A 111,960-nucleotide genomic window follows, 5' to 3' on the forward strand; every position below is an offset into this window, starting at 1 on the left:
GAGGGAGTACCGACTGCGATGAACACCGCCTCGGCGTTCTTGACGGCCTCGGACAAGCTGGTGGTGAAGGTCAGGCGGCCCTCGCGTACGTTGTTGGCCACGAGATCATCCAGGCCCGGCTCGAAAATGGGGATTTCGCCGCGATTGAGGGCCTCGATCTTGCCGGGGTCCTTGTCCACGCAGCACACTTCATGCCCGAAATCGGCAAAGCACGCCCCGGACACCAACCCCACATAGCCCGACCCGACCATCGCAATGCGCACCAGGATCTCTCCCCTTTGTCCCAGAGCGACGGTTTAGGGCGTCTGAGACTGAGCCGCAACCCGGGCAAAGGCAGGAGACTCAACTCTTTTGAAACAATACCCCCTTTGACATCTGGACAAAGCACGCCCAAAAGACCGCCGTTTTCAAAACGGGGCATTCATGGATAACCCTTACCTTGTCGAGGTCACCCGCGGGCAGCTGGTCGAATCGCGCCACCGGGGCAGCGTTTCCGTGGTCGATGCAGACGGTGCGACCGTCCTGTCGATCGGCGACGTGGACCGGCGCGTGTTTCCGCGCTCTGCGGTCAAGGCCCTCCAGGCCCTGCCGCTGATCGAGCGCGGAATTGCTGATAAATACAATTTGACGGACGAAGAGATCGCTTTGGCCTGCGCCTCCCATTCCGGTGAGCCGGAGCATGTGCGGGTGGCAGAGACCATGCTGGCCAAGGCTGGGCGGGATGTGGGCTGCCTCGAATGCGGTGCCCATTGGCCCATGGGTGAGGCGGCGAGCCGGGCGCTGGCGGCTGAGGGCAAAACCCCGAATGCCCTGCACAACAACTGCTCCGGCAAGCATGCAGGCTTCATCTGCCTGGCCTGCGGGACGGGCACCGACCCGCAGGGCTATGTGGGCGCGGACCATCCGATTCAGCGCATGGTGCGCGAGGCCCTGGAGGATGTGACGGGTGCCTGCCACTCGATGGAAAAGAGCGGCATCGACGGCTGCTCGATCCCGACTTACGCAATCCGGCTGCCTTCGCTCGCCTTCGGCTTTGCCAAGTTCGGCACAGGCGTCGGGCTCTCAGGCGAGGCAAAGACGGCGGCAGAACGCATTCGCAAGGCTGTTGCGGCTCATCCCTTCATGGTGGCTGGCACGGGACGCTTCGACACCAAGCTCATGGAGATCTTGCGGGAGCGCGCCTTCGTGAAAGTCGGCGCCGAGGGCGTCTATTGTGCCACGTTCCCAGAGCTCGGCTACGGCATCGCCTTGAAGGCCGACGACGGTCACGTGCGGGCGGCGGAGGCCATGATGGCCGGGCTGGTTCTGCGTTTCCTGCCCCTGAACGATCAGGAGCGAGCCGCCGTCGAGGCATTGGCGCAGCCTGTCTTCAAGAACTGGAACGGCATCGAGGTCGGCGGCATTCGCCTGACGTCTGCGCTGTTGGGATAAGCCGCTTCCAAACGACGAAAGACAAAAGGCCGGAGATCATTTCTCCGGCCTTTTGTTTGGAAGAGGACAGCCGCCTTATAACGCAGAAGTCGGCATAGGCGGGTGCGAGGTAGCTTGAATTTTGCGTCGGTTCGAAGTGCTGAGGGGGGTTAAAGGCTAAAGCCCCAGCAGCTTAACGATCTCGCTTGCACCGGCGTTGGGGGAGAGGCTGCCCTCGGCAATGGCTTTTTCGATCTCTGGTATGCGTTTTTTCAAAGCGGGGTCCTGAGTGAGTCGCTCATGCATGCGCTCTTCGACCAGGGCCCACGTCCATTTCGTGTCCTGAGCCCGCCGTTTGGCGGCGAGTTCGCCGGTCGCCTCAAGGCGTTTGCGGTGATCCAGCACCTTCATCCACAGTTCATCCAGGCCTTGGCCGGTGAGCCCCGAGATCGTCAGCACCGGCGGCGTCCAGGTCGGGGAGGCTGGCGCGAGGATGTGGAGGGCGGCCTTGTATTCGGCGGCTGCCGCTTTCGCCTTCGCGCCCGCGTCGTCCGCCTTGTTGACGGCGATCAGGTCGGCAAGCTCCAGAATGCCTTTCTTGATGCCCTGCAGCTCGTCGCCTGCGCCGGGGAGCATGAGCACAAGGAAAAAGTCCGTGAGATCGGCCACTGCCGTTTCCGACTGTCCGACGCCGACAGTCTCCACCAGGATCACGTCGAAACCTGCGGCCTCGCAGAGCAGCATCGTCTCCCGGGTCTTGGCGGCAACGCCGCCGAGCGTGCCCGAAGAGGGGGAGGGGCGGATGAAGGCGTTCGGGTCGGCAGAGAGCCGCGCCATACGCGTCTTGTCGCCGAGGATCGCGCCGCCCGTGCGGGTGGAGCTGGGATCCACTGCAAGCACGGCGACCTTGTGGCCCTTCTCGGTCAGCATGGTGCCGAGCGAGTCGATGGTGGTGGATTTGCCCACTCCTGGCACGCCGGTGATGCCGATGCGCACGGCCCTGCCCGTGCGGGGCATCAGCTCCTGGAGGAGGGCGCGTGCGGCCTCCCGGTGATCGGGGCGGCGGGATTCCATGAGCGTGATGGCACGGGCGAGCGCCGCGCGGTCGCCTCGCGCCACGGCCTCGGCCGTCACATCCGTTTTCTTCGTCGAACCCCCGGTCATAGGTGTAGCCTTACCGGATTCGACTTCGGCTTTCACCAAGTGATCGGATCCATTCCGATCCGTCCCCAGGCAGGAATCTTAATGGCAGGGCGGCGGATGTCGATTCCGGCGACCAGTCCCATGAAATCAAGCTCGATGCCCTCGACCCAGCCGAGTGCAAGGCCCGCGTAGCCGGCGAGCGATATCTGGATGCCGGTGCGGCTTGGGGTGAGTCCAATGAGATCCTGCAAAGGTCGCCAATCCTTGCCCAGGGCCGTTGGCGGTAGGGCCGCATTCAGCTCCGGCACCGAGCGCAGCACATGAGCCACGAAGGTGTTCGAATTGGGACCCGGCCAGGCGTTGTAGGAGCCGTAAGCAGCGTAAGGATAGGTCGAGACCGCCTTGCGGATCTGCGGGATCAGCCGTTGCGCATCCTCTCCCTCGATCAAGGCCACGGGATGCGGCGCATTGCCGAACCAGCGCCCGTCCGGCGCCCACCCGTTGGTCCGCACGGGGCTGCCCCAGCCGACCTTGTCGTAGCGGGTGTAATGGCTGGCTCGGGCCTCCTTCACCACGATCCACGTATGATGAGCGAAGATGCCGCGCCAGCGGCCTACCCGTGCTGCATAGACCGCGACGATGGCCTGCGGCGCTTGCGAGGCTGGCGGAAGCAGTTTTGCACTCGACCAATCCGCAGCGCGCCAATTGGGCGCGACATCCTCGCGCAGGGTCCACCAGAGGGCGTGAGCCCCCATGGGAAGAATGAACAATCCGATGATGAAGAGGAGAATGCGGGAAAGGATAGTCATCCCGCCAATGGTATGAAGGCAATCTCTCGCCATCAAGGCGCAGAGTGGCCGGTGCCGTTCACCAATGCTTTACCTTAAGGCGCAAGGAATGGGGGGATTGCCCGGCTTTGCCTTGCGCATGCCATGATCGGGGGCAACACAGCATCTACCCTCCTTATCTTTTGATCCTCCGGCCTCATGTTGCTGTCCATCTCCCGCCTTGCCGTCGTCTGCCTGACCGCCGTCACCCTCTCCGGGTGCATCGGTGACGACAATGCCCTGACGAGCCCGCTCTCCTCGCCGCTTCCGGGTCTGGAAAAGGACCCGAAGCTGCTGGTCGCCACCACGCGTCTGCCTGCGGGCGATCCGCCGAAGAAGCCCTGGTTCAGCAGCGAGCGCTCGCCGGATCTCGTCTATGCGGAAGCTCGCCTGACGCCGCCTTCCGGCTCTCTCATCGGCAGTTCGGAATGGACGATTTCGAAGGTCGATTCCCTGAATCGCAGCAACGCGGCCCAAGCCTTTGCCCAGGCTGCCTTCGGGCGTGACCTGCTGCTCTACATTCACGGCTATCGCGAGAGCTTCGAGACGGCGGCGGCTTCCACCATCGATCTGTCGGAGGGCATCAAGTTCCCGGGTGCAACAGGCCTCTTCACCTGGCCTTCCGCCGCCTCCACCTTGAGCTACGTGGCTGACCGCGAGGCAGCCATGTGGTCGCGCGACGCGCTGGAGGATCTGCTCACCGCCATCGCCAAGACGCCGAGCGGCGGGCGCATTCATATCGTGGCGCACAGCATGGGCACGCTGCTGACGCTTGAGACCCTGCGCATGTTGCGCGGTTCCGCTGGCGAGAGCGCCATGGAGCGCATCGGCGCGGTGGTGCTGGCGGCTCCCGATATCGACATCGATCTGTTCGCGCGAGGCTTGGAGCGACTGGGACCGGATGCGAAGAAGATCACCGTGATCAGCTCCACAAACGACCGTGCGCTTGCCGTATCGAGCCGTCTTGCGGGCGGTATCATCCGCGCGGGTGCGGCGGATCGCGAGCGGCTGGAAGCCCTTGGCGTGCGCGTGGCCGACGCCTCCGAGTTCGGCGGCGGCATCATCAACCACGATCTCTTCCTGTCGAACAGGGAAGTGCAGCAGGTGGTAAAGCGCGCGATCGAGCGGGAGAAATAATCCCGCCCATCCGTGCAGCTCGCGCGGCTTTTAGGCGCTCAGCTTGTCCGCGAGAGGTCCAGGCTTAGTTCTTCCTCCAAAGACAAAACTTGGAGGAAACAATGATCTGGACACGCCGCAACATCCTTGTGGGCATGGCTGCTGCATCCGCAGCCTCGACGCTCTCAAGCTGGGGCGCCTTCGCGCAGGCCGATTATCCTGCAAGGCCTGTCCGAGTCGTCGTGCCTTATGCGGCGGGTGGCGGAACGGACTTTTTCGCACGCCTGGTCTTTGCGGAAATCGGCAAGCATCTGGGCCAGCAATTCGTCATCGAGAACAAGGCCGGTGCCGGCACCAATCTCGGCGCCGAGGCTGTCGCCAAGGCCGAGCCCGATGGCTACACGCTTCTCCTCGGCGACACCGCGACCTATGCCACCAATCGCACGCTCTACAGCAAGCTCCCGTTCGATCCTTACAGGGATTTCAGCCCGATCTCCTTGAGCGGCCGTTTCGCCCTCGTGCTGCTGGTCAACACGAACAAGCTCAATGTCAAATCGGTCCAGGAGCTTGTTGCTGCCGCCAAGCAGAATCCCGGCAACACCACCTATGGCACCCCCGGTCTCGGCAGCCCGTTCCATCTCGCGACTGAATTGCTTGCGCAAAACGCCGGGATCAAGCTGACCCATGTGCCTTACCGGGGCGCAGCTCCTGCCGTGCAGGATCTGGTGGCCGGCAATATCGGCATGATGTTCATCGATTTCGCGACGGCGCGTGCGCAGCTGTCGGGTCCCATCAAAGCCATCGCGGTCGCTTCTCCGGGCCCGTTCGCTGGTCTTCCCGGCGTGCCGCCTGTCGCTGCGGATTTCCCCGGTTTCGAGGCCTGGGCCTGGCAGGGAATCGTGGCGCCTGCCGGTACGCCATCTGAGATCATCGGAAAGCTCAACGATGCTTATCGCCGTGCCGTGAGCCAGGCGGAAATCCGCGACAAGCTCACAAGCGCTGGCATCGAGGTGCTGCAAAGCACACCCGAAGAGATGTCGGCCTATATGCGAGCCGAGGGTGAGAAGTGGGAGAAGGTGATCAAGACCGCCAACATCAAGCTGGAATGAGCGGAGCCACTGGCGCCGCCACGAATGACTTGATCATTCCGCCGCTTGTTTCGGGCCGTAGCCCAGTCTGCGGTTCAGCTCCTCGATGAGGTTCACCGCCGCATCGGCGATCACAGTACCGGGCGGGAAGATTGCCGAGGCGCCGGCCTTATGAAGCGCGTCGAAATCCTGCGGCGGGATCACGCCGCCGACGACGATCATGATGTCCTCGCGGCCGAACTGGGCGAGTTCCGCTTTCAGCTCCGGCACGAGCGTCAGGTGACCGGCCGCGAGCGACGAGACGCCGATGATGTGCACGTCGTTCTCGATGGCTTGGCGCGCGGCTTCCGCAGGCGTCGCGAAGAGGGGGCCGATATCGACGTCGAAGCCGAGATCGGCGAAGGCCGAGGCGATCACCTTCTGGCCGCGGTCGTGCCCGTCCTGGCCCATCTTGGCGACGAGGATGCGCGGACGGCGGCCATCGTCGTGCTCGAACTGCTCTACCAGATGACGGATTTTCTCCACGGCAGGTGAAGCCATGCCGACCTCCCGCTTGTAGACGCCCGAGATCGCCTTGATCTCGGCGCGGTGACGGCCCCAGATTCTTTCAAGCGCGTCGGAAATTTCGCCCACCGTCGCTTTCGCGCGTGCGGCCTTCACCGCAAGATCGAGCAGGTTGCCCTGACCCGTCGAAGCGCCCTTGGAGAGTACGTCGAGCGCGGCGTCGACATCCGCTTGGTTGCGCTCGGCGCGCAGCTTCTTGAGCTTCTCGATCTGCTGCGCACGCACGGCTGCGTTGTCGACCTTCAGAATGTCGATGGAGGCTTCGTCCGCGGGCTTGAAGGCGTTCACGCCGATGATCTTCTGATGGCCTGAATCGATGCGCGCCTGCGTGCGGGCCGCGGCCTCCTCGATCTTGAGCTTCGGAATGCCCGCCTCGATGGCCTTCGCCATGCCGCCGAGCGCTTCCACTTCCTGAATATGGCTCCAGGCCTTTTCGGCGAGTTCCTTGGTCAGGCGCTCGACGTAATACGAACCGCCCCAAGGATCGATGATGCGTGTGGTGCCGCTTTCCTGCTGCAGGAAGAGCTGCGTATTGCGGGCGATGCGCGCGGAGAAGTCGGTCGGCAGTGCCAGCGCTTCGTCGAGTGCGTTGGTGTGCAGCGATTGCGTGTGGCCTTGCGTCGCCGCCATGGCTTCCACGCAGGTGCGAACCACGTTGTTGAACACGTCCTGCGCGGTGAGCGACCAGCCGGATGTCTGCGAGTGCGTGCGCAGCGGCAGCGATTTTTCGCTCTGCGGGTTGAAGCCCTTAACGAGTTTCGCCCAGAGCAGGCGCGCGGCGCGCATCTTGGCGACTTCCATGAAGAAGTTCATGCCGATCGCCCAGAAGAAGGACAGGCGCGGCGCGAACTGATCGATGGTGAGGCCCGCCGCCAATCCGGCGCGGATGTATTCCACGCCGTCGGCAAGCGTGTAGGCGAGTTCCAGATCCTGCGTCGCACCGGCTTCCTGCATGTGGTAGCCGGAGATCGAGATGGAGTTGAACTTCGGCATGTTCGCCGAGGTGTAGGCGAAGATGTCCGAGATGATGCGCATCGACCCTTTGGGCGGGTAGATGTAGGTGTTGCGCACCATGAACTCTTTGAGAATGTCGTTCTGGATCGTGCCTGAGAGCTTCGAGGCCGGAACGCCCTGTTCCTCCGCAGCGACGATATAAAGCGCGAGAATGGGCAGGACCGCGCCATTCATGGTCATCGACACGCTCATCTGATCGAGCGGGATGCCGGCGAACAGCGTGCGCATGTCATAGATGGAGTCGATGGCAACACCCGCCATGCCCACGTCGCCTGCCACACGCGGATGATCCGAGTCATAGCCGCGATGGGTTGCGAGGTCGAAGGCGACGGAGAGGCCTTTCTGACCGGCGGCGAGGTTGCGTCGATAGAAGGCGTTCGAATCCTCAGCCGTGGAGAAGCCTGCATATTGGCGCACGGTCCAGGGCTGGTTCACATACATGGTGGGGTAGGGGCCGCGTAAGAATGGCGCGACGCCCGGGAACGTATCGAGGAAGTCGATCCCAGCTCGGTCCTCGGGGCCGTAGGTTCCTTTGACGGCAATGCCTTCCGGCGTGAGCCATGGCTCAGCTTGCAGTGGCGCTGCGGGCGAAGCTTTGGAGGCACCGGCCCAACCGAGGCTCGAGAAATCTGGGATACGTGTCATGACCTTGAAACGGATGCCCTCGTCGAACAGGAGAGGTGTTGTATTTCGCCTATTCTAGGCCATCCGAAACCATGAGGCTATCGGAGCATCGTCTAGGGTCAGCTCCGCTTCTCGGCGTTCCAATAGCCCGAGCAAGAGCGCCCGCCGGACGTGGTCCAAGTGCCGCGGCCGGTTCTGCCCACGAGCCTGCCGGAGACGTTGGCTCTGTCCTGTCCCCTTGAGATGCTCGCGGAAACGGAGCCGTTGGAACGGACCTGGCCGTTCACGTCGAACTGCTCCGGTCCGCCGTAGCGGGCGCGCCCGTTCTGGACGATCACCGAATAGCGATAGGCTCGGTCGCAGCCGCCCTGCTCGGTGACAACCTCGACGCTCCAGTTGCCGTCGAATTTATTGGTTTGTGCTTGGGCTGCGGACGCAACGAGGGAGGCCGCCAGAACCGTTGCGCCGGGCCAGGACATCATTCGCATCGAAAACTCCATGCCCTCTAAGGATAGGCTGGAATAACGTGAGGTCCCGAACAGGGTTCCTCCGTGGAGAAGGGAAGGCCTGGCAACAAAAAGCCGCCACATCAAACAATGCAGCGGCTGAGAGTGCTTTGATCTTGTCCGCTTTAAGCCGAGCGCTTCTGAGCCGTCCAGCGGCCAGAGCATCCAAGCATGGCAAGCTGCCAGGTGCCGGAACCCGACTTGCCGTTCAGGCGGCCGCTTGCATCAGCTTTGGCGATGCTGCGGCGAATGTCGAGATCGACGGTTCCGTCCGGGCCGATCCGGCCCGACACGGTTGCCGGGGAGGATCCAGGGTTGGGAATGTACCGAACATTGCCGTTCTCGACGGCGATGGAATAGCTGGCGCTGCTGTCGCAGGTGCCGGAATCCGTCGCCAGCTGGACGCTCCAGATCCCATCATGCTTGGCGCCAGGGGCGGCAAAGGCGCCGCCGATCATCGTCAAGCCGAGGCCCAGGGCCACAGCCGTTCGCTTCGCAAGAGTCGTCAAACCGTGCTCCTCCCGGTTTAAAAGGCCGGGAGGACGGCTCAAGGACTTATGAGCAGGCCTTCTCCAAAGCCTCGCTCAGGACCTTGAGGGTGTCGCACCCAGCATAGATGAAAGTGGTGATGCCGGCGCGGGTCAGCTGTTCTTCGCGTTCTCCCGGGCGCCGTGCAATGTAGATAGGTGATAATCCCACTTCGCGCAAGGTCTTGGCGGCATCAATTGCGTGACTTTCGTAAATTTCATCTGACGAGCAGATGCAGGAAAGCTTGGCTTTACTTTCAAGAAAGGCCTGCTTAAGCTTTTCCGTATCAGAGAAGCCATCGTTCATCACGGCTTCTATTCCGCCTGCCTCGAAGAAATTCTTGGCAAAGGTCGCGCGCGCCGTGAAGGCGGAGATCGGGCCAAGGTTGGCGAGGAACACCTTAGGGCGCGCGCCGGTCTTGGCGAGGTAGGCATCCGACAGGTCGCGCAGGCGTTCGAAGGCCTCCGCCGTGCGGACAGAGGGCAGGGGCGTGACTGACACGGCAGCTTGGCCAGTCTCTTGCTTTTCCGCAGGAGCGGTCGGCATCAGCACTGTGACGTCTGCCTCGTGGATGTTCGGGAATTCGCTCGTGCCGGTGATCGGCTCCTTGCGGGTGGCGGCCGCCTTCTCCCGCTGCACACGAACAGTGGCGATGCGGGGCTGGAGAGCCCCCTGCTTGAGGCTCTCGATGATGCCACCCTCGCGCTCGATCTCCTGGAAAAGCCCCCAGGCTCTCTCGCAGAGCGCATCGGTCAGCGCCTCGAAGCCGCCAGCGCCGGCGGCGGGATCGGCCACGCGCCAGAGGTTCGACTCTTCGAGCAGGATCAGTTGCGTGTTGCGTGCAATCCTTCGGGCGAAGGCATCGGGCAGGCCGAGAGCCGCCGTGAAGGGCAGAACCGTGATCGCATCCGCCCCGCCGATGCCGGCCGAGAAGGTGGCAACCGTCGTGCGCAGCATGTTCACCCAAGGATCGCGCTTGGTCGTCATGCGCCAGGCGGTTTCCGCATGCAGGCGAATGGGCTTCGGCTCCAGGCCGCAGGCCTGCTCCACTTGTGCCCAGAGGCGGCGCAGCGCGCGGAACTTCGCGACAGTCAGGAACTCGTCCGCATCCGCGACCAGAAGGAAGGACAGGAATTTACGCGCGGCATCGAGGGAATGGCCTTGGGATTCGAGCGCCCGCAGATAGCTGACGCCCGTGGCGAGAACGGCGGCCAATTCCTGCGCCTCGCTCGCGCCTGCCTCGTGGTAGGGGCGCCCTTCAGCCAGGAAGGCGCGGCCCTTGAAGCCTTTCTCGGTCAGGCTCTTCAGCATCGCGCCCATGCGCGCCGACACCTCGTCCCACGCGACAGAGAGACTGCCGATGGAGGCCAATCCGCCGATGGGATCCATGCCGAGATCGAGCGAGAGGTCCGACAGCTTGTGGCCGCGCTTTTCTGCAAGCGCGATGAGAAGCTCCGCCATGTGGCGGCCCTTGCCGCCCGCATCGAGCCGCAGATGGATGAGGTCCAGCATCACGCCGGAGAGTGCACGGTCGAGATCCTCGACCGTCTCGATCTTCACGCCGAAGCTGCGCGCCGCGGGGGCTTTATGTGTGCAGAGGGTCAGCGCATCGGCGCCGTTTTCGAGATCGATGAGGGCAAGCTCATTGGCCCTGGCCGGATCGGGATGATCCATCCGCTGGGACACGCGCCAGCGCCCGGCCTGCTCGCGCTCAATGCGGGTTGCTCCCTCCGCCTTTGGATAGAGCGGCTGGATCTCAATGCCGTCATAGGTACGACCGACGAGCTTCTTGGTGAAGTCGGCTCCCTTCAGCACTCCCTCGACCAGCTTGAGCCATTGCTCGCGGGTGGCTTGAGGGAAATCGGCGGCAAGAGGGAGATCGTCCATGGGGGTATCCTCGTCCGGAGGAGAGCAGCTTGAAAAGTTGCGCCGGAAGATACCGGGTCGGGGAGGGCGTGGAAATGCCCTTAAAGGACGAGAAATTGTCCAAGTGCAGAACTTATATCTTTCAATCCATGCCAGATGTGACACCTTTCTCCGCTAGGACGGTGGATCTTCAGAAGGAGCGTCACATGAGCGTTACCCGACGTGATCTTGTCTCAGGAATCTTTGCTACGCCTGCTCTCGCCTTTCTCTCGGGGCGTCATGCCGTCGCGCAGAATGCCCCATTCCCGCTGCCTCTAACGCCTGCCTGTGACGGCGGTCACACAATCACGCCATCGATGACCGAAGGGCCGTTCTACAAGCCCGAGAGTCCCTTGCGCAGCGATCTGACCGTCGGGGAGGTGAGTGGAACCCGCCTGAGGATCGGCGGTCATGTGGTCGATCGGTCCTGCCGCCCCATCGCCAATGCCATCGTCGAGCTGTGGCAGGCCGACGGGAACGGTCGGTATGACAACGTTGGACATCGTCTGCGCGGCTATCAGAGAACCGACGCACAGGGGCGCTGGTCGTTCACGACCGTCCTTCCAGGCCAGTACCCGGGCCGTACACGCCACATCCATTTCAAGGTTCAACGCCCCGGTGGACCGATCCTCACCACGCAGCTCTTCTTCCCCGGGGAGCCAGGAAATGAGCGGGATCGCCTCTTCAAGACGCAGCTTCTGTTCGACATGGAGAGCGTTGGTTCCGAACGCCTCGGTCGGTATGATTTCGTGATCGCTTAAGCCTCCATAGCGTCGAGAGACATCGCTTCATCGACGGCCCTGCCCCGATAGCCATCCCGAGCCGGCCCAGCCGCCCCGGGATGATGTTGAAAGAGAAGAGATCAAACGAACTGCGACAGGCCGGGGATCGAGCCCATGATGGCGCCCATCGTATCCTCGCCGGCCTTCTCGCGGCCATAGGCGAAGAGTTCCTTGCCGAGCGGCTGCATCTGGCCCATCGAGACGCCGATGCCCATGAGCTGGCCGCCGAGCGCCATCACGCCGCCACCCATGGAGCCGACCATGCCCATGAGGCCACCGTCACCGCCGCCGGCCTTGCCCTCGTCAATTGCGTCCTGTGCGCCGGGAAGGGCGGCGATCAGCTGGTTCACCTCGTTCTGCGGCCCTTCTTTCTGCAGATAGCCGAGGATGAGGCCGATGGCCTTGCGGGCCGTGGCCTGATCGAGGCCGGTCTTCTGCGTCACGCGGGCGATGAGTTCGTCCATATGATTCTCCTGGTGCTTGGTTAGCATGATGGTTTAGCTGTAAACTATTCAGTCGAGAAATCTCAATCGAAAATTCCCGAGTGGAAACTAGCAACAGGTCTTCTAAGATCCTTTCGCAGATTCTGGAGACAGACACGATGCTCGAGGACGGCAAGATCTTCATCGGCAAAAGCACCAAGCCGGAATACCTAGACTTGAGGCTCGCCAATCGCCACGGCCTCGTCACGGGCGCGACGGGCACAGGCAAGACCGTTTCGCTGCAGGTGCTGGCGGAAGGTTTTTCCAACGCGGGCGTTCCGGTTTTCGCCGCCGACATCAAGGGCGACCTCTCAGGTTTAGCGGCTCCAGGCAACGGCAAGGAGCCCTTGGTCAAGCGCGCTCAAGAGATCGGCATCGAATACAAGCCGGACCAGTTCCCGGTGGTGTTCTGGGACATCTTCGGCGAGCAGGGACATCGTGTCCGCGCGACGATCTCCGAAATGGGCCCGCTGCTTCTCTCACGCCTTCTCGATCTCAACGAGACGCAGGAGGGCGTGCTCAACATCGCCTTCCGCATCGCCGACGAGCAGGGATTGCTGCTGCTCGATCTGAAGGACCTGCGCGCGCTCCTGCAGCTCATCTCCGACAATGCGGGCGAGCTCACCACCACTTACGGCAATGTGTCGAAAGCCACGATCGGCACGATCCAGCGTCAGTTGCTCGTGCTGGAAAACCAGCAGGGTGACGAATTCCTCGGCGAGCCTGCGCTCGACATTAAGGATCTGATGCGTACCGATCGCGACGGGCGCGGCATCGTCAACATCCTGGCGGCGGACAAGCTCATGAGTAATCCGCGCCTCTATTCGACATTCCTGCTCTGGCTCATGTCGGAACTGTTCGAGGAGCTTCCGGAAGTCGGCGATCTCGATCAGCCGAAACTCGTCTTCTTCTTCGACGAGGCTCATCTTCTCTTCAATGATGCGCCGAAGGCTCTCGTCGAAACCGTGGAACGCGTCGTGCGCCTCATCCGCTCGAAGGGTGTGGGCGTCTATTTCATCACGCAGAACCCGGTCGACGTGCCGGAGACGGTGCTCGCGCAGCTCGGCAACCGCGTGCAGCATGCTTTGCGCGCCTATACGCCGCGCGAGCAGAAGGCGGTGCGCGTCGCCGCGCAAACATTCCGGCAGAACCCGGCCTTCGATACCGAAAAGGCGATCACGGAACTCGGCGTCGGAGAGGCGCTGGTCTCGACGCTCGAAGGCAAGGGCGCGCCCTCCATGGTGGAGCGCACGCTGATCGCACCCCCCATGGCGCAGGTCGGACCCATCGAATTGTCCGAACGCCAGCAGATCCTGAATGCAAGCCCCATGAGGGGGAAGTACGACCAGCCGGTCGATGTGGAATCGGCTTACGAGATGCTGGCCAAGCGCGCCGAGCAGGCGGCAGCCGATGCCAAGGCTGCCGAGGGCGGGGGCGGCATTCTCGATATGCTCGGCAACATCTTCGGCACCAACGGCCCGCAGCGGAAAGGCTCGATGACTGTGGGCCAGAAAGTCGTGCGCGAGGTTACCCGCACCGTGGTCAACCAGACGGTGGGCAACATCGCGGCCGAGATCGGCAAGTCCATCGGCGGACGCCAGGGCAGCTCCATTGGACGGGCCATCGTGCGTGGCACCTTGGGCGGTCTGCTGAGGCGCTAGACTTAAATTGCTTCCTCACGTCTCGGCCAAAGCCATGGCTGAATGGCCACGGCCATCAGCATTCCAGCCAGCTGGGCGAGGATAAAGCCCGGAACATTGGTCGGCGCAATGCCGGCGAATGTATCGGACAGGGCACGGGCCAGGGTCACGGCAGGATTGGCGAAGGACGTCGAGGCGGTGAACCAGTACGCCGCCGTAATGTAGAGCCCGACCGCATAGGGGATTGCCGACGGAGCACGGGCGATGCAGCCGAAGATCGTCAGCAGGAGCCCGAAGGTTGCGATGAACTCCGCAATCCACTGGCCTGCGCCGGTCCTCACTGTCAGCGAGAGCTGCCATACGGGCAGCTCGAACATGCTGTGAGCCGCCCAAACACCAAGGATTGCGCCCACGACTTGCGCGACAATGTAGAAGCCTCCTTCCTGCCAGGTGAGGGCGCGCTTCAGCGTGAAGGCAAGGGTGACAGCCGGGTTGAAATGCGCTCCTGAGACGGGGCCGAAAATCAGGATCAGGACGACGAGGATCGCTCCGGTCGGAAGAGTATTGCCGAGCAGAGCCAGTGCCACGTTCCCTCCGGCGAGCTTTGCCCCCATGATGCCGGAGCCGACCACGGTCGCGAGAAGAAACGCCGTTCCCAATCCTTCAGCGAGAAGGCGGCGCGAGAGCGGTTCTCTCATCGGCGAGTCTCACCCATATCGCGTGTCGCTCCTTCCATCCTGCCGATGGTCTTGAGCTGGCGGAGAAGGGCCTCTCTCTCCATCCCGGCGACAGGCAGGGACAGGAAAACGGAGATGCGGTTGCGCAGGTATTGGAAAGCCTGCACGAAGGCCCGTTCCTTCTCGATGTCGGTGCCTTGGACCGCCGCGGGATCCTCGATGCCCCAATGGGCGGAGGCAGGATGTCCGGGCCAGACCGGGCAAGCCTCGCCCGCGGCGTTGTCGCAGACCGTGAAAATGAAATCCATGACGGGCGCATTGGGACCAGCGAATTCGTCCCAGCTTTTCGACCGAAGGCCCTCGGTCGGGTAGCCGTAGCTCTCGAGAACCTTCAGGGCGAAAGGATTGACCGCGCCCTTGGGCCGGCTTCCTGCGGAGAAGGCATTGAACCGGCCTTGCCCGTCCTTGCGGAGGATGCCCTCGGCAAGAATGGAACGGGCCGTGTTGCCGGTGCAGAGAAAGAGAACATTGAACACGCGGTCAGTCATGCGCGGGGACCTTTATCAGATTGCAGGACGTCAGGTTGGCGACGAGGGGGGCGCAGATATCGGCCTTGCCGCCGCAGCAATCCTTCAACAGGAACAACATCATGTCCTGGAGGCGTGCGATGTCCGCGCGATAGATGATGAAGCGGGAGCGCCGTTCGCCGGCCACCAGGCCCGCCCGTGACAGAACAGACAGATGCGCCGACAGGGTATTCTGGGGGACCGCCAAGCGGCCGGCCAGTTCTCCGGCGGGGATGCCGTCAGGCCCTATGCCGACCAGCAACCGGAAAATATCGAGGCGCGTCGGCTGCGCGAGCGCGGCCAGGACTGTGATGGCATCTGTCTTATCCATAAATCCAGAAATATCGATTGTTCGTGACACTACGATGACAGAGGCCTCCATTGGAGATCTCCATGGATCGCCTCAGGGAGCCCTCTCCTGGGTCGATGCCCCCCTTGCAGCCTGCTCGTCTTAGGCGCACTTTGCCGCGCAACCTGACAGATTCTTCAACTTACAAGGACCGCCATGTCCCAGCTCGACCAAGTTCTTTCCAAGATCGATGCAGATCTCGATGCCTCCCTGGAGCGTCTGTTCCAGTGGCTGAAGGTGCCTTCGATCTCGACCGACCCTGACTACAAAGACCATTGCCGCATCGCCGGCGAGTGGCTCGTGGACGAGCTGAGGGGGATCGGCATCGAGGCCTCGCTTCGCGAGACGGGCGGGCATCCAGCCGTCGTGGCTCATGGCAGGGGCGAGGCGAAGCCGCATGTCCTCTTCTACGGGCACTACGACGTTCAGCCGGTCGATCCGCTGGAGCTGTGGGAGACGCCGCCCTTTGAGCCCCGCATCATCACGCTGCCGGACGGCCGCAAGGCCATCAGCGCCCGCGGCTCTTCTGATGACAAGGGCCAGGTGATGACCTTCGTCGAGGCCTGCCGCGCGTGGAAGGCGGTGACCGGATCGCTCCCCATCAACATCACCTTCCTCATCGAAGGCGCGGAGGAGGACGGCTCCAAGTTCCTTCCCGAATTCATCGAGGCCAATAAGGACGAACTGAAGGCCGACGTGGCCCTCGTCTGCGATACCGGCATGTGGGACCAGAATACGCCTGCTATCACCTCGTCGCTGCGCGGCATGGTCTATGAGGAAGTGATCGTGCGCTGCGCGGATCGCGACCTGCACTCGGGCATGTTCGGTGGCGCCGCGCGCAACCCGATCCATGTGCTCGCCAAGATCATCGCCGACATTCACGACGAGAACGGCCGCATCACGATTCCAGGCTTCTACGAAGGCGTTCCTGAAACTCCCACACAGATCCTGGAGCAGTGGAAGGGCCTGAATCTCACGGAGCAGGATTTCCTCGGTCAGGTTGGCCTGAAGCATTCCGCGGGCGAGAAAGATCGCATGCTCATCGAGCAGATTCAGTCGCGCCCCACCTGCGACGTGAACGGCATCATCGGCGGCTATACGGGCGAGGGCACGAAGACCGTGATTGCAGCGGAAGCGCGTGCCAAGATCTCCTTCCGCCTCGTGGGCGATCAGGATCCCGCGAAGATCTCCGACAACTTCCAGGCCTTCGTGCGCGCGCGCATTCCTGCCGATTGCTCGGTGGAATTCATCAAGCACAAGGGCTCGCGCGCGCTCGCATTGCCGCACGACTTCCCGGCGCTCACCGTCGCGAAGGCCGCACTGCACGACGAGTGGAAGAAGGAGCCCATCGTCATCGGCATGGGCGGCTCGATCCCGGTCGGCGGCGACTTCAAGCGCACGCTCGGCCTCGACACGCTCTTCGTCGGCTTCGGTCTCGACGACGACCGCATCCATTCGCCGAACGAGAAGTACGATCTCAAGAGCTTCCACAAAGGCACGCGTTCCTGGGCGCGCATCCTCGCGGCGCTTGCGAAGTAAGTCTCTTCATCAACATATTACTTGCGTCATCCCCGGATCGTGTCCGGGGACGGCCATGACGGGCATCACAACAGCCCTTCAAGCGAGTCGATGATCACGAGGGGAGGGAATTCCGGATATTCGTCCGGCATATTGAGCCGGTTCACCCAAATGGGAATAAGGCCGAAAGCGGAGGCTCCCGCGATGTCCCAGCGATTGGACGAGACGAAGACGATTTCGTCTGCGTTGAGGGATAAGGCTTCGAGCGCGACATGATAGGCATCAGGGCTCGTCTTGAAGACTTTCACTGCTTCGACGGATAAAACCGCGTCGAGCTCACCCGAGAGGCCGGCTGAAGCGACGGCAGTGCTCAGCATCATGGGGTCGCCGTTCGAGAGAATGCCCGTGCGCAGGCCCCGCGCGCGCAGGGCGCTGAGGGTTGTCTTCACTTCCGGATAGGCGTCGAGGCTGCGATAGGCATCGAGCAGCAGGGGACGTAGGGAGAGATCCACTGTTGGACAACGGGCGAAGGCGTAGTCGAGCGCTTGCTGCGTGAGGGACCAGAAAGGCACGTACCTTTCGGAGAGTGACAGCACCCAGGAATATTCGAGCTGCTTGGCGCGCCAGATTTCCGACAGCCGTGTGGCCTCATCACCGACCTGCGCCGCATGGCGGGCGACCGCCGAGTGGACATCGAACAATGTACCATAGGCATCGAACACGATGGCATTCGTACCCGCTGGAATGATGGAAAGCGGCGACATGCTTGCGGTCCTGGAACGAGGGAAGGGCCAACTTAAGGGAATAATCATCCTCTTTCATGCATTCCATCACAAGACTTTATCTCCCCAAAGCTCGCCAGGTGATTGACGTATGCTACCCAAAGGGATTCGATAGGGCAGGTATTCTGACCCAAAGGATCGAGACAGTGGCTTGGTATTCGCAGACCTGGAACTGGTTCAACGGCGCCTGGCATGAGGGCAATCCGCCTCTCATCGGGCCGCGCTCCCATGTCTCTTGGCTTGGTTCGTCCGTGTTCGACGGCGCGCGCGTGTTCGAGGGCGTCATGCCCGACATGGACCTGCATTGCACCCGCGTGAACCGCTCGGCCACCACCATTGGTCTCAAGCCCACCATGGACCCGAAGGTCATCGTCGATCTGGTGCGCGAGGGCGTGAAGAAGTTCGCTCCCGGCACGGCGCTCTATGTGAAGCCCATGTACTGGGGCGAGGCCGAGGGCTTGGCCACCATCGCGCCCGATCCGGAATCGACTCAGTTTTGCCTGTCGCTCTTCGAGGCGCCCATGCCGGTCCCGGGCGGGCTTTCGGTGATGAAGTCGAGCTTCCGACGCCCGACGCTGGAATCCATGCCCACCGACTCGAAGGCGGGTGCCCTCTATCCCAACAATGCCCGCGTCATCCGCGAGGCGAAAGAAAAGGGCTTCGACAACGCGCTCGTCTGCGACGCTTTGGGCAACGTGGCCGAGACCGGCACGTCCAACGTGTTCATGGCGAAGGACGGCGTGGTCTATACGCCATATCCGAACGGCACCTTCCTCAATGGCATCACCCGCCAGCGTGTGATCCAGCTCCTGCGCGCCGACGGCGTGACCGTGGTCGAGGACACGCTGCGCTACGAGGATTTCGCCGCGGCGGACGAGATCTTCATCTCCGGCAATTATTCCAAGGTGATGCCGGTGCTGCGCATCGACAACCGCGATCTCCAGCCTAGCCCGTTCTATCGCCGCGCCCGTGAGCTCTACTGGGCCTACGCTCATTCCCAGCCCGTCAGCAAGGCGGCTTGATTGACATATTCCACCGTCATGCCCGGGCTTGTCCCGGCCATCCACGCCTTTGTAGCGCGGCGGTCTCAAGACGTGGATGGCCGTAAACCAAGTGCGGCCATGACGGAGTTGTGAAGGCCTTAGGTCGGTTCTGATTGGCTTGCGCCCTAAATGGCTCCAGCATCGTGCCCTCTTCTGGAGCCTCCGATGCGCCTGATCCTGAACAGCCTCTTTGTCCTTGGCCTTCTGACAGCACCGGTATCTGCCGAGCCCGTTGATCTCGAACTCGTCTTCGCCGCGGATGGCTCCGGCTCGATCGATGATGACGAGCTGCGCCTGCAGCGGAAGGGCTGGGCCGATGCGCTCACGAGTTCCGAGGTGCTGGCCGGCATCAAGGACGGGCCTGCCGGCGCCATTGCCGTGGCTTATATGGAATGGGGCGGGCCGAGCTCGCAGGTGCTGATCGTCGACTGGCATGTGATCCGGGATGAACCGAGCGCGAGGATCTTCGCCGACAAGCTCATGAGCGCACCGCGTGGTGCCACCGGTTACAATTCCATCTCCAACGCCATCGATTTTTCCGTGCGCCTCGTGGAGCAGAACGCTCATGAAGGAACGCGGAAAGTGATCGACGTGTCAGGTGACGGGCCGAACATGGGTGGACGCTCGATTGAGAGCGCGCGGGCCGACGCACTCGCAAAAGGGTTCACCATCAACGCGCTTGCGATCCGCCGCCCCGGCAGCGGACGCCCCGGTGGCCCCGGCGGCATGCCGCTCGAGGACTACTACGCACAGAACGTGATTGGTGGGCCTGGATCGTTCGTGGAAATTGCGGATGAGACCCAACCCTTTGCATTGGCCGCGAGGCGCAAGCTGCTGACGGAGATTGCGGGCACCGGGGGCAGGACCCGTCACGCTAGAGCATCATGCGGAAAAGTGGACCCGGTTTTTCCGCGCCAAACGATGCTCTGCTCTATGAAGGGAGCATCGGACCCAAAAGTGGATTCCACTTTTGGGTCCGATGCTTTAGCCGCTGAATTCATCACATCAGCAGGGGGCATTTCGCAAGGGATGCTAAGCTGCACACATGTCGAATCTCGAAAGCTGGATCATCGAACAGGGCTTCAAGGGCTCCACCGTCGGCGCGCTTTTGTCGGGCTTTGCCGAACGGCTGGCCGGAGAGGGCATTCCCTTGCTCAGGGCTTACATGGCCCTGCCGACCGTCAACCCGACCTTTCGCGTCTACAATCATGTCTGGACCCGCATGTCCGGCATCCTGGTCGAAGGCGTGTCGCATGAGCGCAATGATGGTGCGTTCGAAGTCAGCCCTTTCGGGTACATGCTGCGGACCGGATTGAAGGAGCAGCATTGGCGGCTCGACGATTCCGAGGCACAGCCATTCGCGGTTTTCGATGATGTCAGGCGCGGCGGGGGCACGGATTACCTTGCGCGCCTGATCAGCTTCGAGAACGCGACGGCTCCCGACCTTCGGGGCATTGCAGTCTCGTTCTCCAGTGATCGCATGGGCGGGTTCCTGCCGGATGAAGTCGCCCGCATCGACGCGGTCCTGCCCCTGTTGGGACTGGCGGCTTATCGCATCACCCTGCTCAATCTGGCAGTTGATATGCTCGATACCTATGTCGGCCTCTCAGCCGGGCGCCGGGTGCTCAGCGGCGAAATCCGGCGCGGCTCTGGAACGACACTCACGGCAGCCTTGCTCTTTGCCGATCTGCGCGGTTTCACGGCCCTCGCCGACATGGCCGGAATGGACCTGATCGCCCGGCTCGACCAGCATCTCGAGGCGATGGTGGAACCCGTGACGGAGCAGGGTGGCGAGGTGCTCAAATTCATGGGTGACGGCGTCCTTGCCGCTTTTCCCATCACCGCAGAGCGCACGCGGGAGGAAGCCTGCGCTTCTGCCATCCGTGCGGCACAGTCGGCCCTGGAGCGGAATGCCGCCGTCAATCGCCTTCGCGACCGCGAGACCTCGCTCGATCTCGACATCGCCCTCCATTGTGGAGACGTCTTCTACGGCAATATCGGCGCTGCGGGCCGGCTCGATTTCACCGTGATCGGGCCCGCCGTCAACGAGGCGAGCCGCATGGAGGCTCTCTGCCAGTCGCTCGGGTGCTCCGTCATCATGTCGGAGAGCGTGGCATCGGTCAGTCCGGTTCCTGTCGAGCCTCTTGGTCACCATCGGCTGCGCGGCATCGCCGCGAAGCGGGAGTTGTTCACCTTGTGCTTCAGCGGCGCGCGAGCCTCACGCCCATGACTTTCATTCCGGCGAGCAGGATGCCGCCGTAAATGAGCGCGCCGATGAGCCCAAGCGCACCCAGCAGCGTTTCGTTTCGCCACAGGGGGAGGAGGGCGGTCCAGCGATCCAGAGGAGCGGGTGCAAACCAGGCGAAAGCGGCGAGGAGAACGCTTGCCGCTGCGATGGCCAGGAAGGTCTTAGCCAACGAGCGGTTCGGCGCCGTCCATCCGCGTCGGTAGGCGAGCATGAAGAGCAGGATGAGATTGGTCCACACGCCGATGGCTGTGCCAAGGGCAAGCCCCACCACGCCGTAAGCGTCCATCAGCAGGATCTTCACGAGGACGTTCACGGCCACCGCCGTGAGCGAGGCGATCAGCGGCGTCGTCGTGTCAGAGCGGGCATAGAAGCTGGACACGGCGGAGCGGATCAGCACGGCGGCAGGAAGACCGAGGCCATAGGCTGCCAGAACGGCGCCCGCCCGCTGTGCGGCCTCGGCATCGAAGGCGCCGCGCTGGAAGAGGGCGGACATGATGAGGTCCGGCATCACCAGGAAGGCGACGAGGAATGGGGCGGCCAGAGCCAGCGTGAGGCCCACGGTGCGGTTCTGCGCGGCATAGGCGCCTGCTTCGTCACCAGCCGCGATGCGGCGGCTCATTTCGGGCAGCAGCACGGTGCCGGCAGCAATGCCGATCACGCCGAGGGGAAGCTGATAGAGACGGTCGGCGTAGTAGAGCGACGAGACTGCGCCTGTGGGCAGGAACGACGCGATGATGGTGTCGGCAAAGATTGCGAGCTGCACGCCGGCGGAGCCGATCACGGCAGGGCCGAGGGCCTTGAAGAAGCGCATCATCGCGATGTCGATGCGCGGCTTTTCCAGGCCGGGAGAAACGTCGATTCGACGCGCCGATGTCCAGACCAGCAGCAATTCGAAAATGCCTGCGGCGGTCACGCCCCAGGCCGCTGCATATCCTGCATTCGGAAACAGAAATACCGCTGCCAGCGCCACGATCATCGAGACATTGAGGAGGACTGGCGCGGCGGCGGCTGCCGCGAACCGGTCATGGGCGTTCAGGATGCCGGAATAGATGGTGACGATGGTGATCAGCAGCAGATAGGGAAAGGTGATCCGCGTCAGAGTGACGGCGAGGTCGAACTTTGCGGGATCGTCCGAGAAGCCCGGAGCCAGAAGCGACACGACGATGGGCATGGCGAAGAACGCCACGACCAGCAGCGCGATCTGCACGATCAGCATCAGGGTCGTGATGCGGCTGGCGAACGACGTGGCGCGTGCCTTGCCGTCTGTTTCGAGGACCTGCGCGTAGGTGGGGAGAAAGGCGTTGTTGAACGCTCCTTCACCGAAAATGGCGCGGAAATGATTGGGGATGCGGAAGGCCACGAAGAATGCGTCCGCCACGGGCCCGACACCCATCACGGCCGCGATCACCACGTCACGGATGAAGCCGGTCATGCGAGAGACAAGCGTCCAGCCGCCGACGGAGAGGAGCTTCTTGAACATCGGTCAGGCCTGACGCAGCAGGTAATTGTCGGGAACGAGGCTGTTCGAGATTTCCGCCGTCGCGCCGATCCGCTCAGCCACCACATAGAGCGGACGGCGCTTCACCTCCGCGAAGATGCGGCCCACATATTCGCCGATGATGCCGAGCGACATCAGCTGAATGCCGGAGAAGAACATGATCGACACGATCAGGCTCGGGAAGCCGGGAAGGTCGGTGCCGAAGAGAAGCGTTCTGACGAGGAAGAAAGCGGCGGTGGCGATCGACAGGAACGAGATCAGGAAGCCGAGATAGGTCCAGATCCTCAGCGGCACCGTGGAGAAGGCTGCGATGCCGTCGAAGGCGAAGCGGAAGAGCTTTCTGAAACTCCACTTCGACGTTCCGAAGCGGCGCTCCTCCACCACGAAGGGAACGCCAGCACCCCTGAATCCGATCCAGGCATAAAGCCCTTTCGAGAAGCGCGCTTTCTCGCCCAGGGTGCGCAGCACATCGACGCCTTTGCGGTCGATGAGCCTGAAATCGCCTGCACCCTCAGGCAGGCTGATCTCACCAAAGCGCGAGAAGAGGCGGTAGAACAGATGCGCGAAGCCGCGCTTGACCCGCGTCTCGTCGGAGCGGTCGGTACGCTGGCCGTAGACCATGTCGTAACCTTGCTGCCAGCGCTCGACGAAGGCTTCGATCATCTCCGGCGGGTGCTGCAGGTCTGCATCCATGATCACCACCGCATCGCCTCGGGCGTGGTCGAGGCCGGCCGCGATGGCGATCTCCTTGCCGAAGTTCCGGCTGAAGGAGACAGCCCCGATCCGAGGTTCTGTCTCGCTCATGGAGCGGATAACCTCGAGGGTATCGTCCCGGCTGCCGTCGTCGACGAATACCACCTCCCAGGCAAGGCCGATCCGGTTCAGCACCGGAAACAGGCGTTCGCAGAGAGGCCGGATATTGGCGCTCTCGTTATGCACGGGGATGATGACGCTGAGCTTTGGCGACGCCACGGCTGTAAACCCTTCATGTTTGGCCGCATCAAGAGCCGAGTTTGCGGCTTTGCTCAAGTGCCTATGTACAGTTTGACGTTAGAATGTGGCGTGTTGGACCGGCCTCTTATTGCCGCATGATCTCACCGGATAACCGGTTCCCACTTTTCGCTGGCGCGGACCGCTGGTTCCGGATCATGCTTAGGGTGCGGCAAAGCCGAGTTCAGGGATATCCATGCCATTCTTTCGCAGCGTCATTCTTTGCGCCGACGATTATGGCCTCAGCGATGGCGTGAGCCGGGGTATCGCGGAACTGGCGAAAATGGGCCGTCTCTCGGCTACGGGCGCCATGACCAATATGTCCGGCTGGCGGCGGGCTGCGCCTGACCTGAAACCCTTGAAGGAGCGAATCGCGGTTGGCTTGCATCTTAACCTGACGACTGGCTCGCCTTTGGGGGAGATGCCGCACCTGGCTCCCACGGGGCGGTTCCCAGCGCTCAAGGACATACTGGCCAGGGCCTTCAAGGGGCAGTTCGATCGGGCCGAGATCGCCGGGGAAATCGTGCGCCAGCTTAATGCCTTCGAGGAGGCCCATGGGGAGCCCCCATCTTTCGTCGACGGGCATCAGCACGTGCATGTGCTGCCTGGGGTGAGAGAGCCTCTGCTCGAGGTGCTGAAGGAGCGCGGCTATGCCGGCCGCATCTGGCTGCGCGATCCGGATGATGGAATGGCCTCGATCCTGCGCCGCCCCATCGGGCGAGGGAAGGCTCTCATCGTCAAAGGCTTTGCGCGAGGCTTTGCCCAGGAGGCGCGGACTGCAGGCTTTTCCACGAACCAGGGTTTTTCGGGCTTCGCGCCCTTCGATCTCTCGGTGCCGGCCAGCCGCATTTTCGAGACGGCTTTCTCGCATCTGGGGTCCATGCCGCTTGTCATGTGCCATCCGGGCTACGTGGATGACGAACTGCGAAGCCTCGACCCGGCTGTCGAAAGCCGTGTCGCAGAGCTTGACTATCTCAGGTCCGATGCCTTCGGCACCCTGCTGCAGGAGCGGGGGCTGAAGCTCGCTCCCGACCTCGCCTGAGCGGAAAGCAGCCTGAATTTTCCTGAAATCCAATGAAAATCGCGTATAGTAGAAGGGCGTGACAGCGCAGGCTTATCGAGGGGCTGAGGGGGCCTAGGGAGCTGACCGATGCAGGAGGCAACCTCCGTCAACGAAGCTGAGCGGCTGGCGGCGCTTGCCCTCTATCAGGTGCTTGATACCCCACCTGAATTCGCCTTCGATGCGGTCACAGAGCTGGCAGCCGAGATCTGTGGCTGTCCTGTCGCCCTGATCAGCCTCGTGGACGAGCACCGGCAGTGGATGAAGTCGAAATATGGATTGCCTGCCGACTTCACCGAATGCCCACGCGAGATCACCGTCTGCAGCCACACGATCTGCTCCAACGATCTTATCTATGTTCCCGACCTAACGGTCCATGAGCGCTACAAGGATCTACCTGTCGTCACACAGGAGCCGCACCTGCGCTTCTACTGTGGTATGCCGCTGATCAATCGGGAGGGGTATGCTCTCGGCACTTTGTGCGTCGTCGGCTTTGAGCCTCGTGAGCTGCGGCCCTCTCAGCGCGAGGCCGTGCGTCGCTTGGCGCAGCAGGCTATGGCTCTCCTGGAACTGCGGCGTCAGCTATTGGAGCGCAATGCTCTGTTGAATGAACTCGCTCAGGCAAAAGCCTCAGCGGAGGAGGCGAGAGATCAATCGGACCGGCTTCTGCGTAATATCCTGCCGGAGCCGGTGGCCGATGAGTTGCAGCAATACGGAAAGGTCGAGCCACGCTTTCACGAGGCCACCACGATCCTCTTTGCGGATTTCAAGAAGTTCACGCTGCTCACCGAAACCCTTGATCCGGCGCGCCTCCTCAATCAACTCGATCAGAATTTCGGACGCTTCGATGAGATCGCGGCAGACAACCGGCTGGAGACGATCAAGACCATCGGTGATGCCTATCTCTGCGCCGGCGGATTGCCGATGCCCAACCGCACCCATCCCATCGATGCCTGCCTCGCAGCCTTGCAGATGCAGACCTATATCCGGAGCGCCAACCGGCAGCGAGAGAAGCTGCGTCTTGCGTCCTGGGAATTGCGTATCGGGATCAACTCAGGCCCGGCGATTGCGGGCATCGTCGGGCACCGCCGCTTTACCTATGACATCTGGGGAAATGCGGTGAACGTTGCGCAGCGACTCGAGGAAGCGTGCGAGCCGGGGCGCATCAACATCTCGGCCAGCACGTTCCATCATGTCTCACGCCTGTTCGAGGCCGAGGCGCGAGGTTCGGTGAGCGTCAAACATATCGGCGCGATCGACATGTATTTCCTCAACCGCATCAGACCCGAGTTCAGCGCCGATGCGGAGGGATGCATTCCCAACGCGGAGTTCTGGCGGGCGAGCGGAACCGGATAGGGCCAAAACAAAACGGGCCTCCGAAGAGGCCCGCCTGACACAACGGGATGTCCGCTTACTTCGTCGCGGATTCGAACATCTCCTCGACGTGCTCCCAGTTCACCAGGTTGTCGAGGAAGGCCTTGATGTAGTCGGGACGGCGGTTGCGGTAGTCGATGTAATAGGAATGCTCCCACACGTCGCAGCCGAGGATCGGCTGAGCGCCGTGGACCAGCGGGTTCTCGCCGTTGGGGGTCTTCATGATCGTGATCTTACCGTCCTTCACGGCAAGCCAGGCCCAGCCGGAGCCGAACTGGCTGACGCCGGCCTGGATGAAGTCTTCCTTCATCTTGTCGACCGAGCCGAGATCCTCGACGATCTTCTTCTCGAGCTTGCCGGGAAGCGCGCCGCCGCCATTGGGCTTCATCCACATCCAGAAGTGGATGTGGTTGTAGTGCTGGCCGGCATTGTTGAAGAGGGCTTGGTTCTTGCCGTAGGAGCCCTTCACGACTTCCTCGACGCTCTTGCCTTCGAATTCCGTGCCTTTCAGCAGGTTGTTGCCGGTGTTGACGTAAGCAGCATGGTGCTTGTCATGGTGAAACTCCAGAGTTTCCCGCGACATGTAGGGCTGCAGGGCATCATAGGCGTAGGGCAGTTCAGGCAGAGTGAACGACATCGGCGTCTCCTTTGGATTGAGCGACCTGTGTGCGTTAGTTAAAGCTCCCCAGGCTCAAGAGCAACGGTCGGCAGCCGGACTTTTTTCTGGTCAATCTTTCCAATAGGTTGCCTTTGGCCTATAGAGGCATAGCTATGCCCTTGAAAACCTTGGTTTGCGTATGATGGAGACGGCATGATCATCGCTCTTCTGGCCCTCGCTTTTGCGATGATCTTGGGTGGATTAGTGGCTGCTTTCTTCGGATGGGACATCGTCCTGATAGAACGTGGCTGGGTGATGGTGATTGCAGGCAGCTTCAGCGCGGCCTGCGGTGCGTTGCTCCTCGGCATCACAGCTGCTGTGTCCAGACTCACCCAGATTCAGGCTGAACTTGCCCGCTTAGAGACTGGTTTCAACGAAAAGATGCAGGAAGAGGCGCCATCGTCCTCGACAGGTGTATCCATGGCTGCCCTTACGGGCGGCCTGCTGGGCGGCAAGCTGCTCGACCGTGGCGAGAACAAGGATCGGGACGAAGGCCAAGCGGACCTGCCTCTTTTCGCCGACAGCGACAAGCTGGAGTCGGTCGCCGAGGCTCGTGAGAGTCCCGATGAGAATGAGATCCCCAAAGGCGAGCCTTTCCCACTCTTCCCCCCCAGGGAAAGCAAAGGCGCCGAACGCCGCGCCGATGAGGAGCCTGAAATAAAGGTTCCGGATTTCCTCTTGGCCGAGCGGCCTAACGAAACTTACATCGAACCACGTGTCACAGAGGCGGACACGTCGCTCTTTGCCGGCGAGCCCAAGTTGGAGGAGCCAGAGGAGCGGCAGAACGCCCTTGATCGCGATGATATTCTCGAGCCGCTGCCCGAGCCTGTCTCTGCTCGAGAGCCAGAGACCGAGCGGGAGCCAGAGCCTGTCCTCGCCGAAGAGGAGAGTGCCGCTTCAGAAGAATCGGCGCGCGAGGAGGAGGCTGTCAAGGAGACGCGCTCCGGCACTACGGTCGTCGGTACCTACAATTCCGGCAACAACACCTACGTGATGTTCTCCGATGGCTCCATTGAGGCGCAGACCCCGAGCGGAGTGTTCCGCTTCCACTCCCTCGACGAGTTGAAGGCCTTCATCGCCTCGGGCGGCGAGGGTGGAACTGCCGCTACTTGAACAGGGGAGAGAGGGCTCGGAAGTCGTCCGTCGCGGCCCTCTCCATCCACTCGAACGCGACCATTTCCGTGGTCACCCAATGGCAGCCCGCATGAAGCAGGCGGGCACAAGCGGCATTGACGCTGTCAGGTGAGCGGCTCGAGACCGCATCGGCAACGACGAAGGCGGCGAGCCCCATACTCTTGAGTCCGAGCGCGCTCTGCAGCACGCAGATATGCGCCTCAACCCCACAGATCACGATTTGATCGCGCCCCTCGCCGCGAAGCCCGGCGACGCGCTCCGCCGTTGCCGGGTCTCCAGCCGCGGAGAAGCTCGTCTTCGGAAGCACGGGCGTAGCAGCCGGAAGATTGTCCGCCACGGGGGCGACCGTCGGGCCAAGCCCCTTCGGGTACTGCTCGGTCACCGTTACGGGAACGCCAAGCCGGAAGGCCGCCTGCAGCAGCACGCCGATGTTCCTGAGCGTGGAGCCGCCCTCGTGAATGGCCGGCATGAGCCTGGATTGCACATCCACTACGAGAAGATGCGATCGTTTTGCGCTCAACAACATGATGTCTCCTCACTCCGCCGGATGGATAGGCGGATTCCTTCTGGTCTTTTACACCAGGCTGGACGTGTGAATGCCGATGCCGTGCAAGCTTTAAATGTGTGCTCTCCCGCCATTTGAAACAGCCTGAACCCAATGCCAACGGTGAAGGGGGCGCTCGTCGTCCGCGATGGGGATGTGCGGTGCTACTTATCGGGGTCGAAAAGGGGCGGATCGACCGGAATGGGCATGCTCATCGTGAAGCGGAGCCCTTCTTCCCGGAAGTCCATGTTGACCTTAGCTTGCAGTTGCGCGGACAGGACCCGCTGCAGCAGGCGGGAGCCGAAGCCTTGGCGAGCTGGATTTGTGACACGTGGTCCGCCATTCTCCGTCCAGGTGAACTGCAACATCGGACGCTCCTCGCTGTGCTCGATGTGCCAACGGACCTCAACCTGCCCGCCAAAGGTAGATAAAGCGCCATGCTTGGCAGCGTTGGTCGTGAGCTCGTGGATCGCCATACCAATAGGCACCGCCGCTTCCGAGGGTAGCTCGACATGCGGGCCATCGATGAAGATGCGATTGCGGGCCTCATCTTCGTAGGGGCCGAGCTCTGTCTCCACCAGCTCCTGTAAATCGGCTTTCTGCCACAGGTCTTCGGTGAGCAGGTTGTGGGTGCGTGCAAGCGATACGATGCGACCTACGAATCCTTGATAGAACTCGTCGATGCTGGATGCGGTGCGCGCAGTCGAGCCCACGATGGCTTGCACGGTCGCCAAGGTGTTCTTCACGCGATGGTGGAGTTCGCGGATCAGCAGCTGCTGGCGCTCCTCCGCCTGCTTGTGTTTGGTCACATCGATGTTGACCCCGACAATACGCGAGGGGCTGCCATCCGGGGCATAGAAGATTACCATGGTGCCTTCTATGTTGCGGTAAGTTCCGTCCGCCAGCGGAATTCGATAGGTGAACGACAGCTCGCGGTCGTGGCGAGCGGTGGCCTCGCTGAAAGTCCTTTCGAAGAGGGCGACGTCATCCGGGTGAGCACGCGAGGCCCAGCCTTGATAGTTGCCTTCGAAGGTATTGGGCCCAAGACCGAACAGAGCCTCCTGCTCAGACGTCCAAGTAATGGAATTAGAAGACACGTCCCAGTCGAAAACACCGATCCGCGCGGCGCGCTGTGCCAGCGACAGGCGCTCCTCGCTGATACGCAATGCCGCTTCCGTCATTTTCAAATCATGGATGTCGACGCTGGTGCCGACCCACCCTTTGAATTCGCCGCTCGCGCTGTGCACAGGTGCCGCTCGAATGATATGCCAGCGATATTCCCCTTCCGCCGAGCGGTAGCGGACCTCGGTGGTATAAGGGGTTTCATTGGCAACGACAGGCTTTAACTCTTCGGTCATTCTCACCCAATCGTCCGGGTGAATGGCAGCCGTCCAGCTATGCCCCAGGGCCTCTTCCGGAGACAGACCCGAATAGGTCACCCACCGTTCATTCGTGTAAGTCAATTCCAGGTTAGGCTTTACAATCCACACCAGAGCGGGAAGGGATTCCGCGATGAGCTTGAAGCGTGCTTCCGTCTCGCGAAGATTCGCCTCCGCCCGGACCTTCTCTATGGCAAGCCAAGTGCGCTCCGCCACATCTTCGACAAGCGCGATCTCATCGCTCGTCCAATCCCGAGGCACCGATGAATGGACGTAGAATTCGGCGATGAAGCGTCCACCCTTGTGAAGAGGTACGACAAAACCCGAACGCACGTTCCTGCTGAGGAGTGACTGGGCAACCGAATTGGCAATGCGGGGATCACTTGCCATGTCGTTGACGATGGCAGGTTGTCCGCGCCTCAACGACGCAAGAATCCCTGAGCAATGGTCCAGCCTTTCAACCCTGCCTTCGTTGCTGATGAGCCCCCACGACCACTCGCGTTCGATGACGACAACGCCGCGTTCCTCATCGACTTCGCCATAGCCCGCGGTATCGACCTTCAGGAACTCGCTTACCCTGCGTGCAGCGATCTCCATCATCTTATACTGGTCGTCGATATTGCCGAGCTGATCGTTGAGCTTGAGGAGGAACTCCTGGCGGCGCTGAACCTGGTCCATTTCCTCCCTGATCTTTTGCCGCTCCTTGACGTCCTGCATAACACCCATGAACCGGATCGGCTTGTCGCCTTCATAGATGGCACCGCCACGCACGTGGACATGGCCGATGTTTCCGTCAGCCTTCAGGACCCGGTGCTCGATGTTGAAATCCGTCCTGGTGCGAAGGGCATAGGAAACGGCTTGATTGATGCGCTCGAGGTCGGCCGGGTGGAACATGGCCTGAAGCTCGGTATGCGTGAGCTTTGCGTCCGGCTTGAGGCCCAGACAGGCTTTGAAGGCGGCTGTGCCCGTGACCTCGCCCGTCTCGAGATCGCGCTCCCATGATCCGAGCTTTCCAACGTCGAGAGCCATGCGCAGTTTGCCGCTGGTCAGGCGCAGGGCCAGCTCCGTCTCGCGCAGTTGGCGCTCAAGCTCCACGATCCGCTGCTTGTCGTCCTTCTGGAGGGAAATGACCTCATCAGGGGCCGGTAAACCACCGCGCTTGCTCATGGACGCTCACTCTCGACAGGACTGCACCTCACCATGGTGATGAGTTATATCATGCCTGAAATCCCTCAATGCATTTGATTGCAAAAACATACGCAAGGGCAACCTCTTCCAGGCGGTCGAAGCGCCCGGAGGCCCCGCCATGGCCTGCATCCATGTTGAGCTTGAGCAGGATCGGGCCACCTCCCGTCATCATAGCTCTGAGGCGGGCCACCCATTTCGCCGGTTCCCAATAGGTCACGCGCGGGTCTGTGAGGCCCGCGAGCGACAGGATCGCCGGGTAGATCTGGGATTTAACATTGTCATAGGGCGAATAAGACAGGATGGTGCGGAAAGCGGCTTCATCGGCGGCCGGGTTCCCCCACTCGGGCCATTCGGGCGGGGTGAGGGGGAGTTCCGCATCCAGCATGGTGTTGAGCACGTCGACGAAAGGCACTTCGGCGATGATGCCCGCGAAGAGGTCCGGCGCCATATTGGCGACCGCTCCCATCAGCATGCCGCCCGCGCTGCCGCCATGGGCCACGATCCGCCCGCGCGCGGTGTAGCCTGCCTGGACCAGCGCCTCGCCGCTGGCGATGAAGTCCTTGAAGGTGTTAGGCTTCTTCTCGCGCTTGCCGTCGAGATACCAGCGCCATCCCTTTTCCGTGCCGCCCCGGATATGGGCGATGGCGTAGACGAAGCCCCGGTCGACGAGAGACAGGATGCTGGTGCGGAAGCTCGCCGGCATGGACATGCCGTAGGAGCCATACCCGTAGAGCAGGCAGGGAGCCGATCCGTCGAGCGCGATCTCACGTCGGTGCAGGATCGAAATCGGCACCTGTTCCCCATCCGGGGAGGTGGCGAAGAGACGGCGCGTGACGTAGTCCGCCGGATTGTGGCCGCTGGGGACCTCCTGGCGCTTGCGGAGCGTCCGCTCGCCCGTAATCAAGTGGTAATCCGTCACCTCGTTCGGTGTGGTGAGCGATGAATAGTGGTAGCGGATCACATCCGTGTCGAACTCGTAGCCGGGAGTGAAACCGAGTGAATAGGCCTCCTCGTCGAAGGCAATCGCCTCCTCCCGTCCCGTTGCGATCTCACGCAGCACGATCCGCGGGCTCGCATTCTCCCGCTCCAGGCGCACGAGATAGCGGGCGAGCGCCACGACTGAGAGAATCATGATGCCCGGGCGGTAGGGAACAAGATCCTTCCAAGAGGCGCGCCCGGGCGTTGCGACCGGAGCGGTCACGATCTTGAAGTCCTCTGCGCCGTCCGCGTTGGTGAGGATGATCAGGCTGTCCCCGTGGTGCTCCACATCATATTGCAGCTGTGGGGTACGGGCTTCGACGAGGCGGGGCGTGGCGGCGGCATCGGACCGGTCGAGGAGCCAGACCTCCGAGGTTTCGTGGTCGCTCGCCTCGATCAGCACGAAAGCATCCGATTGGGTCACACCGAGCTTCACGAAGAAGCCGGGGTCCTTCTCCTCGTAGATCGCTTCATCCCGAGCCGGATCGGTGCCGATCAGGTGACGCCTGACCCTGACGGGCCTGTGATTCTCGTCGAGCTCCACATAATAGAAGCCGGAACTGTCGTTGAGCCACACGACTCCGCCTGAGGTATGAGGCACCTCGTCGGAAAGGTCCTTGCCGGTTTCGAGATCCCGGATGCGAATCGTGAAATATTCGGAGCCCTTCACATCCGAGCCCCAGGCCAGGAGGCGATGGCTCGGGGAATGGTCCGCGCCGCCCAGGTCGAAGAAGGCGTGGCCTTCGGCCTCCCTGTCCCCATCGAGCATGATCGTCTCATCGCCGCCTTCCCGAGGCTGGCGGCAGACGAGGGGGTGCTGGCCTCCCTCCCGGTAGCGGGTAAAGTAAGCAAAGGGGCCGTCAGGCTGGGGAACGGAAGAATCGTCCTCCTTGATGCGCGCGCGCATTTCGGCCACGAGCCGGGTCTGGAAATCCTCCGTGCCGGCAAAGGCGGCGGCCGTATAGGCATTCTCCTGCTCCAGGCATTGGCGGATGGACGAATCGAGAGCGGCAGGGTTCTTGAGTACCTCCTTCCAGTTTTCGGCCTTCAGCCATGCGTAATCGTCCTGGATCCTGACCCCATGTACCTCGAAGCTGGAAGGCTTTGCGGGGATAACCGGCGCAGAGGGCAGGGGGCGGGACGGAAGGCGCTCGCGTTTCATGAAACTATCCGGATCGGGTCTAGGGCGGGATCGATTATGCATACATAACTCGAATTTCCCATGCGAGGTCCGCCGCCAGTTACGTTGGGTCATTCGGGTGCGCCATTCGCCAGGCGTCTTTTTAGCTACTTCTTCTGGTTGAACAGGCGCGAATTCAATATTCTGTTGCTCAAGACCGATTCCGCTTTTTCCCATTGGTTAAACCTGGGTTTATTGCAAACGGAAAGTTGACCCCAAGTTTTCCAAAGTTTTCCTTCTAATGATCTTGTTTTCAGAGCGAATTTGCCATACCTGAACGAGTAGGCACGATTTCTGTGCGTGTACAGTGCGGTTCAAGAATGAAGCAAGCATTGCTTGCGCGATGACTGCTCAAAAATAAGGCCGAAAGGCATTTGAGCTGTTCTTATGGGCCGGAAAGGAAGAAAATCAAAATGAGCGACAATATCGCTGCATCGAACTACATTGAGCTGGCTGCGGATATCGTCTCGGCCTATGTGAGCAACAATTCTGTTCCGTCGGGCGAGCTGCCTGCGCTGATCAACGATGTCCACTCGGCTCTCATGCGTGTTGGTGGCGGCACCGTCGAAGCCCCGGCCGAGGCTCCGAAGCCTGCCATCCCCGTGAAGAAGTCCGTCACTCCCGACTACATCGTCTGCCTCGAGGACGGTAAGAAGTTCAAGTCGCTGAAGCGCCATCTGCGCACTCAGTACAACATGACCCCCGAGCAGTATCGCGAGAAGTGGGCTTTGCCGGTGGATTACCCGATGGTTGCCCCGAACTACGCCAAGGCTCGTTCCGAGCTCGCGAAGGAAATGGGTCTCGGCCAGCAGCGCCGGAAGCGCCGTTCCTCGCGCGGCTAAGCCGGGCAAGGCATGCGCCTTTTGAAGCCGCCCTCCGGGGGCGGCTTTTGTTTTCGGTCACGACGCGATCGCGCCTTCATGGCGTTTGTTGGCCCAAGAGGGGTGGTGCCTAAGTTATCCTCACTCTTATCAACAGATTTGAATCTCATTGACAGATAGGAATAAGCGCCCACTATCAGAGGTGGAGGGGTGAGTCCTTTCTTTCTTTATTTTTAGGAACAAAACATGAACAAAAATGAGAACGAGCGAGTTCATCAAACGATTGCCCCCGCAGGGATTACCGTGCGCCGGAAGACTAAAAAGCAAAGGCTTGCCAATCAGATGAGAGGGGCGGGCGGTCCTGTTCCCATGGCGGCATGGTCCACATCCCTCCCGCGAGAGGCAGCACGACTTCTGGCTGTGCTCGACGTTGCGGAAACTCGCGTCATGGTCGATCCCACCGACGAGGGGAGCGTCATCGTCCACAGGAAGCGCGCAGGCATATCGGTCGGTGCCGGGCGCTTTGGAGCCGCGGATGCGGAGACGCTCGTTCGGCAGGATCTTGCCTGCTGGCAGCGTGGCGAAGCGGGACAAAGGACGCTGGTTCTGAGCGAGGCGGGCCGCTCTTATCTGCGCCGCGCGTCCGTGGATGAGCCGGAAGCAGCCTTTCTGCACCAGCACCGGGAAACCGTCACCGCCACGATCCAGACCGAGGTCGGCTTGAAACGGGTGCGGATGGATGCGGAGGAGAGTCCTCTCGACTGGCTGCGCCGCCGCAAGGATCGCAACGGGGTGCCGATGATCGACGAGTCCGCTTATCAGGCCGGCGAGAGGCTGCGCACGGACATCATGCTGGCTGGCCTCTTGCCGGGCGTGACGGCGCGGTGGGATGCGATGCCGACCGGGGGTGGTCCTGCCTCACCGTCGGAGGCGACCGATCGCATGATTGCCGCCCGCCAGCGCATCCGGCATGCCTTCGATGCAGTCGGTTCCGACTTCAGCGATCTGCTCATGGATCTGTGCGGCTTCCTGAAGGGTCTGGAACAGATCGAACGCGAGCGGGGGTGGCCACAGCGCTCCGCCAAGATCGTGGTGCGCCTCGCCTTGGCAAGGCTCGCCGAGCATTACGGCATCGAAGCCGCCGCACGGGGACCTGCGGGTTCGCGCGGCATCAAGACGTGGCGGGCCGTCGTGATCGAGGGAGGGCGGGCCTAAAGAGCGAGGCCTAGCGCCTCGTGCGGAAAAGTGGACCCGGTTTTACGCTTCAACGATGCGCTCTCTAGAGAAGGGAGCATCGGATTGGTCCCAAAAGTGTAAGTCCACTTTTGGGTCCGATGCTCTAGAGCTGATTCCATTGGCACGGAATCAGCTCTCTTCTTTGCCGGGCCGCATTCTTTGATGGTGAGCCGGAGCCACTTCACCAAAAAAAGCTCTAGAGAGCAGCCTGGGCCATCTGCGCATCGCGGCGGATGCGCTCGACCATGGATCTGACGCCGTTCGACCGTTGCGGCGTCAGATGTTCCGCAAGGCCAAGCTCCTTGAAAAGGCCAAGCGCATCGGTGGAGAGGGCTTCCTCGGGCGTCTTGCCGTTGTAGAGCGCGATCATGAGCGCCACGAGGCCGCGGACGATGTGGGCGTCGCTATCCCCCAGAAGGTGGAGCACAGGCTCGCCGTCGGATTGGTCGAGGCGCATCTCGAGCCAGACCTGGCTCGCGCAGCCCTTCACCTTGTTCGCCTCGGTATGGGCTTCCTCCGGCAGCGGCTCCATCATCCGCCCCAGCTCAATCACATAGCGATAGCGCTCTTCCCAGTCGTCGAGCAGCTCGAAATTGGAGACGATCTCGTCAATGGTCGGCAGCATGGCATCCCTGCTTTGTCTGCCGTTCATATAATCATTGCCGAAGCGTTTGGCGACGGGCCGGCTGACAATCAGCCGCGGGGTTTGTGTCCTCGGGCCGCACGGTCTTCCGGCTGCAGCGTGTCGGAGGGCTTCGGGGAGGCGGGCGTGAGGCCAGAGGTGGTCAGGATCTTGTCGACCACGGCTTGCTTGGCCCTATCGGGCAGGGCCTGCCACACGGTTTCCAAATGGCCCGGCGTTCCCTCGGCCGCAGGCGAGGCTGTCGTTGCTGGGGCCGCCTGCGCGACCTTCTTCGGGGCGAAGAACTCCTGCAGCGGATCGGGTCCCTCGCCACGCTGACGAACGGGCGAGTAGTAAAAAATAACACCGACGATGACGACGAAACGCAGGATCGAAAACATATGGCGGCTGCTGGTTGCCTGAACAGGTCGAAAGGTGATGCATCATAACGTGCCGGACCGGCGGCGCGTAGGCGAAGGCCAGACAACCTGCGAACAGGATGAATCAATCGTTAAAGACCCGGCGGCCAGCGACGAGGTTGTTAAGGTCTTTGAATTTCAAGGAAAAAGATAGGATGCGTGTTCCGCTTGAGGCTGCGGCCACGTTCATTTGCCCGTCAGCCGCCATGGTTTAGAAAGGCAAGAGGGCATGGTTTTAGTGTTCGCTTAAGGCGCCTCTGCCACGCTTTCGACAAGAAGAGGGAGGAGCGGCTTTGGATGCTCTCGCCGGTGACCTCCGGCATCGGCTCGGGGCTTGTCACGGAGAGGATGCGCCCAACCATCATGCTGCTCCTTCAATAACAGGGTGATGCTTGTGCGTGACGCTTTCGCTGCCGAGTCCGATGACGATTTCGATCTGCCCGCTGTCGTGCGGCGGAAGGCTCCGCCGCGTCCGCAGCAAAAGCGTGCGGCGAAGCGGCCACCGCGCAGGATCGGCTTAGGGGAGCGCCTGGTCACGCAGGCTCTGAACCATCCCGGCCGCATGGTGGCGGCCATTTTCCTCACGGGCTGTGCCGGCGTGATCGCGTGGAACGCGCTGCTGTTGCAGAACGTCCGGCATCCTGCGCCGCTTTTCACCCATCGTGATCCGGCGGTTGCTGTCGCTCCTGCGCCATTGCCTGCGTCCGCACAGCCCTTGCCTCCGGCGCGGCCGGGCGCTGAGTCTTCGGAGACGCAAGACATGGCTGCGCACGAGGAGCCTGCCATACAGGATCCGGCCCCCATTGAAGCCGCTCCGGCGCCAGCAGCTGCTGCACCCCGAGCGGCACCGCGCAGTGCCATCTCTGATCTGATCCGCAACAACGGCGTACCCAGTGCCGCGCCTCAGCCGCAACCCGCACGCACGCAGCAGGCCGCGGTTCAGGCTCCTGCTTCCGCATCCGCTTCCGCGCGAGCATCTACTGTGCGCGATCCGATTGCGGAAATGATCCGCCTCGGCGGTCCGGTGCCGACGCCGCCTGCCAATGTGGGGCGGCCCGACGGAGGTGACATCGTGCTCTCCGGCCAGCGCGCACTCGCGCGCCTAGGGTACGGCGTGAAGGTCGATGGCGAGCTGGGACCTGGAACGCGTCAGGCGATTCAGCGCTTCGAGCAGGACAGGCGCCTGCCGGTAACTGGCGCGTTCAGCCCGCGCACAGTGCGTGAACTCTCCGCGCTGTCGGGCATTGCCGTCCAGTAATGGCTCGCCTTCGCTCCGATTTCTGGGTCTCCGCGTACTTACGCCGCTGCGGTGTGGAAGGCGTCGACGCCGCGTTGCGCAAGCGCGGTGCTGCCGAGGCCGGAGCGGTTTTCGTCAAGGTCGATCATCTCGACGGCACGGCGAGCCTCTACGGGCCTGCGCCGCAGCTCTTCGTCGAGGACAGCGACGAGCGTCTCTTCGCGCCGATCTTGCAGGGAGTCATGCCTCTCGATGTGGAGGAGAGAATGGCGCGCGAGCTTCGCTTCGACTCCGATCTCTGGCTGGTGGAAGTGGATGACCGCGAGGGACGTCACTTCCTCGATCTCGCACCAGACACTTAAGTCTTCCTGCTGTCTCCTGGGAGCGCTCTCATGCCGAGGATCGTCTCGACGAGAGCCAGTGCGACTGCGCTGGAGGTCTCCCGCTTCTCGCGCACCAGGTCTCGGATCGTGGAAAGAGGATAGGACAGGGCCGGATGAAGCGTCAGGAAGATGCGTGTCGCTACCTTTTCTGAAAAGCCGAGCGCTTTCAAAGCCAACGCGAGAAGCAGATGCCGTCCGATCTGCAGAATGCGCCACTCCGCTGGGACGGGAAAACCGAAGGCTTCCGACAGCATTCGCTCGAAGCGTGCGATATCGCCATCCTTTGCGGCGCCAAGGAATGCTGCCACATCGTGCTCCGCCAGACGGAAGGACGGGGAGGTCGCCGGGGCAAGGGTCTGCGCGACACGCTCTCGGATGAGCCTGCGCCGTTGGCCGTCCGCTGCGAGATAGAGGCACGCCTCGTGTGCCGCTGTGAGATCGGTGCGTTGAAGCAGGATACGCGCAAGGGCAGGGCGCTTGATGGCGCGTCTCACCAGTTGGTGGAAAGCCGTTGCAGATGATGGGAAGGCTGGATTGGTGGCAAGAATGTCCTCACTCGTTTCTTCCCGAAGCACGAGAATCCGCTCGATGGTCGCGATGTCGAGATGAGGCTGCGAGGCAAGATGCACCCGGCCGGCTGGTGTTGCGAGATACATTGCATCAGGCAAGGACGCGGGCGGTGACTGGTGGCGCAGAATGACGCCGCGCGCCTCGGGGACATGCTGGAGCAGGTAATCGAGAACGGAAGGCGGCGTGTCCGGGCAGGGGGCAAGAATGCGTGCGATCTCGCGAAGGGTTGTGCGGTCCGCTTTCGGCAGAAAACCCAGCGCCAGGGCTTCGAAAGTCTCGATGCTCTCACGGTCGCGCGCGGGAGCGGCCACGAACATGTCCGCGTTGACCTTCAACAGCGCCGCGCATGCGTCCGCGCCGCTCAAGTCGGAAAGATCAGACCAGAGGCCTGGGTTCGCAGAGGATGCCATACTCAACTCATTATCCAGCGCAGCCCGGCTCGAACCTAAAGATGGTGTGTTAGCGCATCTTTAACCCGCAAGACCGCTGTGCCCTCCGACTGTGCGGTACAGCACACATGACCGTGAGCGCCCCGGAACTGAAGCGCGGCCGGGAATGTTGTTTTCATGTCAGGCCCCGCAATTTTCGAGCAGGCTCCGCGTGCTGGAAACGGTCTGTTAACCATAAGGCTTTTTGTGTGAGCGAGTTACAAATGTTGATTTTAGAGCCATAGAGGAGGCTGCAATGCAGGATGCGTGGGTGAGATCGCCCGGAGTGGTGATTGCTTTTCCTGATGCTGCGGACCGGCCGCAACGTCCGCATATCGATGCCGGAGAGCCGAGAGGCGAGATCCTTCTCTTCACGGGCGTACGCTATGAGCGGCCCGAGCCGAGTCCTGGTCCGTCCCGTCCTTACGCCAATAGCCGCCCCGGCCGTCGCCGCTCGTAAATCTTTCCGAGTTTATTTTTTAATCATGACGCTTTTTGCGTCAGCTGAGTGTCTGTGCGAGTTTGCGCACCATCACCATCGCATCCGGTCCATATGAGAGGAGTTTTTCTTCCAGACCGGGAACATTTCTCGTACGAAAACCCAGCCGCTCCCAAAAACTTTGAGAGTTGTTGACGGCCACCAGTGACAGATTGCTGAAGCCTGCTGCCTTTGCGTGGCGAGCCAGCTTTTCGGCTACCTGCGAGGCGTAGCCATTGCCGCGTGCCTCCGGCAGCAGCGCCACATCGTGCACGTAGTAGGTCGTTGCGTCGTGCGGAATTTCGCCTAGTAGCGAGTTCAGTGCGGGCGGCTTGCCGAAATGCCAAGGATGAGTGACGGCGTAGCCGATCAGGTGTCCGTCTTCTTCGAGCGCCAAGCAGCCTTGCGGATGAAGGCGCAGGCGCTCGGCAAAGACCGCCGCATCCTCCGGGTGATCGACATGGATCGTGTCGGCCAGGATCTGCACCTGCGCAAGATCCTGCGCAGTCATGGGACGCCAGGGCATGGTCTTGAAACCTTAACCTTCCTGCTCGGTGATGCAGGAGACGGCCTTGGCGACCTCTTCCGCCTGAAGGCGCTGACTGGCGGTGGGCGCGGCTACTCGCACGATGACAAAGCCCTCCTGCTCGGGGGCAACGATCCGCACGTCGCGGGAGGGTTCGTTCTCGTCCTCCGCTGCGCGCGCCTCGTCGAGCTGGCGCGCCGTCATGGCGACGATTTCAAGTTCGCCGCGCACGGCGGCGCGGTCCGTCACGGCGAAGAAGACACCGCCGGATTTCTTGTGAAAGGCAAACGACAGCAGGTTCGACCCCGTTCTCGTCGAGACACGCATGGGTCCATCGCGCAGATCATAGGCGCAGGCGGCGACAGCGATTGCCGGATCGGGCAACGGCATCCAGGTGCTCTCCCCGCCCGGCGCGCTGATGATCTGCGCTTTATCGGCTGTGAGCGTCGGCGCGATCTTCGCGAAGGCGTCATGCTCGGCGAGATGCGGGGTGGCGAGAATGGAAGCGATGTGAACGCCCACGGCCAGCACGAGGCCACAGAGCGTGGTGATCAAAAAACGGCCGAATCCTCTCATGCGCCGCACTCCACACGCTCGATGGCGGGGAAAACGCTTTCGGTCAGACCCGTGCCTGCGGCCCCAGGAGTATCGTAGAGCCTGAGCACGATGCTGAAATTGCCTGAGCCGGGGAGTTGTAGCCAGTTGCCGTCCTGCAGGCCTCGCGAGAGGGCAATGATGAAATGATCCTGCGTGTCGCGCAAAATCTCAGCCGAGGTGAAGCTGCTGCGCCCCAGTTCGGTTTTCGGGAGTTGGCCGTTTTGGTCGTAGATGGAGAACGTCCACAAACGTGCCGCTGGGGCGACGGAGCCGATGCGGTAGGTGCAGGCGGAATCGAGCGGCCTACCTTCGCTGTCCGTTACGGCCGTGAAGCCGAGGCCTTCGCCGATGGCTAGGGGCACTGCGCCGCGCTGGGCGAGAATGGCGCGCATGTAAGGGTCGGCATCGGCCGAGCCGAGGGCGGGCCATGCTGTCCAGGGACCGATACGCAGTCTGCCGAAGGGAGGGTCGCCGTCGAGGATGAGGTAGGTCGCGCCCAATCCCAGCCCCAGCGCGAGGAGGAGCGCATAGACAATCAGGACAGCAGTAGGGACAATACGGGTGGTCACGGGCTTCGATACGGTCGTCGGGGTGCGCATCGAAGCGGCCCCATCGGCATTCGTCAATATGGCCTGGCTATTCATTGTTATGGCATGGCCACTTGGCGGGAGGCTTCCACAGACCCGGTCACGCGCGGAGCGGTGCTCTCCTTCACGGTAGTTACCGTGCGTTCCGCTGCCTGGAACAGGGAGCCTATGTTGCCCAGTACTTCATAGGACTTCCGGGAGAGGGTGCCCGCCAGGAAGGCCTGCGAGGGTCCCTGCGCCTGGTCTGCTGCCGGGCGTCCCGAAGCTGCGACCCGTGCGAAGGCCGCCGAGTCGACCCCCGGGATCGGGCGGATCTCGAGGTTCTGGTGCGCGAAGTTCATCACCTCGTGCCAAGTCTGAGCGGGAAGGGTGCCGCCCGTCATGTTGTTCATGGGCTTGGAATCGTCGTTGCCGTACCAGACGGCGGCGACCAGATTGCCCGTGTAGCCTACGAACCAGGCGTCCTTGTAGCCGTTGGTGGTGCCGGTCTTGCCCGCAACCGGAATGCCCTCGAGCGCCGCGCGCTTGCCGGTGCCCTCCGTGACGACCTTATTCAGCATGAAGTTCATGTCGGTGACAACGCGCGGCTCAAGCACCTGCTTGGGAGGCGTATCGCGGTCGTGGCGATAGATCACCTCGCCGGCCGAGTTGCGTACTTCCCAAGCCGCATAAGGCGCGGCCCGCTTGCCGCCATTGGCGAAGACCGCATAGGACGAGGCCATGTCGATCACCGTCACCTCGGCGGCGCCAATGGGCAGCGGGCTCTCGTTCGCCAGGGGATGGGTGAGGCCCATGCGCTTGGCGGTGTCGATGATGATGGCGCGACCGGCCTTCGCATTGCCCTTGCCGATCTCCAGGGACATGCGCACCGGGATGGAGTTGATCGAACGCGCCAAGGCCGACGACAGAGGCATCGCGCCGGAGAAGGAGCGGCCATAGTTCTGCGGACACCAATTGCCGAGGCAGATCGGGGCGTCCACCACCTTCGAATTGGGATTCAGCTTCGGGTTGGTGGTGAGGGCGGCGGCATAGACGAAGGGCTTGAACGAGGAGCCTGGCTGGCGCAGGCCGTTGGTGGCGCGGTTGAACTGGCTCTGACCATAATCGCGGCCGCCGACGATGGCTCTCACGGCCCCGTCCACGTCCATGACCACGATCGCGCCCTGGCCTGCCTTGTACTGGCGGCCGTTCTGGCGCAGCTCGTTTTCCAGAACCTCTTCCGCGTGGCGCTGCAGAGCGGTGTCGAGGGGTGTCTTGATGGTGAGAACGCGCTCGCTGCCAAACTTTTTCTCGGCAGCCAGCGCCTGAACCTGCTCAAAGGCCCAATCGAGATAGAAATCGGGGGTGGTCTCGCGCTCGCGGTTTACCGGGGTCGCCGGATTACGGCGGGCGGTCTGGATCTGGCCCTCGGTCAGGAAGCCCGCCTCGACCATGTTGCGCAGCACCTCGTTGGCGCGGGCGCGGGCGGCCGGCAGGTTCACGTGGGGGGCGTACTTCGTCGGGGCCTTGAAGAGGCCTGCCAGCATGGCGGCTTCAGCCAGCGTCAAGTCTTTGGCAGGTTTGCCGAAGTAGTAATCGGCAGCCGCCACGACGCCGTGAGCGCCACCGCCCATATAGGCGCGGTCGAGATAGAGCTTGAGGATTTCGTCCTTGGTCAGGTGGAATTCGAGCCAGACCGCCAGGAACGCCTCCTTGATCTTGCGCTCGAGCGAGCGCTCGTTCGTCAGGAAGAGGTTTTTCGCCAGCTGCTGGGTAATGGAGGAGCCGCCCTGCACCACGCCTCCACCCTGGGCATTGACCACGAGAGCGCGGAAGGTACCGATGGGGTCGATGCCCCAGTGATCGTAGAAGCGCCGGTCTTCCGTCGCCAGCGCGGCTTTGATCATATAATTCGGGAAATCCTCGAGCTTATAGGAATCGTCGAGGTGCAGACCGCGGCGACCAACCTCCTGCCCGTAGCGGTCGAGGAAGGTGACTGCGAGGTCCTGAGTTTTCAGCCAGTCGTCCTCCGTCTCGCGGAAGGCAGGAAGCGCCAGGGCGAGCATCACGATGCCGCCAACGGCGCCCAGGGTCGTGGCCTCGCTGGTCAGGTCGAGAAGGACGCTTGATGGGCCCCGAAACCGCAGGCATTTCATCTTCTCGGAATAGGACTCGTACGCTGAAGCCAGCCCGCGTCCGCTCTGAAACAGGAACGAGTTGAGCCATGCGTCCAGCCAGAGCGCGGCACGCTTGATCCGTGTCGAGAGGGGAGTGGAGGGATGCTGGCGCACGGTGGTCCTTCGGAGCAGGTCAGGAAGCCTGATAGGCCCTGTTTATGATCGTTGATTTCCCTAACGGCAACGCTTGCACGCTGCGACATGTGTTATCAACAACTCACAAACAGCTGTCCCGGTTCAAATAGGTCTACCCCGTCCGGGAGAAAGGTTTGTAAATGTGTGGCGTCGCACCTTCCCTCAAACCGCCGCAAAGAGAGTTCACAGAGCCCGCATGTCCCAAACAGCCCCCACCATTCGCTCCAAGCCGGAGGAGCAGCCCTTCTGGCGCCTGAAAACGCTCGAGGCTTTGAGCCTCGACGAATGGGAGAGCCTGTGCGACGGCTGCGGGCGCTGCTGCCTGGTGAAGCTCGAGGACGAGGATACGGCCGAGGTTCTCTACACGGATGTGGGCTGCACCCTTCTCAATGACGAAACCTGCCGTTGCCGGGACTACCCCAACCGCCAGGCCAAGGTCTCCGACTGCGTGCGCCTGACGCCGGAGGCCGTGCACAGCCTTTCCTGGCTGCCGCATACATGCGCCTATCGGCTCGTGGCCGAAGGGCGGGATCTCCCCTGGTGGCATCCGCTCGTGTCCGGCGATCCGGAGACAGTGCATGCCGCCGGGGTTTCCGTGCGCGATCGGGTTGCCGGTCCCGAGGAGGAGTTCAGCCTCGCCGAGCTTTTGGAACGCATCACCGATTGGCCGATGGAAGACGTAGAGGCTAGCGCATCGTGCGGAACCGAAGGTCCGCGTCAGTGACCCGAAGGGCCGCGTCAGCGAGAAGTGGCCCCGGTTTTCTGCCTCGAACGATGCGCTCCTCTCAGGAATGAGCATCGGATCGATCCCAAAAGTGCAGATCCACTTTTCACATCCGAGGCTCTAACTTAAACGCCGCCTTTTTCTTTGGCTTCGGCTTCTCCGGGAACGGTGGTTTGCTCGCCGAGCGTCTCACGGACGTAGAGTTTCTTGACCAGCACATAAGCTACGACAGCGAGCGGAAAGCCGAAGATCAACCCCAAACTGCCGAAGAGAATGCTTCCAACCAGGATCGCAAAGAGGGCGAGCGCTGGAGGAATGCTGACCACGCTTCTCGCCACGAGGGGGAAGATCACATTGCCTTCGATCTGCTGGATCGCCAGCACCGCGAGCACCGTCCAAAGAGCAGCCTCTCCACTGATACTGAAGGCAAAAAGAACAGCCGGAAGCGCGCCGAGAATCGGGCCGAGGAAGGGGATGAAGTCGGCCAGGCCCGCGATCATGCCTAGCGCATAGGGCGAGGGGAGCCCGATGAACCAGAAGGCCAGCGATGACAGGACTGCGACGCAGGCCATGGCGATCAGCTGCGACATGAGCCAAAGCCTCAGGGCTTGGCCCGATGCATCGAGCGAGCTCTCGACGCGCTCGTGGTGGCGGATGGGGAAGAGCTTGATGAACCCCTGCTTGTAGAGTGTCGGTGAGGCCGCGATGTAAATGCCGGCAATCACTACCAGAAGGAAATCCGCCAACCCGCTGAGAACCGCTCCGCCGATGCCGGCGATGCGTGTCGCGAGGCCGCCGCTAGGCATGTTGTTCATCATCTCGGACAGGTCGTCGGACACGGCGCCGAAGCCGAGATTCTTGCTGAAATTGTCAACGACGAAAGGAAGGCGCTCCACCACGTTGGAGAACTGCGCCCGCATCTGCGTCCCGAAAAGAGCGATCAAACCAAGGACGATGCCGAAGATGATGATGCTCGCCACCCACAGGGCCCAGCGTTCAGGCACATGAATGTAGCGGACCAGCAAGTCCGCGGAGGCGTGCAGGATGAGGGCAACCAGAATAGCGCCGAAGGCGAGGAGAAGAACGTCCGCAAGTTTCCAGAGGAGGAGCGCCAGCAGAACCAGCCCAAGGACGATCAGGGTTTTGCGAACGAATTCGGCGTCACCCATGATCCTGCGAAAGGAATAGCCATCAGCATCCATTGATCAGTCCCTTGCCACGTCACCGGGACAATCGAAACGGCGAAGCTCGGTTCCCGAGAAAGATTTAGCCCATATCCTGATGGCCGAATTTGTTCATGCTTGGCCGTTGTTATTTTGAACTCGCGGTTCTTTTGGCTTTCAGGAACGTAAAATTGCAAAAACAGTTGATGTGGCAGAAGGAGGGTTCATGTAATGACCTCGAATATCATCTGCTTTTTGCTTGGCACGGTGTTTCCTCTGGCAACTGTCGGCTGGATGATTTCTCATTAATGCCGAAAATCTCCTCTTGAAGGTGAGAGGGACGAACGAAGCACTTCTCTGTGCCAAGGCACTAAAAAACCCGCCTCATTCGGTGGCGGGTTTTTTAGTGCCGCGAGTGCCATCAGAGCCTACCGCGAGGCGACGGCCGCCCGCTTGATCAGTTCTTCACGCAAGGGTGCCGGCAGCTCGATCCCGCTCAGGCGCCACGTGGTGCTCCTCAGGCGCATGGTGATCTTGAACTGCTTCTCCTTGGCCTCATCCACCGGGACGGGGATGGTTACGCTTCGAAAGCCCTGTGCCTCCGAGAAAATGAAAGTTCTCCAAGCCTGCTTGAGCGAGCCCATATCGGAGCGCAGGGGAACGGCCGTTCCGCCCATGCCTCCCACGGCCTTCTCGGGCCAGCCGTCCTCAAGCAAGTCGATCAGGCCCTGGGGCGTCACGAGCTGCTCCACGACAGGATTGAGAATCGCGGCTCCCGCCTCGGTCGCAAGATCTCGCTCAGCTCCTTCGAGATCTTGGTCCTTCATGTACTCGCCAAGAATTTGGCGGGAGAGGGAGTTTCGCAAGGCATGGAAGTTCACACGCTCCGTAATTCGGTCAATGTCCTTGGCCTCGACCGCCTTGCTGAGGTCATAGAGGGCCACGAAGGGCGAGACCATGAAGATCGCCCAGGCCAGAAACAGGAGAAAGCTGATCCTTAATGTCCAGCGCATATGCTCGGTAATTCCTTCACTGCACAGCCGGCCGCTGCTGTCGAAAGAATGATCGGGGAGGCGGTCGGGGAAGGGCCCTATGTGGGGAGCACTGGAGCCATAAAAAAGGGCGACCAAATGGCCGCCCTTTCCGAGATCGGTGAAAGATCCGCTTAGAGCTGTTTCCATTGACGTGGAATCAGCTCTCTTCTTTGCTGGGCCGCATTTTTGACGGTGAACCGGATCCACTTCACCGAAAAATGCTCTAGCCGCGAGCGCGGGCGCGGATCATGAAGGTGTCGTAAGCGTACTCGGCCACTTGGAACCAAAGGTACTCTTCATTGCGGAAGCCGCGGACGCTCTCGTAGATTTTCTTGAAGTCGGCGTTCTTGGCCGAAACTTCATCGTAGACCTCGTTGGCGGCCTTGTAGGCAGCTTCCAGGATTTCCGGAGAGTAGGGGCGAAGCTGCGTGCCGGCACCGAGCAGGCGGCGCAAGGCGGCCGGGTTGCGGGCGTCGTACTTCGCCAGCATGTCGTTGTTGGCGTAGCTCGCAGCCGTGGTCAGGATCGCCTGGTAAGCCTTCGGCAATTCCTTCCACTTTGCATTGTTGATGAAGAGGTGGATGGAGGGGCCGCCTTCCCAGAAGCCCGGGTAGTAGTAGAACGGGGCGACCTTCGAGAAGCCGAGCTTCTCGTCGTCGTAGGGTCCGACCCACTCGGCCGCATCGATGGTGCCGCGCTCGAGCGACGGATAGATGTCGCCGCCCGGGATCTGCTGCGGAACGACGCCGAGCTTCGACATGACCTGCCCGGCAAGCCCCGCGATGCGCATCTTCAGGCCCTGCAGGTCCTGAACGGTCTTGATCTCCTTGCGGAACCAGCCGCCCATCTGCACGCCGGTGTTGCCGGCCGGCATGCCATACAGGTTGTGCTTGGCGTAGAACTCGTTCAGCAGGTCGTTGCCGCCGCCGTGATAGAGCCAGGCATTCTGCTGCCGGGCGTTGAAGCCGAAGGGCAGGGCCGTGCCGATGGCGAAGGTCGGATCCTTGCCGAAATAGTAGTAGGAGCAGGTATGACCCATTTCGATGGTGCCATTGCCCACGGCGTCGGCCACCTGGGGCGTGCCGACGATTTCACCGGCCGCGAAGGGCTGGATCTGGAACTTTCCGTCGGTTGCTTCCGAAACGTATTTCGCGATCACTTCGGCTGCGCCGTAGATCGTGTCGAGAGACTTCGGGAAACCGGATTGCAGGCGCCACTTCAGCTCCGGCATCGACTGAGCGATGGCGGGGGCGGCAACCGCCGTCGAGGCGGCACCGACCGTAGCGGCCTGAAGAAACTGACGACGTTTCATGAGTTTAAACTCCTCCCTGGATCGTGACCGTGACTTCGTCACTTGCGCCCAATTGACACTGAATCGAGCGGAAATCGCAAGAAGGTTTCGTAGTGCTACCTACCAATGGTCTAGACGGATTGTGAATTGATCGTTGAGAATGCTCAAGAAAGAGGCACGTCCATGGTGCAGACAACGCCGGTCGGCTCATAGTGAAGGTGCACGACACCATTCAACTCCCGGGCCAGCCCGTCCTGAATCAGGCGCGAACCGAAGCCCTTCCGGGCGGGGGGCTTTACAGGAGGTCCGCCGCGCTCCTCCCATCGCATGATCAGGCGCTGCCCGGACGAAGCTGTGGGAGTTGACCAGGAAATACGGATCTGTCCGGATGAATTGCTCAAGGCACCGTATTTGTGGGCATTGGTGAAAAGCTCATGCAGGGTCATGGACAGGCTGAGGGCCATCGGCGGCGAAACGCGCAGATCGGGCCCTTCGATGGCAATGCGCATGCACTCCGTCGCATTGGCCCGGTGGGCGGCGCATGCTTCGGCTAAAACATCCGAGAGGTTTGCGCCTTCCCAATTCTCCCGCGTGAGAACGTCATGGCCGCGCGCAAGGGCGAACAGGCGCGCCTCGAAGGCGTTGCGGGCGGCTCGAAGATCATCGTCAACATGCGAGCCCAGCCGGCTGAAGCTTTGGGCCGCCAGGGATTGAACGGTCGCAAGCGTGTTCTTCACGCGATGGTTGAGTTCGTTGACCAGAAGCCGCAGATGCTCTTCGGCACGCTTGTGATCGGTGATGTCGATCTGAAGACCATCCCACACATAGCTGCCATTCGCCAGCTGGCGCGGCGTTACAACCAGACGATGCCAGCGAACCTCCCCGGTCCTCCCATGGCGCATCTCGAATTCCATATCGAACGCCTTGTGCTCGCGAACGGCCTCAACCTCCTTGGCCAGCATTCGATCCCGATATTGAGGTAAGACAAGCTCATAAAGGAGGGAAAGATTGGCCTGCACCTCTTCGGCGGGAATGCCGTTGAGCCGCTCGCAAGTCTTGGAGATGTAGAGGAGCTTTCGGTCTCGATAATCCGCTGCGTCGTCGATTTGGTAGACCATGCAGGCCGGCACGTTATCGGCGAGAGAGGTGAGGCGGGCCTGGCTTTCGCGGAGTTCGATCTCTGCTCGGCGGCGTTCCGTCCAATCGCGAAAGCTGATGCCAAGGCCTCCGTTGTAAGGGAAGACGTGGACCTCCAGGAAACGTCCGGGAACTCCAACCGCATCCGTCTCGAAGGAGGTTGCGATTCCGGTGGCCGCAACCTCTTCGTAGCGTCGTCTCAGCTCCGTCCCGACCGAACTGGGAAAAACGTCCCAGATCATCCGCCCCAGCATCTCTCCCCGGCCAGTGCCGAAATAGACCTCCGCGGCACGGTTGATGTACGAAAAGCGCCACTCTCGATCGAGAGAGTAAAAGGCGTCGCCAATCCCTTCGAGGAGTTCGGAAAGCCGTGCCCCAATCCGTGCTTGGACCGATCGATCCATGGTCTGCAGAAGCACCTCCTCCATCGATCCCTGAGAGTTCCGGTGAGCATTCGGAATCACGAGGTCGCCGGAAAACTCCTGCAAGCTGTCGAGGGTTGAAAGTGGTGAGGGTGGCGGGTTCATATCATGAAATATAATAATATTGCTTTGAGAGCGCAATCCTTGAACCTGCCTCAAGTTCTCCTAGAAACATGATGTTGAGCAAAGTCTAGATGGAAGGAAGATTATCCGGAGTCGCCTTCGGAAAAGCTCTCGGATTCATATCGAGCAGTTTCAGCTTTTGGGTGCACTGAAAGCCTCTGCCGCGCAGACCAGGGTGAATAGAGCGATCACGCCTGCCAATTCTGCGACGTTCACGATGATCGCTGAAGGATCGAGGACGTAGAAAAGCGCGCCCATTGCGAGCGCGATGATGGTAGCCCAAGCGAGCATGGGCCTTCTCCCGGCATATTCTTGTGCGCCTCACTAACTCGAAAGAGGCAAAGAAGTTCCTAATACTCCGAAAATTTTTCTCTCGTGGCCCATGGTCGGCCCGACTGCGTTAGGTGTGACGGAACCAATGGCGGGAGCGAGAGCCTTGCGCCCTTTGATCGACCGAAGCGTGCAAAATCTTCCTTGTCCGGAAATACCTCTTCTGCAGGAGGCACGCCGCTCGACGCATGACATGACGGCTCACCGTGAATTCATGGATCGTATCGAGGCTCTTCACGTCATCGAAGCCCAGCCTCCGGGAAAGAAACAGTCAGTTCCAAGGAGGTTGCGCATCGCCGCCTTGAATGCCGAGCGACTGACACGGCCCGAAGCGGTCAGGCACCTGATCGAGAAGACAGGCGCTCACGTCGCGCTTTTGAGCGAAGTGGATGTGGGCATGGCCCGTTCCGGCAATAGCCACACGATCCGCGATCTCACCGGCTCCCCGGGGTGGGGCTATCTCTACGGGGTCGAGTTCATCGAACTCGACCTGGGTGATGAAAAAGAAATGCGCCGCCATGCAGGCGAGCGAAATGCGTGCAGTCTTCATGGCAATGCCATTGTGAGCGGCCTCGCCTTCGAACAGCCTCACGTGATCCCGCTCGAAGAGAGCGGATTGTGGTTCAAGGGAATCGAAGGTGCTCAAAGACGGATCGGCGGAAGGATTGCCGTTGCCGCACGCTTGGCCGATGCACCGCGTCCCTTGTGGATCGTGAGCCTGCATCTCGAAAGCAAGACGGATCCAGCGGATCGCCGGGTGCAGGTTCGGAACCTATTGTCCGCTCTTGAAAAGCTGATGCCGAACGAGGCCTGCATCATAGGCGGAGATTTCAACTCCAAGGCGCTGCCGAATGGCGAGGGAGAACGGCATCTGCTGCTGGAGCAGCCGGAACGATACGAACCATTCTTTGCAGATCTTCGCGATGCAGGATTTTCATGGGCGGCTGCGAATCTTGCCTCTCCGACTCAGCGCGATGGTCCGTCGAAGAAGCATCCCAGGCCTTTCGGCAAGCTCGACTGGTTCTTCGTGCGGGGCATTGCGGCAGAAGACCCGCAGGTCATCCCCGCCCTGGATTCACAAGGACAGGCGATTTCCGATCACGAAATGATCATCGTGGACCTCCAGTTCTGAGCGGTCATCCGAGCCATCCCTCAAAATCCCGCTTGACAGCGCACCGCTGATAGGGTACAAAACGTGAACACTGACGAAGTGTGAATGAAACCCGCCCGGCTTCATTGTGATAAATGACCTCCACCGCTCAAGCGCCGCTTGGGCGGTTTTTCGTTGGGCTCCAGCATCGGCCCCAAAAGTGGACTTGCACTTTTGGGATCCATCCGATGCTTTCTCCTTCAATGAGAGCATCGTTGAAAGCGGACCTTCGGTTCCGCACGATGCTCTCGATGCTCCCTGTTCGAGCGGGGCATCGTTCGCCGCAGACCGGAGGTCTGCGCCAGTGAAAAAACCGGGCCCACTTTTCGCATGATGTGCCATGTATCCCAGAACCGAGGTTCCCGACGAGAAGCGGCAGCAGGCCTATCTCTATTACGCAGGTCATCCGAAGCTCACTTTGAACGACATCGCCGCCTATCTCGGCGTGAGCTTGAGTTCCTTCGTTCGCCTGAGGCAGCGTTGGGACTGGCCGCCGCGTCATGCGGCGCTCGCTCAGAACGAGTTGAGCAAGGCTGCGAAGGATCCGACCGATATTCTTGCCGGGAGCACGGCAGCGGCGACGTCCCTGCGCGAAGCGGCGCGCTCCCTGGCGCGGGCCACCCGGTCGCAGATCAACGCTCTCATGGAGCAGCAACGCAGCGGGTGCATCGACGATCACGACCGGACCGCCCGGACACTGGCCTCCTATGCCAAGACGTTGACGACAGCGCGGGCGCTCCTGGAGCAGGAAGGTTCAAGGCTCGATGAGACCGAGCATCAAGATGAGACGCCCCGCAGCCTCCATGAACTCCGTGACGAGCTTGCTCGCCATCTTGAGCGGGTTATCGCGGAGGAGGAGGCTCGCGGAAGCGACGGCCTCCTTATCTAAAACCGAACTCGAACAGCTACTTCGCTATTGGCCGATCCGCTGCCGCCCCGAGCAGCGTCTGCCGGGCTTGAGCCGGCGTCATGATCCCTGGACGCTCTGGCTCATGCTGGGCGGGCGAGGGGCGGGAAAGACCCGCACCGGCTCCGAATGGATACGCGGCATCGCTCTTGGCGAGCCGGATTTTACTGACGCTCCGATGCGGCGCATTGCACTGATCGGAGAAACATTTTCGGATGCGCGCAACGTGATGGTGGAGGGACCGGCCGGCATTCTTTCCGTCCATGCCCGTCATGAACGGCCGACCTGGTCGCCGTCCCTGCGCAAGCTCGAATGGCCCAACGGCGCGGTGGCGCATGTGTTCTCCGCCGAGGATCCGGACTCTCTCCGCGGTCCTCAATTCGAGGCTGCGTGGGCGGATGAACTCGCCAAGTGGAAGCACGTGGAGGAAACCTGGGACATGCTGCAGTTCGGATTGCGCCTAGGAGTACATCCGCGCCAGATGGTAACGACCACGCCAAGGCCCATTCCGTTGCTGAAGCGCTTTCTCGCCGATCCTTCAGTGGCGGTCTCCCGCGCCCGGACATCGGACAATGCGGCCAACCTCGCGCCCGCCTTCCTGGAAGCTGTTGTCGGGCGTTATGCCGGCACGCGGCTCGGACGGCAGGAGCTTGATGGCGACATCATCGAGGATCGCCCCGATGCGCTCTGGACCCGCGACATGATCGAGATGAGCCGGGTCGATGGCGTGCCGCCGCTCATGCGCATCGTCGTTGCCGTCGATCCGCCTGCGTCCTCATCGAAGCGCGCGGATGCCTGCGGCATCGTTGCGGCGGGCTTGGATGAGGGTGGCACGGCTTATGTGCTGGAGGATGCGACGGCATCCGGCCTCAAGCCGCCGGAATGGGCGGCCAAGGCGGTCGCTCTCTACCGGCGGCTTGAGGCCGACGCCTTGATCGTCGAAACGAACCAGGGCGGCGAGATGGCGACCAGCGTGATCCGTGAGGTCGACCCTGCCGTGCCGGTGATGAGCGTGCGCGCCATGCGCGGAAAGTATCTGCGTGCGGAGCCCGTCTCGGTTCTTTATGCGCAGGGCCGCGTGCGCCATGTGGGGGCGTTACCTGAGCTCGAAGATGAACTCTGCGATTTCGGGCCCGGTGGACTCACGTCAGGCCGTTCGCCCGACCGCATGGATGCGCTCGTCTGGGCGCTCACCGAACTGATGCTGCGAGACGGACGAGAGCCGCGTGTGCGGATGCTATAGCCTTCCGGTTTCAGCCCGTTCGCTTTGCGTCGAGGGCTTTTCGATTCACAAGCGGTCCAAGAGGATCTAGACTTCGTGCGTCGTAACCAGTGCAGCGCTGGCCTGATGCCAGTCATATCAGCCTCCCCAAGGAGGTCACCATGTACGCACGACTGACGACGTTTCGCGTAAAGCCCGACAAGATGGACGAGCTGCTCCGCTGGCGTAAGGAGAACGAGGCTGCGATCTATGCCCAAACGGGCCTCCAGGAATGGATCGGGCTCATGGATGATGACGGGGAAGTCTTCGTTCTCTCTCTCTTCGACAATGAGCAGGCTGCCCGTGATTCCATGCCGCATGTCTGGGCTCTCTGGGAGCAGATGGCGCCCATGCTCCAAGGTACGCCGTCGGCAAGATTTCTCGACGTGATGGCCGCGAAAAGCTTCGCTACGCGGGGAGCGCCCATGGCCTGACCCTTCCCGGTATTCTCCGGGCGTGGGAAGGCTCGCTGTCTTCGGAGGCTATTCCGGCACAAACCCGCTCGGCCGTTCTGCAACCGGACGCGCGACGCCCATGGATGTCGCGCGCACTCGCCTTTGTCCTCATGCCTAAGGGCAGGAGCTTTTCATGCTGACCAAATTGACCCGCTGGTTTCAGGCGCCGCCTGAAGCCAAGGCTTCGCGCGCGCATTCGGCCGTTGCGTTCTATTTCGACGGACGCGCTGTCTGGACGCCACGCGACTACACAGCGCTCGCTCGCGAAGGCTTCCAGAAGAATGCCATCGTTCACCGTGCGGTGCGGCTCGTGGCCGAGGCGGCGGCGTCTCTGCCTCTTACGTTGAAACAGGGGGAGCGCGATCTCGCGGCCCATCCGGTGCTGACGCTGCTTGCACGTCCGAATGCCCGTGAGGGCGGGCAGCGCTTTCTGGAAAGCGCCTATGGACATCTCATGGTGTCGGGCAATGCCTATGTGGAGGCCGTCGGCGTCGATGGGGCGCCTGCGGAACTCTACGTTCTACGGCCTGACCGGATGCGCGTTGTGCCAGGTTCCGATGGGTGGCCCGCTGCGTATGAATACACGGTCGGAACGGAAACGGTGCGCTTTGCGATCGGGCAGGGGGAGGCGGTTTCGCCGATCCTGCACCTGACGCTCTTTCATCCGGCTGACGATCATTATGGTCTCTCGCCGATGGAAGCCGCGGCGGCTGCCCTCGACATTCACAACGCGGCGGGCGCCTGGAACAAGGCGCTCCTCGACAACGCAGCCCGGCCATCCGGCGCGCTCGTCGTCGGCGGAGCGACTCTGACCGATGCGCAGTTCGACCGGTTGAAGAGCGAGTTGGAAGAGAATTATCAGGGCGCCTCCAATGCGGGCCGTCCGCTGCTTCTCGAAGGCGGGCTCGATTGGAAGCCACTGTCCCTTTCGCCGAAGGACATGGACTTCGTGGAAGCGAAAGCGGCGGCCGCACGAGAAATTGCACTCGCCTTCGGTGTGCCGCCGTTGTTGTTGGGTCTTCCGGGCGACAACACCCACGCCAATTATGCGGAAGCGAACCGCGCCTTCTATCGTCAGACCGTGATCCCCCTCGTGAAGCGTACGATGGAAGCCTTCGCGCAATGGCTCTCGCCCGGCTTTGGCGAGGTGCTGCATCTCGAACCCGATCTCGATGCCATTGAGGCGCTGGCCGACGAGCGTGAAAGCCTCTGGCGCCGCATATCGTCTGCCTCGTTCCTGACCGATGACGAGAAGCGCGAGGCGGTGGGTTACGGGCGTGGTGCTGTTGTTCGTGCAGGCAGGGGAAAGCAGAGGAGAACAGCTTAAGGGTCATGTCGGACGGCGTCAGCCGATACGGAATGACGCATTGCCCTCCCCGTCATCACCGGCCTTGTGCCGGTGATCCCGATTGCGTGAATGTTGCGCTCTTCGGATCGGGATGGCCGGGACAAGCCCGGCCATGACGAGAGAGGTGTCTGTCAACCGTCCCGGAGTTGCGCGGCGCGTCGTGCGGGGCGACGAGCCTCTCATCGCCTCGTTCATCTGTCTCCTACAGCATCGGACGTGAAAAGTGGATTTGCACTTTTGGGACCCATCCAATGCTTTCTCCTTCAATGAGGGCATCGTTCAGGCGGAAAACCGGATCCACTTTTCGCTGACGCGGCCCTTCGGGTCACTGATGCGGACCTCCGGTTCCGCACGAGGCTCTGAAGGTTCATCAGCAAAACCTCAAACTTGAGTGAGTGGGGGCATATTGCGTAGGAACAAATCATGAACATTTTCGAAAGGGTCGCCGAAGCCGTCATCAGCCGCGGCGATCTTGCCCATCTCGCCCTCTTCGTTTGGGCGAGCGGGGCCTCCGCTTTGCTTGCCATGACTCTGCGCGATCTGTTCGCGGCCAACCGCCGGTTCGACGAGTTCGTACGCGAGCTGTCCCTCTTCAACCGCCGTCACACGGGAGATCCTTCATGAACCGCACCTTGCCCCGCCCTGCCCGGAAGCCGAAAGCCGTGCGGAATGGGCAGAGCCGCGCCTCGCTCGTGTTCCGCGACTTCGTACGCCAACTCGAGAAGCTCGATGCGAAGCCGGAAAAGCCTCCGCGTGGAGTGCGAGCATGAAACTGGCTGTCATTCCCACCACGCAGGAGATGAAGTTTCTTAGCCAGCCTCTGAACGCCGTCGATGACGGCGGCGTCTTCGAGGGCTATGCCAGCTTGTTCGGCGTCGCCGATCTCGGCAAGGACGTGGTCATGCCGGGAGCTTTCACGGATAGTTTGAAGAAACGCGAGGCGAGCGCGGTCCGGCTGCTCTGGCAGCACGATCCCGCCACGCCCATCGGCCGCTGGCTCTCCATCGAAGAGGACCGGCGCGGGCTTCGCGTTCGCGGCAAGCTCAACCTCGCCGTCGAGCGGGCGCGGGATATCCATGCGCTGCTGCGCGAGGGCGCCGTCGATGGGCTCTCCATCGGCTTTCGGGTGGAGCGGGCGAGGGCCGAACGGCCCACCGGCCTGCGACGACTCGAAAAGCTCGATCTGTGGGAGATCTCAGTCGTGACCTTCCCCATGCTCCCTGGCGCGCGGGTTGAGGCCGTAAAGCGGGTGCCGGGAAATCTCGCCTCCACCATCCGCACCACGGCCGCTCGATTATTTTCCTGAACCGAGGAAGCTCAAGCGCGTTACACGCAAGCCCGCAGAGTTGCGGACGCTGCGGGCGCTGCCCGTGATGCCGTCCGCTCTCTCGGGAGGTTTTCCATGAAGAAGCTCGCTCTTGTTGCCCTTCTCGGCCTCGCGGCCGCAGCCTGCACCACCACGGAAGAGCGTGTTGGCGGCGCCGCTGTCGGTGCCGGCGTCGGCGCTGTGGCTGGACCGCCCGGTGCGATAGTCGGCGGAGCCGTCGGCGCTGCGACCGGCCCGACCGTCGCAAGAACAACCCGCCGCGCAGCCCGCCGCTACTAAGCATTCCCCTTACCGGGAAGTCGTGGGCCCGCCTCCGGCGGGCCTTTCTGTTGAAGCCCAACCCTTTTCAAGACCTTTGGATTGATATGATTCCTGTTGTTGAAACCAAATCGGTATCCGACGATGTCGCGTCGGCTTTCGATGATTTCGCCCGCGCCTTCGAGGCTTTCAAGGACGCCAACGATACGCGCCTGTCCGAGATCGAGACGCGCCTGACGAGCGACGTTGTCACGGAAGAAAAGCTCACCCGCATCGACGCCGCGCTCGATGATGCCAAGCGCCGTCTCGATCGCCTGGCCCTCGACCGCTCCCGTCCGCCACTTGGCCGGGTCGGGGATGCTCCGCGCGATCCGATGCAGGCCGAGCACAAGACGGCCTTCCACACCTATATGCGTTCGGGAGAGGCCACGGGCCTGAAGCGTCTCGAAGAAAAAGCACTATCCGCCGGTTCCGGCCCGGATGGCGGCTACCTCGTGCCCGACACGGTCGAAACGGAAGTGCTGCGTCGTCTCTCGGCCATCTCGCCGATCCGTGCGATCTCGTCGGTACGCGTGATCTCGGGCGGTCAGTACAAGCGCGCCTTCTCCACCTCGGGCCCGGCCACCGGCTGGGTGGGAGAAACGGCGGCGCGTCCCCAGACCGCCGGTCCGACCCTTTCCGAACTCAGCTTCCCGGCCATGGAGCTCTATGCCATGCCGGCGGCCACCCAGACCCTCCTTGACGATGCGGTGGTCGATATCGACCGCTGGATCGCGGAAGAGGTCGAAGCGGCCTTCGCCGAGCAGGAAAGCGCCGCCTTCGTGAACGGCGACGGCGTCAACAAGCCGAAAGGCTTCCTCGCTTCGGACATCGTGGAGGACGATACCTGGAGCTGGGGCAAGCTCGGTGCCATCCATACGGGCGGCGCGGCATTCCCGTCCTCCAATCCGTCGGATGTGCTGGTGGAGCTGATTTATGCCCTCAAGGCGGGCTATCGCCAGAACGCCTCCTTCGTCATGAACCGCAAGACGCAGAGCGCGATCCGCAAGTTCAAGGACTCGAACGGCCAGTATCTCTGGGCTCCGCCCGCAAGCGCCGGCCAATCCGCGACCCTCATGGGTTTCCCCGTGGTGGAGGCCGAGGACATGCCTGACATTGCGGCCGGTTCCTGCGCCCTTGCCTTTGGCGATTTCAAGCGCGGTTATCTGATCGTCGATCGGGCCGGCATGCGCGTGCTGCGCGATCCATATTCCGCAAAGCCCTACGTGCTGTTCTACACCACCAAGCGCGTGGGTGGCGGTGTGCAGGATTATGCGGCGATCAAGCTGCTGAAGTTTGCTGCCTAACGGTACCAGAGCATTGGACCCAAAAGTGGATTTGCACTTTTGGGTCCAATCAGATGCTTCCTTTCTAGAGGAACGCATCGTTGTCAGCGGAAAACCGGGTCCACTTGTCCGCACGATGCGCCAATCAAGCCTCAAGCCTCATCCCGAGGAGGATTGCGTAAGCAATCCGTCTCGAAGGGCGAGGCGTCTCCAGTGGTCTCTGGATCCTCCTTCGAGACGCAGACTTCGTCTGCTCCTCAGGATGAGGGGGGAGGGTTTTGTCGGACGTTCTGAATAAAGCGTAGCGAGATTAGCGTCTCGCCCATGCGCCTTCGGAGGTGGCGAGGCTGCGGACGGCCTGCCTGATCCAACCGAGATGCTCGACGATGGGTGTCACGGCGGTCAGGCCTCCGCAGGCGCTGGGCTCGCGCGTGCGCATGGCGCCGCTCGACCAGCTGACGATGCCGTAGAGCAGATAGCTGTTCTCGGTCGCGGCGAGGATCGGCCCGCCGGAATCGCCCCGGCAGGCGCCGGCGCCGCTCGTTTCCGCCAATCGCTGGCGGTCGACCACGATCAGCACGCGATTGGCTACCTGAATGGGGCCGAGCGAAACGAGATTGGCCTGGCGCAGAATGCGCGCGGTCTGCTTGCGCCGTTCGGTCAACACGCCGAAACCTGCAATGGTCACCTCGTCGCCGACGTCGATCGATCCGGCAAGCGTTGGGTCGAGCGGCAGGAACTCCGGACCGAGCGGACGTTCAAGGCGCAGGATCGCGAGATCGACACCGGGCTGCGTGCGAGGAGTCGTGCCCGTCACGAAGGAGGGATGCACGGCCAGAGCAACGACCTTGAACCGCTGCGGCTTGAAGGTCCGATTGACTGCAACGACGCGATAAGCGGCTGAATCGGTGACGCAATGAGCTGCGGTCAGCACCAGGTCTGGGCTAATGAGGGCACCGGAGCAAAGCTCGCCTGCGGAATTTTCGATGGAAACGACGGAGCGTCGCAATCCGTTCGGATCCCGTGATGTCGCGCCCAGCAGAACGGCCTGCGCGGACCCCGTGAAGAGGGTGAGGGCGATGAAGGCGATCAATGAAAGGGCGCGCATCGGGACTATGAAGTGATGGAGGAATCATTACGTAGGGGAAGGGCTATCAACGCAGGATAGTTCCGCCACGCTTGATTTTTCCAGCTTTAGTTGCCGTTCCACAACGCCGCACGGTTCCAAGCCCTCAGGGTACGATCGATCCATTCCCTCTGTGGGCCAAGGAGAATGCCTTGCGTCGGTCCTCCGCAGCCTTGCCCGCGTGATGGTGACGACCACGATGTGATGGCTGCAACGGCTGATCCTGATGCCATCGGACCACCGGAATCGCCCTGGCAGGCTCCCATAGCTCCTGAGCCTTGGGACCAAAGCAGGATCTTGCTGGGGCCATGAGGCTCCGTCACCGTTAGGGATGCAGTACGGAAGGTTCCGGTGGTCTTGGCATCGCCTTCACGGGCCAGTCCATAGCCACCGACAAGGATGGTTTCATCCTTGGCAGGCTTAGTGGCGGTGAGCGTTGCCCGCTCGAAACGCTCCGGCAGGGCCTCAGGGATGCGCACGAGCGCAAGGTCGATGGAGCGCTGCCGGGTCGCGATGGCTTTCGCATTGTAGCCAGGATGCACGGCCTTCGCTGAGGGGGTGATCAGCACCGGTTCGCCCGCCTCGTCGCGAAAATGCACCCGATGCTCGTCCGCGCCCGTCACGCAATGGGCTGCGGTGAGGACCACATCGCGCGCCACCACGACGGCGCTGCAGACGCCGCCATTCGAACTCAACACCATCACGCTCTGACGGGCGAGGGGACTTTGGTCCTCCGCACCGCCGACGATGGCTTTTGCTCCGGTCGCAGCAAGCGAGAGGGCGAGGGAGAGCGTGATCAGACGATTCATCATGGAAGGAATCCTGTTGCGATGATCCCGATATTCGTTGATGGCCCCGCCGTCGAGCCCGTAACGTTGCTTGAGATGAAGGCCTATCTGCGCGTCGACGACGAGGCGGAGGACGATCTGGTCTCCGGGCTCATCAAGGCCGCGCGGCTCATGGTGGAATCCGCCTCCCGGCGCATCCTGATCGAGCAGCGCTGGCGGGTGGTGATGGATCGTTGGCCGCAGGGCGGGAAGGTGCTGCTGCCGATCGCGCCCTTGCTGGCCGTTGACAGCATCAGGGTGACGGACGCTGCAGGCTCCTCCACGGACATTCCCGCGGCTTCCATCGAGACGGATGCCGCGAGCGATCCGCCCTGCATTGCCGTTGCCGATGTCCCGGAGCCAGGCAAGGTGAGAAACGGCATCGAGATCGAGCTGCGCGCAGGTTACGGCGCTTCGCCCGATGCCGTGCCGGCCACCTTGAAGCTCGCGATCAAGGTTCTTGTGGCCCATTGGTTCGAGAACCGGGGCGATGCGGCAGGCGAGCAGATCCTGCCGCTGCAGGCGATGGCGCTCATGGCTCCGTTCCAGCGGGCGCGTCTCTGACATTCATCCACACCGTCATCCCCGCGCAGGCGGGGATCCATAATCGCCGATGTGACAGAAGGAGACGAAAGGACGACCACGCTCTTCTGCACTGTTGCGGCTATGGATCCCGGGCTCCGCTCCGCGGCCCCGGGATGACAATGGAGTTTCTCCCTTCTTCAAGACTGTTTCCCGATGAAAGCCAAATCATTTTCAATCGGCGCGCGGGCGCGCCGGTTCGTTCTCGAAGTGCCCCTTGAAACCCCCGACGGGTTCGGAGGCGTGATCCGCTCCTACAGGCCGGGTCCGCAGGTCTGGGGTGCGATGGAGATGCTCTCCGGTTCCGAGCGCGTGCGCGCGGACCGACCCGAGCAGAGCCTCACCCACAAGATCACCCTGCGCTATCGCGAGGGCGTGACAGGCGCCATGCGCCTGACCTCTGGCCTGCGCCGCTTCGCCATTCGCGCGGCCTCTGATCCGGACGGCGCGAGGCGCGATCTCGTCTGTTGGGTCGAGGAGATCAAGGCATGACAAGCCCGATTCTCGCGCTCCGCCGTGCCATCCTGGAGACGGCATCGCGTGACGCGGAGCTGATGGCCCTCATGGGCGGAACCTTGCGCCTGTACGACGAGCCGCCTCGGAATGCGGAGCCCGTCTATGCCCTGTTCGGAGATGTGACGGCCCAGGATTGGTCCACCGACACGGATCGTGGGCACGAGCAGGATCTCACCATCGTGGTGTGGTCGGAGCGCGGCAGCGCCCGCACAGGCCTCTCGGCGGCCGAGCGCTTTGCCGCCCTTCTCGACGATGCGCCGCTCACCCTCGACGGTCATCGGCTCGTGAACCTGCGCGTGGCGGAGATCGCCTCCGCCCGCGACAAGGACACGCAGCTTGCCCGCGTCACCCTTTATCTTCGCGCCGTCACCGAACGCGCGTGAGGAAGCACTGATACCATCATTCCGGGGCCGCGCTGCGGAGCCCGGAATCCATAACCGCTGACATCGCAGGATAGAGAGCTGTCGCGATTATGGATCCCCGCCTCCGCGCGGATGACAAGAAGGGGCTTGCTCCTCTTCCAGCAAAGATCATTCCTCCGTATTCCGAAAGGACCTCCTCATGCCTGCTCAGAAGGGCAAGGACCTGCTCGTCAAGATCAGCGATGGCGGTACAGGTTTTGTGACCGTGGCCGGTCTTCGCACCCGCCAGATCTCGTTCAACGCCGAGACCGTCGATGTCACCAGCGCGGAATCCGCCGGGCGCTGGCGAGAACTTTTGGCAGGCGTCGGCGTGCGCCGCGCCGGCATCAGCGGCTCCGGCGTGTTCAAGGACGAAGCCTCGGATGCACGCATGCGCCAGGTGTTCTTCGACGGCGATATTCTCACCTATCAGATCATCGTTCCCGATTTCGGGCGCATCGAAGGACCGTTCCAGATCACGAGCCTCGAATATCGCGGCGATCACGCGGGCGAGGTCACGTTCGAGATGGCTTTCGAATCCGCCGGTGCCTTGACCTTCGTGGCACTCTAAAAGCTGTCATCCCCAGCGGTCCGCAGGACCGGGAAGGGGATCCATGGCGCAACGCCTGATCGTGGATTCCCTTCTCGTCCGATGGCTGCGCCATCTCCGGCCGGGAATGACACGATAAGCAGAGGAACATCATGGCCAACAAAAGACGCGGCGAAGTCGCGCTGCAATTGGGAGACAGGCGCTACACCTTGTGCCTCACGCTCGGCGCTCTGGCCGAGCTGGAAGAAGCCTTCGGCGTCGATGATCTCATGGCTCTTGCCGAGCGCTTCGGTACGGGCCGTCTGTCGAGCCGCGACCTCTTGAGATTATTGGTGGCCGCTCTGCGCGGCGGCGGTCATGAGGTGACCGATGCGGAGGTGGCGAACCTCCCGCTCTTGGGCGGCATCGAGCCCGTCGCATCGGCCATCGCCGATCTCCTCGTCGTCACCTTCGGTGCCGAGAGCACTCCCTCAAACCCTTCGCAGCCGCAGGGCGCTTGAGCGAGCCGCAGGTCTTCCCCTGGGAAGACGCGATGATGCTGGGCTTGAGCGTCCTGCGGTGGAGCCCCGACCAGTTCTGGCGCGCAACGCCGCGCGAATTGTTCACCGCTTGGGAGGGCTTGAGTGGTGGGAGACGGATGGAGCCTGCGCTTTGCCAGGATTTGAAGCGGATGATGGAGGCGTTTCCGGACAGTGAGTGGTGATCAAGTCCCTTCGAGAAAGTTGGATCTCATGGATAATAGGATTGCCGGAACACAGCCCCATTCCGCTTGAGACACTCAACCTGTAGATCTTCCTTCAATTCGTCCCGAGTTCTGGAAGCTGGCCTGCCGGCAACGGCAGCCGCTGCCTCGCCCTCACAAAGATTATTGATCCGCCTCCATTCCTCTTTAGGCATTGTGACTCTGCCGACGAAGGTTGCACCCTTTAATTTGGCGCACAGGGCGTAAAGCCGGTTCCATGTGTAGGAGACGGCCCCCGAATAGTCGGAGGCGGTGGCTTTTTCCGCCTCGTACGCACACTCGTCGTCGATCCGGCTCCATTGAGCATCACTGATCCCGGGTGTCTTGAAATAAGACCGGGTCGGCGGGGTGCTGACGCACGCCGCGAGACTAAGCATCAAGACGGCAACTGTTGAGCGGGCTAGCATTGGAAGGCCTACCCAGGATTTCTTTGGGATCCTGGAATCTGATCAGTTGTCCCAACGTATTTGGCGCCCTTTGCCTCCATGCAAAGAACAAAGATCCTTTTCCATCTGTCACCAGCACTGATGCTGTTCGTAGCCAGCATAGCAGCTTTCTCAGCTTCCAGATTGCACTCGGCCTCCGCCTGAGAAAACTGCTTTCGCGATAAGTCTTGCGAGTTGAAAATAAACTTTTGCGGTGGCTTCGTATTGCAGGCCACTAACGCCATCAGTGGCATGAAAAAAATAAGAAGGGTACGCTTTATGGCTGGTAAAGACCAAGAGACTATCATTAACGCGCCTAAATCGGAGTGGGAGAAAGACAGAGAACGCCAGCTCGGTACACTCATCAGCCTCTCCGAGAAATTCGGTGACTCTTTGTCCAATGCTTTCGCAAAGAATATTGCCGAGGGCAAGAAATTCGATGTTGTTTTGAAGAAGGTGCGCGAGTCTCTTGTGGAAACAGGGTTACGTCTCGCGCTCGGGCCTCTGCAGATCGCCTTGAGCCAGAGCTTGAAGGGGTTGACGGCCGAGCCCCTGCAAGGCTCGCTTCCTATGAGTGGAGGAGACCTGCTTGGCGGTCTCTTCAAGGGAATAGGCTCGATTTTCGGCTCCCTTTTCGGCGCGGGAGGAGGCGCTGCCTCAGCCGCACCCTTCGCCAAAGGCGGTGTGTTCTCGCGTGGGATGGTGATGCCGTTCGCGGCAGGAGGCGTGGTGGGGGCGCCAACCTACTTTCCGTTAGGTCGTGGCCTCGGCGTCATGGGTGAGAGAGGGGCGGAGGCCGTGATGCCCCTGGCCCGCGGGCCTGACGGCAAGCTCGGCGTGCGTGCCGGCGGAGGAGGGCGCCCGGCTTCGATTACGGTCAATATCTCGACGCCCGACGCGGAGAGCTTCCGCCGGTCCGAGGCTCAAGTGTCCGCCGCGCTGGCCCGGGCCGTCGCCCGGGGGCAGCGTGGGATGTAATTATCAGGAAAGCTCAGGCGTTCTTGTTGTCGAGCATCGCCATGATCTCGTCCTTGATCTGCAGGCGGCGGCGCTTGAGCTCTTCTTCCACCTCTTCGGGCTTGGGTTCCACCCGGGTCTCGACGCGATGAATGGTGCGGTTCAGCTCGTTGTACTCGTCATAGAGCCGCGCGAAGTGATTGTCGCTCGTCTTCAACTGACGAATCCGATCGGCCTTGTCCGGGAAGTCCTCGGTGAGGTCGTTGGGAGCGTTGCTCATCGCCTGGCATCTCCTTGCTGAATGTCCTGCCGGGACGTCAACGCCACCCCCGCTTTTTTCGTTTCATGTTCACGAAGGATGGATCATGGCATCCGACTTCCATGAGGTCCGCTTCCCCCTCGATGTCAGCCTGGGCAGCCGGGGAGGGCCCGTGCGGCGGACCGATATCGTCACGCTCGCCTCCGGCAGAGAGCACCGCAACAGCCGCTGGGCCTCCTCCCGCCGCCGCTACGATGCGGGCTTGGGGGTGAGAACCGTCGATGCGCTCCATGCGGTCATCGCCTTCTTTGAGGAACGGCGCGGCAAGCTCTACGGTTTCCGCTTCCGCGACCGGACCGATTGGCGCTCCGGCCCGCCCTCGAAGGAGCCGACGCCCCTCGACCAGCGGATCGGCACAGGTGATGGCACGACGAAGACTTTCCAGCTCGTAAAAACCTACGGCTCCTCCTTCGCGCCTTATGTCCGCGCCATCACAAAGCCCGTGGGTGGCTCGGTGAAGGTGGCCGTCAACGGCGTCGAGCAGGAGGTGGGCTCCGCCTTCAACTGCGACCCGACGACCGGTCTCGTGACCTTCGCTGAGGCACCGCCCGCTGGAGTTGTGATCACGGCGGGCTTTGCTTTCGACGTACCCGTGCGCTTCGACACGGATGAACTCGACATCGATCTCTCCACCTTCGAGGCGGGCGGCATTCCGCAGATCCCGCTGATCGAGATCGTGCCTTAAGGCCTCACAAACATGCGTACAATTCCCTCGAACCTTGCCGCCCATATGGCGGACGGGGCGACGACGCTTTGCCATTGCTGGAAGCTCATCCGCCGTGACGGCAGGAGCTTCGGCTTCACCGATCATGACCGTGATCTCACCTTCGGCGGAACCGTCTTTGCCGCGCGGTCTGGTCTGGAAGCGGCGGAGGCTACTGCCGAACTCGGCTTCATCGTGGGCGGCGGCGAGGTTTCCGGCGCGCTCATGTCCGCGGGGCTTAATGAAGACGACATCTCGTCCGGCCTTTACGATGATGCGAGCGTGGAAACCTGGCTCGTGAACTGGAGCGATGTCGCGCAGCGTCTTCTTCTCGATCTCGGTTCCATTGGCGAGATCCGCCGCGCCGACGGCAGCTTCGTCGCGGAGGTGCGTGGGCTCATGCACCGCTATGACGAGGAGCGGGGGCGCCTGTTCCGCGCCACCTGTTCGGCGGATCTGGGCGATGCCAAATGCGGCATGAATCTCTCGTCCTCCACCTACTCCGACACGGGCACGGTCACACGAACCGATGGCTTTCTCAGCATCGTCGCCTCGGGGATCGGCTTCGCGGATGGATGGTGCACGGGAGGCAAGCTCACCTGGACGGGCGGCGACAATGCAGGTCTGTCCGTCGAGATCAAGGTGCATCGCGCACTCAGCGGCACCGATGAGTTCGATCTCTGGCAGCGCGCGCCGCAGGCGATCAAGGTCGGCGATACATTCCGCGTGACGGCAGGGTGCGACAAGACCCATGCCACCTGCCGCAGGAAGTTCAGCAATGTCCCGAACTTCCGCGGCTTCCCCCACATGCCCGGCAACGATTTCATCATACGCATGCCGCAGCAGGGCGAACCGGGACTCGATGGCGGGAGCCTGTTCAAATGAGCGAAGCTCTCTCTTCGCGAGTCATTGCAGAGGCGCGCTCGTGGATTGGAACACCTTACCGCCACCAGGCGTCCCTGAGGGGGATAGGCTGCGACTGCCTTGGTCTCTTACGCGGCGTCTGGCGAGGCGTCATGGGAGCCGAGCCGGAGCTGCCGCCGCCTTACTCGCCTGATTGGGCGGAGGCTGGCGCCGATACGCTCGTTGCTGCCGCACGTCGTCATCTCATCGCGATCGACGTGGCGTCATTCGAGCCGGGGGACGTCCTGCTCTTTCGCTGGCGCGAGGCTCTCCCGGCCAAGCACTGCGCCATCGCGACCTCGGCCGACACCATGATCCATGCCCATGATGGAGCCTCGGTCGCCGAGGTCGCCTTCGCGCCCTGGTGGCGGCGTCATCTCGCTTATGCCTTTCGCTTTCCGGAACTCTGACCATGGCCACACTCGTTCTTCAAACCGTCGGCTCCGTCGTGGGCGGCATGGTCGCCGGACCTTTGGGCGCGATGGCAGGTCGTGCTCTCGGTGGTCTTGCAGGCGCTGCCATCGACAATGCGCTCTTCGGCGGCAGCGATACGAAATACGTCGAAGGGCCCCGCTTCAAGGAGATCGACGGCCTCACCTCGACGGAAGGCGCAGCCATTCCGCGGGTCTATGGCCGTGCGCGGATCGGTGGGCAGCTCATCTGGGCAACGCGCCTGGAGGAGGTGGTGAACACCAATGTCGAACGGTCGGGTACTCAGGGTGGCAAGGGCATGAGCGGACCGAAGACGGTCACCACCACCTACTCGTATTTCGCCAATCTCGCTGTCGGTCTCTGTGAGGGGCCCATCGCCTTCATTCGCCGCGTCTGGGCGGATGGACGCGAGATTGACCTCAGCACCATCACCATGCGCGTCCATCGTGGATCGGAAACCCAAGCTGCCGATCCGCTCATCGTGGCGAAGGAGGGTGTAGAATATGCGCCGGCGTATCGCGGATTGGCCTATGTGGTGTTCGAGCGATTGCCGTTGGAGGATTACGGAAATCGTATTCCTCAATTTTCCTTCGAGGTGGTGCGGCCGGTGGACGGCCTCAACAGGATGATCCGGGCTGTCTGCCTGATCCCAGGCGCGAGCGAGTTCGGGTATGACACGCTGCCCGTCATGCAGGTGCTCGATCTCGGAAAGACGAAGCCTGAAAACCGCTATCAATTGCGCAACACCAGCGATGCGATGGCCTCTCTCGATGCGCTGGAGGCGCTTTGCCCCAATCTCAAGCGCGTCTCTCTCGTGGTCAGCTGGTTCGGCAACGATCTCAGAGCAGGCTCGTGCCTGACCGAGCCGAGGGTCGATCTCAGGACCAAGACAACGGATGGTGCGACCTGGTCGGTCGCGGGCTTAACGCGTGGTGAGGCCAAACCCGTCTCCCTGGTCAATGGATCACCTGCCTATGGCGGCACGCCTTCGGATGAAACCGTCATTCGCCTCATCAGAAATTTGAAGGAGAGGGGATACGAAGTCGTTCTCTATCCCTTCGTCATGATGGACATTCCATCCGGAAACGATTTGCCCGATCCCTATGGCGGCACTGGCCAGCCAGCCTATCCCTGGCGCGGGCGCATGACGTGCCACCCGGCGCCGGGACAATCAGGCACGCCCGACGGAACAAGCACTGCGGCGACCCAGATCGATCAATGGTTCACCTGTGCCGACGGGTATAACAGGTTCATCCGCCATTATGCGCAGCTTGCCCGGGATGCAGGCGGCGTTCACGGCTTCATCATCGGCAGCGAGCTCGTGGGTCTCACCCGTGTGCGCCAGGCCCCCGGAAGTTATCCTGCCGTCAGCAATCTGATCTCGCTGCTCGGGCAGATCCGTCCCATCCTGGGAGGCGACACGAAGATTGTCTACGCTGCAGATTGGACCGAATACGGCGCCCATGTTCTTGATGGAGGCAGCGAGGTCCGCTTTCCGCTCGATCCGCTCTTCGGCCATGCGCAGATCGACGCGGTCGGCATCGATTACTACCCGCCGATTTCCGACTGGCGCGACAGCTCCGATCATGCGGACCTGGCTGACGCACGCAGCATCTACGATGTGAGTTATCTGCGCAGCAGGTTAGGCAGCGGCGAAGCCTTCGATTGGCACTATGCCAATGCTTCCGACCGTGCGGCGCAAAACCGCCGGCCGATTACCGATGGCGCCTATGACAAGCCATGGGTGTTTCGCGCGAAGGATCTCGTATCCTGGTGGACGAACCGGCATGTAGAGCGTGTTGGCGGCGCCGAAACCAGTGTCACGGCTTGGCAGCCTCAATCGAAGCCCATCTGGCTGACCGAGATCGGTGTCCCGGCAGTAGACAAAGGCCCCAACGGGCCGAACGTGTTTCCCGATCCGAAATCATCGGAATCCGCTTATCCACCTTTCTCTCGCGGCGTGCGTGACGACCTTGTGCAGACGCGTGCCCTGGAGGCGATCCTGTCCCGGTTCGATCCCGCGCAACGAGGATTCTCCTCAGCCTACAATCCGGTTTCATCGGTCTATGACGGGCGCATGGTCGATCCAGCCAGCATCTTCGTCTGGGCCTGGGATGCTCGGCCGTTTCCCGCTTTCCCCGATTTCGATACGGTCTGGAGCGATGGGCCCAATTGGGAAACCGGTCATTGGATCACGGGGAGGATCGAGGGCGCACCGCTCGACCGGCTCATCGCGGCCATTCTCAGGGATTTCGGTTTGGCTGATCCGGGAGTGCTCCCGGTCGACGGCTTCATGGATGGCTATGTCATCGACAGGCCCATGTCTCTTCGTGGAGCGCTTGAGCCTCTCATGGGGTTGTTCGGTGTCGAGGCGGTTGCCAGTGGCGGCAGGATCACCTGGAAAGGTCGTGGCGGCCGGGCAGTCATCGCTTTGACGAAGGACGACCTGGTGATGAACGAGGGTGAGCCCTCACTCAAGCTCACGCGCTCTCAGGAAACCGAGCTGCCTCAGCAGGTGGAGATCGGCTATACGGAAAGCGAACTGGATTATCGCCGCGCCGCCGTGGCCTCTCGCCGCCTGTCGGGGTCGAGCCGGCGGGAATCCCGGACCGATTGCGCCATGATTACCCGCCGTGCCGAAGCGCAGCGCCTGGCGGATGCCTGGCTGCAGGATCTCTGGGCGGGGCGGGAAGGCGCGGAATTCGAGCTATCCTCTCGACGCATTGATCTTGAACCTGGAGACGTCATCTCACTGCCCACCGATGCGGGCTTTAAACTCCACCGCGTGGTGCGGATCACGGATGGCCCGGCACGCAAGGTCAGCACGCGGGCCGTAGAGCCTACCGTTTTCGAAAGGCCCGGCGCCTCGATTGCGAAGCCTGTCCGCCGACCGCCGCCTGTTCCCGGCAAGCCGCAGGTTGTCATTCTCGATCTGCCTGCCGCTCTCGACGATCCTACTCCTTTGCAATACATCGCGGTTGCAGCAGACCCCTGGCCGGGAGCAGTGACCGTCTGGCGCTCGGGTACCGGCGCCAGTTTCAAGCCGCATCGGATCATCGATCTTCCGGCCATGATCGGGCGAACGAAAAAGGCGTTGCCTCCAGGTCCTCTCTGGCGATGGGATCCGCAGGCTGTTCTCGATATCGAGATTTCCTCCGGCGCGATCAGTTCCCTCGATGACGAAACGACGCTGGCCGGCGGCAATCTGTTTGCGGTGAAGGGCACGGATGGGCGCTGGGAAATCCTTTCTGCTGCTCGGGCCGAGATGATCGGTGAGCGTACCTACCGTTTGTCGCGTTTCTTGCGTGGGCTGGCGGGAACGGAGCCGGAGGCCAGTCGCTCCGTACCGGAGGGAGCCCTCATCGTCCGCCTCGACGAAGCGATTGCTCCTCTCACGACAGACTTGGCCGATCTTGGCCTAACCTGGCGCTACAGGGTCGGTCCTGCAGGGCGCGATCATGCCGATCCGGCCATGACTGAGATCGCGGCTGGTGTGGAGCGTGAAGCCCTCAAGCCTCTGAGCCCGGTTCACGTGCGTCTCAAGCGTGATGAAGGCGGAGTGCGCATCTCGTGGATCCGTAGGACGCGGCGTGGTGGAGACGGGTGGGAGGCCGTCGATGTGCCTCTGGCGGAGGATGCCAAGCGATATGAGATCGATGTCCTGAAGGCAGGAATCCTTGTTCGCACGCTTTCGACCACACAAGCCTCTGCCCTTTATACTGCCGAGCAGGAGATCGCTGATTTCGGCATTTCTCAGACGATGCTCGGCCTTCGCATCGTGCAGATCAGCGCCGTTGCGGGACGAGGCTTCGAAAGAAGCGTCGTTCTTCCTGTTCTCTAAGAGCGGATAACAAAACACCAACCTGAGCCTCATCCTGAGGAGGACCATCAGGTCCGTCTCGAAGGACGAGGCGTCTCCAGCGCGCACTGGATCCTCCTTCGAGGCGGTCACTTCGTGACCTCCTCAGGATGAGGGGGATATTAGACTCTCCAACACGAAAATTATTCACCTGTTCTTTTCACGGCACCTCATCAATGACCTCAACGCCTCATCTGGCTCTGCCACTGCTCGCTGCTGCGCAGGCGCAAAAGCATGTCACGCATAACGAAGCGCTCGCATCCTTGGATGCTCTCGTTCATTTGGCCGTGAAGGAGCGCGGACGCACTGCTCCTCCCGCCACTCCCGACGAAGGAGATCGTTACCTCGTCGGAACGGGTGCGACCGGCGCATTCTCCGGCCAGGAGGCCAAGATCGCTCTCTTCGATCTCGGCATGTGGCGCTTCTTCTCACCTCGTGCGGGCTGGAGGGTTTATATCGAGGCGGAGAGCGCCATCGTCGTTTTCGACGGTGCGGAATGGCATGACATCGGTCACTTCTGCCGCGTCATCGACAACTTGGATCGCCTTGGCCTCGGAACGGCTCCCGATGACCTGAACCGTTTCTCTGCGAAGCTCAATGCGGCCCTGTTCGCAGCCATTAGCGCGGAGGAGGGCGGAACGGGAGACCTGCGCTTCGTGCTCAACAAGGCTGGGGCCGAAAATATTCTCTCACAGCTGTATCAGCGTGGCTTCAGCGGACGGGCGGAAATGGGACTCATCGGCAATGATAATTTCAGCATCCGCGTCTCGCCCGATGGCGCACGGTGGATCGACGCGCTGTTCCTCGACGGAACGACAGGTGTCGGCATCTTTCCGCAGGGATTGTCGAACCTGCCGCGCGCCAATCTGCTCATCAACTCACCTTTCAACGTCAATCAGAGAGGATTTGCCGGTGGTGCCTTAGGTGAAGGAGTCTATGGCTTCGACCGCTGGAAGGGAGGGCCGGGAGGATGCACTGTCAGCCGCGCAGATGACGGATTTATCACGCTGATCGGAGCGCTCGATCAGGTGATCGATGTGGAGCATGTCGCCGCATTAAGTGGGCGTGCGACACTCGGCGGATCGACCCTGACTCTCTCGGTGGAAGAACCATCCGAGCCGCTGCCGGTGGTGATCGGAACGAAAACGGCAACGATTCCGGCCGGTTCTGGGCGCCGTTCCGTGTCGGTCATGCTCGATGAGTCAGAAACCGGGCACGTTGTCGTCCGATTGAATCCCTCTGGCGCGTGTTCCTTCAGGCACGTGAAGTTGGAGATTGGATCTTACGCGACGCCTTGGGTCGGTGAGGCGCGCGACATGGAAGAGTTTCACTGCCGTCGCTATTACCAATCTCTGCCTGTCAGCGGCACTTCCCCGAAAATCCTGGGAACCCTTGGGCAAAGGGTTTCAAGCAACCTCATCGATATCCCGTTGAGCCTGTCCACGTCGATGCGGGGCGCTCCGACCCTGGTGACGAGCGGCGCCGTGTGGGTGAACACCTCGCCCGTCGGGAACCAGATCGGTTTCTACAGCAACACCAATACGGCGTGGGTGACACTCGCAGGCACGTTCACCGTGACGACAGCGCTGCCTGCCAATTCCTCCTCATTAGTCCTGAGATTTCAGTCCAGCTCGATGTTCACAGGCTCGCCGGGCGGCGTTGGCAGCCTGTATTTCGGAAGCTCCGCCTTCATGGCTCTGGATGCAGAGCTCTGAGCAAGGCCGTGGTAGCTTCTTCATCACCTTTCGAGCAAGCCTTGATGCTTGTCCTGCGGCATGAAGGCGGTTTCGTTCAGCATCCTCGGGATCCCGGAGGTGCTACGAATTTCGGGATCACGGTCCAAACACTGTCCCGGGTGAGAGGATATGCAGCCTCCATCGATGAAGTCCGTCATCTCACGCTGGAGGAGGCGGCGGCGATTTATCGCCATTTTTACTGGGATGCCGTCCGCGCCGATGAAGTCCCCCGGGGACTTGATCTCGTGCTCTTCGATCTTGCCGTCAATTCGGGTCCGGACCGTGCGATCATGCTGCTGCAGAAGGTTCTCGGTGTCGCGGTGGATGGGCTGATCGGCCCCGCTACGATCGAGGCTGCCCGGAACACCGATGTCATCGAAGTGATTCGCCGCCTGACGCACGAGCGCCTCGGCTTTCTGTCCCGTCTCGCCAGCTGGCCCGTCTTCGGGCGGGGGTGGCGCAGGCGGGTTCTCGACGTCGAGCGGGAGGCCATCCTGCTCGCATCTTCGTCTCACCCCGTCCAAGGCGGACATATCATGATAGACACCAAAACCATTCTTGCCAGCCGGACCGTTTGGGCCAATCTGATCGGCCTTGCCGCTCTGATCCTTGGCCTGTTCGGCTTCGATGCCTCCGCTCTGAATGCCGGAGCCTTCCAGGAGGCCCTGGTCCAGTTCATTGCGGCGGCCAGCTTCATCGCCTCCACGGTCTTCCGGATCCTGGCCACCAAGCAGATTGCGAACTAGATTGGGCATTCAGGCTTCGTTCAGTGCTGCAAAGGCATAAGGCGGGCATGCGTTTGGTTTGGCTGGTCATAGCGCTGTGGGGAATGATGGGGGCTGCGTTCGCGCAAAGTGCGACGGCGGCTCTCCAGAATTGCCTGCCGCCCCGGGAAATGCAGGAGGCCGTGGCCTCCAAGGGCGTCGTCGCGCCGGCCACGGCGGTCATGACGGCCCGCCGCCAGGTTCCCAACGCGGATGTGGTGCGGGCCAATCTTTGCCGCAGCAGCGATACCCTGGTTTATGTGATCATGGCCTTGCAAAAGGATGGTCGGATCGTGCAAGTGATGATCGACGGCTCCACCGGACGTGTGAAATCGGTCCACTGAAAAGAAAGCTCGAAACGTGCGCCTTCTCGTTGTCGAGGACGACAAGACCCTCAATAAGCAGATCGTGACCGCCCTTGAACAGGCGGGCTACGCGGTTGACACGGCTTTCGACGGCGAGGAGGGGCAATTCCTCGGGGACACCGAGCCCTACGACGCCATCATCCTCGATCTCGGTCTGCCGAAGGTGGACGGCGTGTCCGTCCTCACGGCTTGGCGCCGGGACGGCAAGAAGACGCCCGTGATCATCCTGACCGCCCGCGACCGCTGGAGTGACAAGGTCCAGGGCTTCGACGCCGGGGCGGATGACTACGTCACCAAGCCCTTCCATATGGAGGAGCTTCTGGCCCGCGTCCGCGCCTTGCTGCGCCGGGCGACCGGCCATGCCACGAGCGAAATCGCCTGCGGTCCCGTGAAGCTCGACACCCGTTCGGGCCGTGTCGCGGTAGACGGGAACCCGGTGAAGCTCACCTCGCATGAATACCGGCTTTTGTCCTACCTCATGCACCATACCGGCCGCATCGTTTCCCGAGGCGAGCTGACGGAGCACCTCTACGACCAGGACTTCGACCGCGACTCGAACACCATCGAGGTCTTCATCGGCCGTCTGCGCAAGAAGCTCGGCGTGGACATCATCCAGACCGTTCGCGGACTAGGCTACCTCCTCGACGCGAGCCAGACCCAAACGAAGTCGTGAGCGGCTTTCGTCCGATCCTGAAAAGTCTCGCTGGCCGGCCCATTGCTGTCCGGCTTGCGGTCTCCTCCGTCTTCTGGAGCTTCGCAATCCTGCTCATTGCCGGGTTGATCCTGCTGACGCTCTATCGCGACAGCACGGAGAGGGCCTTCGACCAGCGCCTTCTCGTCTATGCCAACACCCTGGCTTCGAACCTTGTAGCACCAGGCGATCCGGATCGCGATCTCGGCCCCATTGGCGATCCCCGGTTCGAGTTGCCTCTGTCCGGCTGGTACTGGCAGGTAGCGCGGCCCAATGCCAAGCCGGATGAAATCCGCTCCTCCAAATCCCTGTTCGGCGGACAGGTGCCGAGCCTTGCGGTGTCCGGCGATAACCGGTTCGGGCAAATTCGCCGTGGCTATGGCAAGGCGCCGGACGAGCGGAATCTTCGCATTATCGAGCGCGACATCGATCTCGGCGAAGACGGCCGTTACGTCATTCGCGTGGCGGGTCCAGCCGATGAAATCGATGTGGGTGTGCGCGACTTTCTCTTCGCCCTGACCATCACCTTCGCGCTGCTTGGGCTCGCGCTCGGCTTTTCCACTCTTCTCCAGATCCGCTTTGGCTTGCGACCCCTGGCCAATCTTCGCAGTGCGCTTAGCGCTATCCGGCGCGGGGAGGCGGAGAGGATCGTCGGAGAGTACCCGCGCGACATTTCCCCGCTCGCGAGCGAGTTGAACCTTCTGCTCGATACGAACCGGGAGATTTTGGAGCGCGCTCGCACGCAGGTCGGTAATCTGGCTCATGCCCTGAAGACCCCTCTCAGCATCATCATGAATGAAGCAGAGAATGCTCCCGACGAGGTGGCGGCCCGGGTGCGTGAGCAGGCAACCCTGATGCGGGATCAGGTGAACTATTATCTTGACCGTGCTCGCGCGGCGGCTCTGGCCGGAACGCTGGGAACGCTGACGGATGTGGAGCCGGTGATTGCTGGCCTCGCCCGCACGTTCGCTAAAATTTACCGCGACAAGGATCTTGCGGTCGAGCTCGCGGTTCCGCGGGACCTGCGTTTCAGGGGCGAAAAGCAGGACCTGGAGGAAATGGCGGGAAACCTGATCGACAATGCGGCCAAATGGGCTACGGGCAAGGTAGAGATCTCCGTCGAGGTCATTCGCGAGGATGATGATCGCCCCCGGTTCCGTCTGCTCATCGACGATGACGGCCCAGGTCTCCCGGAAGCGGCGAGAGCCGAGGTTCTCAAGCGTGGCCGCCGTCTCGACGAGACGAAGCCTGGTTCGGGTCTGGGGCTTTCCATCGTCACTGATCTTGCAACCCTCTACCGTGGATCGCTCAAGCTCGAAGCCGCTCCTCTCGGCGGTTTGCGCGCCGTGCTCGAGCTGCCGGGGGATAGAGGCTAATCCTATGTATTTTTACGCGTGACACCGTGCCACCGTCGTGCTTGACGGGGACTCGGAGTAATTAGGATTTTATGGTGATCTGGATCATACTCTTGCTGATGACGGCGGCAGCCGTGATGGCGGTGCTTTGGCCGCTGTCGCGCCACTGCGCGCGCGCTGCGCAGCAAGCGGACCCGGATACCCACTTCTATCGCGAGCAAATCGCTGAGATCGAGCGGGACCGTGAGCGCGGAGTGCTGCTCCCGAGCGAGGCCGAGGCGGCCAAGGCGGAGGCCGGGCGGCGCCTTCTGCGTGCCACCGGCATGACGGCGGCCGATGCTTCCGCCGCCGTGGGAGAGCCGGCGCTGCGCCGCCGCAGAGCCGCTTCGACACTGGCTCTGTCCGTGATCCCGATTATCGCTCTCGCAGTCTACGGAGCTTATGGCTCGCCGCATCTCCTGACCCATCCGCAGGAGCAACAGGCTCAGGTCCCCGGTGACAAGATGGATCTGATGGCCGCGGTCTCGCAGATCGAAGCGCACTTGGCCCAGAACCCGCAGGATGGCCGCGGCTGGGAGGTGGTGGCTCCGGTGTATATCCGCATGGGCCGCATCGACGATGCCGTGAAGGCCTACGGGTCGGCCGTGCGTTATCTAGGTCCCAGCGCGGATCGGCTGGCCAATTACGGTGAGGTCATGGTCCTTGCCAAGGACGGTCTCGTTTCCTCGGAAGCCCAGAAGGTTTTCGAGCAAGCGGTGCAGTTGGACAAGACCTCGCCAAAGGCTCGCTACTATCTTGCAGTCGCCGCCGAGCAGGATGGGCAGATCGAGAAGGCCAAGCAGGCCTATGGCGAACTTCTCTCCTCGTCGCCGGAAGGTGCTCCGTGGGTCAATGTCGTCAGGCAGCGCCTGGCGAGCCTTGGGGACGAGCCGCCCGTTGCAGAGCAGGGGGATGCTCCCCAGATAGGGGCGGCAGACATTGCCCGCATGGTGTCCGGTTTGGCCGAGCGCCTTGAGACCCAGGGTGGATCTCCTGAAGAATGGGCGCGCCTGATCCGGTCCTATGCGGTTCTCGGGCAGCGCGACAAAGCCGTGGCTGCTGCCCAGCTCGCCCGGCAAGCCCTGGCGCAAAACGACGCTGGGTTGAAGACCATCGATGCGATGGCACGCGAACTGAAACTGACTGACGCCGGACCATGACCAGAAAACAAAGACGCCTGACCTTGATCGGGATCGCAGGAGGTATCCTCGCGGTTGCGCTCGGTCTTGTGCTTTACGCCATGAATGACACCATCGTGTTCTTCAACTCTCCGGCGGATATTCAGGCCAAGAACGTGTTGCCCGGCACGCGCCTCCGTCTGGGTGGGCTTGTGAAGGAAGGAACGGTGCAGCGCGGCACCGACCAGCAGATCACCTTCGAGGTGATGGACGCTCAAAGCACGATCCAAGTGCGCTACAAGGGGCTGCTGCCCGATCTGTTCCGCGAGGGGCAGGGCGTTGTAGCCGAGGGCGTGCTGGAAAGCGCCAGCGTGTTTCGCGCGGACTCCGTGCTCGCCAAGCACGACGAAAACTATATGCCGCGTGAAGTGGCCGATGCCCTGAAGAAGCAGGGGCATTGGCAGGGCGAGGCGAACGCCGCGCCGAAGACGCAGTAAGTGCAGTAAGAAGGAGAGCCCTCGTGTTGGTCGAGGCCGGACATTTCGCGCTTACGCTGGCGCTCGGGTTGTCCCTGATCCAGTTCATCGTGCCGCTATGGGGCGCACGCGCCAACGATCCCGTGTTGATGTCGGTGGCGCCTGCCACGGGCCTGGCCGTTTTCGCCTGTATCGGCTTTGCCTTCATCGCCCTGACGATCGCTTATGTGACGTCGGATTTTTCGGTCATGAACGTGGTCGAGAACTCGCATTCGGCAAAGCCCCTCATCTACAAGCTCTCCGGTGTGTGGGGTAATCACGAGGGCTCCATGCTCCTGTGGATCCTCATCCTGGCCCTCTTCGGAGCCGTGGTGGCGCTTGCGAAGAACAGCATTCCGCAGCGGCTGCAGGCCAATACGCTGGCGGTGCAGGCAGCGATTACCACCGCCTTCCTGCTGTTCATCCTGATCACATCAAATCCTTTCACGCGCGTCATTCCGGCCCCCGCCGAAGGACAGGATTTGAACCCGCTGCTCCAGGATCCCGGCCTCGCGATCCATCCGCCGCTTCTCTACATCGGCTATGTGGGCTTCTCGATCTCGTTCGCCTTCGCCATTGCCGCACTGATTGACGGTCGCATCGATGCCGTATGGGCACGCATTGTTCGCCCCTGGACGCTCGGCGCCTGGGCATTCCTGACGCTTGGGATCGCGATGGGTTCATACTGGGCCTATTACGAGCTCGGCTGGGGCGGCTGGTGGTTCTGGGATCCGGTCGAGAACGCCTCGCTCATGCCGTGGCTTGCCGGTACGGCGCTTCTGCATTCCACGGTCGTCATGGAAAAGCGCGATGCGTTGAAAGTCTGGACGGTCCTTCTCGCGATCCTCACTTTCTCGCTTTCATTACTCGGCACGTTCCTCGTGCGCTCGGGTGTGCTGACCTCCGTTCACTCCTTCGCGGTTGACCCGGAGCGCGGCAGCTTCATCCTCGGCATTCTCATATTCTTCATCGGCGGCTCTCTCGCGCTGTTCGCCTGGCGCGCACCCATGCTCAAGCAGGGTGGGCTGTTCGCGCCTGTCTCGCGCGAAGGCGCTCTCGTGCTGAACAACCTGTTCCTGGCCACCGCCTGCGCGACGGTTCTGATCGGTACGCTCTATCCGCTGGCGTTGGAGGTTCTGACGGGCGAGAAGATTTCCGTCGGTGCGCCGTTCTTCAACTTCACCTTCCTGCCGCTGGTCGTTCCGCTCCTGCTGCTGTTGCCGCTGGGCCAGACGCTCGCCTGGAAGCGCGGCAACTTCCTGGGCACGGCTCAGCGTCTTTACGCCGTGTTCGGTATCTCGCTTCTCGCTGCTATCGCGATGTTCGCGTTCGAATACGGTGGGCCTGTTGCTGCGCCTCTCGGTATCGGTCTCGGCGTGTATCTGGTTCTCGGCTCTCTCAACGAGATCGTGACGCGTTCCTGGTCGAAGGGCACGCCTCTGGCTGTCGCTTCGCGCAAGGCTGCCAATCTGCCGCGCTCTGCCTGGGGCACGGTGCTGGCCCATGCAGGCGTTGGTCTGACAGTCATCGGCATCGCTGCCACGGCTTGGGGTGTCGAAGGACTGGCAACACTCAAACTCGGCGAGCGCCTCAAGGCCGGCGATTACGAAGCCAAACTCGAGCGCGTCATTCCTCGTGTGGAGGCCAATTACCGGGAGGATGTGGCGGTGTTCACGATCCTTCGGCAGGACCAGGTGCTCGGGACGCTGGAGAGCATGAAGCGTCTTTACGTCACCCGCGGCATGCCGACGACGGAAGCCGGTATCATGACTGTCGGCCTGGGCCAGGTCTATGTCAGCCTTGGCGAGGTGGAGCCCGATGGCTCGGTTGGCGTGCGTCTCTACTACAAGCCTCTCGTGCTGCTGATCTGGATTGGCGCGCTCGTCATGGCTTTGGGAGGAGGCGTCTCCCTGACGGATCGGCGCCTGCGCATCGGTGCCCCGGTCCGGGCGAAGGCGAGCCCGGCCGCGCCCGTTCCTGCGGAGTGAGCCATGCGGTTTGTTCTTGCTCTCCTGGCGGCCCTTGTGTTCAGCGCGTCGGCTTTCGCCGTTCAGCCGGACGAGGTGCTGAAGGATCCCGCTCTCGAAAAGCGGGCTCGCGAGATCTCCTCGGAGCTGCGCTGCCTTGTCTGCCAGAACCAGTCCATTGACGATTCCGATGCGCAGCTTGCCAAGGATCTGCGCCTTCTCGTCCGCGAACGGCTCGTGGCGGGCGATACGGACCAGCAGGTTCGTGACTTCCTGGTACAGCGCTACGGCGAGTTCGTGCTGCTCAAGCCAACTTTCAGCAGCCACAATCTGCTGCTGTGGCTGACCCCGGTGCTCGTGCTGGTTCTGGGGGGGATTGGAGCCTATGCGGTTATCCGCCGGCGTCCTCAGGCTCCCGAAACCCTCAACGAGGAAGAGCAGAAGGCCCTGGAAGCGTTGCTCAGGCGAGACCAGTCGATCTCCTGATCGAACCTTACCAACATTTCATCTTGGGGTGAGAGTGCCGTAAGGCGCCAACCCCCATCTTCCTCTCAATACGAACCGAAAAAGGTTCTTTTCAGGAGAGAGAAGACATGTTTGATAAGGTTTCCACTTCCTTCCGCAAGCGTAGCGCGAAATGGCTCGGTGCCGCGGCCGTTGCTGCCCTGATTGCAGGCGGTGCCGTTGAGACCGGCCTCGTTGTTCCCAATCCCGCCCATGCCGAGCTGCGTTCCATGTCGCAGCCGATCCAAAACGTACCGTCCTTCGCCGACGTGATCGAGCGCGTGAAGCCCGCCGTCGTCGCCGTGAAGGTCAAGGTCCAGAACGTGGCCGACCGGGACGATGACGAGGATGGGCCGCAATTCTCGCCGCCGGACTTGCCGCCCGGCCATCCGATGGAGCGCTTTTTCCGTCAGTTCCGCGATCAGTTCCCCGGCGAGCGTGGCGGCCGTGGCCCCCGCCAGGAGCGTCCCCGCCAGTTCGGCCAATCCCTCGGCTCCGGCTTCTTCATCTCGGCTGACGGCTATGTCGTCACCAACAACCACGTGGTCGACAGCGCTTCCGAGGTGCAGGTGACCATGGATGACGGCAAGACGCTCGATGCCAAGGTCATTGGAACCGACCCCAAGACTGACCTCGCCTTGCTGAAGGTCGAGGGCAATGACTTCCCCTATGTGCGCCTCGCCGGCCAGAAGGCCCGCATCGGCGATTGGGTGGTCGCCATCGGCAATCCGTTCGGCCTCGGCGGCACGGTGACGGCGGGCATCGTCTCGGCCCAGCACCGCGATATCGGCGCCGGTCCCTATGACGACTTCATCCAGATCGACGCCTCGGTGAACAAGGGCAACTCGGGCGGCCCGACCTTCAACCTCTCGGGTGAGGTCGTGGGCGTGAACACGGCGATCTTCTCGCCGTCCGGCGGCAATGTCGGTATCGCCTTCGCGATCCCCGCGAACACGGTCGACCAGGTCGTGACGGCGCTCAAGGAGAAGGGTTCGGTGACCCGCGGCTTCATCGGCGTTCAGATGCAGCCGGTAACCAAGGAAATCGCGGAAGCGATCGGCCTCAAGGAGCCGAAGGGCGCTCTCGTGGCCGAGGCGATCAAGGACGGTCCTGCCGCGAAGGCTGGTGTCCGCACGGGCGATACCATCATCGCCGTTGACGGTCAGCCGATCAACGAGGCGAAGGACCTCTCCCGCAAAGTCGCCCAGGTCGCGCCCGGTAAGACCCTGTCTCTCACCCTCTGGCGTGAGGGTAAGGAACGGACGGTGACCCTGGAGGTCGGCAGCCAGCCGAAGGGCGTCTGATCCTTCGGCAATGAGTAAGGCACCAGGACCTTTAGTGTTGATTGCCCCCGACACCTGGTGTCTTCTGCCCGCGGCAGGTTGGCCTTCTCCCCTCCAGGGCCGGCCTGCCGCTGGGCTCACATTGCGTTACAGATAGGCCATGCGGATTCTCATCATCGAGGACGACAAAGAGGCGGCCTCCTACCTCGTGAAGGCATTCCGGGAATCGGGCCACGTGGCGGACCATGCCGCCGATGGACTCGACGGCTATGCCATGGCCGAGGCGGGGGATTACGACGTGCTCGTGGTCGACCGCATGCTGCCGAAACTCGACGGCCTCTCCCTTATCCGCTCCTTACGCGAGCAGAAGGTCGAGACACCGGTTCTCATTCTCTCCGCCCTTGGTCAGGTCGACGACCGCGTGAAGGGCCTGCGGGCCGGCGGCGACGATTATCTCCCCAAACCCTATGCCTTTTCAGAGCTTCTCGCCCGCGTCGAAGTTCTTGCTCGCCGCAGAGCATCCGCGCCGAGCTCTGAGCCGACCGTCTATCGCATCGCCGATCTCGAACTCGACCGCCTGTCCCACCGTGTCACGCGATCCGGTCAGGAGATCATGCTGCAGCCGCGCGAGTTCAGGCTACTCGAATACCTGATGAAGAACGCCAACCAGGTGGTCACGCGCACCATGCTGCTCGAGCATGTGTGGGATTATCACTTCGATCCGCAGACCAACGTGATCGACGTTCACGTATCACGCCTGCGCTCCAAGATCGACAAGGGCTTCGACAAGCCGCTCATCCATACCATCCGAGGCGCAGGCTACATGGTCCGTGTAGGCTCGGCGGAGGAGGGTGAGGAATGAGTGTGTTCTCATGACGGCCTTCGGCAAGCTCTTCCGGACCACCGCGTTCAAGCTGTCCTTCGCTTATCTTCTCATCTTCACGCTCTTTGCCTTCGTGACGCTCGGCTATGTGGCCTGGAGTGCGCAGAGATTGCTGACCGATCAGTTCGTCGCTGCCATCGAAGCAGAGATCAACGGTTTGTCAGAGCAGTACAGGATCGGCGGCCTTCGTCGTCTTGTGAACTCGGTTGATCGGCGCTCTCGCGCACCTGGCGCTTCTCTTTATCTCGTCACCACCAGTGTCGGTGAGCGGATCGCCGGCAATGTCGGAGCCCTGCCTCCCGGTGTGATCGACCGCGTCGGGCAGTTCGAGACACTCTACAATCGCACGGACGAGACGGATACGAAGCCGAACGTCGCTCTTGTTCGCGTCTATCTCCTGCCTGGTGATTTCCGCCTGCTGGTCGGCCGCGACATCGAAGAGCGCATTCGCCTGCGCGACATCATCCACCGCGCTTTTGGTTACTCCTTGTTGTTCATCGGCGTCCTGGGCTGCCTGGGCAGCTGGTTCATCGCACGGCGCGTTCTCAAGCGCGTCGACGATATGACGGATATTACGCGCGATATCATGGCGGGCGATCTCGATGGACGCTTGAAGGTTGCCGGAACGGGAGATGAACTCGACCGTCTCGCTCAGAACCTCAACGATATGCTCGACCGCATCGGCGAGCTGATGCGCGGCATGCGCGAGGTGTCCGACAACATCGCCCATGACCTGAAGACGCCCTTGACGCGCCTGCGGAACAAGGCTGATGAAGCGCTGCGGACGGCCAAGACGCCCGACGAGCTGAAAGCAGCGCTCGAAGCCACGATCGAGGAGAGCGACAATCTCATTCGCATCTTCAATGCGCTTCTCATGATCGCCCGGCTTGAGGCCGGCAATGCCCGTGAGGCTTTGTCTGACTTCGATGCCGCGGAAGCCGTCCGGGATGTGGCGGAGCTTTACGAGGCCTTGGCCGATGAAGCCGGTGTTTCGCTCGACGTTTCCATTGAGAATGAGTTGCCGATCCACGGCAGTCGCGAATTGCTGGGCCAAGCCATGGCCAACCTCCTCGACAATGCCCTGAAATACGGCGCAGCTCCTGATGGGAGTCCACAGACGATTTTCGTGTCGGCCCAGCGTATCGGCCAGGAGGTGAGGATTGTCGTGGCAGACCATGGCCCCGGCATCCCGGAAGAGGAGCGCAACCATGTGCTGGAGCGCTTCGTGCGACTGGAAACGGCGCGCTCGCGTCCGGGCTTCGGGCTGGGCTTGAGCCTTGCTGCTGCCGTGGCCCGGCTCCATGGGGGAAGCCTTGTGCTGGAAGACAATGCACCTGGCCTGCGGGTCGTGTTGGTCCTGCCGTTGAAGGACGTTCCGGTTCAGCAGACCGCTCTCCCGTCTGCGGCCTGAGCCAGAAGTCGAAGCAGGTAAGGGCAGATTTCGGTTGCCTCTTGCTCCATGGCATGAACACTCACCCCATCTAGACCATGGGTGATTAGCCGTGCCGAACCAGAACCGCTCTCTCATCAGCCGCCTGACGCAAGCTCCACCCGTTTCCGACCTCAAGAAGGCAAAGGCCCAGCTGACTGAGTTCATCGGGCGCGTCCGCGAGGAGCCCGAGGCTGCCGCGCTTCTGCCGCATCTTGAGGAGGGGCTGTTCCGCGATCTCCTTCTGGCGCTTGCCGATTACTCTCCCTTCCTCTGGCAGCTCGTGGCGAATGATCCCGTGCGTATGGCACGGCTTGCCCTGGAGGAGACGGAGGTGGTCCATCCCTCCATTATTTATGATCAGGCCAACCTGTTCCGCCGCGTGCGCTCGGGCGAGATGACCCGCGACGATGCGGTGAGCGCTTTCCGCCGTAACCGGAACTCCCATGCCCTTCTCGTGGCCTTGGCCGATATCGGCGGGCTTTGGAGTACGGAGCAAATCACGCAAGCCCTGTCCGATTTCGCGGATGCTTCCGTCGCCGGCGGCCTGAATCTGATCCTTGCCGAAACAGCCGATCTTGGCCGCATCACACTCCCCGATCCTGATACGCCAGGCGACGGATCGGGCGTTACAGTGCTGGCACTCGGCAAGCACGGGGCAGGTGAGCTCAACTACTCCAGCGACATCGACCTCGTCATCTTCTTCGATCCCGAAACGCCGGCGCTTAAAGAAGGCGCCGAGGCCACCACCATCTATACCCGCATCGCTCAACAGCTTTCCCGCCTGCTGCAGGAGCGGACGCCTGACGGTTATGTCCATCGCGTCGATTATCGCCTGCGTCCCGATCCTGGTTCGACGCCCACGGCCATGTCGCTGTCGTCGGCCTATGTCTATTACGAGACGCTCGGTCAGAACTGGGAGCGCGCGGCCTTCATCAAGGCGCGCCCGGTCGCGGGCGACCTGGCACTTGGCGAGAATTTCCTCAAAGAGCTGCGTCCCTTCATCTGGCGCAAATATTTCGACTTCGCCTCCATCGCCGATGTGCATGCCATGAAGCGGCAGATCCATGCAGTGCGCGGGCACGATGAGATCGCGGTGGCCGGTCACGACATCAAACTCGGACGTGGCGGCATTCGCGAGATCGAGTTTTTCGTTCAGACACAGCAACTCGTCTTCGGCGGCAGGCGTCCCGCTCTTCGAGGACGGCGCACCCTCGACATGCTTGTCGAGCTGCACAACGAAGGTTGGATCACGGCGCAGGCCCGCGATGAACTCTCCCATGCCTATCGCTTCCTGCGTACCATCGAGCATCGGCTGCAGATGGTCGCGGACGAGCAGACCCAGCGCTTGCCCTCGGACGAGGAGGACCTCAAGCGCTTTGCGAAATTCTGCGGCTATCCCAATCTCAAGGCCTTCTCAAAAGCCCTGACGGATCAGGCTAAGATCGTACAGGGCCATTATGCGCTGCTCTTCGAGGAGGGACCGGAACTCGCCTCCGAAGTGGGAAGCCTCGTCTTCACCGGTACGACTGACGATCCCGAGACGCTCGCCACGCTTCAGCGCATGGGCTTCCGTGAGCCCGAGAAAGCAGCCGAGACCGTGCGTGGCTGGCATTTCGGCCGGCGTGCAGCCATCACGAGCCAGCGCGCCCGCGAGGTGTTGACGGAACTCACACCCGCTCTGCTCTCAGCTCTCGGCGGCACAGCCGATCCCGATGGCGCTCTGGCCGCGCTCGACAGCGCCTTCGGCCGCATGCCGGCTGCCGTAGAACTCCTCACTATCCTCCAATCCCACGACAAACTGCGCCTGCGCTTCGCGGACTTGCTCGGAACGGCTCCGCGCCTTGCCAATACCGTGGCGCAATCTCCCCACGTTCTCGACGTGCTGATCGACCCGGCCTTCAACGTTCCGCTTGTCGATGAAGCGGCCATCGAACAGCAGGTAAGGCAGACCATCGGCAATCCCGAAAGCTATGAGGACTTTCTCGACCGTGCCCGCGATGCGGCACGGCAGATGCGATTCATCACCGGCGCGCGCCTTCTCTCCGACATCATCTCCCCGGCACAGGCAGGTGAGGCCTATGCGGCCATTGCAACAGCCATCGTCCGCGTTTCGTTCGAGCGCGTGCGCCAGGAGTTCGAGGCCGAACATGGTACAGTGCCGGGCGCGGAAATCGTCATCCTCGGGCTGGGACGCCTCGGCACGAAGGAACTCACGGCAGGCTCGGACCTCGACCTCGTGGTCATCTACGATTTTGACGAGGAGCGGCGCGAAAGCACAGGGGCTCGCTCGCTCGACGTGGTGGTCTACTTCACGCGCCTGACCCAGCGTCTCGTGGCGGCGCTCACCGTTCCCACGCGGCGAGGGCTCCTCTACGAAGTCGACCTGCGCCTCCGCCCTCAAGGAGGAAAGGGGCCCGTCGCCTCTCAGTTCAAAGGCTTCGTCGCTTATCAGCAGGGCGAGGCTGATCTATGGGAACACATGGCTCTCACGCGGACCCGGGTGCTGACGGGCGATAGCGAGTTTGCACGACGGGTCGAGGCCGCGATCCATGAAATCGTTGCGGCGAAACGTGACCCTTTGCATGTCTGCAAGGAAGTGCGCGACATGCGCGCCCTCATCGCGCAGGAAAAGGGCGATGATAACCCCTGGGATCTCAAGCTCGCCAGGGGTGGCCTGACCGATCTCGACTTCATCGCCCAGGCCCTGGTTCTGGCCCATGCGGCGGAGCATCGGAGCCTCAGCGGTCTCCGGCCGGAAGCAGTGTTTCAGGAGGCCTGTAAGGCTGGCCTTCTGTCAGAGGACGATGCCAGGGCACTCGTCGAAGCTCACCGTCAATTCAGCCTTATTTTCCAGTGGCAGCGCCTCACCATCGAGGGCTCCTTCGATCCTGCGAAAACTCCTCCTGCCATCCTCAAGCGCCTCGCCACGGTCGCGGGCCTGCCGGATGCCAACGTTCTGCTGACGCACATGAACGAGATGCGGCAGCAGGTGAGGGCCGTGTTCGAGCGCATTCTGCATTGACATGAGCCATGATGGAATGCGCCGTTGGTGGATCGCCTAGAGCCTTATCGATGGGCTTGGTCGCGAAAGTTCTCAAAGTCTTAGGGCTGCGAGACCTCTCCTATACGATCCGGCCACAGGGCGCCGAAAAACTGACGCAGAAGTGGAGTCTTAAATCCACCTTTCTCGATGCGCACAATGGACCTTTAGGCTGCCGCGTCCGCCAGGGCGATGTCGGCGTTCGTGGCTTCCGTGAGCGGCAGGTGGACGAGGACGATGGTGCCGACGCCTTCCTGGCTCTTGATACGAAGCGAGCCGCCGTGCAGCTCGGCAAGAGAGCGGGCGATGGCAAGACCTAGACCTGAGCCCTTGTAGCTCTTCGAGAACTCAGTCTCGACCTGCTCGAAGGGCTGGCCGATCTTGTGCAGGGCATGATCCGGAATACCGATACCATTGTCCTCGACATAGATGTTGACCGCGCCGCCTGCGAGACGGGTGCGCACTGTGATGCAGCCGCCTTCGCTCGTGAACTTCGTCGCGTTCTGAAGCAGGTTGACGAGGATCTGGTGCAGCGCACGCTCGTCGGCCGGAATTACGATGTCTTCGGGATTCACGTCGACTGTGACCGCAAGGTTCTTGGCCTTGGTCTGCTCGCTCACAAGTCTCAGCGCACGCTGGATCGAGGCGTGAACCTCAAGCGGCTGTTTCTTCAGGGTCGTGCGACCGGCCTCGATGCGCGACATGTCGAGAATGTCGTTGATCACGGACAGGAGATATTCGCCGCTCGAGCGGATGTCCGCGCAGTATTCCTCGTACTTCTCCGAGCCGAGCGAGCCGAAGATGCCGCTCTGCATCACTTCCGCGAAGCCGATAATGGCATTGAGCGGCGTGCGCAGCTCGTGGCTCATGTTGGCCAGGAATTCCGACTTGGCGCGGTTGGCGCTCTCGGCCTGTGCCTTCTGGTCGAGATAGCGTTCGGCGAGGTCTGCCAGCTGATGTGTCTGGGCTTCCAGCTTCTGGCGCGACTGCTTGAGATCGAGAACGGTGGCGATGAGTTCCTTCTCGGACTCGACGAGACGATGCTCGTGGCGCTTGAGCGCGGTGATGTCCGTGCCCACGGACACATAGCCGCCGTCCTTGGTGCGGCGCTCGTTGATCTGCAGCCAGCGGCCATCCTGAAGACGCGCTTCGAAGGTACGGGCGCCCACATCCTGCTGCTCGCGGCGCAGGAACTGGTGCTGCACTTCCGGCGGACGGCCAAGCGCCATTACTTCCGCATAGGACTTACCCTGGAGGTTGGCGTCCGGCGGCAGCTCGTGGAGCTTCTGGAATTTCGAATTGCAGAGCACGAGATTATTGTTCGCATCCCAGAGCACGAAGGCTTCGGAAATGGCCTCGATGGCATCGTGCAGGCGCGCATCGGCGCGGGCAGTCTTTTCCTCCAGGCCGCGCTGCTCGGTGACGTCCACGGCGATGCCGACGAGGTGGCTTGCGGCGTCGTCCGGATCGTTCATCAGTTCCGCGCGGGCGCGCAGCCATACCCAATCACCCGTCACACTGCGGATGCGGAATTCGAAATCGGCGAGAGAGGTGGTGGCGGAGGCCAGCTGTTCGGCGAGTGCGTAAAGATCCTGATCCTCGGGGTGGATCATAGCGTTCACTTCGCCGAAGGAGAGGAATTCGTCCTGCCGCTCGTAGCCGAGCAGCTCGTACATGGAGTCGGACCAGTAAATCCGTCCGCGCCCGATATCCCAATCCCACAGGCCGCAACGTCCACGGTTGAGGGCGGAGTCGATGCGGTCGCGCACCTTCTCGCAAACTTCGTCGGCAGCGCGAGCGCGGTTTGCCTGCATCATGTAGGCAACGCCGATCCCGAGCAGCACCATGATCGTCGCACCAAGCAGGGAGACATGCCCGATGGTGCGCATCCACCAGCCGGAAAGAACATGGGGCAGGGGCTGGACGATGGCGATCTGACCGGAAGAGGAGGGAAGCGAGCGAACGGTCGCAATGCCTTCGTTGCCGTCAGACATCCTGATCGTCATCACACCCGCACGATCCGCGAACAAGGCCAGCGGTTGCGCATCGCCTAGAACCTCAGCAAGCGTCTCCGGTGCGCTATCCGTCTGCGGATACATGGCAAGCACAGCACCGGACTGGTCCATTAGAAGGAGGCTGCGGCTCTGACTCAGGGCGCTGGCTGGCATCCCCTTAACGAGGGCAGCTAGTTGTGCAGCTGCCTGTCGTTTATTGGTGAGGGCACGAGAGGTGCCGAGCTTGGCTGATGAAAGCGAGGCAATGATGTCGATGTCCTGGATCGCATCGAGCATGGCATCGCGTCGGCCATCTCGAATCTGAATCCAGGCGCTACCGGCGAGCGTGATGAGAAAGATGATGAGAACGGCAGGGACTGCGAGCCGGAGCAAGGATTCGTACTGCTCGAGCCGACGATAAGCCGGGTTTACGTCCGATCGCGCTACGCCCAGAATCGTACCCGTGCGCGCGGGTACGCATGCGGTCACCGCCCCCGCCATGCGATGCTCCCTTCGGAACCGTTACTGTCCTCATTCGGAGGACGTGCCGCATCTCTCCGAATCACTAACAATAGAATCACGGGCAGGTGATTTGTCTAGCTATGCATACGATTAGGTTAATAAAAAATTCTTACCCTTGGCTTGGCCTGGGGATAAATTTGGATAAGTCGCGGCGACACTTGTCACCGCGATCCTAATCTTAACTGGCTGCGCTTTCTTCAAGCGACCGATTCACGATGTCTCCTACATCGCGGGAAAGATTCGGCTTTTGCGCGATGGATTGCAGTGCGCGTCGTGCGTGAGACCGGCGTGTCGATTCCATCATCGTCCACGTGCTGAAGGCGGTGAGCAGACGTGAGGCGAGTTGCGGGTTCAACTCGTCGGCACGCAACACGATCGATGCGAGGAGCGCATAACCTGCTCCGTCCTTTCGGTTGAACTGAACCTGATTGAGCATTGCGAAGCTCCCGATCAAGGAGCGGACGCGGTTCGGGTTGTTGATGGAGAAGGCGGGGTGCTCCATCAGGCGCTTCACACGGTCGAGCGTCGTGTCTTCTGGAATTGCGGCCTGCAGAGTGAACCACTTGTCGAGAACGAGAGGTTCGTTGCGGTAACGCTGCTCGAAGCTTGCAATGGCATTCTCACGCACCATGCCCGGGATCGTCATGAGTACGCCCAAGGAGGCTAGACGGTCCGTCATGTTACTGGCTGTCTCAAACTGCTCGCTCGCGAGCTTCTCTCCCGCTTCCTGATCCGCAGCCGTCAGGAGATCGAGGGCAGCATTGCGCAGAGCCCGTCGACCGGCGCTGGCCGCGTCTGGGCTGTAGGCTTCAGTCTCGGCGAGGGAACGGTAGAAATCCATCAGGTGCTCGAAGCAGGCGCGGCCGATGTGCCGGCGCATTTCCTTGCGGGCACGATGGATCGCATCGGGATCCACATCCTTGCCAATCTCCTGAGCGATATCGGCCTCGCTCGGCAGCGTCAGAACGAGTGCGGCGAAGGCAGGATCGCTCAAGGCGTCCGTATCCATGAAGGAGCGGAAGGCGGATGCGAGGGAGTTCATCTCCTCATCACGCACCGCGACACTGGTCGAGAGAGATACGAGCGTGCGCATCGCAACCGTCTGCGCCGCCTGCCAGCGATTGAAGGAATCCGTGTCGTGCCGGAGCAGCACGAGAAGCTCTTCGCTCGAGAGGTCGAGAGACACCTTCACCGGTGCCGAGAAACCGCGGAAGACGGACGGAACAGGGCGGGAGCTCACGCCCGTGAAGGTGATGCTGTCCTCAGCCTTATCCAGAATGAATACACCACGCGCGTTCACACGCTCGCAATCGGCGTCCATCGGCTGTCCGTTCTGGCTCACGAGCCCCAACGCGACGGGGATCACCATCGGCTCCTTGGTGGGCTGTCCGGGCGTCGGAGGAGTCTGCTGCTTGAAATCGAGGCGATAGGTCTTCGCCGTCTCGTCGTAATGTCCATGCACGCTCACGCGCGGCGTGCCGGACTGTGCGTACCAGCGCGAGAAGTGGGAGAGGTCTCGGCCCGTCACATCCGCGAAGGCCTTCAGGAAATCCTCGACCGTCGCAGCGGTGCCGTCGCAGCGCTCAAAGTAGAGATCCATCCCACGCCGGAAATCCTCATCGCCAATGACGGTCTTGAGCATGCGCACAATCTCGGCGCCCTTCTCGTAAACGGTGGCGGTGTAGAAATTGTTGATCTCCCGATACTGAGTTGGGCGAACCGGATGGGCGAGGGGGCTCGAGTCCTCCAGGAACTGCCGCGCCCTCAAGGTTTTCACCTCCGCGATGCGATGCACCGGGCGCGAACGCTCGTCGGATGAGAACTCCTGGTCTCGGAAGACCGTCAGGCCCTCCTTCAAGCAGAGCTGGAACCAGTCGCGGCAGGTCACGCGGTTGCCAGACCAGTTGTGGAAATACTCGTGCGCGATGATCGCTTCGATGTTCGCGTAGTCCGTGTCCGTCGCGGTCTCAGGAGAAGCGAGCACGTATTTGTCATTGAAAATGTTGAGGCCCTTGTTCTCCATCGCGCCCATATTGAAGTCGGACACGGCGACGATGTTGAACACGTCGAGATCGTATTCGCGGCCAAAGACTTTCTCGTCCCAGATCATGGAACGTCCGAGCGCATCGAGCGCATAATCGGCACGATGCTCCTTGCCGGGCTCTACATAAACAGCGATCTCCACTTGACGTCCGGTCATGGTCGTGAAGGGCTTTGCAACACGGCCCAGGCGTCCGCCGACGAGTGCGAAGAGATAGGACGGCTTCGGGAAAGGGTCGTGCCAGACCGCATAGTGCCGTCCGGTGCCTTCGATGGCACCGCTCTCGACCAGGTTGCCGTTGCCGAGCAGTACCGGAGCCTCCTCCCGCTCAGCTTCGATGCGCGTGGTATAGACGGCGAGTACATCGGGACGGTCGAGAAAATAGGTAATGCGCCTGAAGCCTTCCGCCTCGCATTGGGTGCAGTAATTGCCGCCCGAGCGGTAAAGGCCCATCAGCTTGGTGTTCGCTGTTGGATTGATCTCGGTCTCGATGGTGAGCCTGAAGGGCTGCTGCGGCGGCTGGGAAATCACGAGGGATTGGGGCGAGGCCTCGAACTCTCCGGCCTCCAGCACGCGCTCATCAAGGGCGACTGTCTTCAGATTCAGCTCGTCGCCATCGAGCACCAGTGGGACATCCGAACGCCCGGCTGGGTTGGGCCGCAGGGAGAGCGTCGCCGTCACCCTCGTCGCCGTGGGATGGAGCCGGACGTCCAGCTCGACACGGTCGATCAGGAAATCGCTCGGCCGATAATCCTCAAGACGGACAAGCTCGACGATATCGGTGCGCATCGGCATCTCTCTTCTGAAACGTGATTGCGTTATAGCCTAGGGGTTCTGCGGCAGGTGGCAAGATTGTCTGAATTGACTAGCGATAAAAGTCACGCCCACTTGGACAATTCCAAGGCTTTTTCCGGGGGTATAAAGCATGAGGCTTGATCTCTTCGCCAAATGCGCCATCACGGTAAACCAAACGCATAGGAGAGATGGTCTATGGAATACCTCCACACGATGGTCCGGGTCTCGAACCTGGAGCAATCCCTCGATTTCTTTTGCAACAAGTTCGGCCTCGTCGAAGTCCGCCGGACGGAGAACGAGAAGGGCCGTTTCACCCTTGTCTTCCTGGCGGCTCCCGGGGATGTGGAGAAGGCCAAGGACACCAAGGCCCCGCTTCTGGAACTCACCTACAACTGGGACGAGCACGAATATTCGGGCGGCCGGAATTTCGGCCATCTCGCCTACCGGGTCGATGATATCTACGAGACCTGCCGGAAGTTGATGGATGCCGGCATCACCATCAACCGTCCGCCCCGCGACGGCTACATGGCCTTCATCAAGACTCCCGACAATATCTCCATCGAATTGCTGCAGCGCGGCGAACCCAAGCCTGTGCAGGAGCCCTGGGCTTCCATGCCGAATACGGGGACCTGGTAAGCTCAAGGCCTCGCGGAAAGCCTGAGAAGAGCCCGCTTGGCGAAAAGGCCTTGCTCCGTCATTCTTCCCGGCCCACCATAAGAGGCCGGGAATAACCCGGCGGAGGAATATCTTGGCACGAGACGCAATCCGCTTCTGGCGGAACGGACAGCCCATTGAGGTTTCTGGCTTTCACCCGCGCACCACACTCCTGGACTACATAAGACTTCAGGAGCGCCGGGTCGGAACGAAGGAGGGCTGCGCCGAAGGCGATTGCGGTGCCTGTACGGTGGCTCTCGGCCGCGTCCGGGGCGGGCGCGTTCATTACGAGCCCATCAATGCCTGCATCCTCCTGCTGGGCCAAGTCGACGGGACAGAGGTCGTGACCGTCGAGGATCTGGCGAAAGGCGGAGAGTTGCATCCGGTCCAGTCCGCCATGGTGGCGCATCACGGCTCCCAATGCGGCTTCTGCACGCCCGGCATCGTGATGAGCCTGTTCACGCTCTATCAGGAGGCCGGGCGGCCTTTGGATCGTGAACGCATCAACGATGCCCTGGCAGGCAATCTCTGCCGCTGCACAGGTTACAGACCTATCGTCGATGCGGCCCTCGATGCCTGCACGAGCGCACCGCATGATGCATTCTCCCAGGCGAACGCCACAACGGCGCGTAGTCTCGATGAACTCGCCGATGGCCAGGACGTCTTCATCGGCTCTGACACCAGCTTCTTCGCTGCCCCCGCGAGCGAAGCCTCTCTCGCAGCGCTCTATGCGCGGCATCCCGATGCCACGCTGGTCGCAGGCTGCACCGATGTCGGCCTTTGGATTACAAAAGGCATGGTCGAGCTGGAGAAGATTATCTGGCTCGGGCGCGTCGCTGGCCTCGACTGGATTGAGGACGGCTCCGATGCGCTGACCATCGGCGCGACGGTCACGCATGCGCAGGCTTTCTCGAGCCTTGAATCGATCGATCCCGATCTCGGCGAGCTCATGCGCCGCTTCGGATCGGCCCAGGTACGTGCTTCGGGAACGGTCGGCGGCAATATCGCCAACGGCTCACCCATCGGCGATCTCGCGCCCGCGCTCATCGCGCTCGGCTCCACGCTGGAACTGCGCCAGGGCGAGAACACTCGCGTCATTCCCCTTCACAATTTCTTCATCGCCTATCGCAAGCAGGACCGCCTTCCCGGCGAGTTCGTGCGCAGGGTCACCGTGCCCAAGCTGACGGCGCATGAGGCATTTCGTGCCTACAAGGTGTCCAAGCGCTTCGACGAGGATATTTCCGCCGTCATGGGCGCTTTCAAGTTCACGCTCGATGGTCGCCGTATTGCAGAGGCACGCATCGCCTTTGGCGGCATGGCGGGCATTCCGAAGCGTGCCACGGAAACGGAAGCCGCGCTTGTTGGCGTTTCGCTCGATGACCCGTCCACCTGGGGCGAGGCAATGGCTGCCATCGCGCGAGATTATCAGCCTCTCGACGATCATCGCGCATCTGCCGCCTATCGCGCGACGGTGGCCCGCAATCTCGTGTCCAAGGCCTTGAGCGAAACGGCCTCGGGCGAAACCCGCGCCACGCGGATCATTGGCCAGCGCGAAGCGCTTGAAGCGGCGGAGTGAGGCCATGAACGCACCGACCAAACCCATCGATACCGAGACGCTCCGCCACATCCGCAAGCCCCTGCCGCATGATTCCGGCCCCAAGCATGTGCAGGGCGTTGCGCAATACATCGACGACATCCGCGAGCCTGAGGGCACGCTCCATGTCGCCATCGGCCAGGCGCCGAAAGCGCGGGGGCGGCTGGTCTCGCTCGATGTCTCCGCCGTGCGTGATACGCTTGGCGTGATTGCTGTTCTCACAGCCGCCGACATTCCCGGCAAGAACGATGTGTCGCCCGCTTTCGGCGACGATCCTCTGTTCGTCGACAGCGAAATCAGCTTTCTCGGACAGGCCGTCTTCGCTGTCGTTGCCACGAGCCGCGATATCGCTCGGCGCGCAGTGAAGAAGGCGGCGATGGAGATCGAGTCGGAGACGCCGAGCATCACCGTCGAGGACGCGCTGGAGCGTGGCGAGACCGTCCTGCCGGATTACGCCTATGGGCGCGGTGATGCGGATCAGGCTGTTGCGAGCGCGCCCCACCGGCTCAAAGGCCAGTTCCGGGTCGGCGGGCAGGAGCACTTCTATCTCGAAGGCCAAGTGGCCTTCGCGATTCCGGGCGAGGATGGCGATGTCCATGTCTATTCCTCGACGCAGCATCCCACGGAAGTGCAGCACGTGGTTGCCCGCGTGCTCGACATTCCCGACTCCTACGTGACCTGTGAGACCCGCCGCATGGGCGGTGGTTTCGGCGGCAAGGAGAGCCAGGCCACGCAATGGGCTGTGACGGTAGCATTGGCCGCACGCGTGACAGGGCGGCCTTGCAAGATCCGTCTCGATCGCGACGACGATTTCATCCTCACCGGCAAGCGTCATGATTTCCGCTGCGACTGGCGCGTCGGCTTCGACGACGAGGGACGCATTCAGGGTTACGGCGTCGATCTGCTCGCACGCTGCGGCTATTCGGCGGATCTCTCTGCCGGCGTGGTGGACCGCGCGATGTTCCATGCGGACAACGCCTATTGGATGCCTGCCGTCCACATCGCTTCGAAACGACTGAAGACCAACACGGTGTCCAACACAGCCTTCCGCGGCTTCGGCGGTCCGCAGGGCATGCTCGCCATCGAGCATGTGATGGATCAGATCGCCTGGGCGACGGGCCGCGATCCGCTCGATGTGCGCTACGCCAATTTCTACCGGGGGGCTGATAACCTCACGCCTTACGGCATGGAGGTGGAGGAGACGGATACGCTCCACAATCTTGTGCGCACGCTCGAAGAGACCTCGCATTATCGCATGCGCCGCGAGGAGATTGCGGCTTTCAACGCCTCCTCGCCGATCATGAAGCGCGGGATCGCGCTGACTCCCGTGAAGTTCGGCATCAGCTTTACGCTGACCCACATGAACCAGGCAGGCGCGCTGGTGCATGTGTATCAGGACGGCTCCGTGCATCTGAGCCACGGGGGCACGGAGATGGGGCAGGGGCTCTATATCAAGGTGGCGCAGGTTGTGGCCGAGGAATTCGGCATCGCCATGGAACGCGTGCGTATCACCGCGACGACCACGGCGAAGGTACCCAACACCTCGCCGACGGCTGCTTCGTCCGGCTCCGACCTCAACGGCATGGCGGCGAAGATCGCGGCAGGCGCGATCAAGAAGCGCATGATCGCCTATGCCGCCGAAGCTTATAGCGTGCCGGAAGACCAGATCGAGTTCCGCGACGACCGCGTGTTCATCGGCAACGAGAGCATCCCCTTCGATGAACTCGCGAAGAAATGCATTGTCGCCCGGGTCCAGCTCTCAGAAGCAGGTCACTACAAGACGCCGAAGATCACATGGGATCGCGCCAAGGGCACCGGCCGACCCTTCTTCTACTTCGCCTATGGTGCAGCGTGCTCCGAAGTGATCGTCGATACGCTCACCGGCGAGAACCGTGTCCTGCGGACGGACATCCTCCACGATGTGGGACGCTCCCTGAACCCGGCCATCGACGTGGGGCAGATCGAGGGCGGCTTCGTGCAGGGAATGGGCTGGCTCACCACCGAGGAGCTGGTGTTCAGCGAGGAGGGGCATCTGCTCACGCATGCGCCTTCCACCTACAAGATCCCCGTGGCGTCTGACGTGCCCGCCGATTTCCGCGTCGCACTTTATCCCAATTCCAACCGGGAAGAGACGGTCTATCGCTCGAAGGCCGTGGGCGAACCGCCGCTCATGCTGGCGAACAGCGTGTTCTGCGCATTGGCCGATGCGATACACTCGCTCGATCCCTCGAAGCCTGTGCCGCTGAACGCGCCTGCGACGCCGGAGGCGATCCTGCGTGCCTGCGAGGCGCTACGGGGAAGGCCGATGGGGTGAGGGTCTGGCGACAGCTCACCGATTTCATCACGCGGCATGGGTCTGCGGCCTTAGTCACTGTGCATGAGGTGAAAGGCTCTGCGCCTCGGGAGAGGGATGCGCGCATGGTCGTGCGGTCCGATGGCGCTTTCCATGGCACCATCGGCGGCGGCCAGCTCGAGTTCCTCATGCTCGATATCGCGCGCGAGATGCTTGGCCAGGGGCGTGGCCCTGCACGCATCGTCGATCAGGCGTTGGGGCCAGATCTCGGCCAATGCTGCGGCGGGCGCGTGAAGATCCTCATCGAGACGTTCGACAGGCGCGACCTCGACGACATCACGCCTCTTGTCGAAGCGGAGGCCAAGGGTGGCCTCTTCGACGTCGAATGCCGCATGGAGGACGGTCGCGTGAGGCGCGAACTGGCATCGGAGGCGGATGTTGCTCCGGGCTGCGAATGGCGCGAGACCCATGGCGAGGATCGCACGCCCGTTCTTCTCTTCGGCGCAGGGCATGTGGGTCGCGCACTCGTTCTGGCGCTTGCGCCGCTTCCGTTCTCGGTCCGGTGGCTGGACAATCGGGAGGGAACCTTTCCTTCCCACATCCCGGCCAATGCGACGGCTGTCCACATGCGTAGCCCCGAAGCTGAGATTGCGGAAGCAAGGCCGGACTCCCTCATTCTCGTCATGACCCACGATCATCCCCTCGACATGGCGATCGCGGCTGCGGCCCTGCGGCGCGGCTTTCCCTATGTCGGCCTCATCGGCAGCGCCACGAAGCGGGCACGGTTCGAGAAGCGTTTCCGGGAGCTTGGGCTGTCTCGGGAGCGGATCGCCTCCCTGGTCTGCCCCATCGGGATTCCCGGCATCACGGACAAGGACCCGGCGGTGATCGCGGCGTCCGTGGTGGCCCAACTGCTCCAGGTGCGGGAGCGCCGGCAGCTTGACCGAAATCTCTCGCCACTCGCTGCCGCAGGCGGTACATAGACCCGATGACCGATATGAACACACAAGACCAGCGCTATCTGAAGCGCGCCATCGATCTGTCTCGCGAGCACATGGAGGGCGGTGAGGGCGGCCCCTTCGGCGCCGTGATCGTGCGTGACGGCAAGGTCCTGGCCGAGGGCTGGAATCAGGTGACCTCCGCCAACGATCCCACCGCCCATGCGGAGGTGACGGCGATCCGCCGCGCCTGCCAGGCGGTCGGCGACTTCTCGCTGGAGGGCGCGACGCTCTATACGAGCTGCGAGCCGTGCCCCATGTGCCTGGCTTCCGCCTATTGGGCGCGGGTGTCGCGCATCGTCTTCGCCAATACCCGGCAGGATGCGGCGGATATCGGCTTTGATGACAGCCTGATCTATGATGAGATCCCTAAGCCCATCTCTGAGCGCATCATTCCCATGGATCATCTGCCGAGCCTGGAGGCCAAGGCCGTTTTCCAGGCCTGGGCGGACAAGCCGGACAAGGTCGAGTATTAACTTGGCCTAGTGCGCTTCCTATCTAACGCTGACCTAAGCATTCACCCTGAGACAAAGCCATGCCCCGCGTCACCACCATCGTCCGCAAGCCCGCCGTGAAGGCCGACCGTGTCGTCGACACGGTGACCCTCGACCATGAGGGGAGAAACCGCCGGCAGGCGACGCTGAAGGGTGAGGGCGGCACCGAGATCCTGCTCGATCTCGACATGGAGACCACCATCAACGATGGCGATGCCCTGCGTCTGGAGGATGGCAGCCTCGTCCAGGTGAAGGCGAAGCCTGAAGGATTGCTGGAGGTGAAGGCGGAGAACCCTCTGCGCCTCATGCGTCTTGCCTGGCATCTCGGCTCGAACCATGGCCTCGCCGAGATCACGAACGATGCTCTCTACATCGAGAACAATCCGGCCCTTGCGGAGCTTGCGCGCGGGCAGGGCTGCACGGTGACGCCCGTGGAGCGGCCGTTCAAGCCGGAGCGCAGCGCCCATGTCTGCGATCACGATCACCACAATCACGGCCACGGGCATCACCACCACGGTCATGACCACCATCATCATGACCATGCCCACGGCCACGCGCATGAGCATCAAGACCATGAGCGTTCCCATGCTCATCACCACGATCATGGGCACCATCACGAACACGGTCATGGCTGCGGATGCGGCCACCATCACCAAGGCCACAAGCACGATCACTGATCGCCTGAATTCCTAAAACCGTCCCATGTCCAAGACGACCCGCGCCACGCAGGCCCTTCAACAGGCCGGCGTTTCTTTCACGGTTCACTCTTATGAGTATGACCCGAATGCGGAGCGCATTGGCCTGCAGGCTGCGGAGGCGATGGGGGCAGACCCCAACAGCGTGCTGAAAACCCTGATGGTGCTGGTCGATGGGAAGCCCGCTTGCGTCGTCGTTCCCTCGGACAAGGAGGTGAACCTGAAGAAGCTCGCCTCGGCTCTTGGTGGCAAGGCGGCACAGATGATGAAGCCTGCGGATGCGGAGCGCGTTACCGGCTATCACGTGGGCGGCATCAGTCCCTTCGGTCAGAAGAAGCGCGTGCCGACGCTCATCGAGCAGTCTGCTTTCGCTCACGATCAGGTCTTCATGAACGGAGGCCAGCGCGGCCTGCAGGTGAAGTTGAAGCCAAGCAATGCCGCCTCGGCGCTGAAAGCCAAGGTCGCCGAACTGATCTGATTGTCAGGAGGGCTCGGAGGGAGCGCCTGGCATCCCTCCGCTGAAAAAGGCGTGTTACTGGCTCTTCGTGGTCGAAGAGGTCGAGCCGGTGGTGTCCGTCGGCAGCTTTTTCTTCTGGCCGGGAGCGTAATCAGAGGCGCCATGGCCGGTGGAACCAGTCGTGTCAGATTTCATCTGCCCGGGGGCGTAGCCCGAAGCGCCGGGGCTGGTCGTCGAACCAGTCGTACCGGACTTCATCTGCTGGCCCGGGGCGTACTGGGACGCGCTATTGGAATTGGTATTTCCGCTAGAAGTCTGCGCATAGGTGGCCACAGGAAGCGCCATCATCATGGCGGCGGCACAAGTAATACCAAGCATTTTCTTCATCATTACGCTCCTTACGGGATGCGGTTCTTGGACTGGAAGAACGTATGCTGGCGCGGAGCGTTCCAAGCGTCGCTTAAAATGAATTTATATAGTTTTATGCTGAGATTCGATTGTAGTACTAGATGAATATCCCATGAATGGTGTTTGCCGCGTGACACCGATGGCCGCTTATTTTCCTTGTGATTGTCGTCCCCCACCTTGGAAAAGGCCGCCTGACCTGATCCCAGCCGCGCTGAGGAGACGACGCAGAAGTTCTTCACTGTTGCCCCCATCATGGCTCGGGGCGTTAAGCTTGGGCCGGCACGGCTCCTGGCACAGGCGCCCACCACATTCCATCATCCGCCAGCGGCGCCGCGGCACAGTTGGCGCCCGAAGCTGGCGTGACCGGCGGCTGAACACCTGTCTTGGACTGGGAGGTCAAGCGCCCGGGAGCGGCCAGTCCAAGCTCCAAGGCCCAGCCCCGCACAAACGGCACCGGGAGAACCAAACGGTGAGCGGCCATGACAACGCCCTGCGCGGCAATCAAGACCCTCAGGTCGGCTTCAAGCCGCCAATAATCGAAGGGGAGGCGGCCGTCACGCGACGCCCAGCCATACAGCCGGCCATCCTCATAGCTCAGTTCGGCTGCTTGGACCGGGGAAAACACGGTTTGGGCCGTTTGGAAGGAGGTGGCACAGCGGATCTCGGGCGCGGCGGTGCCGGCAGGAAAAGGAATCACGTTGGTCATGGGAAGCCCCGAACACCTGTCTCGCAGCAGGCTTTGCGGCGCCTTACAACCCGACTGGGCCTGATCCGCAAGGGACCAATGGACGCGCCTCACTCGCAGGATGCCCCCAATGCGAGCAAGGAAAACCGCTATCGGGTAGCGATTCAAAATTCGAAAATCTTATCTCCTGGGCAACTCACCAAGCTGCTCAGATCGTCGCGTCCGGTCAAAGCTTCGCAGGGCGCCTATGGCGCATCGTGCTTAAAAAGTGGACCCGGTTTTCCGCATCCGACGATGCGCTGCTTGAGAACGGGAGCATAGGATGAATCCCAAAAGTGCAATCTACTTTTGGGTCCGATGCTCCGGAACCCCGCACAAACATCAATCCCGCCGCCCCAGATGTTCGTTTCTCAGAACGGAGGGGAGGGTGGAGGAGAAGGCATCAAAGTTCAGCCAAGTCAATCAGTTGAGCTCTCTGTTTGGGCCGGGGAACCATCATATTGACAAATCGTTCTTTATATCGACATGTATGTTTTGTTTAATGAACTCCTGAGCGTGGGGCCATGGCTGCAGCGGCAAAGATTGTTGACCTTAATGAGTTTCGACGCCGGCATCAGAAGACGATGAGCCCGGCAGCGCCCGAGCTTGGCGTTGTACGGATGCCGTGGGTTGCGGTATGGTTCTTTGCGCCCGTCTGGGTGGGGACTGTTTGGCCGATGCATCGCTAAGATGAGGTGCCGTCGTGGGAGATGGGGCAAAGGATCATCTCGGCGGCGGCGTCCATCAGGCCGAGGGCGATCTGGAGAATGAGGCCCACGAGCTTGCCGAGATCGTCAGCAGTAACTTAAAACGACTGCGCCGGTCGCGGGGGCACTCCCTTGAGCGTCTTGCGAATCTGGCCGGCGTGAGCCGTGCCATGCTGAGCCAGATTGAGCTGGGACGAAGCGTTCCGACCATTTCTTTGTTGTGGAAGGTGGCACGGGCGCTCGATGTCCCGTTTTCGGCGCTGACGAGCCCGGGCACTGGCAGCGGCACGGTCGTGATGCGCTCCAAGAATGCCAAGATCCTCGCCTCGGCGGATGGGAGATTCACCTCACGGGCACTGTTTCCTTTTGAAACGGAGCGGCGCGTCGAGTTCTACAAATTGACCCTTGCCGCGCAATCGCAGGAAAACGCGGTCGCTCACGCCGCGGGTACGCTTGAGAATCTTACCGTCGTAGTTGGCGACGTGGAAATTGAGGTCAACGGTACCGTTTACAGCCTCCATGCGGACGACGCGATCGTCTTTCAGGCTGACGTCCCACATATTTACCGCAATCCCGGACCCGTGACGGCAATCATGTATCTGGTGATGTCATATGTCGAGACCGTCGGATAGCTCGATCCGCACGGGGTCCGTTCCGAGCAGTCCGTGCCGCATCGGCGAGACATGGCACTGCCCACGGAAGGAATGCGTGCCTAGGCGCTCTTCTTCATCGGTTTCGTCTGCGCGCCCATGCCGATGAGCATCATGCCGCCACACATCATCATGCAGGGCATGCCCATCTCCATCATCCTCATCATGTTCTCGCAACACATCCTGAACATGTCTGCGGACATGCCCTCCATCGGCGTCATGTTGCAGGTCATGGAGCCGTCGGCAGCCATTTCGCAGGACATGCGACACATCATGCCTGGCATCATCCCGCCCATCATGGGCATCATGCCGCCCATCGGCATCTGAGGCATCATGTTGGGCATCATGGGCATCATGCCGCCCATCTGCATGGGGGGCATCATGTTCGGCATCATCCCGCTCATCATGGGCATCATGCCACCCATCGGCATCGGAGGCATCATGCCCGGCATCATACTGCCCATCATGGGCATTGCGGCTGAGCTGGTCATCTATCACTCCCGTTCGGTTGTCGGAAATTCGCCAGCGATTCCGCTGGATCGGACCAAGGATGAAGCCGCGCAGGCCCCGGCGGCAACACATCTCACATCAGGGTCCCGCTTTTCCTCCAACATATTGGAGGCTGGGCCAAGAGATCGAACAAACCGTTGCTTTATTAGATGCGCCTCAGCTTTAGCGGATGCTTCCGCGTTGCGCCGGATCAGCTTGGCTGATGCCCCACGCACGCGAGGATCACGTCAACGTCGCCTGTTGTTCCTTGGAGGCGAGGTGCAGAGCGCCGCCGGGTGGCGACACAAAGGAGGTTGTCCTAATTTACGCGCTTGCACTCGATAACGCTTGCCGCGCTTTGTAATCGTCGCCATGTCTGGCACATCTCCTGGCACAAAAGTGGCACACCGTGGCCTGGATCGAACCCGTATCGGAACTGTGCCAAGGCCGTCGCGAAGGCAAGTTGGGGCTGAAAAATTGTTATTTAACAAAGGTGTAAGTTTAGGCGTTGCGCCGATGATGGACTGGACCGATCGGCATTGCCGCTCGTTTCATCGCGTCATGTCGCGCCGGGCGCGGCTCTATACGGAGATGGTCACCACGGGGGCGGTGATTTACGGTCCGCGCGAGCGTCTGCTCGGCTTCAGCGATGCGGAGCATCCGGTGGCGGTTCAGCTTGGCGGATCGAACCCGGCGGAGCTGGCTCAGGCAGCCAGGATCTGTGCCGATTTCGGCTATGACGAGATCAACCTCAATGTGGGCTGCCCCTCCGACCGGGTGCAGAACGGCCGCTTCGGCGCCTGCCTCATGCAGGAGCCCGTGCTCGTCGGCGAGTGCGTGGCAGCGATGAAGGCTGCGGTTTCCCTGCCTGTCACCGTGAAGTGCCGCATCGGCGTGGACGATCAGGATACGGAAGAGGCTCTCAATCGCCTTGCCGAATGCGTGGTCGCAGCCGGTTGCGACGAGCTGACGGTCCATGCGCGCAAGGCGTGGCTCCAAGGTCTGTCACCGAAGGAGAACCGGGATATTCCGCCTCTCGACTATGCTCGTGTGTATCGCCTGAAGGCGGCGCGGCCCGATCTGCCGGTTGCTATCAATGGCGGCATCAAAACCTGGGCCGAGATCCATGAGCACCTGAAGCACGTAGATGGCGTCATGCTGGGCCGCGTGGCCTATCATGAGCCGGAGATCCTGCTCTCCGTCGACCGTGAGCTTTACGGCGAGGAGCCGCCGGTAGCCGACGGCTTCGAGACAGTGGAGGCTTATGAACCCTATATCGCGGCGCAGCTGGAGAAGGGCGAGCGGCTGAGCAACATCACCCGCCACATGCTCGGCCTCTTCACGGGGCAGCCCGGCGCCAGGGCCTATCGCCGACACTTGGCGACGGAGGCGACGAAGCCTGGAGCTAATCTCAACACCCTTCGCGATGCTGTGGCTCATGTGCGTGTCAAGCACCTGGAAGCCGTAGGATAGAGGCTAGCGCATCGTGCGGAAAAGTGGATCCGGTTTTCCGAGTCTCACGATGCGCTCTCTAAGGAAGGGAGCATCGGACCCAAAAGTGCAGTCCACTTTTGGGTCCGATGCTCTAACGCTTTCAGCTGTAAGTTTTTATATTGATCATCGGCAGCTTACGACGGTCAGAGCATTATAGATTCTCGCAATCATAAATTGTTATGGCAACAAAGTGTGCAGGCCTTGTGAGGTTTCGCACATTACATCCATATTCTGAAATAATTCTTATCAGCGACCTTTACTGTAACATTGTTCGAACTATTCTCCCTCTTGCGGACAAGCCTCGGCACCCGCTCACTCATCCTAGAGGGAGAAAGTTCATGTTACGTCGTTTTTGCACTGCCATCCTGGCAATCGCAGCTGGAATCTCAACGCTATCGGTCGCGCAGGCGGCTCAGGTCGCAAATGGTCTTACCGTGAATGGCCTGACTGTTAACGGCCTCAGCGCCAACGGCACGGATGTCCAAGGCCGCCTCAATGATGCCTCTTCCAGTTCAACCCGTCTCGAGGCCGTGATCCTGCAGGATGGTTCGGTCTTCCTCCTGAAGTAACAAACCCATCACTCTGATCCGATCGCATCAGCCCCCGCTTCGGCGGGGGCTTTTTTATTGGCTCGTCTAGCTGCCGAGCCGGAGCCATGGTTCTGAAACGTGGCCGGTTTCTGTGCCCTTGTGGTTGAAGGGGCCACTCGCAACACCCCAGCTCCTGGCCGGCGCTGAGGGCGAGGCGCAGCGGGAGACCTCGATGGTCTACGACCGCGTGGATCTTGGTCGTGAGCCCTCCGCGAGAGCGACCGGTGCAGCACCGCTCATCCCGCCGGATACATGCACCGTGCTGGTGGACACGGACGATCGAACTGTCGATCATCTGCACGTCGGCTTCGGCTCGTGCGGAGAGCGCGTCAAATATGCGGTTCCAGACGCCCACCCCGCCCCAACGAACGAAGCGGTTGTAGCAGGTGGTGTAGGGCCCGTAACACTCCGGCAGATCGCGCCACGGCGCTCCCGCCCGCAGAACCCAAAAGATGCCGTCCAGGACGCGCCAGTCGTCGACCCGCGGTACGCCACGTGATTTGTTAGGCAAGATCGGTTCTATGGCTCTCCATCCCGGGTCGGAGAGGGTGTGACGCATGGTTGAAGCTCCGTTTCAGAGTCAAGGGCCGTTCGTCCTCATCGCCCTCAGGCGCAGTCGGCGCTTGCGGCAATCCCGTCCAGTGCGACAAGTGCGTCTTCTGGCAGATCGAGCTCGGCTGCGGCGAGGTTCTCCTGCAGATGCGCGACAGACGAAGTGCCAGGGATCAAAAGGATGTTGGGCGCGCGACGAAGCAGCCAGGCGAGCGCAACCCGCATGGGCGTGGCACCGAGGCGCGCAGCGACGTCGGACAAGGTAGACGATTGTAGCGGGTTGAACCCGCCGAGCGGAAAGAACGGCACATAGGCGATGGCGTCGCGGGCCAAATCGTCGATCAGGGCATCGTCGGTCCGATGCGCCAGATTATACTGGTTCTGCACGCAAACGATCTCGCAGATCCGGCGTCCTTCCGCGACCTGCGCGGGGGTGACGTTGCTCAGCCCGATGTGACGCACCAAGCCCCGCCGCTGGAGTTCGGCCACGACGGTGAGCGGCGCCTCGATTGAACCCTCGGCGGGGCCATGCACGCTGAACATGATCCGCAAATTGACCACCTCCAGCACGTCGAGCCCAAGATTACGCAGGTTGTCGTGCACCGCCTGGGTCAGCGCTTCCGGCGAGAAGGCCGGGAGCCATGAGCCATCCTCGCCACGCCGGGCGCCAATCTTGGTGACGATGACGAGATCGTCGGGATAGGGCGCGAGCGCCTCACGGATTAGCCGGTTGGTGACGTGCGGGCCGTAGAAATCGCTGGTGTCGATGTGGTTCACACCGAACGCGACGGCTTCGCGCAGCACGGCCAGTGCCGCGTCGCGATCCCTGGGCGGGCCGAACACGCCGGGGCCCGCGAGCTGCATGGCACCGTAGCCAAGCCGCTTCACGGTGCGGTTGCCGAGAGTGAACGTGCCGGACTGGTTAATGGTGGACATGATTGATCTCCTCTCAAGACGACACACAGTTAGGCGTTGCCGGCACGCGCGATAATGAGGCACAATCCGCACGGGCTGTGCGGAGTGGCGAACAGTGAAGATCGATCTGGGTGATCTGAACGCCTTCGTGGCGGTGGCGCGCGCCAGGGGCTTTCGCGATGGCGCGCGCGCAAGTGGCAGCAGTGCGTCCGGGCTCAGCGAGGCGCTACGCCGGTTGGAGGCGCAGCTCGGCGTCAGGCTGCTCCACCGGACGACGCGCAGCGTCGTGCCCACCGAGGCGGGCGAGCGCCTGCTCGAGCGGCTCGGCCCGGCATTGACCGAAGTGGAAGCGGCGCTCGACGTGGTGAACGGCTTTCGCGACAGGCCGGCGGGCACACTCAGACTCAATGTCCCGGTCAGTGCGGCGCGGCTCGTGCTGCCCGCGATCGTGCCGCCGTTCCTCGCCGCCTATCCGGAGATCCGGCTGGAGGTGATTGCCGAGGACAGCTTCGTCGACGTGCTCGCCGCCGGCTGCGACGCCGGCATCCGCTACGACGAGCGGCTGGAGCAGGATATGATCGCGGTGCCGATCGGTCCCCGTGTCCAGCGCTTCGCGACCGCCGCCGCTCCCGCCTACCTCGATCGCCACGGCCGGCCCGAGCACCCGCGCGAGCTTCTCGGTCACGCCTGCCTGCGCGGCCGCCTCACCAGTGGGACGATGGCGCCGTGGGAATTCGAGCGCGACGGCGAGGTGGTGCGGGTCGATCCCGCGGGGCCGCTGCTCGTGCGCGTCGGCGCGGCGACCGATCTCGCCGTCGACGCAGCGATTGCCGGCACCGGCATCGTATACCTTTTCGAGGACTGGCTGCGCCCGCATCTTGATAGCGGCGCCCTCGAACCCGTCCTCGAACCATGGTGGCAGCGCTTCCCGGGGCCGTTCCTCTACTACCCCGGACGGCGCCTCGTGCCCGCGCCGCTGCGAGCTTTCGTCGACTTTATCAAGGCATCGGCCGACCACGTTTGACCTCCGCACCATGGCGACCGCCTGGGCAGCTGTACGTCCGCTGCGGAGAACACGCGACTGTCGGCGCTACGACCTACACGGGTCGGTTCGCGACATTCCGGGCGCCGATCATCAACTGCCGTAGTTGGCGGAACTGTGACATGGGGGGTGGCCGTTGGCTCACTTTCCAGTCGGCTCGAAAGCGGCCATCGGGGGGCCACCCTGGACGCCGCCGTTTAGGAGTACACGTCCTAACAGGAATGGTGCAGCAGGCTTGCCGCCGATGTGATTACTTAAAGTTATGGCCGAGTTGTTTTGCAACGATAAGTAATTTTGATTCAATGAGCAGTTGAGTTAAATCGAGGCCCCTCCAACTAGCAATATTGCGGAAAGTAAGATTTGCAATTATGCATATATAACGTAACGTTTGCTCGTTTACAGCAATGATATTACATGTATCTTCCCCTACGCGAACAAGCGAAGTGCCGCTACGTCGTTCGCGAATGCAGTAACTAAGGGGATGAATATGCACACTCGGTCTTACATTTGGGTTCTTGCCATTGCGCTCGGGCTTTCGGTCGCCTCAGGTGCAAGCGCGCTTGAGATCGCAAACGGCTTGAGCACCAATGGCCTGAGCACGAACGGCCTGAGCACGAATGGCCTCAGCACCAATGGCCTGAGCACGAACGGCTTGAGCACGAACGGCTTGAGCACGAATGGCTTGAGCACGAATGGACAGGATGACAAAGGCGCCGTTTCTTCGGGCATGCAGCTTGAGGCAGCAGTCCTGCGAGATGGGTCGTTTATCCCGCTTGGCCATTAATCGATGTTACTTTATAGCTTGTAGCCTCTCGTTCGAGAGGCTACTTTCTGATCAGGATCCGTTTCATGCGCACCCTGACCCTCGCATCGTTTCTGCTGATCACCCTGTATGGTCTCGTCTTCCCCCACACTGCCATTGGCGCGGGCGGCAGACTTCGGGCCGATGGGCCGGAGCTTGTGCTGAGCCTGGACGATGGCCGGGTTCTGCGCGGCGACGATTTGATCGGAGTGCGCTTGGTTCTTGCAGGCCCTCATGGGAAAACACAGGTCCAGATTGTCGGCTTCGCCGAAGATACGACGGCAACCGGCGGACCGATCCCGCTCTATAGCCTCTCCGTGAGCGCTTCCGACGGCCCGTCCGACAATTTCTGTCGGCCCGATTCCCGTGGACGCCACGCAGGATTCCCTCTGCCGGATGGCTCCGGAGGCTTCAATTTCACCTGTACGAGCGGCGCCGAGGGCAAATGCGTCCTGATGGGCTATCGTCCCTGGGAGATCAGGGATGGAGTCCCGATGCGCGACCTCCATCGCGCCTGCGTGCATATGCTGCGAGCCGATTACGGTGGGGATGATCGGCCGACAACGCGCGATGGCACATCTGTCGATGTTTTCGATCGTTTCGGCATCCAGAAATCTGAGAAGTTGGACGGCATGCAGTTCGAGGCGGCATGGGGACCCGATGGTGCGGTGTGCGTCGCTCATCCGCGCATTGCGCAGAATGTAACCCTTGAGCGGCTCGCAGAGCGGCACCCTCGTTTGGCAGATCGACTGGGGCCGAAGAGCTGCAGCCTCGAGATGATGCAGCCGGAGCCACGCGCGCTCCTGTTCAACCACTCCTTTCCCTGAGCCATGATCATCCGCTGACGATGCGCTGCTTGAGGGCGTAAGCATCGGAACGGCCCCAGAAGTGCCTTCCACCTTTCGCGTCCGATGCCCTCATGCTTCAGCCGCCCCGTTGCTTCATCCAGGAGCTGTCTTCGCCCTTAGGATCAGCCTGTTGCCGCGCACCTCGTAGGAGCCGAGGCGCTCCAGGAAACTCATTCCGAGAAGATTGGCGTGGAGCACGCCTTCTCTTGCGACGAGCGCGTGGACATTGCGCTCCGTGATCGGTCCGATCGAGAGGCTCTCCACCACGACGGGAGCTGCGAGTGCTCCACCATTCGCAGTCGCGACAGGAACGGAATAGTTCAGCCTTTCCGGCTTGAAACCCAGGGCGACGGCGTTTTCCGCGCGCAGCACCACCGTGCTCGCGCCCGTGTCGAACACGAAGCGCGTGTCGTGCCCGTTCACCTTGCCCTGGAGCAGGAAGCTGCCGTCCGTTCTGCGCGCGGCGACCACTTCGCCGTCCGGTGTGACGACCGTGCGGCCGACCGAAATGTCGCCGATGGCGCGGTCAATCACGGTCTGGAATTCGCCGCGCGAGGCATACATGACCATGAGCGCGATCAGCACGCCGCCGCTCACGGCAATGGCCTGCACGCCATAGGTCCAGTGACGGGCAAAACCCTCAATGATGCCGCCGGCGAGAAGAAGGCTGATGCCGCCAAACCCCAAAAGACCTGCGGCTTCGAGAGGCGTGAAAGCGCCGATATCCTGCTCTGCGAACATCGCAATCAGCAGTGCCGCGATCAGAAGCAACCCGCCTGCGCCACGAATGCCCGGCATCACTCGGCCTCGTCCTGTTGGATGGCGAATGCCTGCCGCATGCGCTCCGGCAACTCGGCCATGATCCGCAGGCGCTCTTCTTCCGTCAGCCGATACCAGCGGCCGATTTCCTCCCGCGTGCGGCCGCAGCCCTCGCAGAGCCCCGTTTCTGGGTCGAGGGTACACACTCGGATGCAGGGGCTGGAGGCGCGGGTCATGTTACCTTCATGTTGTTACGGGTGGACCACGGTCAAGAGGCCGACCAGCGCGGCAATTTCAGCCACCTGCTGGGTCGCACCTGCAATGTCACCCGTCTGTCCTTGAATGTGATGGTCGGCAAAGCGGATCATACCGTAGCCGGACAGGACTGAGAGGGCGACCATCAGGATGACGCCTTTTAACGGGAGGCCGCCGAGCGCTCCCAGGATAATCGCAGCCATGCCTGCAAGGCCCGCCGCAAACCAGAAGCTCTCACGCGGGGGCTGGCCCACGGCATGGGAAGCACCCTCGAGCCGGGCCGGGGGAAGGAAGACGAGCGGCATGAGCCCCGCCGTCCGGCACAGGGCGGCGACGCCCAGGATCGCGGCCGCCGCTGCTGTGCCATCGGTGCGGGAGATCAGCGTCGCCAGGGCTCCGATCCGAAGGGCCAGCGCAAGGACGAGGGCGGCCGCCCCGAATGAGCCGATCCGGCTGTCGCGCATGATGTCGAGCCGCCGCTCACGGGTGGCTCCGCCGAAGCTGTCGGCGGTATCGGCCAAGCCGTCTTCATGGAAGGCGCCCGTGGTCAGGGTCATGACGCTCACAGCCAGCATCGCGGCGAGCCAGGGACCGAGATCGAGCCAGAGAGCACCGGCCATCGCGAGCGCAGGCAGGACACCGAGGACAAGGCCTGCCAGGGGCAGGACGCGGGCAAGGCGGGGGAAGTCCGGCAAGGCATGGGGGTTCTGCTCATAAGGAAGAGCGGGCACCGGAAGGCGCGAATAGAAGCGCAGGCAACGGGCCAAGTCGATCGTGACGGCCTGCCAGAAGCCGGTCGGGACACTCTGCGTCGTTTCCATTTGCTCGGACATGCTTCACCCGCGTGATTGCCCCGTGTTTTCTCGTTGGCCGCATTTTCTTGCGGCGAACCGGTGTCCACTTCGCCGGAATATGCTTATAGGTCACGCCAAATCAGATTCCGCAATGCCCGATGGGCCGGAGCCCCTTATGACCAATCCCGCGTCCTCGCCTTTCGACGATATCCGCCGGCTGATCACGACCATGCCCGGTCCGGACGAAGCGGCGATCGAAGCCGTGCGGATGCGGGACCGGCAACTGACGAAGCCGGCCGGAAGCCTGGGGCGCCTGGAGTGGATCGCCGAATGGCTCGCCGCTTGGCAGGGCAAGCCCAATCCCACCGCGGACCGCCCGCTGGTCTGCGTCTTCGCCGGAAGCCATGGCGTGACGGCGAAGGGCGTGTCGGCATTCCCCTCCGAGGTGAACCGCCAGATGCTCGAGAACTTCGCGGCAGGCGGGGCGGCTATCAACCAGATCTGCGGGGCCTATGGCCTCGGATTCAAGGTCTTCGACCTTGCCCTCGACATGCCCACCGGCGACATCACCGAGACGGAGGCCATGGACGAGAAGGCCTGCGTCGCCACCATGGCCTTCGGCATGGAGGCGATTGCCGGCGGCACGGACCTACTGGCGGTCGGCGAAATGGGCATCGGCAACACCACCGTTGCGGCGGCGATCTACACAGCGCTCTACGGCGGACCCGCCGAGCACTGGGTGGGCCGCGGCACGGGAATCGATGACGAGGGTCTGAAGCGTAAGGTCGCTGCTGTTGAGGCTGCTATTGCCTTTCATCGCGATCACCTGAAGGATCCGCTCGAGATCCTGCGCCGTCTCGGCGGGCGCGAGATTGCGGCGATGGCGGGTGCGATCCTGGCGGCTCGTCTCCAGCGTATTCCCGTAGTGCTCGACGGTTATGTGACGACCGCCGCCGCTGCGGTCCTGCACGCCATCCATCCCTCGACCATCGATCACTGCATCGCCGGACATCTCAGCGCTGAGGGTGCGCATCAGGATGTATTGGCTCGCCTCGGCAAGATTCCGCTTCTGGCTCTCGGCATGCGCCTCGGCGAAGGCTCGGGTGCGGCTCTGGCGATGGGCATCGTGAAGGCTGCCGCTGCCGTGCATCGCGACATGGCCACCTTCGGCCAGGCCGGGGTTTCCGAGCGCCTGTCGTGAGAATGCGCCGACGCCGCTTCGGTGCGAGCGGCATTCAATCCCTCGTTATCGCGCTGGCGCTCGCCGGCGGGTCGGTGATCGCTCTCAAGCCGAACGGTCGCGCCCTTGAGGGGCGCGCCCATGTCACCGATGGCGACACCATCAACATTGGCGATGCCAAGATCCGCCTGAAGGGAATCGACGCACCGGAGATGGACCAGATCTGCTCCCGCTCAGGCCGCTCCTATCGCTGTGGCGACACGGCCCGCCGGGCGCTGATCGACATCGTCTCCGGCGAGAATGTTCAGTGCAAGGCTGCAGGCCGTGACCGCTACCAGCGGATCCTCGCCCGCTGCACCGTGAAGGGAAGCGATATCGGCGCACGGATGGTGGAGAGCGGCTGGGCCGTCTCCTATGGGCGCGATTACGACATGCAGGAAATGCGCGCGCAAAGCCGTGGAGAGGGTCTCTGGGCTGGCGAGTTCGAGCGGCCGCAGGATTGGCGAAGGTCTCGGGCGGGCGACTAGCCGAGGGCCGTCGCTCCAAGCGACGCTGAAAAGGTCAGGAGAACCAGGGCTGCGCCGCGCTGAACGAGCCTCGGCTGGATCCTGGCGCTTGGCCCTGAGAGGGTTGAGCCGAAGCCGATCCATCCAAATGCAATCGGCACGATGATGGCGGCGAAGAAACCCATCGTCTGCAGGAAGCCGCCGAGACTGCGGAAAGCCGCTTCGGGAAAGATGGCGATGGCGAAGAGAAGAGCCTTTGGGTTGAGCAGCGTCGCCGAGAACACGCGGCGGGCACCGAGATGCTCACCGTTCTCTGCGCTTCCTGCATCCCGCCACAGGCTCCAGGCCACCGCGACGAGATAGACCGCACAAGCCAGTTTCAGAAGGGGCTTCAGCCAGGGAAGGGCCGCGGAGGCGGGTTCGAGAAAAAGCCCCCATGCGGCAATGGCGATGCCATAGCCGGCGAGTTCCGCGGGAACGAGCCGGAGCGAGCGGCGAAAGCCCGCTTGTGCGCCGGAGGTCGCCAGCAGCGTATTCGTCGGTCCTGGCATCGCGAGGATGGCGGCAACGGCCGGAACGAAGGTGAGAAGATCGATCATAAGAACCGTTTAGGGCATCCAGGGCAGGGGAGCTTTGATCCGGCTCAAACCTCGCGAATGTCTCTCCCGGTTCCCATCTAACGGGGATGGAGCCGTCCCTCGATTTCGATGAACTCGCCCGTCGCCTAAGGGCCTGCCGCATTTGCCGCGATGCGCCGCGCTATGGCTCTGCGTTGCCCCATGAACCGCGCCCGATCATCCAGGGCAGTGCCTCAGCTCGCCTTTGCATCGCCAGTCAGGCGCCAGGCACGCGGGCTCACGCCAGCGGCGTTCCCTTCAATGACCGTTCAGGCACCCGGCTGCGCGAGTGGCTGGGGCTCGACAAGGCGGTGTTCTATGATGCCTCCAAGGTCGCCATCGTGCCGATGGGCTCCTGCTTCCCGGGGCATGACGCCAAGGGTGGCGATTTAGGCCCTCGCCGAGAATGCGCGGAGGCCTGGAGACGGCCTCTGTTTCAGGCGTTGCCCAGTCTCGAGCTCGTCCTGCTCATCGGGCAATATGCGCAGGCCTGGCATCTCGGTGACGATTTCCGGGACGGTTTGACCAGCACCGTGCGGCGCTGGCAGGAGATCCTCTCCGGCCCGCAAAAGCCTCGCATCCTGCCGCTTCCGCATCCGTCCTGGCGCAACACCGGTTGGCTTAAGACCAATCCCTGGTTCGAGGAGGAGCTTTTGCCTGTTCTTCGGTCCGAAATCCGCACTATGTTCAAGCTCAACCATTCAGGAGCTTAAGGCATGAGTCTGACGACCCTGCGCTGCACCATCGAGGGGCCCGTCGCCACAATCGCGCTGGCGCGGCCCGACAAGTTGAACGCGCTGAACGGCACCATG

111 protein-coding genes and 2 pseudogenes (1 of these 113 only partly in view) are annotated in these 111,960 nt (G+C 62.0%); 69 read left to right on the forward strand and 44 right to left on the reverse strand.

Annotation, left to right across the window (positions count from 1 at the left end):
- Window positions 1-263: pseudogene (locus tag DC522_RS03970) on the reverse strand (UDP-glucose/GDP-mannose dehydrogenase family protein); the annotation flags it as partial.
- Window positions 264-423: 160 nt separating this feature from the next.
- Between DC522_RS03970 and DC522_RS03975 the strand changes: the two are divergent.
- Window positions 424-1,431 (forward strand): asparaginase, encoded by a 1,008-nt coding sequence (locus tag DC522_RS03975; RefSeq protein WP_116527415.1) that lies wholly within the window; start codon window positions 424-426, stop codon window positions 1,429-1,431.
- A gap of 156 nt (window positions 1,432-1,587) precedes the next feature.
- On the opposite strand, the gene meaB is transcribed toward DC522_RS03975, so the two are convergent.
- Entirely contained in the window at window positions 1,588-2,574 is a 987-nt protein-coding gene (gene meaB, locus DC522_RS03980) for a methylmalonyl Co-A mutase-associated GTPase MeaB (protein WP_116527416.1), read from the reverse strand.
- A gap of 32 nt (window positions 2,575-2,606) precedes the next feature.
- Window positions 2,607-3,362 (reverse strand): DUF3750 domain-containing protein, encoded by a 756-nt coding sequence (locus tag DC522_RS03985; RefSeq protein ID WP_116527417.1) that lies wholly within the window; start codon window positions 3,360-3,362, stop codon window positions 2,607-2,609.
- Window positions 3,363-3,539: 177 nt separating this feature from the next.
- Between DC522_RS03985 and DC522_RS03990 the strand changes: the two genes are divergently transcribed.
- Both DC522_RS03990 and DC522_RS03995 read left to right on the forward strand, forming a co-directional pair.
- On the forward strand, window positions 3,540-4,517 hold the full coding sequence (locus tag DC522_RS03990) for an alpha/beta hydrolase (protein ID WP_116527418.1): 978 nt from the start codon (window positions 3,540-3,542) through the stop codon (window positions 4,515-4,517).
- Between the two features lie 101 nt (window positions 4,518-4,618).
- A complete protein-coding gene (locus DC522_RS03995) occupies window positions 4,619-5,605 on the forward strand; it encodes a tripartite tricarboxylate transporter substrate binding protein (RefSeq protein ID WP_116527419.1) in 987 nt (328 codons plus the stop codon).
- Between the two features lie 33 nt (window positions 5,606-5,638).
- On the opposite strand, the gene scpA is transcribed toward DC522_RS03995, so the two are convergent.
- The 4 genes from scpA to DC522_RS04015 form a co-directional block, all read right to left on the reverse strand.
- On the reverse strand, window positions 5,639-7,807 hold the full coding sequence (scpA, locus tag DC522_RS04000; RefSeq protein ID WP_116527420.1) for a methylmalonyl-CoA mutase: 2,169 nt from the start codon (window positions 7,805-7,807) through the stop codon (window positions 5,639-5,641).
- A 98-nt stretch (window positions 7,808-7,905) separates the two neighbouring features.
- Entirely contained in the window at window positions 7,906-8,274 is a 369-nt protein-coding gene (locus DC522_RS04005) for a hypothetical protein (RefSeq protein ID WP_116527629.1), read from the reverse strand.
- 143 nt (window positions 8,275-8,417) lie between these two features.
- Window positions 8,418-8,801, reverse strand: coding sequence for a hypothetical protein (locus tag DC522_RS04010; protein ID WP_116527421.1), 384 nt, complete (start codon window positions 8,799-8,801; stop codon window positions 8,418-8,420).
- Between the two features lie 46 nt (window positions 8,802-8,847).
- Window positions 8,848-10,707, reverse strand: coding sequence for a methylmalonyl-CoA mutase family protein (locus DC522_RS04015; protein ID WP_116527422.1), 1,860 nt, complete (start codon window positions 10,705-10,707; stop codon window positions 8,848-8,850).
- 185 nt (window positions 10,708-10,892) lie between these two features.
- On the opposite strand from DC522_RS04015, the gene DC522_RS04020 reads away from it, so the two are divergent.
- On the forward strand, window positions 10,893-11,486 hold the full coding sequence (locus DC522_RS04020; RefSeq protein WP_116527423.1) for an intradiol ring-cleavage dioxygenase: 594 nt from the start codon (window positions 10,893-10,895) through the stop codon (window positions 11,484-11,486).
- A 101-nt stretch (window positions 11,487-11,587) separates the two neighbouring features.
- Here DC522_RS04020 and DC522_RS04025 read toward each other — a convergent pair whose 3' ends face one another.
- Window positions 11,588-11,971, reverse strand: a complete 384-nt coding sequence (locus DC522_RS04025; RefSeq protein ID WP_116527424.1) for a DUF2267 domain-containing protein — start codon at window positions 11,969-11,971, stop codon at window positions 11,588-11,590.
- A gap of 137 nt (window positions 11,972-12,108) precedes the next feature.
- Between DC522_RS04025 and DC522_RS04030 the strand changes: the two genes are divergently transcribed.
- Window positions 12,109-13,650 carry a helicase HerA-like domain-containing protein gene (locus DC522_RS04030; RefSeq protein WP_116527425.1) on the forward strand — a complete coding sequence of 514 codons (1,542 nt, stop codon included), beginning with the start codon at window positions 12,109-12,111 and terminating at the stop codon, window positions 13,648-13,650.
- Window positions 13,651-13,652: 2 nt separating this feature from the next.
- On the opposite strand, the gene DC522_RS04035 is transcribed toward DC522_RS04030, so the two are convergent.
- Genes DC522_RS04035 through DC522_RS04045 form a run of 3 tightly spaced genes read right to left on the reverse strand, consistent with a single transcriptional unit; the run spans window position 13,653 to window position 15,203 of the window.
- Window positions 13,653-14,327, reverse strand: coding sequence for an MIP/aquaporin family protein (locus DC522_RS04035; RefSeq protein WP_116527426.1), 675 nt, complete (start codon window positions 14,325-14,327; stop codon window positions 13,653-13,655).
- Window positions 14,324-14,854, reverse strand: coding sequence for an arsenate reductase ArsC (locus DC522_RS04040; RefSeq protein WP_116527427.1), 531 nt, complete (start codon window positions 14,852-14,854; stop codon window positions 14,324-14,326). Before DC522_RS04040 ends, DC522_RS04035 begins: the two co-directional genes overlap by 4 nt.
- Window positions 14,847-15,203, reverse strand: a complete 357-nt coding sequence (locus tag DC522_RS04045) for a helix-turn-helix transcriptional regulator (protein WP_116527630.1) — start codon at window positions 15,201-15,203, stop codon at window positions 14,847-14,849. Before DC522_RS04045 ends, DC522_RS04040 begins: the two co-directional genes overlap by 8 nt.
- A 174-nt stretch (window positions 15,204-15,377) precedes the next feature.
- Here DC522_RS04045 and DC522_RS04050 point away from each other — a divergent pair, with 174 nt between their 5' ends.
- Window positions 15,378-16,760: a dipeptidase gene (locus DC522_RS04050; RefSeq protein WP_116527428.1), complete on the forward strand. Its 1,383-nt coding sequence runs from the start codon at window positions 15,378-15,380 to the stop codon at window positions 16,758-16,760.
- A gap of 65 nt (window positions 16,761-16,825) precedes the next feature.
- Here the strand turns inward: DC522_RS04050 and DC522_RS04055 are convergent, their stop codons facing one another.
- Window positions 16,826-17,503, reverse strand: coding sequence for a haloacid dehalogenase type II (locus tag DC522_RS04055; RefSeq protein ID WP_116527429.1), 678 nt, complete (start codon window positions 17,501-17,503; stop codon window positions 16,826-16,828).
- 164 nt (window positions 17,504-17,667) lie between these two features.
- Here DC522_RS04055 and DC522_RS04060 point away from each other — a divergent pair, with 164 nt between their 5' ends.
- The 3 genes from DC522_RS04060 (at window position 17,668) to DC522_RS35750 (ending at window position 20,794) form a co-directional block, all read left to right on the forward strand.
- A complete protein-coding gene (locus tag DC522_RS04060; protein ID WP_245443947.1) occupies window positions 17,668-18,543 on the forward strand; it encodes a branched-chain amino acid aminotransferase in 876 nt (291 codons plus the stop codon).
- 186 nt (window positions 18,544-18,729) lie between these two features.
- A complete protein-coding gene (locus DC522_RS04065; protein WP_245443949.1) occupies window positions 18,730-19,821 on the forward strand; it encodes a DUF1194 domain-containing protein in 1,092 nt (363 codons plus the stop codon).
- Window positions 19,822-20,146: 325 nt separating this feature from the next.
- Entirely contained in the window at window positions 20,147-20,794 is a 648-nt protein-coding gene (locus tag DC522_RS35750; RefSeq protein ID WP_256369835.1) for an adenylate/guanylate cyclase domain-containing protein, read from the forward strand.
- Here DC522_RS35750 and murJ read toward each other — a convergent pair.
- Together murJ and DC522_RS04080 are read right to left on the reverse strand one after the other, a co-directional pair.
- On the reverse strand, window positions 20,766-22,292 hold the full coding sequence (gene murJ / locus DC522_RS04075; protein ID WP_116527432.1) for a murein biosynthesis integral membrane protein MurJ: 1,527 nt from the start codon (window positions 22,290-22,292) through the stop codon (window positions 20,766-20,768). The two genes, DC522_RS35750 and murJ, sit on opposite strands and share 29 nt — an antisense overlap.
- Window positions 22,293-22,295: 3 nt before the next feature.
- On the reverse strand, window positions 22,296-23,282 hold the full coding sequence (locus DC522_RS04080) for a glycosyltransferase family 2 protein (protein WP_116527433.1): 987 nt from the start codon (window positions 23,280-23,282) through the stop codon (window positions 22,296-22,298).
- A gap of 214 nt (window positions 23,283-23,496) precedes the next feature.
- On the opposite strand from DC522_RS04080, the gene DC522_RS04085 reads away from it, so the two are divergent.
- Both DC522_RS04085 and DC522_RS04090 read left to right on the forward strand, forming a co-directional pair.
- Window positions 23,497-24,342, forward strand: a complete 846-nt coding sequence (locus DC522_RS04085) for a ChbG/HpnK family deacetylase (RefSeq protein ID WP_116527434.1) — start codon at window positions 23,497-23,499, stop codon at window positions 24,340-24,342.
- 108 nt (window positions 24,343-24,450) lie between these two features.
- Entirely contained in the window at window positions 24,451-25,716 is a 1,266-nt protein-coding gene (locus DC522_RS04090; RefSeq protein WP_116527435.1) for an adenylate/guanylate cyclase domain-containing protein, read from the forward strand.
- Window positions 25,717-25,771: 55 nt separating this feature from the next.
- Here DC522_RS04090 and DC522_RS04095 read toward each other — a convergent pair whose 3' ends face one another.
- Window positions 25,772-26,371, reverse strand: coding sequence for a superoxide dismutase (locus tag DC522_RS04095; RefSeq protein WP_116527436.1), 600 nt, complete (start codon window positions 26,369-26,371; stop codon window positions 25,772-25,774).
- A 174-nt stretch (window positions 26,372-26,545) separates the two neighbouring features.
- On the opposite strand from DC522_RS04095, the gene DC522_RS04100 reads away from it, so the two are divergent.
- Window positions 26,546-27,505 (forward strand): hypothetical protein, encoded by a 960-nt coding sequence (locus DC522_RS04100; protein WP_116527437.1) that lies wholly within the window; start codon window positions 26,546-26,548, stop codon window positions 27,503-27,505.
- Here DC522_RS04100 and DC522_RS04105 read toward each other — a convergent pair.
- From DC522_RS04105 to DC522_RS04115, 3 genes are all read right to left on the reverse strand, one after another.
- Window positions 27,498-28,052 carry a hydrolase gene (locus DC522_RS04105; RefSeq protein WP_116527438.1) on the reverse strand — a complete coding sequence of 185 codons (555 nt, stop codon included), beginning with the start codon at window positions 28,050-28,052 and terminating at the stop codon, window positions 27,498-27,500. The two genes, DC522_RS04100 and DC522_RS04105, sit on opposite strands and share 8 nt — an antisense overlap.
- A gap of 182 nt (window positions 28,053-28,234) precedes the next feature.
- Window positions 28,235-30,616, reverse strand: coding sequence for a PAS domain-containing protein (locus DC522_RS04110; protein ID WP_116527439.1), 2,382 nt, complete (start codon window positions 30,614-30,616; stop codon window positions 28,235-28,237).
- A gap of 49 nt (window positions 30,617-30,665) precedes the next feature.
- A complete protein-coding gene (locus tag DC522_RS04115) occupies window positions 30,666-32,777 on the reverse strand; it encodes a S9 family peptidase (protein ID WP_116527440.1) in 2,112 nt (703 codons plus the stop codon).
- A 431-nt stretch (window positions 32,778-33,208) separates the two neighbouring features.
- Here DC522_RS04115 and DC522_RS04120 point away from each other — a divergent pair, with 431 nt between their 5' ends.
- Window positions 33,209-33,637, forward strand: a complete 429-nt coding sequence (locus DC522_RS04120) for a MucR family transcriptional regulator (protein WP_047189559.1) — start codon at window positions 33,209-33,211, stop codon at window positions 33,635-33,637.
- A gap of 348 nt (window positions 33,638-33,985) precedes the next feature.
- Window positions 33,986-34,831, forward strand: a complete 846-nt coding sequence (locus DC522_RS04125; protein ID WP_116527441.1) for a DUF6456 domain-containing protein — start codon at window positions 33,986-33,988, stop codon at window positions 34,829-34,831.
- A gap of 217 nt (window positions 34,832-35,048) precedes the next feature.
- Here DC522_RS04125 and DC522_RS04130 read toward each other — a convergent pair whose 3' ends face one another.
- Window positions 35,049-35,477, reverse strand: coding sequence for a SufE family protein (locus tag DC522_RS04130; protein ID WP_116527442.1), 429 nt, complete (start codon window positions 35,475-35,477; stop codon window positions 35,049-35,051).
- A gap of 68 nt (window positions 35,478-35,545) precedes the next feature.
- Complete coding sequence (locus tag DC522_RS04135; protein WP_116527443.1) at window positions 35,546-35,875, reverse strand: hypothetical protein; 330 nt, start codon at window positions 35,873-35,875, stop codon at window positions 35,546-35,548.
- A 412-nt stretch (window positions 35,876-36,287) separates the two neighbouring features.
- Here DC522_RS04135 and DC522_RS04140 point away from each other — a divergent pair, with 412 nt between their 5' ends.
- Window positions 36,288-37,151: a peptidoglycan-binding protein gene (locus tag DC522_RS04140; protein WP_165820042.1), complete on the forward strand. Its 864-nt coding sequence runs from the start codon at window positions 36,288-36,290 to the stop codon at window positions 37,149-37,151.
- On the forward strand, window positions 37,151-37,492 hold the full coding sequence (locus tag DC522_RS04145; RefSeq protein ID WP_116527445.1) for a DUF1491 family protein: 342 nt from the start codon (window positions 37,151-37,153) through the stop codon (window positions 37,490-37,492). The genes DC522_RS04140 and DC522_RS04145 overlap by 1 nt, the downstream gene beginning before the upstream one ends.
- Here DC522_RS04145 and DC522_RS04150 read toward each other — a convergent pair.
- The gene (locus tag DC522_RS04150; RefSeq protein WP_116527446.1) at window positions 37,489-38,493 is read right to left on the reverse strand and encodes a DUF2336 domain-containing protein; all 1,005 of its coding nucleotides are present in this window, start codon (window positions 38,491-38,493) and stop codon (window positions 37,489-37,491) included. The genes DC522_RS04145 and DC522_RS04150 overlap by 4 nt on opposite strands.
- Before the next feature lie 274 nt (window positions 38,494-38,767).
- Between DC522_RS04150 and DC522_RS04155 the strand changes: the two genes are divergently transcribed.
- Window positions 38,768-38,971, forward strand: a complete 204-nt coding sequence (locus DC522_RS04155; RefSeq protein ID WP_116527447.1) for a hypothetical protein — start codon at window positions 38,768-38,770, stop codon at window positions 38,969-38,971.
- A gap of 40 nt (window positions 38,972-39,011) precedes the next feature.
- Here DC522_RS04155 and DC522_RS04160 read toward each other — a convergent pair whose 3' ends face one another.
- From DC522_RS04160 to DC522_RS04175, 4 genes are read right to left on the reverse strand one after another with little or no spacing between them, the layout of a single operon-like run.
- Window positions 39,012-39,515, reverse strand: coding sequence for a GNAT family N-acetyltransferase (locus DC522_RS04160; protein WP_116527448.1), 504 nt, complete (start codon window positions 39,513-39,515; stop codon window positions 39,012-39,014).
- A gap of 12 nt (window positions 39,516-39,527) precedes the next feature.
- Window positions 39,528-40,091 (reverse strand): hypothetical protein, encoded by a 564-nt coding sequence (locus DC522_RS04165; RefSeq protein WP_116527449.1) that lies wholly within the window; start codon window positions 40,089-40,091, stop codon window positions 39,528-39,530.
- On the reverse strand, window positions 40,088-40,711 hold the full coding sequence (locus DC522_RS04170) for a DUF1214 domain-containing protein (RefSeq protein WP_165820043.1): 624 nt from the start codon (window positions 40,709-40,711) through the stop codon (window positions 40,088-40,090). The genes DC522_RS04165 and DC522_RS04170 overlap by 4 nt, the downstream gene beginning before the upstream one ends.
- Before the next feature lie 47 nt (window positions 40,712-40,758).
- The gene (locus DC522_RS04175) at window positions 40,759-42,969 is read right to left on the reverse strand and encodes a transglycosylase domain-containing protein (RefSeq protein WP_116527451.1); all 2,211 of its coding nucleotides are present in this window, start codon (window positions 42,967-42,969) and stop codon (window positions 40,759-40,761) included.
- 217 nt (window positions 42,970-43,186) lie between these two features.
- On the opposite strand from DC522_RS04175, the gene DC522_RS04180 reads away from it, so the two are divergent.
- On the forward strand, window positions 43,187-43,714 hold the full coding sequence (locus DC522_RS04180; protein ID WP_116527452.1) for a YcgN family cysteine cluster protein: 528 nt from the start codon (window positions 43,187-43,189) through the stop codon (window positions 43,712-43,714).
- Between the two features lie 125 nt (window positions 43,715-43,839).
- Here DC522_RS04180 and DC522_RS04185 read toward each other — a convergent pair whose 3' ends face one another.
- From DC522_RS04185 to DC522_RS34605, 5 genes are all read right to left on the reverse strand, one after another.
- Window positions 43,840-44,916: an AI-2E family transporter gene (locus DC522_RS04185; RefSeq protein WP_116527453.1), complete on the reverse strand. Its 1,077-nt coding sequence runs from the start codon at window positions 44,914-44,916 to the stop codon at window positions 43,840-43,842.
- A gap of 389 nt (window positions 44,917-45,305) precedes the next feature.
- Window positions 45,306-45,890, reverse strand: coding sequence for a DUF2939 domain-containing protein (locus DC522_RS04190; RefSeq protein ID WP_165820044.1), 585 nt, complete (start codon window positions 45,888-45,890; stop codon window positions 45,306-45,308).
- A 244-nt stretch (window positions 45,891-46,134) separates the two neighbouring features.
- A complete protein-coding gene (locus DC522_RS04195; protein WP_116527455.1) occupies window positions 46,135-47,223 on the reverse strand; it encodes a TRAP transporter substrate-binding protein in 1,089 nt (362 codons plus the stop codon).
- 143 nt (window positions 47,224-47,366) lie between these two features.
- A complete protein-coding gene (locus tag DC522_RS04200) occupies window positions 47,367-48,743 on the reverse strand; it encodes a sensor histidine kinase (RefSeq protein ID WP_165820045.1) in 1,377 nt (458 codons plus the stop codon).
- Between the two features lie 273 nt (window positions 48,744-49,016).
- Window positions 49,017-49,175, reverse strand: coding sequence for a hypothetical protein (locus DC522_RS34605; protein ID WP_165820046.1), 159 nt, complete (start codon window positions 49,173-49,175; stop codon window positions 49,017-49,019).
- A gap of 232 nt (window positions 49,176-49,407) precedes the next feature.
- Between DC522_RS34605 and DC522_RS04205 the strand changes: the two genes are divergently transcribed.
- The 10 genes from DC522_RS04205 to DC522_RS04245 all read left to right on the forward strand — a co-directional run bounded on the left by DC522_RS04205 (window position 49,408) and on the right by DC522_RS04245 (window position 57,266).
- Complete coding sequence (locus tag DC522_RS04205) at window positions 49,408-50,346, forward strand: endonuclease/exonuclease/phosphatase family protein (protein ID WP_116527457.1); 939 nt, start codon at window positions 49,408-49,410, stop codon at window positions 50,344-50,346.
- Window positions 50,347-50,704: 358 nt separating this feature from the next.
- Window positions 50,705-51,253 (forward strand): hypothetical protein, encoded by a 549-nt coding sequence (locus DC522_RS04210; RefSeq protein WP_116527458.1) that lies wholly within the window; start codon window positions 50,705-50,707, stop codon window positions 51,251-51,253.
- Complete coding sequence (locus tag DC522_RS04215; RefSeq protein WP_371678905.1) at window positions 51,186-52,514, forward strand: DNA-packaging protein; 1,329 nt, start codon at window positions 51,186-51,188, stop codon at window positions 52,512-52,514. Before DC522_RS04210 ends, DC522_RS04215 begins: the two co-directional genes overlap by 68 nt.
- Window positions 52,515-52,654: 140 nt before the next feature.
- On the forward strand, window positions 52,655-52,966 hold the full coding sequence (locus tag DC522_RS04220) for a putative quinol monooxygenase (RefSeq protein ID WP_116527460.1): 312 nt from the start codon (window positions 52,655-52,657) through the stop codon (window positions 52,964-52,966).
- A 154-nt stretch (window positions 52,967-53,120) separates the two neighbouring features.
- Window positions 53,121-54,314: a phage portal protein gene (locus DC522_RS04225; RefSeq protein ID WP_116527461.1), complete on the forward strand. Its 1,194-nt coding sequence runs from the start codon at window positions 53,121-53,123 to the stop codon at window positions 54,312-54,314.
- Window positions 54,315-54,758: 444 nt separating this feature from the next.
- Window positions 54,759-54,959 carry a hypothetical protein gene (locus DC522_RS04230; protein ID WP_116527462.1) on the forward strand — a complete coding sequence of 67 codons (201 nt, stop codon included), beginning with the start codon at window positions 54,759-54,761 and terminating at the stop codon, window positions 54,957-54,959.
- Window positions 54,956-55,105 (forward strand): hypothetical protein, encoded by a 150-nt coding sequence (locus DC522_RS34610; RefSeq protein ID WP_165820047.1) that lies wholly within the window; start codon window positions 54,956-54,958, stop codon window positions 55,103-55,105. The genes DC522_RS04230 and DC522_RS34610 overlap by 4 nt, the downstream gene beginning before the upstream one ends.
- On the forward strand, window positions 55,102-55,641 hold the full coding sequence (locus DC522_RS04235) for an HK97 family phage prohead protease (RefSeq protein ID WP_205769492.1): 540 nt from the start codon (window positions 55,102-55,104) through the stop codon (window positions 55,639-55,641). The genes DC522_RS34610 and DC522_RS04235 overlap by 4 nt, the downstream gene beginning before the upstream one ends.
- Before the next feature lie 96 nt (window positions 55,642-55,737).
- Window positions 55,738-55,941, forward strand: a complete 204-nt coding sequence (locus DC522_RS04240; RefSeq protein ID WP_116527463.1) for a hypothetical protein — start codon at window positions 55,738-55,740, stop codon at window positions 55,939-55,941.
- A gap of 86 nt (window positions 55,942-56,027) precedes the next feature.
- Complete coding sequence (locus tag DC522_RS04245) at window positions 56,028-57,266, forward strand: phage major capsid protein (RefSeq protein WP_116527464.1); 1,239 nt, start codon at window positions 56,028-56,030, stop codon at window positions 57,264-57,266.
- 289 nt (window positions 57,267-57,555) lie between these two features.
- Here the strand turns inward: DC522_RS04245 and DC522_RS04250 are convergent, their stop codons facing one another.
- The gene (locus DC522_RS04250) at window positions 57,556-58,353 is read right to left on the reverse strand and encodes a trypsin-like serine protease (RefSeq protein WP_116527465.1); all 798 of its coding nucleotides are present in this window, start codon (window positions 58,351-58,353) and stop codon (window positions 57,556-57,558) included.
- 86 nt (window positions 58,354-58,439) lie between these two features.
- Window positions 58,440-59,183, reverse strand: a complete 744-nt coding sequence (locus DC522_RS04255) for a trypsin-like serine protease (RefSeq protein ID WP_371678849.1) — start codon at window positions 59,181-59,183, stop codon at window positions 58,440-58,442.
- Window positions 59,184-59,201: 18 nt separating this feature from the next.
- Here DC522_RS04255 and DC522_RS04260 point away from each other — a divergent pair, with 18 nt between their 5' ends.
- From DC522_RS04260 to DC522_RS04300, 7 genes are all read left to right on the forward strand, one after another.
- Window positions 59,202-59,762 carry a head-tail connector protein gene (locus DC522_RS04260; RefSeq protein WP_116527466.1) on the forward strand — a complete coding sequence of 187 codons (561 nt, stop codon included), beginning with the start codon at window positions 59,202-59,204 and terminating at the stop codon, window positions 59,760-59,762.
- 174 nt (window positions 59,763-59,936) lie between these two features.
- A complete protein-coding gene (locus DC522_RS04265; RefSeq protein WP_116527467.1) occupies window positions 59,937-60,272 on the forward strand; it encodes a phage head closure protein in 336 nt (111 codons plus the stop codon).
- Window positions 60,269-60,679 carry a DUF3168 domain-containing protein gene (locus DC522_RS04270; RefSeq protein ID WP_116527468.1) on the forward strand — a complete coding sequence of 137 codons (411 nt, stop codon included), beginning with the start codon at window positions 60,269-60,271 and terminating at the stop codon, window positions 60,677-60,679. The genes DC522_RS04265 and DC522_RS04270 overlap by 4 nt, the downstream gene beginning before the upstream one ends.
- Window positions 60,680-60,857: 178 nt before the next feature.
- Window positions 60,858-61,268: a phage major tail protein, TP901-1 family gene (locus DC522_RS04275; RefSeq protein ID WP_116527469.1), complete on the forward strand. Its 411-nt coding sequence runs from the start codon at window positions 60,858-60,860 to the stop codon at window positions 61,266-61,268.
- 131 nt (window positions 61,269-61,399) lie between these two features.
- Window positions 61,400-61,747 (forward strand): gene transfer agent family protein, encoded by a 348-nt coding sequence (locus DC522_RS04280; RefSeq protein WP_116527470.1) that lies wholly within the window; start codon window positions 61,400-61,402, stop codon window positions 61,745-61,747.
- Window positions 61,744-61,950, forward strand: a complete 207-nt coding sequence (locus DC522_RS04285) for a phage tail assembly chaperone (RefSeq protein WP_256369832.1) — start codon at window positions 61,744-61,746, stop codon at window positions 61,948-61,950. Before DC522_RS04280 ends, DC522_RS04285 begins: the two co-directional genes overlap by 4 nt.
- Window positions 61,951-62,693: 743 nt before the next feature.
- Complete coding sequence (locus DC522_RS04300) at window positions 62,694-63,392, forward strand: phage tail tape measure protein (RefSeq protein WP_116527474.1); 699 nt, start codon at window positions 62,694-62,696, stop codon at window positions 63,390-63,392.
- A 13-nt stretch (window positions 63,393-63,405) separates the two neighbouring features.
- On the opposite strand, the gene DC522_RS04305 is transcribed toward DC522_RS04300, so the two are convergent.
- Window positions 63,406-63,651, reverse strand: a complete 246-nt coding sequence (locus tag DC522_RS04305; protein ID WP_116527475.1) for a YdcH family protein — start codon at window positions 63,649-63,651, stop codon at window positions 63,406-63,408.
- An 85-nt stretch (window positions 63,652-63,736) separates the two neighbouring features.
- On the opposite strand from DC522_RS04305, the gene DC522_RS04310 reads away from it, so the two are divergent.
- From DC522_RS04310 to DC522_RS04390, 17 genes are all read left to right on the forward strand, one after another.
- The gene (locus tag DC522_RS04310; protein ID WP_116527476.1) at window positions 63,737-64,375 is read left to right on the forward strand and encodes a DUF2460 domain-containing protein; all 639 of its coding nucleotides are present in this window, start codon (window positions 63,737-63,739) and stop codon (window positions 64,373-64,375) included.
- 12 nt (window positions 64,376-64,387) lie between these two features.
- Window positions 64,388-65,278: a DUF2163 domain-containing protein gene (locus DC522_RS04315; protein ID WP_116527477.1), complete on the forward strand. Its 891-nt coding sequence runs from the start codon at window positions 64,388-64,390 to the stop codon at window positions 65,276-65,278.
- Window positions 65,275-65,706 carry an NlpC/P60 family protein gene (locus DC522_RS04320; protein WP_116527478.1) on the forward strand — a complete coding sequence of 144 codons (432 nt, stop codon included), beginning with the start codon at window positions 65,275-65,277 and terminating at the stop codon, window positions 65,704-65,706. Before DC522_RS04315 ends, DC522_RS04320 begins: the two co-directional genes overlap by 4 nt.
- Window positions 65,707-65,708: 2 nt before the next feature.
- The gene (locus DC522_RS04325) at window positions 65,709-69,569 is read left to right on the forward strand and encodes a glycoside hydrolase/phage tail family protein (protein ID WP_116527479.1); all 3,861 of its coding nucleotides are present in this window, start codon (window positions 65,709-65,711) and stop codon (window positions 69,567-69,569) included.
- A 194-nt stretch (window positions 69,570-69,763) separates the two neighbouring features.
- Window positions 69,764-71,302: a DUF2793 domain-containing protein gene (locus DC522_RS04330; protein ID WP_165820048.1), complete on the forward strand. Its 1,539-nt coding sequence runs from the start codon at window positions 69,764-69,766 to the stop codon at window positions 71,300-71,302.
- Window positions 71,303-71,346: 44 nt separating this feature from the next.
- Entirely contained in the window at window positions 71,347-72,069 is a 723-nt protein-coding gene (locus DC522_RS04335) for a glycoside hydrolase family 108 protein (protein ID WP_116527481.1), read from the forward strand.
- A 47-nt stretch (window positions 72,070-72,116) separates the two neighbouring features.
- Window positions 72,117-72,431 carry a PepSY domain-containing protein gene (locus DC522_RS04340; RefSeq protein ID WP_116527482.1) on the forward strand — a complete coding sequence of 105 codons (315 nt, stop codon included), beginning with the start codon at window positions 72,117-72,119 and terminating at the stop codon, window positions 72,429-72,431.
- Between the two features lie 16 nt (window positions 72,432-72,447).
- The gene (locus DC522_RS04345; protein ID WP_116527483.1) at window positions 72,448-73,125 is read left to right on the forward strand and encodes a response regulator transcription factor; all 678 of its coding nucleotides are present in this window, start codon (window positions 72,448-72,450) and stop codon (window positions 73,123-73,125) included.
- A complete protein-coding gene (locus tag DC522_RS04350) occupies window positions 73,122-74,519 on the forward strand; it encodes an ATP-binding protein (protein WP_245443951.1) in 1,398 nt (465 codons plus the stop codon). Before DC522_RS04345 ends, DC522_RS04350 begins: the two co-directional genes overlap by 4 nt.
- A 71-nt stretch (window positions 74,520-74,590) precedes the next feature.
- Window positions 74,591-75,697, forward strand: a complete 1,107-nt coding sequence (gene ccmI, locus DC522_RS04355; RefSeq protein ID WP_116527484.1) for a c-type cytochrome biogenesis protein CcmI — start codon at window positions 74,591-74,593, stop codon at window positions 75,695-75,697.
- The gene (ccmE, locus tag DC522_RS04360; protein ID WP_116527485.1) at window positions 75,694-76,152 is read left to right on the forward strand and encodes a cytochrome c maturation protein CcmE; all 459 of its coding nucleotides are present in this window, start codon (window positions 75,694-75,696) and stop codon (window positions 76,150-76,152) included. The genes ccmI and ccmE overlap by 4 nt, the downstream gene beginning before the upstream one ends.
- 23 nt (window positions 76,153-76,175) lie before the next feature.
- Window positions 76,176-78,158 carry a heme lyase CcmF/NrfE family subunit gene (locus DC522_RS04365; protein ID WP_116527486.1) on the forward strand — a complete coding sequence of 661 codons (1,983 nt, stop codon included), beginning with the start codon at window positions 76,176-76,178 and terminating at the stop codon, window positions 78,156-78,158.
- A 3-nt stretch (window positions 78,159-78,161) separates the two neighbouring features.
- Entirely contained in the window at window positions 78,162-78,623 is a 462-nt protein-coding gene (locus tag DC522_RS04370) for a cytochrome c-type biogenesis protein (protein WP_116527487.1), read from the forward strand.
- A gap of 107 nt (window positions 78,624-78,730) precedes the next feature.
- A complete protein-coding gene (locus DC522_RS04375; protein ID WP_116527488.1) occupies window positions 78,731-79,945 on the forward strand; it encodes a S1C family serine protease in 1,215 nt (404 codons plus the stop codon).
- 139 nt (window positions 79,946-80,084) lie between these two features.
- The gene (locus DC522_RS04380; RefSeq protein WP_116527489.1) at window positions 80,085-80,786 is read left to right on the forward strand and encodes a response regulator transcription factor; all 702 of its coding nucleotides are present in this window, start codon (window positions 80,085-80,087) and stop codon (window positions 80,784-80,786) included.
- Between the two features lie 10 nt (window positions 80,787-80,796).
- Window positions 80,797-82,218 carry an ATP-binding protein gene (locus DC522_RS04385; protein ID WP_116527490.1) on the forward strand — a complete coding sequence of 474 codons (1,422 nt, stop codon included), beginning with the start codon at window positions 80,797-80,799 and terminating at the stop codon, window positions 82,216-82,218.
- Window positions 82,219-82,309: 91 nt separating this feature from the next.
- Window positions 82,310-85,261 carry a bifunctional [glutamine synthetase] adenylyltransferase/[glutamine synthetase]-adenylyl-L-tyrosine phosphorylase gene (locus DC522_RS04390; RefSeq protein ID WP_116527491.1) on the forward strand — a complete coding sequence of 984 codons (2,952 nt, stop codon included), beginning with the start codon at window positions 82,310-82,312 and terminating at the stop codon, window positions 85,259-85,261.
- Between the two features lie 185 nt (window positions 85,262-85,446).
- Here the strand turns inward: DC522_RS04390 and DC522_RS04395 are convergent, their stop codons facing one another.
- A complete protein-coding gene (locus tag DC522_RS04395) occupies window positions 85,447-87,774 on the reverse strand; it encodes a PAS domain-containing sensor histidine kinase (RefSeq protein WP_116527492.1) in 2,328 nt (775 codons plus the stop codon).
- A gap of 199 nt (window positions 87,775-87,973) precedes the next feature.
- Window positions 87,974-90,625: an aminopeptidase N gene (gene pepN / locus DC522_RS04400; RefSeq protein ID WP_116527635.1), complete on the reverse strand. Its 2,652-nt coding sequence runs from the start codon at window positions 90,623-90,625 to the stop codon at window positions 87,974-87,976.
- 201 nt (window positions 90,626-90,826) lie between these two features.
- On the opposite strand from pepN, the gene DC522_RS04405 reads away from it, so the two are divergent.
- From DC522_RS04405 to ybaK, 7 genes are all read left to right on the forward strand, one after another.
- The gene (locus DC522_RS04405) at window positions 90,827-91,267 is read left to right on the forward strand and encodes a VOC family protein (RefSeq protein WP_116527493.1); all 441 of its coding nucleotides are present in this window, start codon (window positions 90,827-90,829) and stop codon (window positions 91,265-91,267) included.
- Between the two features lie 112 nt (window positions 91,268-91,379).
- The gene (gene xdhA, locus DC522_RS04410) at window positions 91,380-92,861 is read left to right on the forward strand and encodes a xanthine dehydrogenase small subunit (RefSeq protein WP_116527494.1); all 1,482 of its coding nucleotides are present in this window, start codon (window positions 91,380-91,382) and stop codon (window positions 92,859-92,861) included.
- A 4-nt stretch (window positions 92,862-92,865) separates the two neighbouring features.
- On the forward strand, window positions 92,866-95,193 hold the full coding sequence (xdhB, locus tag DC522_RS04415; protein ID WP_116527495.1) for a xanthine dehydrogenase molybdopterin binding subunit: 2,328 nt from the start codon (window positions 92,866-92,868) through the stop codon (window positions 95,191-95,193).
- Window positions 95,190-96,155 carry a xanthine dehydrogenase accessory protein XdhC gene (xdhC, locus tag DC522_RS04420; RefSeq protein ID WP_116527496.1) on the forward strand — a complete coding sequence of 322 codons (966 nt, stop codon included), beginning with the start codon at window positions 95,190-95,192 and terminating at the stop codon, window positions 96,153-96,155. Before xdhB ends, xdhC begins: the two co-directional genes overlap by 4 nt.
- A 14-nt stretch (window positions 96,156-96,169) precedes the next feature.
- Complete coding sequence (locus DC522_RS04425; protein ID WP_116527636.1) at window positions 96,170-96,646, forward strand: nucleoside deaminase; 477 nt, start codon at window positions 96,170-96,172, stop codon at window positions 96,644-96,646.
- A gap of 59 nt (window positions 96,647-96,705) precedes the next feature.
- A complete protein-coding gene (locus DC522_RS04430; protein WP_116527497.1) occupies window positions 96,706-97,341 on the forward strand; it encodes an urease accessory protein UreE in 636 nt (211 codons plus the stop codon).
- A 25-nt stretch (window positions 97,342-97,366) separates the two neighbouring features.
- Window positions 97,367-97,837, forward strand: coding sequence for a Cys-tRNA(Pro) deacylase (gene ybaK, locus DC522_RS04435; RefSeq protein ID WP_116527498.1), 471 nt, complete (start codon window positions 97,367-97,369; stop codon window positions 97,835-97,837).
- A 54-nt stretch (window positions 97,838-97,891) separates the two neighbouring features.
- Here the strand turns inward: ybaK and DC522_RS04440 are convergent, their stop codons facing one another.
- Entirely contained in the window at window positions 97,892-98,206 is a 315-nt protein-coding gene (locus tag DC522_RS04440) for a hypothetical protein (RefSeq protein WP_245443955.1), read from the reverse strand.
- A gap of 283 nt (window positions 98,207-98,489) precedes the next feature.
- A complete protein-coding gene (locus tag DC522_RS04445; RefSeq protein ID WP_116527500.1) occupies window positions 98,490-98,930 on the reverse strand; it encodes a hypothetical protein in 441 nt (146 codons plus the stop codon).
- A gap of 721 nt (window positions 98,931-99,651) precedes the next feature.
- Between DC522_RS04445 and DC522_RS04450 the strand changes: the two genes are divergently transcribed.
- Window positions 99,652-100,287: a helix-turn-helix domain-containing protein gene (locus DC522_RS04450; RefSeq protein ID WP_116527501.1), complete on the forward strand. Its 636-nt coding sequence runs from the start codon at window positions 99,652-99,654 to the stop codon at window positions 100,285-100,287.
- 80 nt (window positions 100,288-100,367) lie between these two features.
- Here the strand turns inward: DC522_RS04450 and DC522_RS34615 are convergent, their stop codons facing one another.
- Window positions 100,368-100,796 (reverse strand): hypothetical protein, encoded by a 429-nt coding sequence (locus DC522_RS34615; protein WP_165820049.1) that lies wholly within the window; start codon window positions 100,794-100,796, stop codon window positions 100,368-100,370.
- A 475-nt stretch (window positions 100,797-101,271) separates the two neighbouring features.
- Here DC522_RS34615 and dusA point away from each other — a divergent pair, with 475 nt between their 5' ends.
- Window positions 101,272-102,267: a tRNA dihydrouridine(20/20a) synthase DusA gene (gene dusA / locus DC522_RS04460; protein ID WP_256369833.1), complete on the forward strand. Its 996-nt coding sequence runs from the start codon at window positions 101,272-101,274 to the stop codon at window positions 102,265-102,267.
- A gap of 359 nt (window positions 102,268-102,626) precedes the next feature.
- Complete coding sequence (locus DC522_RS34620; RefSeq protein ID WP_165820041.1) at window positions 102,627-102,857, forward strand: hypothetical protein; 231 nt, start codon at window positions 102,627-102,629, stop codon at window positions 102,855-102,857.
- Window positions 102,858-103,011: 154 nt separating this feature from the next.
- Here DC522_RS34620 and DC522_RS35755 read toward each other — a convergent pair.
- Window positions 103,012-103,437: pseudogene (locus DC522_RS35755) on the reverse strand (IS5 family transposase); the annotation flags it as partial.
- Between the two features lie 47 nt (window positions 103,438-103,484).
- Complete coding sequence (locus DC522_RS04470; protein WP_116527503.1) at window positions 103,485-104,366, reverse strand: aldo/keto reductase family oxidoreductase; 882 nt, start codon at window positions 104,364-104,366, stop codon at window positions 103,485-103,487.
- Window positions 104,367-104,460: 94 nt separating this feature from the next.
- Between DC522_RS04470 and DC522_RS04475 the strand changes: the two genes are divergently transcribed.
- The 3 genes from DC522_RS04475 to DC522_RS04485 all read left to right on the forward strand — a co-directional run bounded on the left by DC522_RS04475 (window position 104,461) and on the right by DC522_RS04485 (window position 107,016).
- Window positions 104,461-105,369 (forward strand): LysR family transcriptional regulator, encoded by a 909-nt coding sequence (locus DC522_RS04475; RefSeq protein ID WP_116527504.1) that lies wholly within the window; start codon window positions 104,461-104,463, stop codon window positions 105,367-105,369.
- Window positions 105,370-105,874: 505 nt separating this feature from the next.
- Window positions 105,875-106,171 carry a hypothetical protein gene (locus DC522_RS35365; RefSeq protein ID WP_205769497.1) on the forward strand — a complete coding sequence of 99 codons (297 nt, stop codon included), beginning with the start codon at window positions 105,875-105,877 and terminating at the stop codon, window positions 106,169-106,171.
- Between the two features lie 65 nt (window positions 106,172-106,236).
- A complete protein-coding gene (locus DC522_RS04485) occupies window positions 106,237-107,016 on the forward strand; it encodes an ADYC domain-containing protein (protein ID WP_116527505.1) in 780 nt (259 codons plus the stop codon).
- A 114-nt stretch (window positions 107,017-107,130) separates the two neighbouring features.
- Here DC522_RS04485 and DC522_RS04490 read toward each other — a convergent pair whose 3' ends face one another.
- Genes DC522_RS04490 through DC522_RS04500 form a run of 3 tightly spaced genes read right to left on the reverse strand, consistent with a single transcriptional unit; the run spans window position 107,131 to window position 108,872 of the window.
- Entirely contained in the window at window positions 107,131-107,835 is a 705-nt protein-coding gene (locus DC522_RS04490; protein WP_116527506.1) for a TIGR02281 family clan AA aspartic protease, read from the reverse strand.
- Window positions 107,835-108,032, reverse strand: a complete 198-nt coding sequence (locus DC522_RS04495) for a DUF1289 domain-containing protein (protein ID WP_047189509.1) — start codon at window positions 108,030-108,032, stop codon at window positions 107,835-107,837. The genes DC522_RS04490 and DC522_RS04495 overlap by 1 nt, the downstream gene beginning before the upstream one ends.
- Window positions 108,033-108,047: 15 nt before the next feature.
- Window positions 108,048-108,872: an adenosylcobinamide-GDP ribazoletransferase gene (locus tag DC522_RS04500; protein ID WP_116527637.1), complete on the reverse strand. Its 825-nt coding sequence runs from the start codon at window positions 108,870-108,872 to the stop codon at window positions 108,048-108,050.
- A 148-nt stretch (window positions 108,873-109,020) separates the two neighbouring features.
- Here DC522_RS04500 and cobT point away from each other — a divergent pair, with 148 nt between their 5' ends.
- Window positions 109,021-110,046, forward strand: coding sequence for a nicotinate-nucleotide--dimethylbenzimidazole phosphoribosyltransferase (cobT, locus tag DC522_RS04505; protein WP_116527638.1), 1,026 nt, complete (start codon window positions 109,021-109,023; stop codon window positions 110,044-110,046).
- Window positions 110,047-110,048: 2 nt separating this feature from the next.
- Window positions 110,049-110,552, forward strand: a complete 504-nt coding sequence (locus tag DC522_RS04510; RefSeq protein ID WP_116527507.1) for a thermonuclease family protein — start codon at window positions 110,049-110,051, stop codon at window positions 110,550-110,552.
- Here DC522_RS04510 and DC522_RS04515 read toward each other — a convergent pair.
- Window positions 110,549-111,130, reverse strand: coding sequence for a LysE family translocator (locus DC522_RS04515; protein WP_116527508.1), 582 nt, complete (start codon window positions 111,128-111,130; stop codon window positions 110,549-110,551). The genes DC522_RS04510 and DC522_RS04515 overlap by 4 nt on opposite strands.
- A gap of 86 nt (window positions 111,131-111,216) precedes the next feature.
- On the opposite strand from DC522_RS04515, the gene DC522_RS04520 reads away from it, so the two are divergent.
- A complete protein-coding gene (locus tag DC522_RS04520; protein ID WP_116527509.1) occupies window positions 111,217-111,861 on the forward strand; it encodes a uracil-DNA glycosylase family protein in 645 nt (214 codons plus the stop codon).
- A 3-nt stretch (window positions 111,862-111,864) separates the two neighbouring features.
- Window positions 111,865-111,960 carry the 5' portion of an enoyl-CoA hydratase-related protein gene (locus tag DC522_RS04525; protein ID WP_116527510.1) on the forward strand. It continues 696 nt past the right edge of the window, so the window shows 96 of its 792 coding nt (coding positions 1-96); the start codon lies at window positions 111,865-111,867; its stop codon lies beyond the right edge, outside the window.

It is taken from the genome of Microvirga sp. KLBC 81 (assembly GCF_003075415.1).
Lineage (GTDB): Bacteria > Pseudomonadota > Alphaproteobacteria > Rhizobiales > Beijerinckiaceae > Microvirga.

Coding starts and splice junctions, on each gene's coding strand:
- DC522_RS03975 (WP_116527415.1), top strand. CDS start 424: ATGGATAACCCTTACCTTGTCGAGGTCACCCGCGGGCAGCTGGTCGAA.
- meaB (WP_116527416.1), bottom strand. CDS start 2,574: ATGACCGGGGGTTCGACGAAGAAAACGGATGTGACGGCCGAGGCCGTG.
- DC522_RS03985 (WP_116527417.1), bottom strand. CDS start 3,362: ATGACTATCCTTTCCCGCATTCTCCTCTTCATCATCGGATTGTTCATT.
- DC522_RS03990 (WP_116527418.1), top strand. CDS start 3,540: ATGTTGCTGTCCATCTCCCGCCTTGCCGTCGTCTGCCTGACCGCCGTC.
- DC522_RS03995 (WP_116527419.1), top strand. CDS start 4,619: ATGATCTGGACACGCCGCAACATCCTTGTGGGCATGGCTGCTGCATCC.
- scpA (WP_116527420.1), bottom strand. CDS start 7,807: ATGACACGTATCCCAGATTTCTCGAGCCTCGGTTGGGCCGGTGCCTCC.
- DC522_RS04005 (WP_116527629.1), bottom strand. CDS start 8,274: ATGCGAATGATGTCCTGGCCCGGCGCAACGGTTCTGGCGGCCTCCCTC.
- DC522_RS04015 (WP_116527422.1), bottom strand. CDS start 10,707: ATGGACGATCTCCCTCTTGCCGCCGATTTCCCTCAAGCCACCCGCGAG.
- DC522_RS04020 (WP_116527423.1), top strand. CDS start 10,893: ATGAGCGTTACCCGACGTGATCTTGTCTCAGGAATCTTTGCTACGCCT.
- DC522_RS04025 (WP_116527424.1), bottom strand. CDS start 11,971: ATGGACGAACTCATCGCCCGCGTGACGCAGAAGACCGGCCTCGATCAG.
- DC522_RS04030 (WP_116527425.1), top strand. CDS start 12,109: ATGCTCGAGGACGGCAAGATCTTCATCGGCAAAAGCACCAAGCCGGAA.
- DC522_RS04035 (WP_116527426.1), bottom strand. CDS start 14,327: ATGAGAGAACCGCTCTCGCGCCGCCTTCTCGCTGAAGGATTGGGAACG.
- DC522_RS04040 (WP_116527427.1), bottom strand. CDS start 14,854: ATGACTGACCGCGTGTTCAATGTTCTCTTTCTCTGCACCGGCAACACG.
- DC522_RS04045 (WP_116527630.1), bottom strand. CDS start 15,203: ATGGATAAGACAGATGCCATCACAGTCCTGGCCGCGCTCGCGCAGCCG.
- DC522_RS04050 (WP_116527428.1), top strand. CDS start 15,378: ATGTCCCAGCTCGACCAAGTTCTTTCCAAGATCGATGCAGATCTCGAT.
- DC522_RS04055 (WP_116527429.1), bottom strand. CDS start 17,503: ATGTCGCCGCTTTCCATCATTCCAGCGGGTACGAATGCCATCGTGTTC.
- DC522_RS04065 (WP_245443949.1), top strand. CDS start 18,730: ATGCGCCTGATCCTGAACAGCCTCTTTGTCCTTGGCCTTCTGACAGCA.
- DC522_RS35750 (WP_256369835.1), top strand. CDS start 20,147: ATGCTCGATACCTATGTCGGCCTCTCAGCCGGGCGCCGGGTGCTCAGC.
- murJ (WP_116527432.1), bottom strand. CDS start 22,292: ATGTTCAAGAAGCTCCTCTCCGTCGGCGGCTGGACGCTTGTCTCTCGC.
- DC522_RS04085 (WP_116527434.1), top strand. CDS start 23,497: ATGCCATTCTTTCGCAGCGTCATTCTTTGCGCCGACGATTATGGCCTC.
- DC522_RS04090 (WP_116527435.1), top strand. CDS start 24,451: ATGCAGGAGGCAACCTCCGTCAACGAAGCTGAGCGGCTGGCGGCGCTT.
- DC522_RS04095 (WP_116527436.1), bottom strand. CDS start 26,371: ATGTCGTTCACTCTGCCTGAACTGCCCTACGCCTATGATGCCCTGCAG.
- DC522_RS04100 (WP_116527437.1), top strand. CDS start 26,546: ATGATCATCGCTCTTCTGGCCCTCGCTTTTGCGATGATCTTGGGTGGA.
- DC522_RS04105 (WP_116527438.1), bottom strand. CDS start 28,052: ATGTTGTTGAGCGCAAAACGATCGCATCTTCTCGTAGTGGATGTGCAA.
- DC522_RS04110 (WP_116527439.1), bottom strand. CDS start 30,616: ATGAGCAAGCGCGGTGGTTTACCGGCCCCTGATGAGGTCATTTCCCTC.
- DC522_RS04115 (WP_116527440.1), bottom strand. CDS start 32,777: ATGAAACGCGAGCGCCTTCCGTCCCGCCCCCTGCCCTCTGCGCCGGTT.
- DC522_RS04120 (WP_047189559.1), top strand. CDS start 33,209: ATGAGCGACAATATCGCTGCATCGAACTACATTGAGCTGGCTGCGGAT.
- DC522_RS04125 (WP_116527441.1), top strand. CDS start 33,986: ATGGCGGCATGGTCCACATCCCTCCCGCGAGAGGCAGCACGACTTCTG.
- DC522_RS04130 (WP_116527442.1), bottom strand. CDS start 35,477: ATGCTGCCGACCATTGACGAGATCGTCTCCAATTTCGAGCTGCTCGAC.
- DC522_RS04135 (WP_116527443.1), bottom strand. CDS start 35,875: ATGTTTTCGATCCTGCGTTTCGTCGTCATCGTCGGTGTTATTTTTTAC.
- DC522_RS04145 (WP_116527445.1), top strand. CDS start 37,151: ATGGCTCGCCTTCGCTCCGATTTCTGGGTCTCCGCGTACTTACGCCGC.
- DC522_RS04150 (WP_116527446.1), bottom strand. CDS start 38,493: ATGGCATCCTCTGCGAACCCAGGCCTCTGGTCTGATCTTTCCGACTTG.
- DC522_RS04155 (WP_116527447.1), top strand. CDS start 38,768: ATGCAGGATGCGTGGGTGAGATCGCCCGGAGTGGTGATTGCTTTTCCT.
- DC522_RS04160 (WP_116527448.1), bottom strand. CDS start 39,515: ATGCCCTGGCGTCCCATGACTGCGCAGGATCTTGCGCAGGTGCAGATC.
- DC522_RS04165 (WP_116527449.1), bottom strand. CDS start 40,091: ATGAGAGGATTCGGCCGTTTTTTGATCACCACGCTCTGTGGCCTCGTG.
- DC522_RS04170 (WP_165820043.1), bottom strand. CDS start 40,711: ATGCGCACCCCGACGACCGTATCGAAGCCCGTGACCACCCGTATTGTC.
- DC522_RS04180 (WP_116527452.1), top strand. CDS start 43,187: ATGTCCCAAACAGCCCCCACCATTCGCTCCAAGCCGGAGGAGCAGCCC.
- DC522_RS04185 (WP_116527453.1), bottom strand. CDS start 44,916: ATGGATGCTGATGGCTATTCCTTTCGCAGGATCATGGGTGACGCCGAA.
- DC522_RS04190 (WP_165820044.1), bottom strand. CDS start 45,890: ATGCGCTGGACATTAAGGATCAGCTTTCTCCTGTTTCTGGCCTGGGCG.
- DC522_RS04195 (WP_116527455.1), bottom strand. CDS start 47,223: ATGAAACGTCGTCAGTTTCTTCAGGCCGCTACGGTCGGTGCCGCCTCG.
- DC522_RS04200 (WP_165820045.1), bottom strand. CDS start 48,743: ATGGATCGATCGGTCCAAGCACGGATTGGGGCACGGCTTTCCGAACTC.
- DC522_RS34605 (WP_165820046.1), bottom strand. CDS start 49,175: ATGCTCGCTTGGGCTACCATCATCGCGCTCGCAATGGGCGCGCTTTTC.
- DC522_RS04205 (WP_116527457.1), top strand. CDS start 49,408: ATGACGGCTCACCGTGAATTCATGGATCGTATCGAGGCTCTTCACGTC.
- DC522_RS04210 (WP_116527458.1), top strand. CDS start 50,705: ATGTATCCCAGAACCGAGGTTCCCGACGAGAAGCGGCAGCAGGCCTAT.
- DC522_RS04220 (WP_116527460.1), top strand. CDS start 52,655: ATGTACGCACGACTGACGACGTTTCGCGTAAAGCCCGACAAGATGGAC.
- DC522_RS04225 (WP_116527461.1), top strand. CDS start 53,121: ATGCTGACCAAATTGACCCGCTGGTTTCAGGCGCCGCCTGAAGCCAAG.
- DC522_RS04230 (WP_116527462.1), top strand. CDS start 54,759: ATGAACATTTTCGAAAGGGTCGCCGAAGCCGTCATCAGCCGCGGCGAT.
- DC522_RS34610 (WP_165820047.1), top strand. CDS start 54,956: ATGAACCGCACCTTGCCCCGCCCTGCCCGGAAGCCGAAAGCCGTGCGG.
- DC522_RS04235 (WP_205769492.1), top strand. CDS start 55,102: ATGAAACTGGCTGTCATTCCCACCACGCAGGAGATGAAGTTTCTTAGC.
- DC522_RS04240 (WP_116527463.1), top strand. CDS start 55,738: ATGAAGAAGCTCGCTCTTGTTGCCCTTCTCGGCCTCGCGGCCGCAGCC.
- DC522_RS04245 (WP_116527464.1), top strand. CDS start 56,028: ATGATTCCTGTTGTTGAAACCAAATCGGTATCCGACGATGTCGCGTCG.
- DC522_RS04250 (WP_116527465.1), bottom strand. CDS start 58,353: ATGCGCGCCCTTTCATTGATCGCCTTCATCGCCCTCACCCTCTTCACG.
- DC522_RS04255 (WP_371678849.1), bottom strand. CDS start 59,183: ATGATGAATCGTCTGATCACGCTCTCCCTCGCCCTCTCGCTTGCTGCG.
- DC522_RS04260 (WP_116527466.1), top strand. CDS start 59,202: ATGATCCCGATATTCGTTGATGGCCCCGCCGTCGAGCCCGTAACGTTG.
- DC522_RS04265 (WP_116527467.1), top strand. CDS start 59,937: ATGAAAGCCAAATCATTTTCAATCGGCGCGCGGGCGCGCCGGTTCGTT.
- DC522_RS04270 (WP_116527468.1), top strand. CDS start 60,269: ATGACAAGCCCGATTCTCGCGCTCCGCCGTGCCATCCTGGAGACGGCA.
- DC522_RS04275 (WP_116527469.1), top strand. CDS start 60,858: ATGCCTGCTCAGAAGGGCAAGGACCTGCTCGTCAAGATCAGCGATGGC.
- DC522_RS04280 (WP_116527470.1), top strand. CDS start 61,400: ATGGCCAACAAAAGACGCGGCGAAGTCGCGCTGCAATTGGGAGACAGG.
- DC522_RS04300 (WP_116527474.1), top strand. CDS start 62,694: ATGGCTGGTAAAGACCAAGAGACTATCATTAACGCGCCTAAATCGGAG.
- DC522_RS04305 (WP_116527475.1), bottom strand. CDS start 63,651: ATGAGCAACGCTCCCAACGACCTCACCGAGGACTTCCCGGACAAGGCC.
- DC522_RS04310 (WP_116527476.1), top strand. CDS start 63,737: ATGGCATCCGACTTCCATGAGGTCCGCTTCCCCCTCGATGTCAGCCTG.
- DC522_RS04315 (WP_116527477.1), top strand. CDS start 64,388: ATGCGTACAATTCCCTCGAACCTTGCCGCCCATATGGCGGACGGGGCG.
- DC522_RS04320 (WP_116527478.1), top strand. CDS start 65,275: ATGAGCGAAGCTCTCTCTTCGCGAGTCATTGCAGAGGCGCGCTCGTGG.
- DC522_RS04325 (WP_116527479.1), top strand. CDS start 65,709: ATGGCCACACTCGTTCTTCAAACCGTCGGCTCCGTCGTGGGCGGCATG.
- DC522_RS04330 (WP_165820048.1), top strand. CDS start 69,764: ATGACCTCAACGCCTCATCTGGCTCTGCCACTGCTCGCTGCTGCGCAG.
- DC522_RS04335 (WP_116527481.1), top strand. CDS start 71,347: ATGCTTGTCCTGCGGCATGAAGGCGGTTTCGTTCAGCATCCTCGGGAT.
- DC522_RS04340 (WP_116527482.1), top strand. CDS start 72,117: ATGCGTTTGGTTTGGCTGGTCATAGCGCTGTGGGGAATGATGGGGGCT.
- ccmI (WP_116527484.1), top strand. CDS start 74,591: ATGGTGATCTGGATCATACTCTTGCTGATGACGGCGGCAGCCGTGATG.
- ccmE (WP_116527485.1), top strand. CDS start 75,694: ATGACCAGAAAACAAAGACGCCTGACCTTGATCGGGATCGCAGGAGGT.
- DC522_RS04370 (WP_116527487.1), top strand. CDS start 78,162: ATGCGGTTTGTTCTTGCTCTCCTGGCGGCCCTTGTGTTCAGCGCGTCG.
- DC522_RS04375 (WP_116527488.1), top strand. CDS start 78,731: ATGTTTGATAAGGTTTCCACTTCCTTCCGCAAGCGTAGCGCGAAATGG.
- DC522_RS04380 (WP_116527489.1), top strand. CDS start 80,085: ATGCGGATTCTCATCATCGAGGACGACAAAGAGGCGGCCTCCTACCTC.
- DC522_RS04385 (WP_116527490.1), top strand. CDS start 80,797: ATGACGGCCTTCGGCAAGCTCTTCCGGACCACCGCGTTCAAGCTGTCC.
- DC522_RS04395 (WP_116527492.1), bottom strand. CDS start 87,774: ATGGCGGGGGCGGTGACCGCATGCGTACCCGCGCGCACGGGTACGATT.
- pepN (WP_116527635.1), bottom strand. CDS start 90,625: ATGCGCACCGATATCGTCGAGCTTGTCCGTCTTGAGGATTATCGGCCG.
- DC522_RS04405 (WP_116527493.1), top strand. CDS start 90,827: ATGGAATACCTCCACACGATGGTCCGGGTCTCGAACCTGGAGCAATCC.
- xdhB (WP_116527495.1), top strand. CDS start 92,866: ATGAACGCACCGACCAAACCCATCGATACCGAGACGCTCCGCCACATC.
- DC522_RS04425 (WP_116527636.1), top strand. CDS start 96,170: ATGAACACACAAGACCAGCGCTATCTGAAGCGCGCCATCGATCTGTCT.
- DC522_RS04430 (WP_116527497.1), top strand. CDS start 96,706: ATGCCCCGCGTCACCACCATCGTCCGCAAGCCCGCCGTGAAGGCCGAC.
- ybaK (WP_116527498.1), top strand. CDS start 97,367: ATGTCCAAGACGACCCGCGCCACGCAGGCCCTTCAACAGGCCGGCGTT.
- DC522_RS04440 (WP_245443955.1), bottom strand. CDS start 98,206: ATGATGAAGAAAATGCTTGGTATTACTTGTGCCGCCGCCATGATGATG.
- DC522_RS04445 (WP_116527500.1), bottom strand. CDS start 98,930: ATGACCAACGTGATTCCTTTTCCTGCCGGCACCGCCGCGCCCGAGATC.
- DC522_RS34615 (WP_165820049.1), bottom strand. CDS start 100,796: ATGACCAGCTCAGCCGCAATGCCCATGATGGGCAGTATGATGCCGGGC.
- DC522_RS34620 (WP_165820041.1), top strand. CDS start 102,627: ATGTTACGTCGTTTTTGCACTGCCATCCTGGCAATCGCAGCTGGAATC.
- DC522_RS04470 (WP_116527503.1), bottom strand. CDS start 104,366: ATGTCCACCATTAACCAGTCCGGCACGTTCACTCTCGGCAACCGCACC.
- DC522_RS35365 (WP_205769497.1), top strand. CDS start 105,875: ATGCACACTCGGTCTTACATTTGGGTTCTTGCCATTGCGCTCGGGCTT.
- DC522_RS04485 (WP_116527505.1), top strand. CDS start 106,237: ATGCGCACCCTGACCCTCGCATCGTTTCTGCTGATCACCCTGTATGGT.
- DC522_RS04490 (WP_116527506.1), bottom strand. CDS start 107,835: ATGCCGGGCATTCGTGGCGCAGGCGGGTTGCTTCTGATCGCGGCACTG.
- DC522_RS04495 (WP_047189509.1), bottom strand. CDS start 108,032: ATGACCCGCGCCTCCAGCCCCTGCATCCGAGTGTGTACCCTCGACCCA.
- DC522_RS04500 (WP_116527637.1), bottom strand. CDS start 108,872: ATGGAAACGACGCAGAGTGTCCCGACCGGCTTCTGGCAGGCCGTCACG.
- cobT (WP_116527638.1), top strand. CDS start 109,021: ATGACCAATCCCGCGTCCTCGCCTTTCGACGATATCCGCCGGCTGATC.
- DC522_RS04510 (WP_116527507.1), top strand. CDS start 110,049: ATGCGCCGACGCCGCTTCGGTGCGAGCGGCATTCAATCCCTCGTTATC.
- DC522_RS04515 (WP_116527508.1), bottom strand. CDS start 111,130: ATGATCGATCTTCTCACCTTCGTTCCGGCCGTTGCCGCCATCCTCGCG.
- DC522_RS04520 (WP_116527509.1), top strand. CDS start 111,217: ATGGAGCCGTCCCTCGATTTCGATGAACTCGCCCGTCGCCTAAGGGCC.